This is a genomic window from Pseudomonas sp. BN607 (assembly GCF_029871175.1).
In the GTDB taxonomy this organism is placed as follows: Bacteria; Pseudomonadota; Gammaproteobacteria; order Pseudomonadales; family Pseudomonadaceae; genus Aquipseudomonas.
Genome location: NZ_SSOE01000042.1, coordinates 1 through 91817, shown reverse-complemented (window position 1 = coordinate 91817; position 91817 = coordinate 1). Strand labels below are relative to the sequence as shown.

Annotated in this window: 82 protein-coding genes, 1 tRNA gene and 1 pseudogene; 49 read left to right on the top strand and 35 right to left on the bottom strand. The window is 62.7% G+C overall.

Annotated features, from left to right (window positions below; translation table 11 throughout):
• The 6 genes from E8E68_RS11400 to E8E68_RS11375 form a co-directional block, all read left to right on the top strand.
• Nucleotides 1-3555: type I secretion C-terminal target domain-containing protein (locus tag E8E68_RS11400; protein WP_280341436.1), on the top strand; the 3555-nt coding region annotated here is incomplete at its 5' end.
• Between the two features lie 251 nt (nt 3556-3806).
• Complete coding sequence (locus tag E8E68_RS11395) at nt 3807-4148, top strand: tryptophan synthase subunit beta (RefSeq protein WP_110746723.1); 342 nt, start codon at nt 3807-3809, stop codon at nt 4146-4148.
• A gap of 187 nt (nt 4149-4335) precedes the next feature.
• Nucleotides 4336-5235, top strand: a complete 900-nt coding sequence (locus E8E68_RS11390; protein ID WP_266033511.1) for a TauD/TfdA family dioxygenase — start codon at nt 4336-4338, stop codon at nt 5233-5235.
• Between the two features lie 18 nt (nt 5236-5253).
• A complete protein-coding gene (locus tag E8E68_RS11385) occupies nt 5254-6273 on the top strand; it encodes an ABC transporter substrate-binding protein (RefSeq protein WP_266033514.1) in 1020 nt (339 codons plus the stop codon).
• A 6-nt stretch (nt 6274-6279) separates the two neighbouring features.
• Complete coding sequence (locus E8E68_RS11380) at nt 6280-7143, top strand: ABC transporter ATP-binding protein (protein ID WP_280341433.1); 864 nt, start codon at nt 6280-6282, stop codon at nt 7141-7143.
• A 14-nt stretch (nt 7144-7157) separates the two neighbouring features.
• Complete coding sequence (locus E8E68_RS11375; RefSeq protein ID WP_110746733.1) at nt 7158-8021, top strand: ABC transporter permease; 864 nt, start codon at nt 7158-7160, stop codon at nt 8019-8021.
• Nucleotides 8022-8132: 111 nt separating this feature from the next.
• Here E8E68_RS11375 and E8E68_RS11370 read toward each other — a convergent pair whose 3' ends face one another.
• Nucleotides 8133-8690 (bottom strand): WYL domain-containing protein, encoded by a 558-nt coding sequence (locus E8E68_RS11370; RefSeq protein WP_280341428.1) that lies wholly within the window; start codon nt 8688-8690, stop codon nt 8133-8135.
• A gap of 208 nt (nt 8691-8898) precedes the next feature.
• Here E8E68_RS11370 and E8E68_RS11365 point away from each other — a divergent pair, with 208 nt between their 5' ends.
• From E8E68_RS11365 to E8E68_RS11335, 7 genes are all read left to right on the top strand, one after another.
• Nucleotides 8899-9693: a tetratricopeptide repeat protein gene (locus tag E8E68_RS11365; RefSeq protein WP_266033519.1), complete on the top strand. Its 795-nt coding sequence runs from the start codon at nt 8899-8901 to the stop codon at nt 9691-9693.
• 160 nt (nt 9694-9853) lie between these two features.
• Nucleotides 9854-10306: a MarR family transcriptional regulator gene (locus E8E68_RS11360; protein WP_266033522.1), complete on the top strand. Its 453-nt coding sequence runs from the start codon at nt 9854-9856 to the stop codon at nt 10304-10306.
• The gene (locus tag E8E68_RS11355; protein ID WP_266033524.1) at nt 10303-12390 is read left to right on the top strand and encodes an FUSC family protein; all 2088 of its coding nucleotides are present in this window, start codon (nt 10303-10305) and stop codon (nt 12388-12390) included. Before E8E68_RS11360 ends, E8E68_RS11355 begins: the two co-directional genes overlap by 4 nt.
• Nucleotides 12387-12599 (top strand): DUF1656 domain-containing protein, encoded by a 213-nt coding sequence (locus tag E8E68_RS11350; protein ID WP_110746744.1) that lies wholly within the window; start codon nt 12387-12389, stop codon nt 12597-12599. Before E8E68_RS11355 ends, E8E68_RS11350 begins: the two co-directional genes overlap by 4 nt.
• Nucleotides 12596-13471 (top strand): HlyD family secretion protein, encoded by an 876-nt coding sequence (locus E8E68_RS11345; protein ID WP_266033527.1) that lies wholly within the window; start codon nt 12596-12598, stop codon nt 13469-13471. The genes E8E68_RS11350 and E8E68_RS11345 overlap by 4 nt, the downstream gene beginning before the upstream one ends.
• Nucleotides 13468-14886: a TolC family protein gene (locus E8E68_RS11340; protein WP_266033530.1), complete on the top strand. Its 1419-nt coding sequence runs from the start codon at nt 13468-13470 to the stop codon at nt 14884-14886. The genes E8E68_RS11345 and E8E68_RS11340 overlap by 4 nt, the downstream gene beginning before the upstream one ends.
• A gap of 216 nt (nt 14887-15102) precedes the next feature.
• On the top strand, nt 15103-17046 hold the full coding sequence (locus E8E68_RS11335) for an FTR1 family protein (RefSeq protein ID WP_266033534.1): 1944 nt from the start codon (nt 15103-15105) through the stop codon (nt 17044-17046).
• An 85-nt stretch (nt 17047-17131) separates the two neighbouring features.
• Here E8E68_RS11335 and E8E68_RS11330 read toward each other — a convergent pair whose 3' ends face one another.
• Both E8E68_RS11330 and E8E68_RS11325 read right to left on the bottom strand, forming a co-directional pair.
• The gene (locus E8E68_RS11330) at nt 17132-17377 is read right to left on the bottom strand and encodes a TIGR02647 family protein (RefSeq protein WP_003255900.1); all 246 of its coding nucleotides are present in this window, start codon (nt 17375-17377) and stop codon (nt 17132-17134) included.
• A 69-nt stretch (nt 17378-17446) separates the two neighbouring features.
• The gene (locus E8E68_RS11325) at nt 17447-17746 is read right to left on the bottom strand and encodes a hypothetical protein (protein ID WP_266033537.1); all 300 of its coding nucleotides are present in this window, start codon (nt 17744-17746) and stop codon (nt 17447-17449) included.
• Between the two features lie 148 nt (nt 17747-17894).
• On the opposite strand from E8E68_RS11325, the gene E8E68_RS11320 reads away from it, so the two are divergent.
• On the top strand, nt 17895-18557 hold the full coding sequence (locus E8E68_RS11320; RefSeq protein ID WP_266033541.1) for a glutathione S-transferase: 663 nt from the start codon (nt 17895-17897) through the stop codon (nt 18555-18557).
• A 124-nt stretch (nt 18558-18681) separates the two neighbouring features.
• Here the strand turns inward: E8E68_RS11320 and argH are convergent, their stop codons facing one another.
• Nucleotides 18682-20076 carry an argininosuccinate lyase gene (gene argH, locus E8E68_RS11315; protein ID WP_266033545.1) on the bottom strand — a complete coding sequence of 465 codons (1395 nt, stop codon included), beginning with the start codon at nt 20074-20076 and terminating at the stop codon, nt 18682-18684.
• A 296-nt stretch (nt 20077-20372) separates the two neighbouring features.
• Between argH and E8E68_RS11310 the strand changes: the two genes are divergently transcribed.
• From E8E68_RS11310 to rsd, 7 genes are all read left to right on the top strand, one after another.
• Entirely contained in the window at nt 20373-21116 is a 744-nt protein-coding gene (locus tag E8E68_RS11310) for a LytTR family DNA-binding domain-containing protein (RefSeq protein ID WP_110746761.1), read from the top strand.
• 199 nt (nt 21117-21315) lie between these two features.
• Nucleotides 21316-22257: a hydroxymethylbilane synthase gene (gene hemC / locus E8E68_RS11305; RefSeq protein WP_266033548.1), complete on the top strand. Its 942-nt coding sequence runs from the start codon at nt 21316-21318 to the stop codon at nt 22255-22257.
• Nucleotides 22254-23021 carry a uroporphyrinogen-III synthase gene (locus tag E8E68_RS11300; RefSeq protein ID WP_266033551.1) on the top strand — a complete coding sequence of 256 codons (768 nt, stop codon included), beginning with the start codon at nt 22254-22256 and terminating at the stop codon, nt 23019-23021. Before hemC ends, E8E68_RS11300 begins: the two co-directional genes overlap by 4 nt.
• 45 nt (nt 23022-23066) lie before the next feature.
• Complete coding sequence (locus E8E68_RS11295) at nt 23067-24167, top strand: uroporphyrinogen-III C-methyltransferase (RefSeq protein ID WP_266033554.1); 1101 nt, start codon at nt 23067-23069, stop codon at nt 24165-24167.
• On the top strand, nt 24164-25402 hold the full coding sequence (locus E8E68_RS11290; protein WP_266033556.1) for a heme biosynthesis protein HemY: 1239 nt from the start codon (nt 24164-24166) through the stop codon (nt 25400-25402). The genes E8E68_RS11295 and E8E68_RS11290 overlap by 4 nt, the downstream gene beginning before the upstream one ends.
• A 222-nt stretch (nt 25403-25624) precedes the next feature.
• Nucleotides 25625-26131, top strand: a complete 507-nt coding sequence (locus tag E8E68_RS11285; RefSeq protein ID WP_266033559.1) for a disulfide bond formation protein B — start codon at nt 25625-25627, stop codon at nt 26129-26131.
• Between the two features lie 231 nt (nt 26132-26362).
• Complete coding sequence (gene rsd / locus E8E68_RS11280; RefSeq protein ID WP_110746775.1) at nt 26363-26833, top strand: sigma D regulator; 471 nt, start codon at nt 26363-26365, stop codon at nt 26831-26833.
• A 9-nt stretch (nt 26834-26842) separates the two neighbouring features.
• Here rsd and E8E68_RS11275 read toward each other — a convergent pair whose 3' ends face one another.
• On the bottom strand, nt 26843-27481 hold the full coding sequence (locus tag E8E68_RS11275) for an FKBP-type peptidyl-prolyl cis-trans isomerase (RefSeq protein ID WP_280341403.1): 639 nt from the start codon (nt 27479-27481) through the stop codon (nt 26843-26845).
• A 311-nt stretch (nt 27482-27792) separates the two neighbouring features.
• Here E8E68_RS11275 and E8E68_RS11270 point away from each other — a divergent pair, with 311 nt between their 5' ends.
• The gene (locus E8E68_RS11270) at nt 27793-28905 is read left to right on the top strand and encodes an AlgP family protein (RefSeq protein ID WP_280341401.1); all 1113 of its coding nucleotides are present in this window, start codon (nt 27793-27795) and stop codon (nt 28903-28905) included.
• Here E8E68_RS11270 and E8E68_RS11265 read toward each other — a convergent pair.
• Complete coding sequence (locus E8E68_RS11265) at nt 28881-29363, bottom strand: TIGR02444 family protein (protein WP_266033571.1); 483 nt, start codon at nt 29361-29363, stop codon at nt 28881-28883. The genes E8E68_RS11270 and E8E68_RS11265 overlap by 25 nt on opposite strands.
• Before the next feature lie 50 nt (nt 29364-29413).
• Here E8E68_RS11265 and E8E68_RS11260 point away from each other — a divergent pair, with 50 nt between their 5' ends.
• The 3 genes from E8E68_RS11260 (at nt 29414) to E8E68_RS11250 (ending at nt 32643) form a co-directional block, all read left to right on the top strand.
• Nucleotides 29414-31324, top strand: coding sequence for an ATP-binding cassette domain-containing protein (locus E8E68_RS11260; RefSeq protein ID WP_266033574.1), 1911 nt, complete (start codon nt 29414-29416; stop codon nt 31322-31324).
• Nucleotides 31324-31911, top strand: a complete 588-nt coding sequence (locus E8E68_RS11255) for a mechanosensitive ion channel family protein (protein ID WP_110746789.1) — start codon at nt 31324-31326, stop codon at nt 31909-31911. Before E8E68_RS11260 ends, E8E68_RS11255 begins: the two co-directional genes overlap by 1 nt.
• A gap of 99 nt (nt 31912-32010) precedes the next feature.
• Complete coding sequence (locus E8E68_RS11250; RefSeq protein ID WP_110746792.1) at nt 32011-32643, top strand: LysE family transporter; 633 nt, start codon at nt 32011-32013, stop codon at nt 32641-32643.
• Here the strand turns inward: E8E68_RS11250 and E8E68_RS11245 are convergent.
• Both E8E68_RS11245 and E8E68_RS11240 read right to left on the bottom strand, forming a co-directional pair.
• Nucleotides 32606-33427: pseudogene (locus E8E68_RS11245) on the bottom strand (slipin family protein). The gene E8E68_RS11250 and the pseudogene E8E68_RS11245 overlap by 38 nt on opposite strands.
• 2 nt (nt 33428-33429) lie before the next feature.
• A complete protein-coding gene (locus E8E68_RS11240; RefSeq protein ID WP_280341394.1) occupies nt 33430-34776 on the bottom strand; it encodes a nodulation protein NfeD in 1347 nt (448 codons plus the stop codon).
• A gap of 98 nt (nt 34777-34874) precedes the next feature.
• On the opposite strand from E8E68_RS11240, the gene E8E68_RS11235 reads away from it, so the two are divergent.
• The 3 genes from E8E68_RS11235 to E8E68_RS11225 all read left to right on the top strand — a co-directional run bounded on the left by E8E68_RS11235 (nt 34875) and on the right by E8E68_RS11225 (nt 36345).
• Nucleotides 34875-35333, top strand: a complete 459-nt coding sequence (locus E8E68_RS11235) for a YbaK/EbsC family protein (RefSeq protein WP_012270008.1) — start codon at nt 34875-34877, stop codon at nt 35331-35333.
• A 61-nt stretch (nt 35334-35394) separates the two neighbouring features.
• Nucleotides 35395-35637, top strand: coding sequence for a DUF2789 domain-containing protein (locus tag E8E68_RS11230; RefSeq protein ID WP_110746798.1), 243 nt, complete (start codon nt 35395-35397; stop codon nt 35635-35637).
• A 69-nt stretch (nt 35638-35706) separates the two neighbouring features.
• On the top strand, nt 35707-36345 hold the full coding sequence (locus E8E68_RS11225; RefSeq protein ID WP_280341388.1) for an NADH:ubiquinone oxidoreductase subunit N: 639 nt from the start codon (nt 35707-35709) through the stop codon (nt 36343-36345).
• Between the two features lie 6 nt (nt 36346-36351).
• Here the strand turns inward: E8E68_RS11225 and E8E68_RS11220 are convergent, their stop codons facing one another.
• The 5 genes from E8E68_RS11220 to E8E68_RS11200 form a co-directional block, all read right to left on the bottom strand.
• A complete protein-coding gene (locus tag E8E68_RS11220) occupies nt 36352-36789 on the bottom strand; it encodes a CBS domain-containing protein (protein ID WP_266033595.1) in 438 nt (145 codons plus the stop codon).
• 171 nt (nt 36790-36960) lie between these two features.
• Nucleotides 36961-38691 carry a dipeptidase gene (locus tag E8E68_RS11215; RefSeq protein WP_266033598.1) on the bottom strand — a complete coding sequence of 577 codons (1731 nt, stop codon included), beginning with the start codon at nt 38689-38691 and terminating at the stop codon, nt 36961-36963.
• 161 nt (nt 38692-38852) lie between these two features.
• A tRNA-Arg gene (locus E8E68_RS11210) sits at nt 38853-38929 on the bottom strand.
• A gap of 100 nt (nt 38930-39029) precedes the next feature.
• Nucleotides 39030-39893 (bottom strand): ABC transporter ATP-binding protein, encoded by an 864-nt coding sequence (locus tag E8E68_RS11205; protein ID WP_110744849.1) that lies wholly within the window; start codon nt 39891-39893, stop codon nt 39030-39032.
• Nucleotides 39890-41503 (bottom strand): ABC transporter permease, encoded by a 1614-nt coding sequence (locus E8E68_RS11200; protein ID WP_280341383.1) that lies wholly within the window; start codon nt 41501-41503, stop codon nt 39890-39892. Before E8E68_RS11200 ends, E8E68_RS11205 begins: the two co-directional genes overlap by 4 nt.
• A gap of 296 nt (nt 41504-41799) precedes the next feature.
• Here E8E68_RS11200 and E8E68_RS11195 point away from each other — a divergent pair, with 296 nt between their 5' ends.
• Nucleotides 41800-42837: an ABC transporter substrate-binding protein gene (locus E8E68_RS11195; RefSeq protein WP_266033605.1), complete on the top strand. Its 1038-nt coding sequence runs from the start codon at nt 41800-41802 to the stop codon at nt 42835-42837.
• Between the two features lie 40 nt (nt 42838-42877).
• Complete coding sequence (locus E8E68_RS11190; RefSeq protein ID WP_266033637.1) at nt 42878-43783, top strand: TauD/TfdA family dioxygenase; 906 nt, start codon at nt 42878-42880, stop codon at nt 43781-43783.
• Nucleotides 43784-43888: 105 nt separating this feature from the next.
• On the opposite strand, the gene E8E68_RS11185 is transcribed toward E8E68_RS11190, so the two are convergent.
• Nucleotides 43889-44803 (bottom strand): LysR family transcriptional regulator, encoded by a 915-nt coding sequence (locus E8E68_RS11185; protein WP_266033639.1) that lies wholly within the window; start codon nt 44801-44803, stop codon nt 43889-43891.
• A 193-nt stretch (nt 44804-44996) separates the two neighbouring features.
• On the opposite strand from E8E68_RS11185, the gene E8E68_RS11180 reads away from it, so the two are divergent.
• From E8E68_RS11180 to E8E68_RS11160, 5 genes are all read left to right on the top strand, one after another.
• Complete coding sequence (locus E8E68_RS11180; RefSeq protein ID WP_266033641.1) at nt 44997-47336, top strand: TonB-dependent receptor; 2340 nt, start codon at nt 44997-44999, stop codon at nt 47334-47336.
• A 17-nt stretch (nt 47337-47353) separates the two neighbouring features.
• Nucleotides 47354-49030, top strand: a complete 1677-nt coding sequence (locus E8E68_RS11175) for an aryl-sulfate sulfotransferase (RefSeq protein WP_266033643.1) — start codon at nt 47354-47356, stop codon at nt 49028-49030.
• Between the two features lie 276 nt (nt 49031-49306).
• Nucleotides 49307-50749, top strand: a complete 1443-nt coding sequence (gene gabD / locus E8E68_RS11170) for an NADP-dependent succinate-semialdehyde dehydrogenase (RefSeq protein ID WP_280341375.1) — start codon at nt 49307-49309, stop codon at nt 50747-50749.
• Nucleotides 50750-50932: 183 nt separating this feature from the next.
• A complete protein-coding gene (gabT, locus tag E8E68_RS11165; protein ID WP_110744842.1) occupies nt 50933-52210 on the top strand; it encodes a 4-aminobutyrate--2-oxoglutarate transaminase in 1278 nt (425 codons plus the stop codon).
• Nucleotides 52211-52346: 136 nt separating this feature from the next.
• Nucleotides 52347-53606 (top strand): response regulator, encoded by a 1260-nt coding sequence (locus tag E8E68_RS11160; protein WP_266033648.1) that lies wholly within the window; start codon nt 52347-52349, stop codon nt 53604-53606.
• An 84-nt stretch (nt 53607-53690) separates the two neighbouring features.
• Here the strand turns inward: E8E68_RS11160 and E8E68_RS11155 are convergent, their stop codons facing one another.
• Nucleotides 53691-54719 carry a sensor domain-containing diguanylate cyclase gene (locus E8E68_RS11155; RefSeq protein WP_266033652.1) on the bottom strand — a complete coding sequence of 343 codons (1029 nt, stop codon included), beginning with the start codon at nt 54717-54719 and terminating at the stop codon, nt 53691-53693.
• A gap of 99 nt (nt 54720-54818) precedes the next feature.
• Nucleotides 54819-56003 carry a delta-9 fatty acid desaturase DesA gene (gene desA / locus E8E68_RS11150; protein WP_266033655.1) on the bottom strand — a complete coding sequence of 395 codons (1185 nt, stop codon included), beginning with the start codon at nt 56001-56003 and terminating at the stop codon, nt 54819-54821.
• 146 nt (nt 56004-56149) lie between these two features.
• Between desA and dibA the strand changes: the two genes are divergently transcribed.
• On the top strand, nt 56150-58045 hold the full coding sequence (gene dibA / locus E8E68_RS11145) for a phosphodiesterase DibA (protein WP_280341368.1): 1896 nt from the start codon (nt 56150-56152) through the stop codon (nt 58043-58045).
• 90 nt (nt 58046-58135) lie between these two features.
• On the opposite strand, the gene E8E68_RS11140 is transcribed toward dibA, so the two are convergent.
• The 9 genes from E8E68_RS11140 to tcyJ form a co-directional block, all read right to left on the bottom strand.
• Nucleotides 58136-58780, bottom strand: coding sequence for a methionine ABC transporter permease (locus E8E68_RS11140; RefSeq protein ID WP_266033662.1), 645 nt, complete (start codon nt 58778-58780; stop codon nt 58136-58138).
• A complete protein-coding gene (locus tag E8E68_RS11135) occupies nt 58770-59879 on the bottom strand; it encodes a methionine ABC transporter ATP-binding protein (protein ID WP_280341363.1) in 1110 nt (369 codons plus the stop codon). The genes E8E68_RS11140 and E8E68_RS11135 overlap by 11 nt, the downstream gene beginning before the upstream one ends.
• 1 nt (nt 59880) lies before the next feature.
• Nucleotides 59881-60681 carry a MetQ/NlpA family ABC transporter substrate-binding protein gene (locus tag E8E68_RS11130; RefSeq protein ID WP_280341361.1) on the bottom strand — a complete coding sequence of 267 codons (801 nt, stop codon included), beginning with the start codon at nt 60679-60681 and terminating at the stop codon, nt 59881-59883.
• Complete coding sequence (locus E8E68_RS11125; protein WP_280341358.1) at nt 60674-62059, bottom strand: LLM class flavin-dependent oxidoreductase; 1386 nt, start codon at nt 62057-62059, stop codon at nt 60674-60676. Before E8E68_RS11125 ends, E8E68_RS11130 begins: the two co-directional genes overlap by 8 nt.
• Nucleotides 62059-63240 (bottom strand): SfnB family sulfur acquisition oxidoreductase, encoded by a 1182-nt coding sequence (locus E8E68_RS11120; protein WP_280341355.1) that lies wholly within the window; start codon nt 63238-63240, stop codon nt 62059-62061. The genes E8E68_RS11125 and E8E68_RS11120 overlap by 1 nt, the downstream gene beginning before the upstream one ends.
• 141 nt (nt 63241-63381) lie before the next feature.
• On the bottom strand, nt 63382-64623 hold the full coding sequence (locus E8E68_RS11115) for an SfnB family sulfur acquisition oxidoreductase (protein WP_110744832.1): 1242 nt from the start codon (nt 64621-64623) through the stop codon (nt 63382-63384).
• Nucleotides 64624-64949: 326 nt separating this feature from the next.
• Entirely contained in the window at nt 64950-65708 is a 759-nt protein-coding gene (gene tcyN, locus E8E68_RS11110; RefSeq protein WP_110744831.1) for an L-cystine ABC transporter ATP-binding protein TcyN, read from the bottom strand.
• A 2-nt stretch (nt 65709-65710) separates the two neighbouring features.
• A complete protein-coding gene (gene tcyL, locus E8E68_RS11105) occupies nt 65711-66379 on the bottom strand; it encodes a cystine ABC transporter permease (protein WP_051099126.1) in 669 nt (222 codons plus the stop codon).
• Nucleotides 66376-67170 (bottom strand): cystine ABC transporter substrate-binding protein, encoded by a 795-nt coding sequence (gene tcyJ / locus E8E68_RS11100; protein WP_266033683.1) that lies wholly within the window; start codon nt 67168-67170, stop codon nt 66376-66378. The genes tcyL and tcyJ overlap by 4 nt, the downstream gene beginning before the upstream one ends.
• Nucleotides 67171-67560: 390 nt before the next feature.
• Between tcyJ and epsC the strand changes: the two genes are divergently transcribed.
• Together epsC and betT are read left to right on the top strand one after the other, a co-directional pair.
• Nucleotides 67561-68493 carry a serine O-acetyltransferase EpsC gene (gene epsC, locus E8E68_RS11095; protein WP_110744829.1) on the top strand — a complete coding sequence of 311 codons (933 nt, stop codon included), beginning with the start codon at nt 67561-67563 and terminating at the stop codon, nt 68491-68493.
• A 348-nt stretch (nt 68494-68841) separates the two neighbouring features.
• Nucleotides 68842-70803 carry a choline transporter BetT gene (gene betT, locus E8E68_RS11090; RefSeq protein ID WP_280341439.1) on the top strand — a complete coding sequence of 654 codons (1962 nt, stop codon included), beginning with the start codon at nt 68842-68844 and terminating at the stop codon, nt 70801-70803.
• Nucleotides 70804-70928: 125 nt separating this feature from the next.
• On the opposite strand, the gene tauD is transcribed toward betT, so the two are convergent.
• Genes tauD through tauA form a run of 4 tightly spaced genes read right to left on the bottom strand, consistent with a single transcriptional unit; the run spans nt 70929 to nt 74429 of the window.
• On the bottom strand, nt 70929-71762 hold the full coding sequence (gene tauD, locus E8E68_RS11085; RefSeq protein ID WP_280341339.1) for a taurine dioxygenase: 834 nt from the start codon (nt 71760-71762) through the stop codon (nt 70929-70931).
• Between the two features lie 48 nt (nt 71763-71810).
• On the bottom strand, nt 71811-72650 hold the full coding sequence (gene tauC, locus E8E68_RS11080) for a taurine ABC transporter permease TauC (RefSeq protein ID WP_110744826.1): 840 nt from the start codon (nt 72648-72650) through the stop codon (nt 71811-71813).
• Nucleotides 72647-73435 carry a taurine ABC transporter ATP-binding subunit gene (gene tauB, locus E8E68_RS11075; RefSeq protein ID WP_266033295.1) on the bottom strand — a complete coding sequence of 263 codons (789 nt, stop codon included), beginning with the start codon at nt 73433-73435 and terminating at the stop codon, nt 72647-72649. The genes tauC and tauB overlap by 4 nt, the downstream gene beginning before the upstream one ends.
• A 22-nt stretch (nt 73436-73457) precedes the next feature.
• Nucleotides 73458-74429 carry a taurine ABC transporter substrate-binding protein gene (gene tauA / locus E8E68_RS11070; protein WP_280341333.1) on the bottom strand — a complete coding sequence of 324 codons (972 nt, stop codon included), beginning with the start codon at nt 74427-74429 and terminating at the stop codon, nt 73458-73460.
• A 533-nt stretch (nt 74430-74962) separates the two neighbouring features.
• On the opposite strand from tauA, the gene E8E68_RS11065 reads away from it, so the two are divergent.
• From E8E68_RS11065 to E8E68_RS11030, 8 genes are all read left to right on the top strand, one after another.
• Entirely contained in the window at nt 74963-76297 is a 1335-nt protein-coding gene (locus tag E8E68_RS11065) for an OprD family porin (protein ID WP_266033290.1), read from the top strand.
• Between the two features lie 165 nt (nt 76298-76462).
• Nucleotides 76463-77101, top strand: coding sequence for a peroxiredoxin (locus tag E8E68_RS11060; protein WP_016497546.1), 639 nt, complete (start codon nt 76463-76465; stop codon nt 77099-77101).
• A gap of 219 nt (nt 77102-77320) precedes the next feature.
• On the top strand, nt 77321-77914 hold the full coding sequence (gene ssuE / locus E8E68_RS11055; RefSeq protein WP_016484398.1) for an NADPH-dependent FMN reductase: 594 nt from the start codon (nt 77321-77323) through the stop codon (nt 77912-77914).
• An 85-nt stretch (nt 77915-77999) separates the two neighbouring features.
• Nucleotides 78000-78965, top strand: coding sequence for a sulfonate ABC transporter substrate-binding protein (locus tag E8E68_RS11050; RefSeq protein WP_266033284.1), 966 nt, complete (start codon nt 78000-78002; stop codon nt 78963-78965).
• Between the two features lie 60 nt (nt 78966-79025).
• Nucleotides 79026-80174, top strand: coding sequence for an FMNH2-dependent alkanesulfonate monooxygenase (gene ssuD, locus E8E68_RS11045; RefSeq protein ID WP_280341326.1), 1149 nt, complete (start codon nt 79026-79028; stop codon nt 80172-80174).
• Nucleotides 80175-80184: 10 nt separating this feature from the next.
• Nucleotides 80185-80982, top strand: a complete 798-nt coding sequence (ssuC, locus tag E8E68_RS11040; RefSeq protein ID WP_280341322.1) for an aliphatic sulfonate ABC transporter permease SsuC — start codon at nt 80185-80187, stop codon at nt 80980-80982.
• Entirely contained in the window at nt 80979-81791 is an 813-nt protein-coding gene (gene ssuB / locus E8E68_RS11035; protein ID WP_266033275.1) for an aliphatic sulfonates ABC transporter ATP-binding protein, read from the top strand. Before ssuC ends, ssuB begins: the two co-directional genes overlap by 4 nt.
• Before the next feature lie 43 nt (nt 81792-81834).
• A complete protein-coding gene (locus tag E8E68_RS11030) occupies nt 81835-82050 on the top strand; it encodes a molybdopterin-binding protein (RefSeq protein WP_003255829.1) in 216 nt (71 codons plus the stop codon).
• Between the two features lie 142 nt (nt 82051-82192).
• Here E8E68_RS11030 and E8E68_RS11025 read toward each other — a convergent pair whose 3' ends face one another.
• The 4 genes from E8E68_RS11025 to E8E68_RS11010 all read right to left on the bottom strand — a co-directional run bounded on the left by E8E68_RS11025 (nt 82193) and on the right by E8E68_RS11010 (nt 87263).
• Nucleotides 82193-82825 carry a TetR/AcrR family transcriptional regulator gene (locus E8E68_RS11025; protein ID WP_110744817.1) on the bottom strand — a complete coding sequence of 211 codons (633 nt, stop codon included), beginning with the start codon at nt 82823-82825 and terminating at the stop codon, nt 82193-82195.
• Nucleotides 82825-84402, bottom strand: coding sequence for a glutamate--cysteine ligase (gene gshA / locus E8E68_RS11020; protein WP_280341315.1), 1578 nt, complete (start codon nt 84400-84402; stop codon nt 82825-82827). Before gshA ends, E8E68_RS11025 begins: the two co-directional genes overlap by 1 nt.
• 153 nt (nt 84403-84555) lie before the next feature.
• The gene (locus E8E68_RS11015; RefSeq protein WP_266033269.1) at nt 84556-84939 is read right to left on the bottom strand and encodes a PaaI family thioesterase; all 384 of its coding nucleotides are present in this window, start codon (nt 84937-84939) and stop codon (nt 84556-84558) included.
• Nucleotides 84939-87263, bottom strand: a complete 2325-nt coding sequence (locus tag E8E68_RS11010; RefSeq protein WP_266033266.1) for a Tex family protein — start codon at nt 87261-87263, stop codon at nt 84939-84941. Before E8E68_RS11010 ends, E8E68_RS11015 begins: the two co-directional genes overlap by 1 nt.
• A 217-nt stretch (nt 87264-87480) precedes the next feature.
• On the opposite strand from E8E68_RS11010, the gene ompR reads away from it, so the two are divergent.
• Together ompR and E8E68_RS11000 are read left to right on the top strand one after the other, a co-directional pair.
• Nucleotides 87481-88221, top strand: a complete 741-nt coding sequence (gene ompR / locus E8E68_RS11005; protein WP_110744814.1) for a two-component system response regulator OmpR — start codon at nt 87481-87483, stop codon at nt 88219-88221.
• A 13-nt stretch (nt 88222-88234) separates the two neighbouring features.
• The gene (locus E8E68_RS11000) at nt 88235-89548 is read left to right on the top strand and encodes an ATP-binding protein (RefSeq protein ID WP_110744813.1); all 1314 of its coding nucleotides are present in this window, start codon (nt 88235-88237) and stop codon (nt 89546-89548) included.
• A 115-nt stretch (nt 89549-89663) separates the two neighbouring features.
• On the opposite strand, the gene rimK is transcribed toward E8E68_RS11000, so the two are convergent.
• Nucleotides 89664-90569 (bottom strand): 30S ribosomal protein S6--L-glutamate ligase, encoded by a 906-nt coding sequence (gene rimK / locus E8E68_RS10995; RefSeq protein ID WP_012316721.1) that lies wholly within the window; start codon nt 90567-90569, stop codon nt 89664-89666.
• Nucleotides 90566-91048, bottom strand: coding sequence for an ATP-dependent zinc protease (locus E8E68_RS10990; protein ID WP_041166351.1), 483 nt, complete (start codon nt 91046-91048; stop codon nt 90566-90568). Before E8E68_RS10990 ends, rimK begins: the two co-directional genes overlap by 4 nt.
• 109 nt (nt 91049-91157) lie before the next feature.
• Between E8E68_RS10990 and E8E68_RS10985 the strand changes: the two genes are divergently transcribed.
• Nucleotides 91158-91559, top strand: a complete 402-nt coding sequence (locus tag E8E68_RS10985) for a S4 domain-containing protein (RefSeq protein ID WP_110744812.1) — start codon at nt 91158-91160, stop codon at nt 91557-91559.
• Nucleotides 91560-91817: the final 258 nt, after the last annotated feature.

The window sequence follows — 91817 nt, the reverse complement described above, 5'->3', positions numbered from 1 at the left end:
CACGCGGCGCTGACCTTCACCTTGAGCGACGGCACCACCGTCATCACTGTGCCGGCCAACAGCACCGTAGGGACTGCTACCGTCACCGCTCCGGACAACGTCTACGTCGGCAGCAACCCGGCGGTGATCAAGTCGATCGCCTCGGTGAGCGGCGATGACGTCGGCAAGTTCGAGAAACTGACCCTGGATAAAACCCAGGTGACCACCACCGTTACCGACGAGCCAGGTGTGGGCACTCCGGGCACTGGTAACCAGGGTGATGTCACCACCGTCGGCATCAGCGGGAGCACTTCGCTGACCGAAGGCGACACCGGCCATTACACGCTGACCTTGAGCAATGCGTCGAAGTCCGAGGTCACCATTACCCTCAGCTACAGCGGCACTGCCAAAAATGGTGAGGACTTTACCGGTGTCGCCACCGTGAAAATTCCAGCCAACAGCAGCAGCACCACGTTCGACATCGCGACCATCGACGACAAGCTGGTCGAGGGGACCGAGAACTTCGTGGTGAAGATCGAAGCCGCCACTGGTGGTAACTTCGAGAACCTGCAGGTCGACAGCAGCAAGTCGAGCGTGACTACGACCATTCTGGACAACGACCACCTGCCGGTTTCGCCTGGCGGTGCGGTGTTCGGTGTGGAAGACACTGACTACGTCTTCGCCTGGAGTGACTTCAAGGTCACCGATGCCGATGGCAACACCGGCTTGTCAGTAACCATTTCTTCGCTCCCGGCCGCGGGCACCCTGCAGTTCTTCAACGGGACTGCATGGGTGAACGTGACCGCTGGCCAGGTGATCAGCCAGGCTGATATCACGGCCCAGAACCTGAAGTTCGTACCGGCTCAGAACCAGTCGGGTGCGGACAACTATGGTGGCAACGGCGTGGGTAACCAACAGGCCGATTACGCGCAGTTCAAGTTCAAGCCGAACGACGGCACCAACCTGGGCAGCGAAGTGACCATGAAGGTCGACATCAGCCCGGTTGCCGACAAACCGACATTGAGCTTCGGCAGCGCCGATGTTGCGTCCAAAGGCCTGACCAAGGAAGTCTGGACTACCCTTAAAGGCCTGGGCACCGATGGCAATGGCATTACCGGTGATGCGCTCAAGACGGTCTTTGCCAACTCCGGCAACGCTGCCTCCAGCTCCACCACCACCAACGTGCAGTCTGATGGCAGCGTCACTGCCGGCACCGGCTCGAAAACCTCGGGCCTGATCTACCTGGAAGCCGGCAAGACCTACACCTTTAGCGGCACTGCTGATGACAGCTTCGTGGTCACCATTGGTGGCAAGACTGTGGTCACGGCCACCTGGGGTGGCGGTGGCCAGGTTTCGGGCACCTTCACCCCGAACACCAGCGGCTACTACCCGATCGAGGTCTACCATGCCAACCAGTCCGGTCCGGGCAGCTATGACCTGAACATCCAGGTAGGCTCGGGTGCGGTCACTGACCTGAACAGCTCGAACGTCAAGATGTACCAGAACGTGACCGAGATGGCCAATGCTGGCCTGGGCGTGTCCGACCTGCATACCGTAAATGGTCAGAGCTACTACGACGGCTACAAGCTGAACGAAGGGCCGGAAGGTGGCTCGGTGAAATTGGTCGGTATTACAACCGCCCTGACCGATACCGACGGTTCAGAAACCCTGAACGTGACCCTCAGCGGTATTCCGAAAGGCACTGTACTCAGCGATGGCGCAGGCCACACGGTCACGGTAGGCAGCACACCAGTGGATGTGACCGGCTGGAAGCTCAGCAGCCTGACCTTGACTCCGCCGGCCTACTACAAAGGCTCGTTCGACATCACTGTCATCTCGACTGCCACTGAAAGCCTGGGCGGTTCGGCCATGACCACTGGCAATATCCCAGTGACCGTGTACGCCGCGACCTACAAGGCCAGCGTAGGCACTGCGGGCAACGACACCATGACCGGCAGCGAAGGCAACGACATCATTGTCGCCGACGTGGCTGGCCTTAACGTGGTCCAGGGCAAGAACTACAACATCGCCTTCATGGTCGACAGCTCGGGCAGTATGAGCGACAAGTCGATTTCCGACGCGAAGGCGCAGTTGGCGTCGGTGTTCAACTCACTCAAGTCCAGCCTGGGCTCCGACACTTCGGGTACCGTGAACATCTTCCTGGTTGACTTCGATACCCAGGTGAACAAGAACGTAGCGGTGAACCTTGCCGACCCGGATGCCCTGAGCAAGTTGCAGGCGGTATTGAACTCGATGGTGGGCGGCTACTACGGTGGCGGTACCAACTATGAGGACGCGTTCAAGACCACGGCCAACTTCTTCAAGAGCACCATGGCTACCAGCAACACCGGTGCAGAAAACCTGACCTACTTCATCACCGACGGTAAACCCACGTACTACCAGAACGGCGAGTCGACCAACCCGCGTCTGTGGACGGGCGGCAAGTACCTGGACGATGTGGTCAACGTCAACAACTACAAGATTGGTGACTCCTTCAGCACCATGGTCGACAGCACCCACAAGCTGGAAATCAGCAGCAACGGGACGGTCACGCTCTATACCTACCGGAGCAGTGGTCGCCTGGATTCGACCAGCGACCTGGGCACCATCCATGCCCAGGGTGACGGTACCTACGAGCTGTCCAATCTGGCCGGCAACGGCGGGACAAGCTCGAATAACCTTTCCAATGCGGCTGATGGCTCGACGGCGAGTTTCAACCTGCTTTCTGGCGTGACCAAAGTGCAAGCCATCGGCCTGAACAGTGATGTCACGCTGAGCGACCTGTCGCCGTACGACAGCGCTGGCAAGCCACAGACCAACATCGATCCGTCCGACCTGGCCAAGGCGATCCTCGGCCACTCCGAAGCAACGGTACCGGGTGCTGATACCATCGACGGTGGCAACGGCAACGACATCATCTTCGGTGACCTGATCACCCTCAACGGTGTGGTGAGCGAGGGCTATCAGGCCCTGCAAACCTATGTCGCGCAGAAGAGCGGGGTCGAAGTCAGCGCCGTCAGCACCAGCAATGTGCACCAGTACATCAGCGAGCACTACAGCGAATTCGATATCTCTGGCGCCAAAGATGGCAACGACATCCTGTCGGGCGGCAATGGCAACGATATCCTCTTCGGCCAAGGTGGTAACGACACGCTCAACGGTGGCAAAGGTAATGACATCCTGCTGGGCGGTACTGGCAATGACACCCTGATCGGTGGCGAGGGCAACGATATCCTGATCGGTGGCAGCGGTGCCGACACCTTCGTGTGGAAGGCTGGCGACATTGGCAGCGATGTGATCAAAGACTTCAAGGTGGCCGAGGGCGACCGGATCGACCTGAAGGACCTGCTGCAGGGCGAGAAGGGCAGCACCATCGACAACTACCTGAAGCTCTCCACGGTGGAAGGCACGACTACGTTGCAGGTCAGCAGCGAAGGCAAGCTCAACGCCGAAGGTGGTATCGCCAATGCCGACGTGACCATCAAGCTGGAAGGGGTGAACTGGTCCAACACCACGATCAACTCGTTGATCAGCGGTGCTGACCCGACCATCATCATTCACAACAAGGACAGCTGATTGCTGATGCGTTAGCGGGCTGCTCTGCAGCCCGGTCGCTGGCAAGCCAGCCCGCATAGGTACAGTGCAAGCCTTCAAGGTTGTGCTACCCCTGTGGGCGCTGGCTTGCCGGCGATTGGCCGCGCAGCGGTCACGGCTCTTTCCTGCCATCTCTCGACAGCGCATACTCTGGCGCCGGGCCTGCGTGCCTGCTGATCTTTGCCTATGCTGCTGCCTACCAACAAGGAATCAACGTGACGAGGGACACCGCCATGTTCTACGTGCAACGCAATGCTGCTGGTGAGTTGCTGCGGGTAGAGGCAGCCGCTTTTGACCAGTTCACCGAAATGCTTCCCGCCGACCATGCCGATATTCAGGAGTGGTTTGCCGACGACGTCGTGGAAAACAGCCTCAACCAGCTCAAGCAAAGCGACTTGGACATGATCCGTGTCCTTGAAGATCTGATCGATGTACTGACCGCCAAGGGTGTGTTCAAGATTACCGACCTGCCCGCAGGCGCACAGGCCAAGCTGCTCAACCGTTCTACGGCGCGCAAGGCGCTCAGCAGCCTGAACAACCTGATCGATGAGGAAGAGCAGGGCGGGCTGATCTGAGCAAGGCTCGGTGCTATGGTTATTCTTTAAAGGTATTTAAATTATTCCTCTTATGACTTTATAGTCGCTTCCACTGCGTACCCGTCGACCAATCGATGCGCCGCACGACTTGAACCCACACGGGAAATCCCCGTGCGTTTCTGATCGTTGCGCGCCATTGAAGTCGCGCACTGCGTGGGAGTGAAAAATGTCAGCCGCCTCGAACGCCTTGTCGACCATCGACAGCGCCCAGCCGCAATCCTTCGAAATCCGCCCATTCGCCGGTGCCGTCGGTGCCGAGATCATCGGTCTGGACCTGGCCGCACCGGTCAACGCCGCGGATTTCGCGCGTATCCATCGTGCCCACCTCGACCACCATGTGCTGGTGTTCCGCGACCAGCGCATCAGCCCAGATCAACAAATTGCCTTCAGCCGGCGTTTCGGCGAATTGCAGATCCACGTGCTCAAGCAGTTCCTGCTTGCCGGCCACCCCGAGATCCTGATCGTTTCCAACATCATCGAGAATGGCCAGAACATCGGCCTGGGTGATGCCGGAAAGTTCTGGCACTCAGACCTGTCCTACAAAGCGTTGCCCAGCCTTGGTTCGATGCTGCACGCCCAGGAACTGCCCAGCGAAGGCGGCGACACGCTGTTTGCCGACATGCACAAGGCCTGGGACGCTGTGCCTGACGCCCTGCGCAAAGTGGTCGAGGGCCGCGATGCCGCCCACTCCTACACCGCCCGTTACGCCGAAACCAAGTTCGAAGGCAATTGGCGCCCGACCCTGACTGCCGAGCAACTGGCACAGGTTCAGGAAGTGATCCACCCGGTGGTGCGCACTCATCCGGAAAACGGCCGCAAGGCACTGTTCGTCAGCGAAGGCTTCACCACCCGCATCGTCGGCCTGCCAGATGACGAAAGTCGCGACGTGCTGCAGCAGCTCTACGCCCTCAGCGTGCTGGAGCAGAACATCTACCGCCACCAGTGGCGGCCCCACGACCTGGTGTTCTGGGACAACCGCTCGCTGATTCACCTGGCCACCGGTTGCCCCGCCGACCTGCGGCGCAAGCTGTATCGCACCACTATCCAGGGCGATGCCCCTTTCTGACGTCTGAGGAATACCATCATGCGCAAATCCATCAGCCGCCTGGCGGCAAGCATCGGACTGGGCGCTAGCCTGGTCGTCGGCAGCCTGGCGGCCCCCGCCGTGGCGCAAGCAGAAGGCAAGATTCGCATCGCCGAGCAGTTCGGCATCGTCTACCTGCTGCTTAACGTGGTGCGTGACCAGCACCTGATCGAGAAACACGGCAAGGAGCAGGGCATCGACATCGAAGTCGACTGGGCCCAATTGTCGGGTGGTTCGGCGATCAACGACGCCCTGCTGTCCGGCTCGGTCGATATCGCCGGTGCTGGGGTCGGCCCGCTGCTGACCGTCTGGGACCGCACCAAGGGCCGGCAGAACGTCAAGGCTGTGGCCTCGCTGGGTAACTTCCCGTACTACCTGGTCAGCAGCAACCCCAATGTGAAGACCATCGCTGACATCTCCGACAAGGACCGCATCGCGCTGCCGGCGGTAGGCGTGTCGGTACAGTCGCGCTTCCTGCAATACGCCGCTGCGCAGCAATGGGGCGACAAGGAATACAACCGCCTCGACAAGTACACCCTGGCCGTACCGCACCCGGACGCCACCGCCGCGTTGCTGGCCGGTGGCACCGAGCTGAACGGTCACTTCTCCAACCCGCCGTTCCAGGACCAGGTGCTGGCCAACAAGGACGTGCACGTGGTGCTCAACAGCTACGACCTGCTTGGGCCCAACTCGCCGACCTTGCTGTTCGCGACTGAAAAATTCCGCAAGGACAACCCGAAAACCTACAAAGCGTTCGTCGACGCCTTGGCTGAAGCCGCAGACTTCGCCCAGAAGGACAAGGCCGCTGCCGCCGACACCTACATCCGCGTGACCAACGCCAAGATCGACCGCGACGCGCTGATCAAGCTGATCGACAACCCGCAGTACGAGTTCACCGTCACGCCAAAGAACACCTACAAGCTGGCCGATTTCCTGTATCGGGTAGGCGCCATCAAGCACAAGCCGGAATCGTGGAAGGACTACTTCTTCCAGGATGAACGCCCGCTGCAGGGGAGCTGACTGATCATGACCGCCCCTTTGCCAGGCCACACGGCCAGCAACCTGAGCCGTGTCGTAACGCCACCTTTGCTGAAGGTGGATAACCTCAGCCTCGAATACCGCACCGCGCAACGCGTGGTGCGTGCCACCCACCAGGTCAGCTTCGAAGTCGATCGTGCCGACCGTTTTGTGCTGCTCGGCCCCTCTGGCTGCGGCAAGTCCACCTTGCTCAAGGCGGTTGCCGGGTTCATCCAGCCACAGGAAGGACAGATTCTGCTGCAAGGCCAGGCAGTACGTGGCCCCGGCCCTGACCGCATCGTGGTGTTCCAGGAGTTCGACCAGCTGCCACCATGGAAAACGGTGAAGCAGAACGTGATGTTCCCGCTGTTGGTTTCGGGCCAGCTCAAGCGCGCCGAAGCAGAAGAACGGGCACTGCATTACCTCGACAAGGTCGGCCTGGCGGCCTTTGCCGATGCCTATCCGCATACCTTGTCGGGGGGCATGAAGGCCCGCGTGGCGATCGCCCGCGCCTTGGCTACGCAGCCGAAGATCCTGCTGATGGACGAGCCATTTGCTGCACTGGATGCGCTGACCCGACGCAAGATGCAGGAAGAGTTGCTGCTGCTGTGGGAGGAGGTGCGCTTCACCCTGCTGTTCGTCACCCACTCCATCGAAGAAGCGCTGGTGGTCGGCAATCGCATCCTGCTGTTGTCGCCGCACCCGGGGCGGGTGCGCGCAGAAGTGCACAGCCACCAATACGACCTGGGCAGTCTGGGCGGCAGTGACTTCCAGGCCAGTGCCCGGCGTATCCATCGTTTGCTGTTCGACGAGGCAGAAGTCCCGGAACAGCCCGACGACCTGGGCTTCAACGACATTCGCATCGCCTACTGACAGGAGCTTCAGCCATGACCACTACACCTGTACGCCAGGAATACGAGGTGCAGCTGCAGCCCCTGCTCAGTGTGCCGGTGGAGCGCCGATTACCGTTGGCCCAGCGCCTGTGGCAGCAGGGCTGGTTGCGCAAAGCGGTAATCCTGCTGGTAATCGCCGTGCTGTGGGAGGCCGCTGCGCGATACCAGGGTAACGACCTGCTGCTGCCCAGCTTCCTGCAAACAGCTGCAGCCCTGTGGGGCGGCTTGATCAGTGGTGAGCTGCCGGCCAAGGTCGGGGTTTCGCTGGTGATCCTGCTCAAGGGCTATGTGTTGGGTATTGTCCTGGCCTTCGGTTTGACCAGCCTGGCGGTTTCCACCCAGTTAGGACGGGACTTGCTGGGCACGCTGACTTCGATGTTCAACCCGCTGCCGGCCATCGCTCTGCTGCCGCTGGCCTTGCTTTGGTTCGGGCTGGGTGACAACAGCCTGATCTTCGTGCTGGTGCATTCGGTGCTGTGGGCATTGGCACTCAATACCTATGCCGGCTTTCTCGGCGTGTCCGAGACCCTGCGCATGGCTGGGCGCAACTACGGCCTGAAAGGGCTGCGGCTGGTGCTGCACATCCTGGTACCGGCGGCCTTGCCATCGATTCTGTCGGGTTTGAAGATTGGCTGGGCGTTTGCCTGGCGCACCCTGATCGCCGCCGAATTGGTGTTCGGCGCCAGCAGTGGCAAGGGCGGGCTGGGATGGTACATCTTCCAGAACCGGAACGAGCTGTACACCGACAAGGTGTTCGCCGGTTTGGCGGTGGTGATCCTGATCGGTTTGCTGGTGGAAGGGCTGGTGTTCAATACCCTGGAGCGCCTGACGGTGCGGCGCTGGGGCATGCAGCGCTGACCTTTACTGGCCCTATCGCCGGCAAGCCAACTCCCACAGGAGATTCACAAGCCTTGGGGGCGGTGGCATACCTGTGGGTGCTGGCTTGCCGGCGATAGGGTCACTACAGGTTCAATCAAGGTACTGCGCCGCCGCATTGCTCAGGATCCTGCCAATTTCTTCCCGCAACCCCGCAGGCTGTTCCACCACCACCCCATCGCCATGGCTCAACAGCCACCAACGCAGCGGCCAGCCATCGCTCACCGTGCCCCGCAACCGATGCCCATGCTCTAGCGCCGTCAGCTGCATGTCGCTGCTCAAAGGCGCTTCCCGCAACTGCCGCGCCAGCGCATCACTGATCCGCGCCACCAGCTCCACGCCCTCGCCCTGGACCGGTTGCAGCGCATCACCGCGCAGGTGCGTGAGCAGGTCGAAGTTACCGCGCAACTCGCCTACGGCACTTGCCGACCAGTGCCAGCCGAACGGAATGCTCTTGTCATTGCGCTCCAGGGGAAAAATCAGCGACAGCTCATTGAGGTCTCGCTCGACAGTGCGTTTGCTGACCGTAAAGCCCACATCGCGCAGGCGCCACACCAATTCGGCGCTGGTAATGCCAGGAGAGCGGCTGGGTAGCTGGCGCAGCAGCGCCCACTGACGGCTGAGGGTGGCGCGAGTGGTGGCGAACGGCAAAAGATAACGTCCTTGTCTAGGCTTTGCTGCAACAGGATGGCCGCAGGCGTGAAGTATGGCAATTGGCCACAGCCTGCTCAGATCAAGGAACTCGCATTTGGTTGCCTTGTGCCGAATCGTTCGCGACAGGTTTTGACGTGACGTCACGCAAAATCACGCCTCATCACAGCCGAAGGTTGGGGTTGTGCGTCGTTCAATGAGGATGAACATGTCTGCTGCCAGCAATATCCATTCGCTGCTTGCCCGCCTTTTGCCTGAACGGGTCATCGCCCCACCTGCGCCTGTCGGTAGGCGGCATCGAATGTTTGCCGGTGTGGGCCTGCCTAGCCAGCGTTCATTGCTGGTCAATCGCCTGGACGAGGCCAGCGACCTGCAGACGGTGTATGCCGACCTGCGCCACCAGGCCTTGCAAGGCAGCGTGGCGGCCCTGAATGACCTCGGCTGGATCTGGCTCAACGGCAAGTACTGGCGTGCCGATACCGTACTGGCCGGGCACCTGCTGCGCATGGCCGCGTTGCAGGGTAATGCCGCCGCCTGGTTCAACCTCGGGCAGCAGCACTATTTTGGCAAAGGCATCGATCCATCCTACGTTCAGGCGGCCGATTGCTATCGGCAAGCCTTTGAGCGCGGCATGTTGCACGCGGCGGCGGCGTTGGGCGACCTGTATGAGGAGGAGGTGTGCGACGGCGCTCTGGAATGGCAGGTCGACCTGGTGCAGGCCTACCAGTGGTTCATGCGCGGGGCAGAACGGGGCGAGGCGCGCTGCCGTTTTGAGGTGGGTTACCGGTTGATGCACGGGCTGTATGTGGAGGCTGACGTCAAGGCCGCGCTGTACTGGCTGGAACTGGCGGCAGCGGCCGGGGTGGTGCAGGCAGCCGAGGAGTTGGCGGTGCATTTCAGCAGCCGTGACGGGATGCGATACCAGGAGTGGCGCGACCGCGCAGTGCACATGGGCAGTACGCTGGCCCTGACCATGAAGCTGGAAGATCAGATACAGCCCTGATTCTGTCGCCTGTACTGGCACTGCCGCCGGCACAGGCAGCCAAATACCCCCAGCATGAACAACAATTCATCCATACCCCTGGTCAGCCCCTGTTGACGACAGGGGGAGGCACAGGCGTATATTGATAGTTAGCAAACTATGAATATCCTTGGTTCCTTCAATGTCCCTTGATCTCCTGCGCCTGCAAGTCAGCAGCGGCATGGTGGTTGCCGCTCGCCATTGGCGGCGCATTTGCCATGCTGCGCTGACCGGTTACGGCATTTCCGAGGCTTGCGCCGCGCCACTGCTGATGATCGTGCGTCTGGGTGACGGCGTGCACCAGGTGGCTGTGGCCCAGGCCGCCGGGCTGGAAAGCCCATCGCTGGTGCGCCTGCTCGATCAACTGTGCAAGGCCGGCCTGGTCTGCCGCAGCGAGGACCCACTCGACCGCCGCGCCAAGGCCCTGAGCCTGACCGGCGAAGGCCGCGCCTTGGCCGAAGCCATTGAAGCCGAGCTGGTGCGCCTGCGCCGCGATGTGCTGCAGGGCATCGACCAGGCTGACCTGGAAGCCGCCTTGCGTGTGCTGCGCGCTTTTGAGGCTGCCGGCCTGGGCAGTACGGGCGGCGTGGCATGAACGGCTTCTTCAGCTCCGTCCCCCCGGCGCGCGACTGGTTCTACGGCGTGCGCACCTTTGCCGCTTCCATGATTGCCCTGTACATCGCCCTGCTCATGCAGTTGCCGCGCCCCTACTGGGCCATGGCCACGGTGTATATCGTCTCCAGCCCGTTCGTAGGCCCGACCAGTTCCAAGGCCGTGTACCGCGCCGTGGGTACGTTGCTCGGGGCCGGTGGGGCGATTTTCCTGGTGCCGCCGCTGGTGCAGTCGCCGTTGCTGCTGAGCATCGCCATCGCCCTGTGGACCGGCACCTTGCTGTTCCTTTCACTGAACCTGCGCACGGCAAACAACTACGTCCTGATGCTGGCGGGCTACACCCTGCCCATGATCGCTCTGGCGGTTGTGGATAACCCGCTGGCTGTGTTCGACGTAGCGTCTTCCCGTGCCCAGGAAATCTGCCTGGGGATCGTCTGTGCGGCGGTGGTCGGAGCCATCTTCTGGCCGCGCCGGCTGGCGCCCGTGGTGGTTGGCGCCACCGGCAACTGGTTCGCCGAAGCGATTCGCTACAGCGACACCTACCTGGCCCGCGATGTCAGCGCCGACAAAGTCGGCGGCATGCGCGGGGCGATGGTCGCCACCTTCAACTCGCTGGAACTGATGATCGGCCAGCTCGGTCATGAAGGTGCTGGCCCGCATACCTTGAAGAATGCCCGCGAACTGCGTGGACGGATGATTCACCTGCTGCCGGTGATCGATGCGCTCGATGACGCGTTGGTCGCCCTTGAAGGCCGCGCCGCGGCCCAGTTCGCCCAGCTGCAGCCTGTGCTTGCAGCCGCCCGCGAATGGCTCAAAGGCACGGCCGACAGTGCGTCGGTGGCGCGCTGGACCGCATTTCACGAGCAAATCGACCGCCTGCAGCCCGCTGCCGCCATGCTCGACCAGCGCGCCGAACTGTTGCTGTCCAACGCCCTTTATCGCCTGACCGAATGGGCCGACCTGTGGCAGGACTGCTGCGCGCTGCAACATGCCTTGCGCACTGACGACGCCACGCCATGGCGTGCGGTCTACCGCCACTGGCGCCTGGGCCGCCTGACGGCATTCTTCGACCGCGGCTTGATGCTCTATTCGGTGGCCTCCACGGTCCTGGCAATCGTGGTCGCCTGCGGCTTGTGGATCGGTCTGGGCTGGAACGAAGGCGCCAGTGCGGTGATTCTCGCTGCCGTATCTTGCAGCTTCTTTGCCGCCATGGATGACCCGGCGCCGCAGATCTACCGGTTCTTCTTCTGGACCTTGATGTCGGTGATTTTCTCCAGCCTGTACCTGTTCCTGGTACTGCCCAACCTGCACGACTTCCCGATGCTGGTGCTGGCCTTCGCTGTACCGTTCATTTGTGTCGGTACCCTGACCGTGCAGCCGCGCTTTTACCTGGGCACCCTGCTGACCATCGTCAACACCTCGACCTTTATCAGCATCCAGGGCGCCTACGACGCCGACTTTTTCACTTTCCTCAATTCCAACCTGGCCGGCCCGGTTGGCCTGCTGTTCGCCTTTATCTGGACGTTGGTGATGCGCCCGTTCGGCGTAGAGCTGGCGGCCAAGCGCATGACCCGCTTCGCCTGGCGCGACATCGTTGAAATGACCGAGCCAGCGACCCTGGCCGAGCACCGTCAGGTCGGTGTGCAAATGCTCGACCGCCTGATGCAGCACCTGCCGCGTCTCTCGCAAACCGGCCAGGACAGCGGTGTGGCCCTGCGCGACCTGCGCGTCGGGCTGAACCTGCTCGACCTGATTGCCTACCTGCCGCGCGCTGGCCAGCAGGCCCGTGAACGGCTGAACACGGTAATCGAGGAAGTCGGCGCGCACTACGCTGCTTGCCTGCGTGCCGGCGAACGCCTGCATGCCCCGGCCGCACTGCTGCGCAACATGGAGCGGGCGCGGCTGGCGCTGAACCTTGACGAGTTGTACGAGCGTGGCGATGCCCGCACCCACTTGCTGCACGCCCTGAGCGGCCTGCGCCTGGCGCTGCTGCCCGGGGTGGAGGTGATGCTCGAGCCCGCCGAACAACCACAACTGCCACCCGGCCTCGACGGAGCGCCCCTGTGATTGGTGAACTGGATATCAGCGGGGTGTTCCTGCCCACGCTGCTGGTAATGATGTTTGGCACCTACCTGCTGTTCCTGGGGGTGCACGCAGTGCTGTTGCGCGTGCATTTCTACCGCCTGGTTTGGCACCGGGCGTTGTTTAACGTTGCCCTGTATGCCGTGCTGCTTGGCGCGGTGGACCACTTTTGTCGAAACCTGATGCTGCCATGAAAAAACCTTTGCTGACCCTGGGCCGTGTGGTCCTGACCTTGCTGGTAGTGACCTTCGCCGCCGTGCTCGTATGGCAGATGGTGGTCTACTACATGTTTGCCCCCTGGACCCGCGACGGCCACATTCGTGCCGACGTGATCCAGATCGCACCCGATGTGTCGGGGTTGATCCAGAAGGTCGAGGTGCGCGACAACCAGACCGTCAAGCGCGGCGATGTGTTGTTCACCATCGACCAGGACCGCTTCACCCTGGCGCTGCGCCAGGCCAAGGCCACGTTGGGCGAGCGCCAGGAAACCCTCGCCCAGGCCTCCCGCGAAGCGCAGCGTAACCGCAAGCTGGGTAACCTGGTGGCCGCCGAGCAACTGGAAGAAAGCCAGTCCCGCGAGGCCCGCGCCCGCTCTGCCGTCAGCGAGGCGCAGGTGGCGGTCGATACCGCTCAGCTCAACCTCGACCGCTCGGTGGTCCGCAGCCCGGTGGACGGCTACCTCAACGACCGCGCGCCTCGTAACCACGAGTTCGTCACTGCCGGCCGGCCGGTGCTCTCGGTGGTCGACAGCGCCTCGTACCATGTCGATGGCTACTTCGAAGAAACCAAGCTGGGCGGGATCCACATCGGCGACGCCGTGGACATCCGCGTGATGGGCGACAACACTCGCTTGCGCGGCCATGTGCAAAGCTTCGCCGCCGGCATCGAAGACCGCGACCGCAGCAGCGGCGCCAACCTGCTGCCCAACGTCAACCCAGCGTTCAGTTGGGTTCGCCTGGCCCAACGTATTCCGGTGCGCATCGCCTTTGACCAAGTGCCTGAGGACTTCCGCATGATCGCCGGGCGTACCGCCACGGTGTCGATCATCGAGGGCCCGCGTCCATGAAACAGTTGATCCTGGCTGGCCTCTGTCTGTCGCTGGGGGCTTGCATGATGGTCGGCCCCGACTATGAGGTGCCGAAGGATGCGGCGGTGCAACGCAGCGACCTCAACGGCCCACTGCGCCAGGATACCGACAGCGTGGTCTCGGCGCCGGTGCCCGAGGACTGGTGGCAGCTGTATCAGGATCCACGTCTGAACGAGCTTGTACGCCAGGCCCTGAGCGCGAACACCGAACTGCGCGTGGCTGCCGCCAACATCGCCAAAGCCCGCGCTCAGGTGGACGTGGCCGAATCGCAAGGCGGCTTCAACGGCGGGGTCAAAATCGGTGCCCAGCGTTTGCAAGAGGCTGGCCAGGCATTCTTGCTGACCGAGAAGGTGCCGGTGGCCAACATTGGTGAAGCCATCGTCAGCGCTTCTTATCAGTTTGACCTGTGGGGTACCTTCAAGCGCGGCACCGAGGCGGCCAAAGCCAATGCCGACGCTGTCCAGGCTGCGGCCGACACCGCCCGTATCACCTTGGTCGCGGATGTGGTCAAGGCCTACACCCAGGTGTGCTCGGCCAACGAGGAGTACCACATTGCCCGCGAGTCACTCGATTTGCAGGAGCAGAGCGTGAAGCTCAACCAGCGTTTGCGTGATGCCGGGCGCGGTGATGAAACCCAAGTCACGCGTTCGCAGACCCAGTTCAAATCGTTGCGCGCCGAACTGCCACGCTTCAAGGCTGAGCGTGAGACCGGCATGTACACCCTGGCCGCGCTGCTCGCCAGGCCCGTGGACCAGCTACCTGCCGGTACCGCTGATTGTGCCGAGCTGCCGCACCTGAACCAGCTGGTTCCGGTGGGCGACGGCGCGGCCTTGCTCAAGCGCCGCCCTGACGTCCGCCAGGCCGAGCGCCAGCTGGCTGCAGCCACTGCCTACATAGGTGTAGCGACCGGCGCGCTGTACCCGGACATCAGCATCGGGGCCCAGGTGGGGACCATCGGTATTCTCGAGGACCTTGGCGACCCTTCGACGAACCGCTGGGGCTTTGGCCCGCAGATCAGTTGGAGCATTCCCACCAACGGCACCCGCGCCCGCATTCGCATGGCCGAAGCCTCGACCCAGGCAGCCTTGGCCAGCTTCGACGGGGTGGTGCTGAACGCCATCCGTGAGACCCAAACCCGCCTGGCGCAGTACAGCGCCCTGCTGGACCGGCGCGATGCCCTTGCCGAAGCGGAGAAGTCGGCGAAAGAAGCAGCGGACCAGACGCACCGGTATTACCAGGCGGGGCGTGAATCGTTCCTGGCGGATTTGCAGGCAACGCGAACGTATACCGATGTGCGCGCGCAGCTGGCGGCGGCCAATAGCCAAGTGGCGCTGGGGCAGATTGGGGTGTTCCTGGCGTTGGGTGGGGGGTGGAAGGACACCGTCAAGCCTTGAGGTCAGAGGGTCGAGGCGCTGAAAGGGCCAAGGCAGGCCCTTCTTCAATAGCCTTCAGGAATCTGGGGCCGCTTTGCGGCCCATCGCCGCCAAGTCAGCTCCGATAGTTTCCGGGCCACCCTAAGGTTGAATGCCATCCCGCTTCATCTGATTTGTAGCAAGATTTTTCATGAAATCCGCCCAGCACCCTTGAGGGAAGCAAAGTGGAAGTGAACAATGTTCTCTTTCGCATTCCCTTCGAGACTGGCCATGAAAACCCGTTCCCGTCTGCTCGCCTGGCTGCCGGCTTTGTTGCTTGGCCCAGTGCTGGCGCTGTGCAGCACTTTGGCGCTGGCCGAAGCCCCCGCTGAGGCTACCAAAGCGCTGCATTTGCTCGACTACATTGGCGCTGACTACCCGCCGACCGTGCAAGACGGCAAGGTGATCGACGATGGTGAATACAGCGAGCAGCAGGAGTTCAGCACGGTATTGGCCGACTTGGTCAAAGGCCTGCCAGCAAATGCCGAGCAAGCGGCTCTCATGCAGGGCGTCCAGGCGCTGCGCCAGGCCATCGACCAGCGTCAGGACGGCCCGGGGGTGGCCAAGCAGGCCCGCCAGCTGGGTGCACGCCTGGCCGTGGCCTACGAGGTCAGCCAAGCCCCGGTGATCACCCCGGACGCAGCCCGTGGCGCTTCGCTATACGCACAAAACTGCTCGATCTGCCACGGTGACACTGGCGCGGGCGATGGCCCGGCAGGCATCGGCCTGGAGCCAGCACCCGCCAACCTGCGCGATGTTGCGCGCCTTGATCAGTTGAGCCTGTTTGACCTGTACAACACGCTTGCCCTGGGCATCGACGGCACCGAGATGCCGTCCTTTGCCGACCAGCTGGACGACCGCCAGCGTTGGGACGTGGCCGCCTACATCGCCAGTTTCACCGCCAAGCCGGAAGCCGGAAAAAGTGACAAGACCTGGAACATCGCCGACCTGGCTCGCCAGACCCCGGCCGAAGTCGCCGCCAGCGAAGGTAATGCGGTTGTAGCATCGTTCCGTGCCCAGCGTGCCCAGCCGCCACAGGTCAAACGCGGCCCGGCGCAATTGCTCGAATACACCGCCAGCACCCTGGACAAAAGCCTGGCGGCTTACCGCGCAGGCGACCACGACCAAGCCTACGACTTGTCGGTGGCGGCCTATCTGGAAGGCTTTGAGCTGGTAGAAAGCTCGCTGGACAACATCGACACCCAAGCGCGCAAGGACACCGAAAAAACGCTGATGGCTTATCGTCAGTCTCTGCAGGATGGCTTACCTCTGTCTCAGGCCGAGCAGCGTCTGGCCGAAGCCAAGGCCAAGCTTGAGCAGGCAGCCAAACTGTTGGGCAGCGATGGGCTGAGTTGGTCGCTGAGTTTTGTCTCCGGCTTGCTGATCCTGCTGCGCGAAGGGCTTGAAGCCATTCTGGTGCTGGCGGCGATCCTGGCCTTCCTGCGTAACACCGGTCAGCAGTCGGCGGTGCGCAGCGTCAATCTCGGCTGGTGTCTGGCGCTGGTGGCCGGCTTCGCCACCTGGGCCTTGGCGGCGTACGTGATCGATGTAGGTGGTGCCCAGCGCGAGCTGCTGGAAGGCTGCACGGCGCTGTTCGCTGCGGTGATGGTGCTGTGGCTTGGCGTGTGGATGCATGACCGCCGCCATGCCGCTGCCTGGCAGGACTACATCAAAAGCAGCCTGGTCAGCGGCGGCGGGCGCTTCGGCTTTGCCGTGCTGGCGTTCTTTTCGGTGTACCGCGAACTGTTCGAAGTGATTCTGTTCTACGAAACCCTGTGGCTGCAGGCCGGCCCTGCCGGGCACCAGGCGGTGCTGGCGGGTGGCGCCACGGCATTGGTCCTGCTGGTAGGTTTGGCGTGGGTCATCCTGCGTGGGTCGGCCAAGCTGCCGCTATCGCTGTTCTTCAGCATCAACGCCGGGCTGCTGTGCGTGCTGTCGGTGGTGTTCGCCGGGCATGGCGTGAAGGCGCTGCAGGAGGCTGGAATGCTGGGCACGCGGCCGGTTGGGTTCTTCGAATTCGACTGGCTGGGGATTCACCCCGATGCCTACTCGCTGTCGGCGCAGGCGCTGGCCTTGCTGGCCATTGTGTTGCTGTTCGGGCGCTCGCGCCTGGCGGAGAAGCGCAGGGCGGCGGCCAACTGACTGGAACCTGCACGGTCACTGTAGGAGCGGGTGAACCCGCTTCCACAGTGACCATGCAAGGTCTCAGATTGCGCAAGGCTGATGTTCAGGCCGGCTGTGGCGCCTTGAGAATGTTCTGCAGCAACTGGACACTTTCGACAGCGTCGTGACCCAGGCTGGTCAGGTAACCGCCATCCGGTTGATCGGTCAGCCCTTTCTCATGCAGGCGCTGCGCAGCCGCGATCAGGGCGGGGGATGCGGTGCTGGTTATCTTTATGCCTTCCTGGCTGCTGTCGTGTTTGAACAGCGCGAGTACTTCCATTTCGTCGATCAAATCGGGGGTAAAAGGCATGGCAACTCCTGACTTCCAGACAAGGATTACGGCACTTTCTATGGTGCCTGACCTTCGAGTGTAGCCGGGTTATTCGTCGTCGCCTTGATCCATCTCAGGCGGCAGCTCCGGCAGCGCTCGCAGAGCGTTCTCGTACCACTCGCCGTTGAACGCACGGTCCTCCACCAGCATGTTGTCGATCTCGAAGGCCAGCACGTGGGCCATCAGGTTGAGAATGTCGTCACGCTCATAGCCGACCAGGGTCAGCTTGTTGAAAGTGGCCTTGGCTGCAGGCGGCTCGCCGCTTTCAATCTGGTTTTCGATGGCCTGGGTCAGCGTTGCCTCGGCGAAGGCTTCGTCGTCATTGTCGATGTCGGTGGGCTCGCTCATCGCGGTACTCCTGGGATGTGATGCAACAGTGTGCCATGCCTGTGGCGGCAATGCCCGGGCATTGACGGGGTGCATGACGCTGGTCAGGGGCCGGCGATCGGTCTATAAAAGCCCAGCCAACCCCTTACGGCCTGGAGGCTGTTACCTCATGCTCAAGCTTCATGGATTCTCGGTCAGCAACTACTACAACATGGTCAAGTTGGCCCTGCTCGAAAAAGGCCTGCCTTTCGAGGAGGTCACCTTCTATGGCGGCCAGGCGCCACAGGCGCTGGAAGTGAGCCCGCGGGGCAAGGTGCCGGTGCTGCAGACCGAGCAGGGCTTCCTCAGCGAAACCAGTGTGATCCTCGACTACATCGAACAGACTCAAAGCGGCAAGGCACTGCTGCCGGCCGACCCGTTCGAGCAGGCCAAGGTGCGTGAGCTTCTCAAGGAAATCGAGCTGTACATCGAGCTGCCGGCGCGTACCTGCTACGCCGAGTCGTTCTTTGGCATGCCGGTCGAGCCGCTGATCAAAGAGAAAGCGCGTGCTGACCTGCTGGCCGGGTTTGCCACGCTCAAGCGCAACGGGCGCTTCGCGCCTTATGTAGCGGGTGAACAACTGACGCTGGCAGACCTGATGTTCTGCTTCTCGGTCGACCTGGCTTATGCCGTGGGCAAGAAAGTGCTAAACATCGACTTTTTGGCGGACTTCCCGCAGGCCAAGGCGTTGATGCAACTAATGGGCGAAAACCCGCACATGGCGCGGATCGTGGCGGACAAGGAGGCGGCGATGCCGGCCTTCATGGAGATGATCCGCAGCGGCAAGCGCTGAGTCTGGTGTTGAGCCCTTCGCGGGCATGCCCGCTCCCACAGGTCTGCACCGTTTTTGAAACTTGTGCAATACCTGTGGGAGCGGGCGTGCCCGCGAACGAGGGCGAAGCCCTCGCCTTGGGGGGTTAGCGAGACGCCAGCAGGGCCTTGCCACGAACCACGGCAGCACGCACCTGCGCCGGCGCAGTACCACCAATGTGGTCACGCGCATTCACCGAGCCTTCCAGAGTCAGCACGGCGAACACATCCTGCTCGATCTGGTCGCTGAACTGGCGCAGTTCGTCCAGGCTCATCTCGGCCAGGTCCTTGCCGGTGTCCACACCATACTTCACCGCGTGGCCAACGATTTCGTGGCAGTCACGGAACGGCAGGCCACGGCGTACCAGGTAGTCGGCCAGGTCGGTCGCGGTGGAGAAACCACGCAGGGCCGCTTCACGCATGATCGCGTGCTTGGGCTTGATCGCCGGGATCATGTCGGCAAAGGCGCGCAGCGAGTCGCGCAGGGTGTCGGCGGCGTCGAACAGCGGTTCCTTGTCTTCCTGGTTGTCCTTGTTGTAGGCCAGCGGCTGGCCTTTCATCAGGGTCAGCAAGCCGGTCAGGGCGCCGAACACACGGCCGGTCTTGCCTCGTACCAACTCTGGCACGTCCGGGTTCTTTTTCTGCGGCATGATCGAGCTGCCGGTGCAGAAGCGGTCGGGTAGGTCGATGAACTGGAACTGGGCGCTGGTCCACAGCACCAGCTCTTCGGAGAAGCGCGACAGGTGCATCATCGCCAGGCTGGCCGCGGCGCAGAATTCGATGGCGAAGTCACGGTCCGAGACGCCGTCCAGCGAGTTGCCACCCACGGCCTCGAAGCCCAGCAGCTTGCAGGTGAGTTCGCGGTCGATCGGGTAGGTGGTACCGGCGAGGGCGGCGCTGCCCAGTGGCATGCGGTTGGTGCGCTTGCGGCAGTCGACCAGGCGCTCGTAGTCCCGGCTGAGCATTTCAAACCAGGCCAGCAAGTGGTGGCCAAAGGTGACCGGTTGCGCCGTCTGCAGGTGCGTGAAGCCGGGCATGATGGTTTCGGCCTCGCGCTCGGCCTGCTCGAGCAGGCCCTGCTGCAGGCGGGTGATTTCGGCCAGGATCAGGTCGATCTCGTCGCGCAGCCACAGACGGATATCGGTGGCTACCTGGTCGTTGCGGCTGCGGCCGGTGTGCAGCTTCTTGCCGGTGATGCCGATACGGTCGGTCAGGCGTGCTTCGATGTTCATGTGCACGTCTTCGAGGTCGACGCGCCAGTCGAAGTTGCCGGCCTCGATTTCGCCCTGAATGGTCTTCAGGCCATCGATGATGGTGTCGCGCTCGGCATCGCTGAGCACGCCGACCTGCGCCAGCATGGTGGCATGGGCGATCGAACCCATGATGTCGTGGCGGTACAGGCGCTTGTCGAAATCGACCGAGGCGGTGAAACGGGCGACGAAGGCGTCGACGGGCTCACTGAAGCGGCCGCCCCAGGACTGATTGGTCTTGTCGGTGCTCATGGATTCACTCATTGCAGGCGTGAACGAAAAAGTGGCGCCGATGATAGCAGGGTTGGGCTGGCTGCCGCAGGGCGCCGGTCGAGAGAAATGCCCGGAAAATGGCTGATAAGGATTTCAAGGAATGAACGGCAGTGTTCCACGGACCGTCTACAGTTGGACAGAGGACTGGCAGTGAATCTGCCAGCCGAGTGAATCTTTGGCCATCGCACCGGTCTAGAGCGTGACCGCAGTGTCGCTCGAACCACATCTGTCTACGCTATACCTGTGCGAGACTCATTCAGGAATCCAGCGCAATTATGAATGTCCTGATCGTTGATGACGAACCCCAAGGCCGTGAACGCCTCAGCCGCCTGCTCGGCGAACTGGAGGGTTACACCGTACTGGAGCCTAGCGCCACCAACGGCGAAGAGGCCCTGGCGCTGATCGAAAGCCTTAAGCCCGATGTGGTCCTGCTGGACATCGGCATGCCAGGCCTGGACGGCCTGCAGGTGGCTGCTCGCTTGTGCGAGCGCGAGGCGCCGCCGGCAGTGGTGTTTTGCACCGGGGATGATGAATACGGTGCCGAGGCATTCAAGGACAGTACCCTCAGCCATGTGACCAAGCCCATCCAGGCCCAGGCGCTGCGCGATGCGTTGCGCAAGGCCGAAAGACCCAACCGCGCCCAGTTGGCAGCGCTGACCCGGCCGGCTAACGAAGGTGGCGGCCCACGTAGCCACATCAGTGCACGCACGCGCAAAGGCATCGAGTTGATCCCTTTGCCGCAGGTGATCTACTTCATTGCCGACCACAAGTATGTGACGTTGCGCCATGAAACCGGGGAAGTGCTGCTCGACGAACCGCTCAAGGCACTGGAAGACGAGTTTGGCGAACGCTTCGTGCGTATCCACCGCAATGCGCTGGTTGCCCGCGAGCGTATCGAACGCCTTCAGCGTACCCCGCTGGGGCACTTTCAGCTGTACTTGAAGGGCCTGGACGGCGATGCCCTGACCGTCAGCCGCCGGCACGTGGCCGGTGTGCGCAAGATGATGCAGACCCTCTGATACGGCGCCCGCATGGCAAGGGCTGCGCCCTTGTTCGCGGGTGAACCCGCTCCCACAGGTTGATCATTGGCCTTTGGAGTGGCACCTCACCCTGTGGGAGTGGCTTTAGCCGCCAAGAGGCCCTCAGCTGATCCACATCTGCAAGCGATAAAGGAGATGCTGTTATCATCGGCGGCATTTCTCTGGATCGGGGCGTTCCATGTCCACTCGCGAAATCCGCATTGCCACCCGTAAAAGTGCCTTGGCCCTGTGGCAGGCCGAATACGTCAAAGCCCGCCTCGAGCAGGCCCACCCCGGTCTGCTGGTGACCCTGGTGCCCATGGTCAGCCGGGGTGACAAGCTGCTCGACGCGCCGCTGGCAAAAATCGGCGGCAAGGGCCTGTTCGTCAAGGAGCTGGAAACCGCCCTGCTGGACAACGAAGCCGACATCGCCGTGCATTCGATGAAAGACGTGCCCATGGACTTCCCCGAAGGCCTGGGCCTGTACTGCATCTGCGAGCGCGAAGACCCGCGCGATGCCTTCGTTTCCAACACCTTTGCCAGCCTCGAAGCGCTGCCTGCCGGCAGCATCGTCGGTACCTCCAGCCTGCGCCGTCAGGCCCAGCTGCTGGCGCGTCGCCCGGACTTGCAGATCCGCTTCCTGCGCGGCAACGTCAACACCCGTCTGGCCAAGCTCGATGCCGGTGAGTACGACGCCATCATCCTCGCCGCGGCCGGCCTGATCCGCCTTGGCTTCGAAGACCGCATCACCTCCACCATCAGCGTCGATGACAGCCTGCCGGCTGGCGGCCAGGGTGCAGTGGGCATCGAATGCCGCAGCGCCGACCATGAAATCCATGCCCTGCTGGCGCCGCTGCACCATGCCGATACGGCCGACCGGGTAGTGGCCGAGCGCGCCTTGAACAAACACCTGAATGGCGGTTGCCAGGTGCCGATCGCCTGCTACGCGGTGCTTGAAGGCGACCAGCTGTGGTTGCGTGGCCTGGTTGGCCAGCCGAGCGGCGGCAAGCTGCTGGTGGCTGATGCTCGTGCCCCCCGGTCGGCTGCCGAGACCCTTGGCGTACAAGTGGCGGAAGACCTGTTGGGGCAGGGTGCCGACGCCATCCTCAAGGAAGTCTACGGCGAGGCCGGCCACCCGTGAGCCAATGGCGCCTGTTGCTGACCCGGCCTGCCGAGGACTGCGCGGCGCTGGCGCAAAACCTGGCAGCAGCGGGGGTGGCCAGCAGTTGCTTGCCGCTGCTGGAGATCGAGCCGGTAAAACCCGAGGCTCCGCAGCAGTTGTTGCTGCAAGCCCTGAATGGCTTCCAGGCAGTCATCGTGGTCAGCAAACCGGCCGCCCGGCTGTTGCTCGAGCAACTGACCAAGGCCAGCTTGCAGCCGCCACGGCAAAACTGGTTCACGGTCGGCGAGGCCACTGCCGCAGTGTTGCAGGATGCTGCCCTTGAAGTGAGCTACCCACCACGCGGCGATGACAGCGAGGCCTTGCTGGCGTTGCCGGCACTGCGCCAGGCAGTTGCCGTACCTGCAGCGCGAGTCTTGATCGTACGCGGCGTCGGAGGTCGCGAACTGCTGGCAGAGCGTCTTGCAGAGCAAGGTGCTAGTGTCGAATATCTGGAACTGTATCGTCGCTGCCTCCCGGATTACCCGGCGGGCACCCTGAAGCGCCGCATCGAAGCGGAACGCCTCAATGGCCTGGTGGTCAGCAGTGGGCAGGGTTTCGAACATTTGCAGCAAATGGCCGGCGCCGATTGGCCGCAGCTGGCCCGGCTACCACTGTTCGTGCCTAGCCCGCGGGTCGCCGAGCAGGCCCGGGCCGCCGGGGCCCAACAGGTTGTGGATTGCCGTGGCGCTAGTGCCGCGGCCTTGCTGGCAGCCGTGCAGCGCAGCGCTGCACCTGCCTCTTAAGGCGCTAAGCTGAATGCGATGCGCCCCCATGCAAAGGATGGATACGTGAGCGAGACTGTCTTGTCCAATAACGATCAGCCGTCGGCACAGGCGCCGGCGGACCCCGTTACCGCCCCACCTGCCAAGCGCTCCGGCAGTGGTCTGGCAGCGCTGGCCTTGCTGCTGGGCGCGGCCGGGGTGGCGGTAGGTGGCTGGGGTGTCTGGCAGGTGCGTCAACTGCAAGGCAGCGAGTTCAATCAGGGCCAGCACATCGAGGCGCTGAACCAGCGTGCCGAGGCCCTGCAGCAGCGTGAACAGCAGATCAGCGCGCAACTGGCCAGCCTGCCGGCAGCCAGCGAGCTCGAAGACCGCCGCCGCCTGGTGGCGCAATTGCAGGGCGACCAGCAGCGCCTCAGCCAGCGGGTGGAAACCGTGCTGGGTGAAAGCCGCAAGGAGTGGCGCCTGGCCGAAGCCGAGCACCTGCTGCGCCTGGCCACCCTGCGCCTGTCGGCCTTGCAGGACATCACCAGCGCCAAGGCGCTGGTCGAGGGCGCCGACGAGATCCTGCGTGAGCAGAGCGACCCGGGTTCCTTCGCCGCCCGTGAGCAACTGGCCCGCAGCCTGGCCACGCTCAACAGCACCCAGCAACCCGACCGTACTGGCCTGTTCCTGAAACTCGCTGCACAGCGTGAGCTGGTACAACAGTTGAGCGCCCAGTCGCCTGAGTTCGAGAGCAATGCCGATGCACTTGGCGCACTGACCGCCGACGGCGATGGCGCCAGCCGCCTGTCGCAGTGGTGGGCCGAGATCTCCAAGTACTTCCAGATCGACTTCAACGCCGATGAGAACGTGCGGCCGCTGCTGGCCGGGCAACAATTGAACCAGCTGCGCCTGGCCCTGAGCCTGACCATCGAGCAGGCACAGTGGGCGGCGCTCAATGGTGATGCCAAGGTCTACACCCAGGCGCTGGACGATGCCCGCAGCGTGCTGCTGGCCAACTTCAACGCTGACAACCCGCAAAGCAAGGCCATGCTCGAAAGCCTCAATGCCCTGGCTGAGCAACCGGTGTCGGTGGTAACCCCAGACCTCAGCGAAAGCCTGGCGGCAGTGCAGGCCTATATCCAGCGCCGCCACTTGCCGGCCGAGGCTGAAGGGGGCAAGCCATGAAGCGTGTCTACCTGCTGGCCGTGCTGGCTATAGTGGTTGCCGCAGCGTTGGGCATCGCAGTCGCCAAGCATAGCGGCTACGTGTTGATCTCCTATGGTGGCTTCCGTTATCAGTCGGGGCTGTGGGCAGCCCTTGCCGGGTTGCTGGCGGTGGTCTTGTTGTTGTGGTTGCTGCGTTACCTGGTCGGCCTTGTGCTGACCTCAAGCGGCGTGGTCAACCCCTGGTCGCGGCGCAACCGTAGCCGGCGCATTCGCCTGGCCATCGAGCAGGGCCAACTCGACCTCGCCGAGGGCCGCTGGGCCAGTGCCCAGCGCCACCTGCACCGTGCCGCCGAGGCCGAGCGCCAACCGCTGCTGTACTACCTGGGTGCCGCGCGTGCGGCCAATGAGCAAGGCCGTACCGAAGACAGCGACAACTTGCTGGAGCGCGCCTTGGAGCGCCAGCCACAGGCGGAGCTGGCCATTGCCCTGACCCATGCCCAGTTACAGATGGACCGTGGCGAAAGCGATGGTGCTCTGGAAACCCTGCTGGCCATGCAGGAGCGCCACCCGCACAACAGCCAGGTGCTGCGCCTGTTGCAGCGCCTGCACCTGGAGCGCGGCGATTGGTCGGCCTTGATTCGTCTACTGCCCGACCTTCGCAAGGGCAAGGTGCTGCCGGCTGCGGAACTGGCCGCCCTTGAGCAACGCGCATGGGGCCAGAACCTGAGCCTGGCGACTACCCGTGGCGAGGACGCGCCAAGTGCCCGCCAGGCCCTGGAGCGGGCCTGGCAGCAACTGACTGCGGCCCAGCGCCAAGAGCCGCAACTGGTGCTGGCCTACGCCGAGCAACTGCGCCAGGTGGGCGCCCAGAGCGAGGCCGAGCAAGTACTGCGCACGGCCCTGAAACGCGAGTATGAGAGCCACCTGGCCCGTCTGTACGGCCTGGTGCGCGGCGAGGACCCGGCGCGCCAGCTGCAAACCGCCGAAGGCTGGCTCAAGGCTCACCCGCAAGACGCCAGCCTGCTACTGACCCTGGGCCGCCTGAGCCTGCAGAACCGGCTGTGGGGCAAGGCGCGTGACTACCTGGAAAGCAGCCTGCGCATGGAACGCAACCCTGAGGCTTGTGCCGAACTGGCCCGCTTGCTCGCTGGCCTGGGCGAGACCGAACGCAGTAACCAATTGTTCCAGGAAGGCCTTGGCCTGTTGGACGAACGCCTGCTGGCTTTACCGCTGCCAGAAGGCGTTCGCGCCTGACCTACCCCAAGGCCCGCGCCAAGGTGCGGGCTTTGGGGGCGGGTAATTTATCCACCGCTGCCAGTTAAATCTGACGTCCGCTTCTTCAGTCGCCTCCTACCTTGGCTCCGGAAATTTCCTACGCTATTCAGCGACTTGTCGTTGCTGTCGTGCCTTGAAACAAAGGGCGTCTTTCCTCTACCGTTTCAGGCCTCTATCTCTTCCCCGGGACCTGAACCGCCTATGCTGCCGGCCCGTTTGCGCACGTTTTTCCTTCCCGCCTGCCTGGCCGCACTGGCAGTGCTCGCCGCGTCCATGTACCTGGAAAACGTCCTTGGGCTGGTGCCGTGCCCGTTGTGTCTGAGCCAGCGGGTGCTGCTTGGTGTATACGGGCTGCTAAGCCTGGCAGCGGTGGTGCAGGCACCGGGCACCCGCGGCACTCGCCTTTATGCACAAGTGACGCTGGGGTGCTCGCTGGCCGGCGCATTGTTGGCAGCACGGCATGTCTGGTTGCAGGGTGCAGGCGGTGCCAGCCATGTATGCCCGGCGCCGATCGGGCAGCTATTGGTGAACTCCTGGGGGGAAGCGACGCGGCAACTTCTGTTCGGCGGCCCGGATTGCCACTCACTGACCTGGAGTTTTCTCGACCTGACGCTGCCGGAGTGGAGCCTGCTGGCCTTCCTGTTACTGGCGGCGCTGCCCTTGAGTTACCTGCTGGCGTATCGTTTCCGCAGCCTGGCAGGAACATGACCTGGCGCAAGGCTGGATCATTAGCGCGACCAATGGCGATGTATCAGGGGATTAAACACTTGTATGAACTTTGTCCTCTGCGTACCTTGAAGGGCAGCACGCGCGGGAATAATCTCGCAGCACGTATACCGAAAACACAACTGCTCGATGCCGTCCTGCTGATGTCACCTTTGTGCTGCGCGGTCGTGGTGCGAGGTGCAGCGGCATCTACCCAGAAGGGAAGAGATTGCCATGCTCGATAGTTGTCAGAATGCCCAGGAACGCTGGGGTGGGGTGCACGACCTGATCGACCGTTGGTTGAAGGCGCGCCAGGACCTGGTGCAGTCTTTCGGCGCACTGCGTGATTTGAAGCCAGCCTTCGCCGACAAGGACACAAATGGAGACTTTTGCGGCCTGCTTGTCGACTACTGTTCGGCGTGGCATTTCGAGGTCTGCGAACAGCTGGTCAGTGAGGCCAAGGCTTTCGACGACGAGAGAGCGCTGAAATTGGCCGAAGAGATCAATCCGCGGATCAACGACATCACCCAGATCGCGCTGGCCTTCAATGACCATTGCGCGAAAGGCGGGTGCAAGGACACCGAACGCTTCGCTAAAAAACTAGGCAAGCTGGGTGGCCTGCTGCATGAACGCTTCGAACTTGAAGACTGCCTGATCGAAGTGCTGCATAACGCGCACAAGGAACAAGGCGCGGTCGAGGCCTGAGGGTTGGCGTCAGTCGCCAACCGCCAGCAGTTCGATCTCGAACACCAAGGGTGTATAGGGTGCGATCAAGTCACCCGCGCCCTCGGCTCCGTAGGCTTGTGCTGATGGAATCACCAGGCGCCATTTGGCGCCGGCGTGCATCAGCGGCAAGGCTAACTGCCAACCTTCTATCACCGAGTCCAGGCTGAACCACTGTGGTGTCTGGTTCTGGTCGAATATCGAGCCATCCGGCAACTTGCCCACGTAGCGTACCTGCACCTTGCCGCCGGGTTTCGGCTGCGCACCCGTGCCTGCCTGCAGTTCGCTGTAGAGGATGCCCTGCGTTAACTCACGTACGCCATAACGCCCGCGCTCATTGGCCATGAAGCGTTTTTCGGCCGCTTGGAGTTTTTGCATCTCAGCATCACCCTCCTGCGCCTCATGCTGTTGGAGCACGGCCTGCATCCGAGCGTTGTCGAGCTTCAGCGGCTGTCCCTGGTAGGACTGGCGTAACCCGTCGACCAGCGCGTCCAGCTGCAAGCCTGGCATATCCTGGCGCAGCCGCTCACCCAGGCTGGCGCCGAGGCTGTAGGCGAGGTCGTGATCATCGCTCTCGGCCAAGGCGATGGGGGCCAAAAGACATAAACCTAAAACAAGATATCGAGGCATGGTCGGTTCCTGCGCCAATGAGCGGGGAAGTATGCCAGCGTTCCGTTTTTGATTGTGTGCTCGCGACCCTTGCAAAAAGAGACCTTGTGTTGCGAAAGGGGTGCGAAGCCCCCCGAGAGGATGGGCTGCAAGTCAGATAAGTGCCAAATTCCAGCAATGATTTATTCAGCAACTACACTTGCACGGAGCTGCAAGATAACAACTTTGCCCAGGCATGCAACGCGGCGTAAATATTACTGTCAACATGCCCTAGCGGCGGTAGCAGCAGAAGCATAGTATGAGCCGCAATCTCGTCAGCCAGGAGGTAAACCATGTCGGCCAAAAAGAAGCCAGTAAGTACGCCGTTACACCTGCTCCAACAACTTTCGGGCAGCCTGCTCGAACACTTGGAAGAGGCCTGCTCGCAAGCGCTGGCTGATGCGGAAAAACTGCTGGCCAAGTTGGAAAAGCAGCGTGGCAAGGCGCAGGAAAAACTGCACAACGGTCGCCTGAAACTGCAAGACGCAGCCAAGGCCGGTAAAGCCAAGGCGCAAACCAAGGCACAAAAAGCCATCGGCGAACTTGAACAACTGCTCGACTCCCTCAAGGAACGTCAAACCCAGACGCGTTCTTATATTCAACAACTCAAGCGTGATGCTCAAGACAGCCTCAAGCTCGCCCAGGGGGTAGGCAAGGTTCGTGAAGCCGCGGCCAAGGCCCTCGATTCGCGTGCTGCCAAACCAGCGGCCAAGCCAGCTGCCAGGGCGTCTGCTGCCAAACCAGCAGCCAAGCCTGCTGCCAGAACTTCTGCTGCCAAGCCTGCGGCGAAGCCAGCTGCCCGAACCACCGCTGCTGCCAAGCCTGCGGCGAAGCCAGCTGCCCGAGCCACCGCTGCTGCCAAGCCTGCGGCGAAGCCAGCTGCCCGAGCCACCGCTGCTGCCAAGCCTGCGGCGAAGCCAGCTGCCAAAGCCACTGCTGCTGCCAAGCCTGCGGCGAAGCCAGCGGCCAAAGCCACTGCTGCCGCCAAGCCTGCGGCGAAGCCAGCTGCCAAAGCCACTGCTGCCGCCAAGCCTGCGGCCAAAGCCACCGCTGCTGCCAAGGCTGTGGCGAAGCCAGCTGCCAAAGCCACCGCTGCTGCCAAGCCTGCGGCGAAGCCAGCGGCCAAAGCCACCGCTGCCGCCAAGCCTGCGGCGAAGCCAGCTGCCAAAGCCACAGCTGCTACCAAGCCTGCAGCCAAGCCAGCGGCAGCCAAAGCCACTGCCACCAAGCCTGCCGCAAAACCAGCTGCCGCCAAGCCTGTAGCCAGCAAGCCAGCCGAAGCCAAACCGTCTACGCCTGCCGCCAGCACTCCGGCTGCCGCAAGCAACTCGGCCACTCCGCCCGCTGCGGTAGCACCCTCGGCACCTGCCGGCACCCCGGCTCAGACGCCGTCTTCGGCGTCCTGAAGCGCAGCCGCCGCGACGCGCAACTGAACCAGCGCGTCGTTGTGGTGTGTCTGGTCCGGCGCCAGCCGGGCCAGCCAGTCATCCGTGGGTTCATGGGAATCCGCGGACCACTGCCGCGCATGCTCCTGCAAGCGTTCCAGCAAGGCCTTCTCGGCCTGCAATTCCAACCCTTTGAGTCGCTCACGCAACAGCCCCAGCTGGGCATCAGCCTGCGCGGCCGTTCGCCATTGCTGGCGCAGGCTGCGTAGCGGGGCGATCACTTCGCGTTGCCAGGGCTCGGCAACTGCTTTCAATGCCTGCGCACGCTCGTCCAGCACGGCAACGCCACGCGCCTGCAGCCAGGTTGCGCACAGGATCAGGCAGACATCGCCACCCAGCGCCTGCAACTCGAGGCAGGCCGCTTCCACGCCGGGCCTGGCGTACAAGGCCAGGGCGTGATTCCACAGGTCGGTGTGCATGGTTCCACTCGCGCTATGGGCCGAGGAAGCTGGTAGACTCCGCGACCATCATGATCAGACTATCCAACCTCACTTTACAGCGTGGTCCGCAGCGCTTGCTAGAAGGCGCCGAGATGACCCTGCACGCCGGTCACAAGGCCGGCCTGATCGGCGCCAACGGTGCCGGAAAATCCAGCCTGTTCGCCTTGCTGCGCGGTGAGCTGTCGCCCGATGCCGGCGATTGCCAGTTGCCCGGTGACTGGCGCATTGCCCACATGCGTCAGGAGGTCGACACCCTCGACCGCCTGGCCGTGGACTATGTGCTCGACGGCGACGTGCGCCTGCGCAAGGTCCAGGCCGAACTGGCCATCGCCGAGCAGGCCCACGACGGTACCGCCCTGGCGCGCCTGCACAGTGAGCTGGAAAGCGCCGACGGTTACACCGCCGACGCGCGCGCGCGCAAGCTGCTGGCCGGCCTGGGCTTCACCAACGAGCAGATGGACCGCCGTGTCGGAGACTTCTCCGGTGGCTGGCGGATGCGCCTGAACTTGGCCCAGGCGCTGATGTGTCCGTCCGACCTGCTGCTGCTCGACGAGCCCACCAACCACCTGGACCTCGATGCGATCCTGTGGCTGGAAGACTGGCTCAAGGGCTACCCCGGTACTCTGTTGTTGATCTCCCACGACCGTGACTTTCTCGATGCCGTGGTCGATCACGTGCTGCATGTCGAGCAGCGTAAGCTGAACCTCTACAAGGGTGGTTACACCGCCTTCGAGCGTACCCGTGCAGAGCGCCTGGCGCAGCAGCAGCAGGCGTACGAAAAGCAGCAGGCGCAGCGCGCGCACATGGAAAAGTACATCGCCCGCTTCAAGGCACAGGCCACCAAGGCCCGCCAGGCGCAGAGCCGGATCAAGGCCCTGGAGCGCATGGAAGAACTGTCTGCGGCGCACGTCGATTCGCCGTTCGACTTCGTCTTCCGCGAGTCGCAGAAAATCTCCAGCCCGTTGCTGAGCATGTCCGAAGGCCGCTTGGGTTATGGCGACAAGGCCATCCTCGACAAGGTCAAGCTACAGCTGACCCCCGGTGCGCGCATTGGCCTGCTGGGGCCCAACGGCGCTGGCAAGTCGACCCTGATCAAGAACCTTGCGGGTGAGCTGGAGCCGCTGTCGGGCCGCCTGGTCCGTGGCGAGAACCTGGCTGTTGGCTACTTTGCCCAGCACCAGCTGGACTCGCTGGACGACAAGGCCAGCCCGCTGCTGCACCTGCAGCGCATCGCCTCCACCGAGCGCGAACAGACTTTGCGTGATTTCCTCGGCGGCTTCGATTTCCACGGCGCCCGTTGCGACGAACCGGTGGTGAACTTCTCCGGGGGCGAAAAGGCGCGCCTGGCGCTGGCGCTGATAGCCTGGGAACGGCCGAACCTGTTGCTGCTCGACGAGCCGACCAACCACCTTGACCTGGAAATGCGCCTGGCGCTGACCATGGCATTGCAGGAATTTGCCGGTGCCGTGGTGGTGGTGTCTCACGACCGTCACCTGCTCAAGAGCACCACCGACGACTTCTTGCTGGTGGCGGACGGCAAGGTCGAACCCTTCGACGGAGACCTGGACGACTACAGCCGCTGGCTGGTCGAGTACCGCCAGCGCAGCGCGCCGGCCAGCACGGCCCCGGTCAACCCGGACAAGACCGACAAGAAGGCCCAGCGTCAGGCTGCCGCGGCCTTGCGTCAGCAACTGGCGCCGCACAAGAAGGCCGCCGACAAGCTGGAAACCGAGCTCAACCAGGTCCACGTGCAACTGGCCGAGATCGAGACCGCGTTGGGTGACGGTGGCCTCTACGAAGCGGCGCGCAAGGACGAATTGCGCGACCTGCTGGCGCGCCAGACCAAGCTCAAGCAACGCGAAGGTGAGCTGGAAGAAGCCTGGATGGAGGCGCTGGAAACCCTGGAGAGCATGCAGTCCGAGCTCGAGGCGCTGTCCTGATGGAGGAACTGCGTTCGCTGCTGCCTGGGCAATGGATGGACACCTTCTGGCTGGGCTTGCAGATTCTCTTGATCATGGTGGCGGCGTTCGTCCTGCAGCGCATCATTGCTCGCGGGTTGAGCCGCCTGGGCCAGCGTTACCCGTTGCCGCCAGAACTGCTGGTGCCGGTGCGTGGCAGCCTGCGCTGGCTGATCATGGGCAGCGCGCTGCTGTTCGTGCTGGAGCGGCTGGGCGTGTCGGCGACCGTGCTGTGGACGGCCTTGTCCGGCTTTGTCGCGGTGGCGGCAGTGGCTTTCTTCGCCATGTGGAGCGTGCTGTCCAACCTGCTGTGCGCGGTACTGATCTTCACGGTCGGGCCGTTTCGCATCGGCGACGTAGTCGAACTGGTCGATACGCTGGACAAGCCAGGCGTGAAGGGGCGGGTGATCGCTATCAATCTGCTGTTTACCACCCTGCTGGAAGTGCCCGAAGCGGGCGGGGCGCTGGTGCAGGTGCCCAATAGCCAGTTCTTCCAGAAGTCGGTGCGGCGCTGGCGCGGGGCCGAGGTACAGGCCCTGCACAAAGAAACAGCTACCGAAGCTGACTGAACCTGGCCTGGCCCTATGAATCCATCAGAAATTACTGGTTATTTTTTCACCAAAACCTTAGCTTAACGCTTTGCAACAAATGTTCGAGCGAGGTGTGTGATGTCGATGGAAGTATGGTTGGGCTTCTTTGCCGCCTGTTGGGTGATCAGCCTTTCACCCGGTGCCGGGGCGATTGCCTCGATGTCCAGCGGCCTGCAATACGGCTTCTGGCGCGGCTACTGGAACGCCCTGGGCCTGCAACTGGGCCTGATTGTACAAATCGCCATCATTGCCGCCGGCGTGGGCGCCGTATTGGCAGCCTCGGCCACGGCCTTCCAGTTCATCAAATGGTTCGGCGTCGCCTACCTCGTCTATCTGGCCTACAAGCAATGGCGCGCCCTGCCGATGGACATGTCCGATGAGTCCGGCGTACGCCCGATCGGCAAGCCGCTGAGCCTGGTGTTCCGCGGGTTCCTGGTCAACGTCAGCAACCCCAAGGCGCTGGTGTTCATGCTGGCGGTGCTGCCGCAGTTCATCAACCCACATGCACCGTTGCTGCCGCAGTATGTGGCGATCACTGTGACCATGATCACCGTGGACATGCTGGTGATGGCGGGGTACACCGGGTTGGCTTCCCGGGTGTTGCGCTTGCTGCGTACGCCCAAGCAGCAAAAGCGCCTGAACCGGACTTTTGCCGGGCTGTTCATCGGTGCGGCTACCTTCCTGGCGACCTTGCGCCGCGCGCCGCTCTGATGTACCGCTGGGGCCCGGCCGGGCCCCAGCTCTATTTCTGCTTGTCTACCAGCCCCGTCAGCAAGTCCACCGGCATAGGGAAGACAATGGTCGAAGTCCTGTCTCCCGCAATCGCCCCCAGCGTCTGCATATAGCGCAACTGCATCGCCCCCGGTTCCTTGCCCAGCATTTGCGCCGCCTGCATGAGTTTCTCTGACGCCTGCAATTCCCCCTCGGCATGGATCACCTTGGCCCGCCGCTCGCGTTCGGCCTCGGCCTGCCGAGCGATGGCGCGTACCATCGATTCGTTGAGGTCGACATGCTTGATCTCGACGTTGGCCACCTTGATGCCCCAGGCATCGGTTTGCGCATCCAGCACCTGGCGAATATCCGCATTCAGTTGCTCCCGTTCGGCCAGCAACTCATCCAGTTCGTGCTTGCCCAGCACCGCACGCAGCGTGGTCTGGGCCAACTGGCTGGTCGCCACCAGAAAGTCCTCGACCTGGATGATCGCCTTTTGCGGGTCGAGCACGCGGAAGTAGAGCACCGCGTTGACTTTGACCGAAACGTTGTCGCGAGTGATGACATCTTGTGGCGGTACATCCAGCACCACCGTGCGCAGGTCGACCCGCACCATTTGCTGGATCACCGGGATCAACAGGATCAGCCCTGGCCCCTTCACCTGCCAGAAGCGCCCCAACTGGAACACCACGCCGCGCTCGTATTCGCGCAGGATGCGAAACGCCGACAGCACCAGCAGCCCCAGTACGATCAGCACCGCACCGATACCCACTTGCATGAACATGGTCAGTCTCCTTGCGTCGCAGGCGCGGCGGCGCTCACGTCCAGCATCACGCCATGGCGCGCGGTCACCCGCACGCGCTGGCCGGCTTGCAGTGGCGTCGGACACTGCACTTGCCATTGCTCACCCTGGGCCAGTACGACGCCACGCAGCGGGTCGGCTGCCATCACCTGGGTGACGGTAACCAGGCTGCCGACCAGGCCGGCGTCACCGCTGACCAGCGCCCGCTGGCGTGCCTTGAGGGCCATGGCCAGCACGCCGCCGATGAGCAGGGCCGAAAGCACTGCCAAGGTACCGATCAAGACCAGCGGGATGCCGAAGCCCGGGGCATCGGTGTCGATCAGGATCAGCGCGCCGAACACAAAGGCAACGATGCCGCCAAAGCCGACCACGCCGAAACTGGGCAGGAAGGCTTCGGCGATCATGAAGGCGATGCCGAGCAGGATCAGCGCTACCCCGGCGAAGCTCACGGGTAATAGTTGCAGGGCGTAAAGCGCCAACAGCAGGCAGATGCCACCGACCACACCCCCTACCGTAGAGCCGGGGATCATGAATTCGAACAGCAGGCCGTACACGCCGATCATGATCAGGATCAGCGCCACGCTGGGGTTGGTGATCACCGCCAGTAGCCGTGTGCGCCAGTCCGGCAGGTGCTCCACCAGGCTGGCGCCGGCGGTCTGCAACTGGCGTGGCTGGCCGGCGACCTCCAACGTTTTGCCATCGAGCTTGCGCAGCAGGGTGGGCAGGTCATCGGCTATCTGGTCGATCACATTCAGCCGCAAGGCCTCGCTGGCGGGCAGGCTGACGGCCTCGCGCACGGCCTTCTCGGCCCAATCGGCATTGCGCCCGCGCAGTTGTGCCAGGCCGCGGATGTAGGCAGCGGCGTCGTTGACCTGCTTATGTGTCAGGGTTTCATCATTGCTGCCCTTGGCCTTGTCGTCTTTGGGTGCACCTGGGAGGCCGCCGATCTGCACGGGCGTGGCGGCGCCCAGGTTGGTGCCGGGGGCCATCGCGGCGACATGGCTGGCGTAAAGAATATAGGTGCCGGCGCTGGCCGCGCGGGCACCGCTGGGGGCAACGTAGGTGGCAACCGGCACGGGGCTGGCGAGAATCGCTTTGATCATCTGACGCATGGCGCCGTCCAGGCCACCGGGGGTGTCCATGCGGAGCACCACCAGTTGTGCGCCCTGTGCCTGGGCCTGGTCGAGGCTGCGTACCAGGTAGTCGGCGCTGGCTGGCCCGATCGCGTCATCGATGTCGAGTACCCACACCGCAGCGGGCGCTGCCTGGCCACCTGACGTGATGCCAAGCAGCAACAGCACCAACAGCCAGCGCCAGCAGCGGGCGATCACCTGTCGTCACCTCGTTTGCCCTTCCTTCACAAGTTTAGCCCTGGCTGGCGCTACCCGGCCTAAAATTGAAGATTGGGGGGCGAAACCGGAGGTGCATCATGCGTATGGCAAAAACCCTGCAGGCCCGCCTGGACAAGGCCAACTGCGACTACGACATCATTCCCCATCCACATTCGGCCACCAGCCTGGAGTCGGCACGCACGGCCGGCGTACCCGCCGAGCGGGTCGCCAAGTCAGTGATGCTCGATGACCGTCATGGCAACTACATCATGGCCGTGCTACCCGCCAACCGGCACTTGGACATGAGCAAGGTACGCATGTCAGGGGCTTGGCAGCTGACCCGCGAAAGCGGCCTGCCAAGCCTGTTCAATGACTGCGAACGCGGTGCCGTGCCGGCCCTTGGCGATGCCTATCAAATAAAGATGCTGCTTGATCCGAGTCTTACCCGCCAGGGCGATGTCTATCTGGAGGCAGGTGATCATGATCATCTGATTCATATGAGCATGGAGCAGTACATGAAGCTGGTACCGCACGCCGAAGTGCGAGAGCTGTGCTGATGTTTTCACACCAATGCCAGACGGGCGTCGTGGACGGCCTGCCTGGCGCTCAGGAGGAACCATGGAAGCGCCGATCCATCCCTTTGCCGACCTGTTCAAACAGTTGGGCTTGCCCGACGATCCCAAGAGTATCGATCAGTTCATCACCAGCCATTCGCCGTTGAAGAACGAGATAAAGCTGGTGGATGCACCGTTCTGGAGCGACTCCCAGCGTGCTTTTCTCAAGGAAAGCATCATTGAAGATTCCGATTGGGCCGTGCCCTTCGATCAACTCAACGAAGCGTTGCGCCGCCCCCGAAAATAAAGCGCCGAGCGGCACCTGACGAGTCATTGGCCGTTGCTATGCTCAGGAAAACAATAAGGGGATGGCGCGATGAAAGATCCCTATGCACCAGGTTTCTGGTGCTCCGTGACGATCCTGGGCACCCTGACGGCCAGTTACTTTTACGGCATCAGGCAGGCGCAACAGATGAACCAGGCGGTGCATTTTCTGTATGCGGCTGCCGCTGTCACCGTGGCAGTTGTACTGGTGGCGCTGACCTGGATTGCCTGGCAGCAGTTGCACCTGAACAAGCGCGAAGTGATTCAGGGACGAACGTTGCTGACCATCTGGAACACCAAGGTGGCGCTGCGCCGCGTCGAGACCGTATTCGACCGCTACTTCTGGGGCAGCTACTGGCATTCGGGGCGCACGTTCGAAGAGGTCATGGGTGAGCTCAAGGGCACGCCGCTGGAGCAGAGCCTGGAGGCCCTGAAGCGCCAGTGTCGTGTACTCGACCGAGAAATCCATGACCACCATCATCATTGGCTGGCCAATGCCCGCGACCTGTCCAGCGTGGCGCAGGCCATGGCCCGTGACCGCTACCAGCTGGACCTGGGCGAGCCCACCTGCAGTGGCCATGGCAATACTGCAGTGCTCAACCGTGACCTGGAGGTGCTGGTGTACACCTGGTCGGCGCGCCTGCGCAGCTTTGACCATCAGCTGGACGAGCTGGAGCGCACCTACCATTGAGAGGTTTCATTCGCCGCGGATGTACTGCTCAAGCTGCTTGATGAGGCTGGCTTGCTCAGTGATGGTTTCCTTGACCAGGTCACCGATCGACAGCAGGCCGAGCAGCTTGCCGTTGTCGACCACCGGCAGGTGACGCAGGTGGCGATCGGTCATCAGGTTCATGCAGAAATCCAGCTTCTGCTTGGGTTCCACGGTCACCACAGGCGCACTCATGATTTCGCGCACCGGGGTGGCGGCAGAAGAGCGCCCCTTGAGTACCAGCTTGCGTGCATAGTCCCGTTCACTGACGATACCCACCACCTGGGTGCCTTCTACCACAGGCAACGCACCGACGTTTTTCTCCGCCAGCATTTTCAGGGCGTCGAGCACCGAGTCATCCGGGCCGATGGTGTAAACGGTCTGGTGCTGGGACTTGGTCTTGAGGATTTGTTCGACGGTCTTCATACGGGCCTCTGCGGGTGAAAAAAGCGCTGTCTCGGAGTAACTAAAGCATCCGGTACGGCGCTCTGCACGGCAATGCAGGAAACGGCATGGAGTTGATTGAAAAACGTCATTGATCTGCGCTTGTAGCGCCCTCTCCGCGGCTTTAGCCGCGAGGGGGGGCGCCACTGCCGATCAAAGCTTCGGCATCTGCCCGATCCGCGCCACCATTTCACTAACCACCTGCAAGTCCAGCATGAACTGCTCCACGGTCTTGAACTCGTTGTCGTTGTGCCCGGTGTATTTCACGTCTGGCATAGCCAGGCCGAACTGGACGCCGTTGGGCAGGTCGTGGACCGAGGTCGCACCAGCGGACGTGCCGAACGCGTGCTTCATGCCCAGGTTCTCGCTGGCCACCGCCAGCAGAGCCTTGACCCATTCGCCTTCGGGGTTGCGGTACATCGGCTCGTCCAGGCTGTAGTCGAAGGCTACGGAGATGTGGCTTTGCCGCGTCCATTGGCCCAGTTTGCCCGCCAGTTCATCCTTGATCGCGGCAATCGGCTTGCCTTTGGGAATACGCAGGTTCACCGCCAGCTTCAGGCCTTTGTCATCCACACCGACAAAGGTCGGCGAGGCGGTCAGCGGGCCCATGAACGGGTCCTTGAAGGCCACGCCAAGCTTGTTGCCCAGGTAGTCCAGGCCCCAGTTGTCGGCGGCGTAGCGAGCGGCGTCGGTGAAGTGGTTGTGCTTGAGCGGTACCTGGTTGCCCAGGCCGTTGATGAAGTCGAGCATGCGTGCCACCGGGTTGACTCCGGATTCCGGTTCCGAGGAGTGGGCGGAAACCCCGGTAACCGTGAGCAGCACATGCTTGCCGTCGGCCCTGGCATCGATGCTGAAATCACCGCCATGCTGTTTGACATATTTGCCGCCGGCTTGCTGCAAATGCTTGGCCAGCGCTGCCGGGTTGTCGGTGATGAGGGTAGCCACTGAAGTGGTCGGGATCTGGTTGGTGGCCAGGCCGCCGGTCAGGTTGATGATTTCAGCACCCTTGCCAGTGGCTGGCCGCTTGCTGAAGCTGGCCATGACCGTGCCGTAGCCTTTTTCAGCGATCACCACCGGGTAGCCACCATCCAGGGCCAGGTTGTAGTCGGGCGTGGGGTTGCGCTCGAAGTAGTAGGGAATGGCATCACCGCTGGTTTCTTCCGTGGTGTCGATCAGCAGCTTGAACTGCCGGGCCAGCGGCAGGTTTTCGTCCTTGGCCACTTTCAGTGCGTACATCGCTACGACAATGCCGTTCTTGTCGTCTTCGGTGCCGCGGCCGTACATGCGGTCGCCAACCAGGGTGACTTTGAACGGGTCCAGGCGCGTGCCGTCGGCCAGTTTCCAGTTGTCCGGGTTGACCGGCACCACGTCGGCGTGGGCATGGATGCCGATCACTTCCTTGCCGCTGCCCAGCGAAATCTCGTAAACCCGGTTGTCGATGTTGCGGAAGGCCAGGCCAAAGCTGTCGGCCAGTGCCTTGATCTTGTCGGCGACTTTGAGGAACTCAGGGTTTTCGTACTGGGGCGTGCCCTCGACATTGAAGGTGGGGATGGCCACCAGTTCCTTCAGGGTTTCAGTAGCAGCCTTGCCGTACTTGATTCGCGTGTACAGGCCGAGCAGGCGGTTGATCTCATCCTGTTGTTCGGCAGCCAGCTGTTTGCCGGCCAGGTAGGCGTCCAGGGTTGCTTCAATGTTGTTGGCCTTGGCCAGGTCACTGCCTTTGAGCTTGCCGAGGAACTGCTTGAAATCGCTTGGGTCGCTGCCGTCGAAGGCTTTGACGATGGCGGCGGATTGCTGCTGGGAGAGGTTGGCCTGGGCCGGCTGTGTGAACAGACCGATGCTGGCCAGCAGCAAAGTGGTGGCGGTAAGTTTTTTCAGGTGCATGGTTGCGCGCATTCCTTCGCCAATCATTGTTATGGGTGACCCGTTCGGAAAACGGGAAGACGCCCACGCTAACACCAATGACCAGTGGCACGGGAGTGCCAGAAATGCGACATGTCGCACAAACGAAAAAGCCCCGGGCGTAGGCCCAGGGCTTTTTGATATGGCGCACTCGGCGGGATTCGAACCCACGACCCCTGCCTTCGGAGGGCAGTACTCTATCCAGCTGAGCTACGAGTGCAACGCGCAGGCATCATACCCATCTGCGCCGTTGGAGTCCATCGCCTTGATCTGTAGCCTTTTTTACCCTTTTAGAGCAGATCCCCTGCGGGGGCTGCAAGTCAGAGTGCTATCAGCTCTGGCCGCAGCCCTTCTACCCGGCGAGCCGGCGCTGGCAGGTAGTCACCGTCGCCGGTGATCTGGTGTAGCACTTTTTCGCGCAGGCCGTGCAGGGCCACGCCGGTGCGCAAGCGCGGGTGCGGCAGGTCGATTTCCACCACCGACTTGATCCGCCCCGGACGCGGCTCCAGCACCACTACCCGGTCGGCCAGGTAAGTGGCTTCCTCCGCATCGTGGGTCACCAGCAGGATAGTGATGCCGGCCCGTTCGCGAATGGCCAGCAGCTCGTCCTGCAATTGTTGGCGGGTCAATGCATCCAGCGCGCCGAATGGCTCGTCGAGCAACAGGATACGCGGGCTGGCGACCAGGCCACGGGCGATCGCCACGCGCTGCGCCATGCCGCCGGACAACTGGTGCGGGTAGGCCGACTCAAAGCCGACCAGCCCCACCAGTTGTACGAATTCATGCACCCGCCGGGCGCGTTCGCCTTGGGTGAGCGGCTCGTTGACCAGGCCCAGGGCGATGTTCTGTTCCACGTTCAACCACGGAAACAGGCGGTGCTCCTGAAACACGATGCCGCGCTCGCCACCTATGCCGCCGACCGCATGGCCGTCGACCCGAATGCTGCCACTGTAGTCCGTATCCAGCCCCACCAGCAGGCGCAGCAGGGTGGACTTGCCACAGCCAGAGGCGCCCACGATGGCGATGAACTCGCCCTGATTGATCGACAGGTTGAAGTTGCGGATGGCCTCGAGCGGTTGGCCGTCGACGCAGAATACTTTGCCAACCTCCTCGAAACTTACCAAGGGTGGGGTGGCGTCGGGCTGGTTCGCCGCGTGCAGGTGCGAGGTGTTGAAGGCGTTCATGCGGTTCTCCAGCGCGTCGCGCGCGATTCAAGGCGTTGTCCAAGGGTGCCGAGCAGGGCGCCGACCAGGCCGATCAGCAGCATGGCGGCCATCACCTGGTCCATGCGGAACAGTTGCTGCGCGCCGATCATCAGGCTGGCGATCCCGCCGTCCGAGGGCATGAAGTATTCGGCGCCAATGGTGCCTAGCCAGGCGTAGATCAGCGATAGCCGCAGGCCGGCGAAGATCGCCGGTGCCGCGCCGGGCAGCACCAGCAGGCGCAAGCGCTGCCAAAGGTTCAGGCGCAGGGTGCGGGCCGCTTCGCCAAGTTGCGGCGAGAGGCTGGCAATGCCCCGTTGGGTGGCGATAAGCAGCGGGAAGAACGCCGCCATGCCGACAAACACCTGTTTGGCCCCTTCACCCAGCCCGAACCAGGCGGTGAGCAGCGGTACCCAGGCGAACAGGGCCACTTGGCGTACTGCTGTCAGGCTTGCGCCGAACAGGCGCTCGGCATGGCTGGACAACCCCAGCAGCAACCCGGCCAACAGGCCTGCACTGCCGCCCAGTAGCAGGCCGCTCAGGGTGCGCTGCAGGCTCAGCAGCAAGGCCTGCGGCAGTGATCCATCGGCCAGGCCGGTCAACAAGGTCCGCAGCACTTCAAGTGGCGAGGTCAGGATGTTGCTGTCGACCCAGCCAAAGCGGGTGCTGGCCTGCCACAATGCCAACAGCGCCAGCGGTAGCAGCAGGCTTTGCCAGCCGCTCGGTACGGGACCACGCTGCTGTTCCCCGGTGGCCGCTTGCGGCCAGTACAGCAGGCGCTTTTCCACTGCTGAAAAGCCATGCTCCAGCACCGCGCCGACCAGGCCGATCACCAGGATGTACAGCAGCACCAGGTCGAGCATGAACAGCTGCCGGCCCCACACCATCAGGTAACCGATACCTTCGCTGGAGGCCAGCAGCTCGACCGCCAGCAGCGAGGTCCAGCCGGTGGCCAAGGCCAGGCGTATGCCCGTAAGGAAGGCGGGCAGGGCGGCCGGCAGCAACAGGCGTAGAAAGAGCAGGTGACGCGGCAGGCGCAATGCTGCAGCAGCCTCACGCAGCTTGGGCTGGGCATCGCGCACCCCAACCAGCGTGTGCAAGGTGACGGGGACCACCACTGCTTTCACCAGTACCACCAGCTTGAGCAGCTCACCAATGCCGAAGAACAGCATGAACAACGGAATCCAGGCCAGCGTGGGAATCTGCGCCAGCGCCACGAAGGTCGGCAAAACCAAAGTCTGAGCCCGCCGCGAGCCTCCCAGCCACACCCCCAGCAGCAAACCGCTGCCGATGCCGACCGCCAGCCCCCAGAACAGTCGCTGTAGGCTTATCCACAGGTGCCCCCACAGCTCGCCGGAGCCGAACTCCAAAGCGCTCTGCCACACCAGCGCTGGCGCCGGCAGTATCTGCTCGCTCATCCAGTGCTGCCGACTGGCCAGCACCCAAAGCAGGGCAATGGCTACCGGCATCACCCAAGGCAACACCCACTGTGCAAAGGCTGCGCGGCCCCTGTGGGAGCGGCCTTGCGCCGCGAATGGGCCGCCCAGCGGCCCCCGAGGCCACCCCCGATCCCTATTAAGAACTCCATTCATCGGCCATTTCTCGCGACGTTTTTAGTTTATGCATTTAAGGAATTAAAAAATCTCAAAATAAACTTTCAAGAGATAAGATCATGCACTCACTGCATCCGGAAGCCCCTATCCATTGCGTTTTCCTCATATTTTCCATGCGTTTTCCGCAACCCTGGCTCGGGGCCGCATAGCACGTGATTTATGTCTTTCAGTTACTTAAAAATGAAGTTTTGATCTTTGTAGGTTCTAACCAGACCTGCCTAGCTTCTGGCCAAAGCGCGGCCATCGCCGGTGGCAGCCTGCCAAGGAGCCTTGCCATGAACACCCCGTTGCGTCACTTGATAACCGCCCTTGGGCTGGCCTTCAGCCTCAGCGGCCATGCCGCTGAACCCGCCAAGCCGCAAAGTATCCGCATCGCCGTGCCCGACCTTAGCGCTGGCAGCAAGCCCAGCGCCGGTGGCGTGGTCGATGTGTTGCGTGACCAGCAACTGCTGGAGAAGGAATTCGCCAAGGATGGCATCCGCATCGACTGGCATTTCTTCAAGGGCGCCGGGCCTGTGGTGAACGAAGCGTTGGCCAATGGCCAGGCGGACTTCGCCTACCTGGGCGACCTGGCAGCGATCGTCGGCAAGGCCAACGGCCTCGACACCCGTGTGCTGTCTGCTGGCGTGCGCGGGGTAAAAAGCTACCTGGGTGTGGTGCCCGGCTCTGGCATCAATACCTTGCACGACCTCAAGGGCAAGCGCGTTGCGGTATTCCGCGGTACTGCCAACCAGCTGTCGTTCGCCAGCGCCCTTGCCAGCCAGGGCCTGAGCGAGCGCGAGCTGAAAGTGATCAACCTCGATTTCAATGCCGCCAACGCTGCGCTGGCGGCAAAGCAGGTCGACGCCACCTGGGGGCTGTCCAACCTGCTGTCGCTGCGAGAGCGTGGACTGGTCGAGTTGCCCGTCAATTCGCGTGACCTGCAGGGTGCCGGCAGTACCCAGGCAGTGCTGCTGGGCACTGGCGATTTCATACGTAAATACCCCGAGCTGGTGCAGCGCCTGGTCAATGCCCAAGAGCAGGCAAGCGCCTGGCTACGCGACGAGCACAACCGCGAGGCCTACATCGACCTGGTGGCCAGCAACGCCAATTGGCCGCGCAGCATCCTCAGCGATGACCTGGCCAAAGAAGACCTTGCCCACTACTTCGACCCGCGGCTGGACGCCGACTTTGTCAGCCAGTTGCAGCAGGGCGTCGACCTGGCAGCCAAGGAGCGCCTGATCCGCCGTGGCTTCCAGGTGGCCGACTGGATCGAACCGCGTTTCCTCGATACCGCGCTGAAACAGGAACAGGCCGTACAGGCCACCCGCTGAACCCGCAAGCAACCCGACCATCACCGCAAGGACCACAACCATGAGCAATGCCGCCCTGGCCACCGCGCCACAACCCCTCGAACTCGATATTCACCCGGTTGCCGGGCGTATCGGCGCCGAAATTCGCGGGGTACAGCTGTCCGCCGACCTCGACGCCGCCACCCTCGATGCCATCCAGGCTGCCCTGGTGAAACACAAGGTCATCTTCTTCCGTGGCCAGACGCACCTCGATGACCACAGCCAGGAAGCCTTCGCCAAGCTGCTCGGCGAGCCCGTGGCCCACCCCACCGTGCCGGTGGTGGACGGCACCAGCTACCTGTTGCAGCTCGACGGCGCCGAGGGCCAGCGGGCCAACTCCTGGCACACTGACGTGACGTTCGTCGACGCCTACCCCAAGGCCTCGATCCTGCGCAGCGTGGTGGCGCCTGCCTCCGGTGGCGACACCGTGTGGGCCAACACGGCTGCGGCTTATCAAGAGCTGCCTGAACCGCTGCGCGAGCTGGCCGATAAACTGTGGGCGGTGCACAGCAACGAGTACGACTACGCCAGCATCAAGCCTGACGTGGACCCCTCCAAGCTGGAGCGTTATCGCAAGGTGTTCACCTCCACGGTGTACGAGACCGAGCACCCGGTGGTGCGAGTGCACCCGATCAGTGGCGAGCGGGTACTGCAACTGGGGCACTTCGTTAAGCGCATCAAGGGTTATTCGTTGGCGGATTCGCAGCACCTGTTCGCGGTGTTGCAAGGGCATGTGACGCGCCTTGAGAACACCGTGCGCTGGCGCTGGCAGGCGGGGGACGTAGCGATCTGGGATAACCGGGCAACGCAGCATTATGCGGTGGATGATTATGGGACTCAGCCGCGCGTGGTGCGGCGGGTGACCTTGGCCGGGGAGGTGCCGGTGGGTGTGGATGGCCAGTTGAGCCGGACAACTCGCAAGGGCTGAGAGGTTCAGATGACCCTGTGGGAGCGGGTTCACCCGCGAATACGATGGTGAATTCACCGACGCATTCGCCGGTGAACCCGATCTCACAGGCGGGGTACCCGCCTGTTACATCTCGGTATCACAGGCAATCAACTGCCTGACCAGCGCCTGCGCCAACGGCGACAAGCCATACCCCACCCGGCTTACCACGCCATAGCGGGTATGGCACGCCTCTTCCTGCTCTGGCGTCAGGTCCGCCAGCTTCAACTGCACCAGCCCGCCCTCGCGTTGATACGGCTGCAAATTGGCATTGCAGGCAATGCCGATGGTGTCCGAATGCAGTACCACATTCAGCAACGCGTACCCGTGCTCGCACTCCACTGCAGGCAAGAAGTCCTGCCGCCCGCTGAGGTCGCTGAGGATCTTGCGGATGTTCGGCGGGCGGAAGGTGGTGGCCATCGGGTAATCGAACAGGTCGCGCGCCTGCACGGTCTCCTGCTGGGTCAGAGGGTGCCCGGCGCGGCAGCAGAAATGCCAGCGCTGTGGCGTCAGCTTGTGCACTTGGTAATCCGGGTCGGATTCGAACTGGCGTGTGTCGGCGACGAAGAACTCGATCTCCTCGGCCACCAGCTTACGGTTCAATGCTTGCCAGTTGTCCACCTGGAAGCAGGTTCGCGCCGCTGGGTACTCGGCAACGAAGCGCGCTACCGCCCGCGGCACCAGACCACCGGCCGGCGCTGGGCCAGAACCGAAGCGCACCACGCCGGTGGTGGCACCGTTGAACTGGTGAATTTCGTTTACCAGCTTGTGTGCCCCATGCACTAGCCGCCGCGAGTGCTCCAGCACCAGAAGACCCTGGCGGGTGGGTGCCAGCTCCTTGCTGGCGCGGTCGACCAGGCGGCAGCCGACGTTGTGTTCCAGGGTCTGAATGCTACGGCTGAAGGCCGATTGCGACAGATTCACCGCCGCCGCTGCCGCGACGAAGCTGCGGTGTTCGACAAGGGCGATGTAGTGGCGCAGCTGACGCAGATCGATATGCATTTTCTACATTGAAACCTTCGGTGAAATGCAATTGCTGACAAGGGTGAGTCCCCTTATAAAGGGACTTACTTATTCCACAAAATATGAAATACAAATATTTATATCTCTTAAAAGAATATAAGCCCGACTGACCGCGATTCGGTTCCGCCAACGGAAATGCTCGCCCAGGGCCCATGCCTCAAGGAGCATTTGCATGTCCGGACTTTCCCGTTGGCCTGCGCGCGCGTCGCGTTTCACCCTGCAACCCTTGGCCGCTGGCGTACTGCTGGCGGCATCCTCTGGCAGCTTCGCTGAAGACGCGGTCATTGCCGCCAGCCCGACGGTGGAGCAGGAAGCCAAGCTAGGCACCGTCACGGTCAACGCCCGCCGCCGCGAAGAAACCGCGCAGAGCGTGCCCACGCCGATCAGCGTGCTCGACAGCGAAACCCTGGAAACCCAGCACATCTACCGCGTGCAGGATTTGCAACAGCTGGTGCCCAGCACCAACGTCGCCTACGTGCATGCCCGCCAGTCGAGCATCTCGATTCGTGGCCTGGGTAACAACCCGGCCAGCGATGGCTTGGAGGGCAGCGTTGGCATCTATCTCGACAACGTCTACCTCGGTCGCCCCGGCATGGCGGTATTCGACCTGCTGGATGTGGAGCAGCTGGAAGTACTGCGCGGCCCGCAGGGCACGCTGTTCGGCAAGAACACGACTGCCGGCGTGCTCAACATCACCACGCGCAAGCCGACTTTCCACCGCGAAGGCAGCATTCAGCAGTCGATCGGGGAGGACGGCTATCTGCAAACCCAGGGCAGTTTCTCGGGGCCGATCAGCGATACCCTGGCCGGGCGCATCAGTGCCTACCGCACCGAAGACGATGGCTACGTCAAGAACATCCACAACGGTGACGATCTCAACGGCGGCAAGCGCCAAGGCTTTCGCACCCAGCTGCTGTTCAAACCCAGCGAAACCTTCAACCTGCGCTGGATAGGCGAATACAACGAAGAAGACTCCAACAACGGCATCCTCAGCCTGTACAGCACCGGCCCCACCATCAATGGCGTGAACCGCTACGAAAGCCTGGCTGCCCAGGCGGGCGCAACGCTGGTGTCGGGCAAGGACCGGAAGGTCAATTTCGACGCTGACCAGCAGGTGACGGTTTTCCAGGGCGGCACTTCGGTGGAGGCCAACTGGACCCTGCCCAACGACTTCACCCTGACGTCGATCACTGCCTACCGCTGGTGGGACTTCACCCCGCGCAACGACGATGGTCTGAACGTGCCAGTGTTCTATAGCGCCGGGGTTTCGGTACGTGACAAGCAGTACTCGCAAGAAATCCGCCTGGCTTCACCTACGGGTGGCGCCTTCGACTACGTGCTGGGTGCCTATTACTTCAAGCAGGATCTGGACAATAAATCCTTTACTTACTATGGGCCGCAGGCGGATGTCTGGAACCTCACACCAGCCGGGGCACTGAACAACGTCAACACCATTGGCGATGGGCACATCGATACCGACAGTTATGCGCTGTTCGCCCAAGGCACCTGGCATGTCACCGACCGACTGGATTTTACCGCCGGCATCCGGGGCACCTATGAAGAAAAGAGCGCCTGGGTGACCCGCGATGCACCGGAGGGCGGCGCCGCTGTCACCGGGGCTGCTGCCACCGCGCGCCAGGCTCGCATAGGGGCCTACGATTCGGGCGACCTCAACCAGTACAGCTTCAGCCCCTCCGGCCTGTTGGGCCTGAGCTACCGCTTCAACGAACAGCTGCTGGGCTACGCCACCCTGACCCATGGTGAGAAGTCTGGTGGCATCAACCTCACGGTTGGCGCTGCGCCCCGGCTGGGCACCGATTCGCTGCTGGTCGGCACCGAGCGGGTCAACAATGCCGAGCTGGGTCTGAAAAGCACCCTGTTCGACGGCCGCCTGCAGCTCAACAGCAACCTGTTCTGGGCCGAAGTGCACGGCTACCAGGCCAACGTTTATGACCAGATCAACCGCGTGCAGTACCTGGCCAACGCCGGCCGCGTGCGCTCGCGTGGCCTGGAGTTCGAGGCCACGGCGCTGCCGGTCCGCGGCCTCACGGTCAACTTCAACGGCTCGTGGAACGACGTGCGCTACACCGAATACAAGGACGCACCATGCCCGCCCGAAGTGAGCCTGGCCAACGCCACCGCCACCTGCGACCTGTCCGGGCACCAGGTGGTTGGCGCCTCCAAGTACATCGCCAACCTGAACACGCAGTACAAGTGGCAGGCCAGCGAGCATGTCGAGCCCTACGTCACCGCCAGCTACGCCTTCCGTTCAAAGGCAGTGGGCACCATCGACGACTCCGATTTCGGCCAGATCCCTAGCTACGCGCTGGTCAACCTTTCCGCTGGTGTGCGCCTGGACCAGGGCGACGGCGTGGTCGACCTGTCGCTGTGGGTGAAAAACGCCGGCGATAAGACCTACTTCACCAGCCTGTGGAACTCCGCCAACGGTGGCTATGCCGGCGTGCTAGGCACGCCGCGTACGTTCGGTGCCACTGCCCGTTACGACTTCTGAGCACAAGGAGCTTTGCCATGAATGCCAAGACTGAAACCCCTGTACTGCCTGAAGGCGCGTGCCTGACCGCCAAGGTCCCCGAGCGTGGCGAGGCGCTGCTCGGTGATGTGGTGGTCAACCCGTATCGCCTGGCGCCGCTGACCGCGATCATTCGCGACGGAGGGCGTAGCCTGAGTAACGCGCACGTGCGCGTGCTGGGCCGCGGCGAACGCGGTGTAGACATTGCCTACGAAGTCTCCGACCGTTCGCTGTGGACCTACGGCGGTATCCCTGTATTCGGCCTGTACCCGGACCACGTGAACCAGGTGGAGGTGACCTACAAGCTGGACGGCGAGCGTGTTCGCGAGCAGTACCAGATCTACGCTCCGGCCGTCCGCCTGCCGGTGGTGGCCAGGCAGACTGCCGCGCTACCGGAGGTCGAGCCGATCAAGGTCGCGGCAGGGTTCGAAAAACGCCTGTACCTGTTCAACCACTTGCAAGGTGACATTCCTGGTGGCCGCGCCTTTAAATGGAACGCATTGGGCGGCGCAGCAGAATGGGACCAGGTGGGCAACAACTGGATTGCCGACAGCAATGGCGATGTGCGCTGGTACCTGGATATTGAACAGATCCACGACTCTAACCGCCGTGACAGTTTGGGCGGCACCATGGGCTTCCAGCAGACCCGCGATGGCAAGCTGATCTGGGGGCAGGGCCAGACCTACTCCAAGTACGATCTGCTGGGCCGACGCATCTGGCAGCGCAGCCTGCCTGACAAATTTGCCGATTTCTCCCACGAAATCCGCGAGACCACCAATGGCACTTACCTGTTACGGGTTGGCACCAGCGACTACCGCCGTCCCGATGGCAAACGCGTGCGTTCGATCCGTGACCACATCATCGAGGTCAACGAGGCCGGGGATGTGCTGGACTTCTGGGACCTGAACCAGATTCTCGACCCGTACCGCGGCGACCTGCTGGAGACCCTGGGCAAGGCGGCCATCCAGTTGCCGCCGGGTGTGCAGAAGCAGGACGAGCGGCTGGCCAACGAGCTGGCCGAGGGTGACTTGCCCTTTGGCGATACCCCGGGTGTGGGTACCGGGCGCAACTGGGCCCACGTCAATGCCATCGATTACGATGCCGATGACGACAGCATCATCGTTTCAGCACGCCATCAGGGCGTGGTGAAGATAGGGCGTGACAAGCAGGTGAAATGGATTCTTGCCTCGCCTCAAGGCTGGCCTGAGCGCTTGCGCGACAAGGTGCTGACGCCGGTCGCGAGCGAAAACTTCGATTGGTCGTGGACCCAGCACACTGCTTGGCTCACCGGCAAAGGCACGCTGACTGTGTTCGATAACGGCTGGGGGCGCGACTTTGCGCCAACCAAGCTTGCCGGCAACTATAGCCGGGCGGTGGAGTACCGCATCGACGAGGGCAAGGGTACGGTCGAGCAGGTGTGGGAGTACGGCAAGGAGCGTGGCGACGAGTGGTACAGCCCGGTGACCTCGGTGGTGGCCTACCGGCCAGAGACCGACACCCAGTTCATCTACTCGGCTTCGGTGAACTTCCTCACCCCTGAGAAACTGACCACCACCGTGCTCAACGAGGTGCGGCGCGGAACGCAGGAGGTGCTGGTGGAGCTGAAGGTGCATAGCCGGCAGCCTGGCAGTGTTGGCTACCGGGCTCTGGTGATCGACCTGGCCAAGGCATTCTGATCCACCCCCTTCGGGAGGGCCGTCGGTCCTCCCTTCACATTTCTTTCTGTTCATTCGTCTAACCTGTAACGGCCCTTTCGCGGGCATGCCCGCGAAGAGGCCGTTTGCCACTACCGAAATGATGAAATTTCCGCCCGGCTGTTCAACCATTCGTTCTTTTTTTCGAACAGCCTATTGTCCAACACCCCAGCAGCCGCTTAGCATTCGTTTGAGATTTCAAACGCTCGATGCCCTGCCTTGGGCGCTTTTCAACAATCAACAATTCGGGAAGCCGACATGCAGCTCAAAGACGCTCAGTTGTTCCGCCAGCAAGCCTATATCAATGGTGAGTGGCTGGATGCGGACAATGGCCAGACCATCAAGGTGACCAACCCGGCCACCGGTGAAGTCATCGGTACCGTGCCGAAGATGGGCACCGCGGAAACCCGCCGCGCCATCGAAGCTGCCGACAAGGCCCTGCCGGCCTGGCGTGCCCTGACCGCCAAAGAGCGTTCGACCAAGCTGCGTCGCTGGTTCGAACTGATGATCGAGAACCAGGACGACCTGGCTCGCCTGATGACCACCGAACAAGGTAAGCCACTGGCCGAAGCCAAGGGCGAAATCGCCTACGCCGCCTCGTTCATCGAGTGGTTCGCCGAAGAAGCCAAGCGCGTCTACGGTGACACCATTCCTGGCCACCAGCCAGACAAGCGCCTGATCGTCATCAAGCAGCCAATCGGCGTTACCGCGGCCATCACCCCGTGGAACTTCCCAGCCGCCATGATCACCCGTAAAGCTGGCCCGGCCCTGGCCGCTGGCTGCACCATGGTGCTCAAGCCTGCTTCGCAGACCCCGTACTCCGCCCTGGCCCTGGTCGAGCTGGCCCACCGCGCCGGTATCCCGGCTGGCGTGCTGAGCGTGGTCACCGGCAGCGCTGGCGAAGTTGGCGGCGAACTGACCGGTAACTCCCTGGTACGCAAGCTGTCCTTCACCGGTTCGACCGAAATCGGTCGCCAGCTGATGGAAGAATGCGCCAAGGACATCAAGAAGGTTTCCCTGGAACTGGGTGGCAACGCCCCGTTCATCGTGTTCGACGACGCCGACCTGGACAAGGCGGTCGAGGGCGCGATCATCTCCAAGTACCGCAACAACGGCCAGACCTGCGTCTGCGCCAACCGTATCTACGTGCAGGACGGCGTCTACGATGCGTTCGCAGAGAAGCTGGCCGCTGCGGTTGCCAAGCTGAAGATCGGTAACGGTCTGGAAGACGGCACCACTACTGGCCCGCTGATCGACGGCAAGGCTGTCGCCAAGGTCCAGGAGCACATTGAAGACGCCGTTTCCAAAGGCGCCAAAGTGCTGTCCGGTGGCAAGCTCATCGAAGGCAACTTCTTCGAACCGACCATCCTGGTCGACGTACCGAAGACTGCTGCCGTCGCCAAGGAAGAGACCTTCGGCCCACTGGCGCCGCTGTTCCGCTTCAAGGACGAAGCCGAAGTCATCGCCATGTCCAACGACACCGAGTTCGGCCTGGCTTCGTACTTCTACGCCCGCGACATGAGCCGTGTGTTCCGTGTTGCCGAAGCCCTGGAATACGGCATGGTGGGTATCAACACCGGCCTGATCTCCAACGAAGTGGCGCCGTTCGGTGGCATCAAGGCTTCGGGCCTGGGCCGCGAAGGTTCCAAGTACGGTATCGAGGACTACCTCGAAATCAAATACCTGTGCATCAGCGTCTGATAGCAGGGTAAAGGTTTTACCTCTGCCAGCGGGGCGCGAGAGCGACGCCTCGCTGGCCTTTTTTACATCGCAGTACCTGGTGGCCAGGGCGTTCACGGCAGTCGATCAACGAATACTGTTCGCGAGCACTCCCAGCCACCCCCGAATAAAAGCGCCATATTCAACCGGCGCAATGAGGGCATTATGAGCAAGACCAACGAATCCTTGATGCAACGTCGTGTAGCTGCCGTCCCACGTGGCGTCGGCCAGATCCACCCGATCTTCGTCGACACCGCGAAGAACTCGACCGTGATCGACGTTGAAGGCCGCGAACTGATCGACTTCGCCGGCGGCATCGCAGTACTGAACACCGGCCACCTGCACCCGAAAGTGGTTGCAGCGGTGCAAGAGCAGCTGACCAAGGTCAGCCACACCTGCTTCCAGGTGCTGGCCTACGAACCCTACGTAGAGCTGTGCGAAAAGATCAACAAGCTGGTACCAGGCGACTTCGACAAGAAGACCCTGCTGGTCACCACCGGCTCCGAAGCCGTTGAGAACGCCGTCAAGATCGCCCGTGCCGCCACTGGCCGCGCCGGCGTCATCGCCTTCACCGGCGGCTACCACGGCCGTACCATGATGACCCTGGGCCTGACCGGCAAGGTCGTGCCGTACTCCGCTGGCATGGGCCTGATGCCAGGCGGCATTTTCCGCGCCCTGTTCCCGAGCGAACTGCACGGTATCAGCGTTGACGACGCCATTGCCTCGGTCGAGCGTATCTTCAAGAACGACGCCGAGCCGCGTGACATCGCCGCGATCATCCTCGAGCCTGTACAAGGCGAAGGCGGCTTCCTGCCAGCGCCAAAAGAGCTGATGAAGCGCCTGCGCGCCCTGTGCGACCAGCACGGCATCCTGCTGATCGCCGACGAAGTACAGACTGGCGCTGGCCGTACTGGCACTTTCTTCGCCATGGAACAGATGGGCGTTGCGCCTGACCTGACCACCTTCGCCAAATCCATCGCTGGCGGCTTCCCGCTGGCGGGTGTGTGCGGCAAGGCCGAGTACATGGACGCCATCGCTCCAGGCGGCCTGGGTGGTACCTACGCCGGCTCGCCGATCGCTTGCGCCGCGGCCCTGGCCGTGATCGAAGTGTTCGAAGAAGAAAAACTGCTGGACCGCAGCAAGGCTGTGGGTGAGCGCCTGACCGCCGGCCTGCGTGAAATCCAGAAGAAGCACCCGATCATCGGCGACGTCCGTGGTCTGGGCTCGATGATTGCCGTCGAAGTGTTCGAGAAGGGCACTCACACCCCTAACGCTGCTGCTGTTGGCCAGGTTGTGGCCAAGGCACGTGAGAAGGGTCTGATCCTGCTGTCTTGCGGCACCTACGGCAACGTCCTGCGAATCCTGGTTCCGCTGACCGCCGAAGACGCGCTGCTGGACAAAGGCCTGGCTATCATCGAAGAGTGCTTCGCTGAAATCGCTTGATGTGACACGCTTCAGAAAAAACCCGCTTCGGCGGGTTTTTTTTGTGCCATGAAAAGCCATGTGGCGCTATGGTTGTGGAAGGACTTGCTCAGGAAGCTGCGAAGGACTGCGTGTCAGGGATTTTCAGGAGTTGGCGATGAACGCTGCAGACCCCACCCCACCAAGCGTATTGATTGTCGAAGGCGACCCTTGGGTACGTGACATGCTCAGCGAAATGCTGCTCAGCGTGCGCTGTGACGCCCGCTTGCAGGTGTGTGCAGACGGCTCGCAGGCGCTCAGCGCGCTGGCTGGCAAACCCGACCTGATCATCGCCGCGCGTGAGCTGGCCGGTGTCGACGGCCTCGACCTGTTGCGCAAGGTGCGCGCCAAGGGGCTGGCGCTGCCGTTCATCCTCATGAGCAACCGCAGCGACAGCGCCAGCGTGCGCGAAGCGTTGCCGCTGCACCCCACGGCTTACCTGAGCAAGCCGCTGAATCTGGATACCCTGCGCAAGCGCCTGGAAGAGCTGCTGGTGGCCGTTGGCGAAGAAATCGCCTGCCCGGTGCCGGCCTTGCAGGCGGGTGCCAACCTGCCCACCTATCTGGAACAGCGGCGGGCGAATGCCGATGGCGGGCCGCTGCTGGCTGATGTGCAATTGGCGATCAAGCGCGCGCTCAATCCCCAGGGCCTGAACCTCAAGGTGCTGGAAGAGGAGGTGCGTAACGACCCGCAGGTTACCGCCGTGTTGATCGCGGCCGCCAACAGTGCCGCGCTGCACCGTGAAGCGCCAGTGCAAACGTTGCTGCAGGCCTTGAACAAGCTTGGCAGTACCCAGAGCATGAACCTGATTCTGGGCATGACCCTCAAGCGCAGCGCGCGGCTCAGCGACCCGTTGCTGGCGCAGCACGCCGCCCGGTACTGGGACCTTTCACTGCATACCGCCGAATATGGTCGGACCTTGGCGCGCATGCTCGAGCTGGACGAAGGCCGCTGCTATTGCGCGGGGTTGCTGCATTGCCTGGGCGACCTGGCGGTGCTGCGCTGCCTGCAAGAGTGGCGGTTGGCCGGGGGCGAGCTGGACGAACGCAACGTGCAGCAATCGCTGGATGAGTTCGGGGCGGCGTTCGGCTCGGCGCTACGTACACGCTGGCGTCTGCCGCTGGCCTTGCGCGAATTGATCGCGGCGATCTACCAGTTAGGTGGCGGCGTGTATTCGAGGGAGATTCTGGCCATGAACCTGGCGGGGCAGTTATCGCGACTGCCGGCCGAGCAGGGGCTGGAGAAAGTGGCCAGTGGCAAGACCGCGCGCTTGCTGAAGCTGGGCCTGCCGGAGCTGAAACGGCTGCGCAAGGTGGATAACCCTGAGGTGAAGCCCCAGGAAGAGCCGCCTGTGGCGGAGGCTGAAGCGCCCAGCTGAGATTTTGGGGCCGCTCTGCGGCCCTTCGCGGGCTTGCCCGCTCCCACAGGGGGCAGCGTATTCTTGCCGAACCTGGGGGATGGGTCAGCTGCGGACGATCTGGTTCTTGCCTTGCCGCTTGGCCTGGTACATCGCGGCATCGGCCCGGGCGTACAGGCTGTCCAGGGTCACATCTTCCTCGGTCAGCCCGGTCAGCCCTTGGCTCACCGTCACGCCGTAAGTCTGTTCGCCATGGCTGAAGCTCAAACGCTGGATCTGCCGCTGCAGGCGCTCGGCAATTTGCTCTGCTACCTGCGCATCGCAACCCGGGAATACCGCCGCAAACTCCTCGCCCCCAATGCGCCCGAACAGGTCGCCACGGCGTAGCACAGCCTTGCCGCTGTCGGCGATGTGCTGCAGCACCTGGTCGCCTTCTTGGTGGCCGTAGCTGTCGTTGATGCACTTGAAGTCGTCAATGTCCAGCAACAGGAAGGCCAGCGGCGTACCGTCTTCGCGGGCGCTGTCGAACGCTTGCTGGGCACATTCGAAGAAGTGCCTGCGGTTGCTGCTCTGGGTCAGCACATCGGTGGTGGCCAGGCGTTGCAGTTCGCCTTCCAGCTGCTTCTTCTCGGTGATGTCCTCGGCGATGCCGACAATGATCACCCGGTCGCCGTCGCGCTGTTGGTTGATGTAGCACTTGTCGCTCAACCAGCGCAGCTGCCCGTCGGCATTGATGATGCGGTACTCGCGGTCTTCCACCGCGCCTTTGAGCAGCACCTGGGCCAGGCTGCGTTCGGCGAACTCCAGGTCGTCGGGGTAAATACTGTCGCGCCACTCGTTGTAGTCGGCCAGCACCAGGCTGGCAGGGCGGCCAAAGATGCGCTCGTAGGCAGGGCTGACGTACAGCACCTGGCGGGTTTCCCAATCGAAGGCCCAAAGCACTGCGTTGACGCTGTCGAGCAACGAGCTGAACAGCTGTTCACGCTCGCTCAGGCGGGCAACTTCGCCTTGGGCATGCAGTAACGCCAGTAAAGTCTGGGCAGCCTCGGGTGGTGGAATGCCGGGCAGTGTGGTTGGAATGTTCTTGGCCATGAGCACGAAGCGGGTCTCAACGTGAAAGCGTGCGGCCAGCATCCGGCCCGCCACGCGGGCGATGTGCCAAGTTTGAGTGAGCGGGAGGGGGGGAAGTTCCAAGCGGTACGCCCCGCTCTGGGGCGTACCGATCAACGGCGGTCAGGCGCCAGTCGGACGCAGGGAGTAGGTCTTGAGTTGTGCTGCGAAGTCACGCAAGGCATGGATACCGCTGGTTTCGGCCTCATGTACCCATTCCTTCATGGCGGCCAGCATGTCGTGACCATTGGCGCTGGTACGCGCCCAGATCTGCTGCAGCGCCAGGCGCTTCTCATAGATGGTCTTCAGCGCCTGGCTGTGCGCCAGCATCGACTCGATGCGCACATGATGGCGGTCTTCGAGCAGGCTGGTTTCACGCGACAGCAGGCGTTTGGCGCGGCGGAAGTGATGGCTAACCGAGGCATCGACGCGAGCCAGTTCCTGCTTTACCAGGGGGCCAATCACCAGCTTGCGGTATTGGGCCATGATCTGGAAGCGGTTGTTGAGGATGGCCATGGCGGTGTCCATGTCCAGGCTGCCTTTGCCTGCGACCCGGTGGGCAATCGGCGCCACGCGCTGTACCTTGGCCAGGCGCAGCAGGCAGAACAGGCGGATCCACGCCCAGCCCATGTCGAATTCCCAACGCTTGACCGACAGCTTGGCCGAGTTGGGGTAGGTGTGGTGGTTGTTGTGCAGCTCTTCGCCACCGATGACGATGCCCCACGGCACCAGGTTGGTGGCGGCGTCACGGCATTCGAAATTGCGATAGCCGAGCGCGTGGCCCAGCCCGTTGACCACACCGGCGGCCCAGAACGGGATCCACATCATCTGCACCGCCCAGATGGTGATGCCGATGGTGCCGAACAACAGCAGGTCGATCACCGCCATCAACGCAATGCCGCCCAGCTTGTAGCGTGAGTAGAGGTTGCGCTCGATCCAGTCTTCAGGGCAGTTCTTGCCATAGATGCGCAGGGTTTCGGGGTTGCGTGCCTCTTCGCGGTACAGCTCGGCCCCTTTGCGCAACACCGTACCCAGGCCCTTGTGTACAGGGCTATGCGGGTCGTCGGGGGTTTCGCACTTGGCGTGGTGCTTGCGGTGGACCGCGGTCCACTCGCGGGTGTTCTGTGCCGTGGTAAGCCAAAGCCAGAAGCGGAAGAAATGCTTGAGCACACCGTTGAGCTCCAGCGCCCGGTGCGCGGAGTAGCGATGCAGGTAGACCGTGACGCTGACGATGGTCACGTGCGTCATCAGCAGGGTGATGCCGACCAGTTGCCAGGCCGACAAGTCGAGCAGGCCGTTGTACCACATAGGTGTAGAAACCCTCGTAATGCGGGGGAAAGGGGTGATTATCCCTTGGTAGGGAAATAAAACCAGTCAACTGTTCAGATAGGAGGTCACGGCATGTTTCAGCCTTTATAATGCCCCCTCCTTCTTGATGGGCTATCGCACCCGACATGTCTGTTTCTGTTCGCGACGCCTTGCGCATGGCTGCGCTGTATGTGGTGCTCTCGATCCTCTGGCTGGCGCTGGCCGAGGTGGTGCTGCACAGCATGACTGATGATCCCCTGGCACTGACCGTGGGGCGGCAGATCAACGTGGTGGTCTGGGTACTGCTCAGCGCCGCGCTGATCTATGTATCGCGGGTACGCCTGCTCAATTTCATTGGCCAGGGTGCCCGCCTTCGTTGTGAAGACCGCGAGCGCCTGCGCATGGCCGCCGCGGTATTCGACAGCACCCTGGAAGGTGTGCTGGTGACCGACCGCCAGGGCCTGATCGTGCACGTCAATCGCGCCTTCATGCGCATCACCGGTTACCAGCAGGACGAGGTCGTTGGCCAGCGCCCGAACAAGTTCAAATCGGGCCGCCATGGCTTGGCCTTCTACCAGCAGATCTTCGCCACACTGGCCGAGAAGGGCGAGTGGAGCGGCGAAATCTGGAACCGGCGTAAAAGCGGCGAAATCTACCCGCAATGGCAGACCATTTGCGCCATCCGCGATGATGAGGGTGAGCTGAGCCATTATGTGGCGGTGTTCAGTGATATCAGCGCGATCAAGCATTCGGAACAGGAACTGGCCTATCTGGCCCACCACGATCCGCTGACCGGCCTGCCCAATCGCCTGCTTTTTACCGACCGCGTCGAGCAGGCGGTGGCCGCCGCCCAGGCCAACAAGCGCGGGTGTGCCCTGCTGTTGCTGGACCTGGACCATTTCCAGAGCATCAACGACGGCTTGGGCCACACCATCGGTGACCAGCTGCTGAAGCTGGTGGGCGAACGTCTGGGTGACGTGCTGGGTGCTGGCGTGACGTTGGCGCGCCTGGGCGGCGACGAGTTTGGCGTGTTGGCCGAAAACTGCCAGCAGGTCGGCCAGGCTGGCAAGCTGGCGCAAAGCGTTATCGAGCGCATGCGCGAGCCGTTCCTGTTCGATGACCATCGCCTGTTCATCAGTGTCAGCGCCGGTATCAGCCTGTTCCCCAGCGATGCTTTGAGTGCCGAGCAATTGCTGCGCAATGCCGATTCGGCCTTGTACAAGGCCAAGAGCAATGGCCGCGCGTGTTATGCGTTGTACACCGAAGAGCTGACCGCCCACGCCCAGCACCGGGTGGAGACGGCCGGCGAGCTGCGCCGGGCGCTTGAGCACGATGAACTGCGGGTGTTCTACCAGCCAGTGCACGACTTGGCGACCGGCAGCAAGGTCGGCGTCGAAGCGCTGGTGCGTTGGCAGCACCCGCAGCGTGGACTGGTGCCGCCGGGCGGGTTCATTCCGATTGCCGAGCGCACCGGGCTGATTGCCGAGATCGACGCCTGGGTGCTGCGCCAGGCATGCCGGCAAATGGTGCAATGGCAAGCGGAAGGCCGTCAGCTGGCCTTTGTGGCGGTGAACATTTCCAGCCGCCTGTTTGGCCAGCACGAGCTGTACCGCCAAGTGGCCGATGTGCTGCACGAAACCGGCCTGGACCCGGCCCTGCTGGAGCTGGAAGTCACCGAAAGCGCGGTGATGGAAGACCCGGAGGTGGCGCTGGAGCAACTGCACCGTTTGCGAGAACTGGGTGTGACCTTGGCCATTGATGACTTTGGCACCGGCTATTCATCGCTGCTGCGGCTCAAGCGTTTGCCGGTACAAAAGCTGAAGATCGACCAGGGGTTCGTTGCCGGCTTGCCGCTGGATGAAGATGACATTGCGATCGTACGGGTGATCATCGCCCTGGCACGCAGCATGGGCATGCAGGTGCATGCCGAGGGCATTGAGCAGGCGGAGCAAGCCAGCTTCCTGCTACAGGAGCAGTGCCAGCTGGGGCAGGGGTACTGGTTCGGGCGACCGGTGCCGGCTGGGGATTTGCGCTGGGATTGAGGGTATGGCGCAAGTTGGGCAGCGCCTGTGAGTCCGAGCGCAGCCCGCGCGGCGCTCGACTTACGCCCCACTAAATTCCCCAGGTCATGCTCAACGTTTGTTCAAGCCCTTCGCCAGGCGGTCGCCGCCCAGCTGGATCAGCGCCACCAGCGCCACCAGCATGGCAATCACGGTCAGCATGATCTGGCTGTCGAAACGCTGGTACCCATACCGATAGGCAATGTCGCCCAAGCCCCCGGCACCGATCGCCCCAGCCATGGCCGAGGAGTTGATCAAGGTCACCAGGGTAATGGTGAAGCCCCCGACGATGCCCGGCAGTGCCTCCGGCAACAGCACATGCCAGACGATGTGCCAGCGCCTGCAACCCATGGCCTGCGCGGCCTCCACCAGGCCATGGTCGACTTCACGCAGGCTGACCTCGGCTATCCGTGCAAAGAACGGCGTGGCGGCAATCGTCAGCGGCACCACCGCCGCCCACACGCCATAGGTAGTACCCACCAGCAGGCGGGTAAAGGGGATAAGTGCGACCATCAGGATCAGGAACGGGATCGAACGGAACAGATTGACGAAGGCGCCCAATACCCGGTTCAGCAGCGGCGCCGCGAAGATCCCGCCCTTGTCGCTGGTGACCAGCAGCACCGCCATCGGCACCCCCACCAGCAGGGCGATCAACGACGACACGCCAACCATCAGCAGGGTGTCGAGCAAACCTTGCAGCAGGCGGTCAAACCACATGGCCCAGTACCTCCACATCCTCGGCCCAGCGGCGGGCCCGTTCCAACAGCTGATGGGTATCGTACGGCGCATGCCGCACCGACAGGATCAACCGCCCCAAGGCATGCTCGCCGATGGTTTCCACGCCGCCCTGCAGCAAGCGCACACGGCCGCCCAAGTCATTGAACAGGGCGGATAGCTCTGGCTCGCCGAGCACGGTCAGCTTCAGTACCACGGCACTGTCGCGGCTCGGCGGGCTGGCCCGCAAGCTGGCTTGCAGCGAGGCAGGCAGGCTGGCCTGCAACGGCGCGAGCAAGGTGCGGGTGACGTCGTGGCGTGGGGAGCCAAACACTTGCCAGACCTCGCCCTGTTCGACCACAGCACCGCGCTCCAATACCACTACCCGGTGGCAGATATCGCGGATTACCGCCATTTCGTGGGTAATCAGCACGATGGTCAGGCCCAGGCGCTGGTTGATGTCGCGCAGCAGCTCAAGGATCGAGGCGGTGGTTTCCGGGTCCAGCGCCGATGTGGCCTCGTCGCACAGCAGGATCTCGGGGTCATGCACCAGCGCCCGGGCAATGCCCACACGCTGTTTCTGCCCGCCAGACAGCTGCGCCGGATATACCTGGTGCTTCTCCTGCAGGCCGACCAGCTCCAGTAGCTCGCGCACCTTGCGCTGGCGCTCGGCCTTGGCCACCCCTGCCACCTTCAAAGGCAGTTCGACGTTCTGCCACACGGTCTTGGCTGACATGAGGTTGAAGTGCTGGAAGATCATGCCGATGCGCCGACGCAGCGCCACCAGTTGGTCTTCGTCGAACGGCGCGATATCGACCTGGTCGATCAGCACCCGGCCTTGGCTGGGTTGCTCCAGGCGGTTGATGGTGCGCAGCAGCGACGACTTGCCGGCGCCGCTGCGGCCGATGATGCCGAAGATCTCGCCATGCCGAATGTTCAGGTCGATGCCTTGCAGAGCCGGCTGCGCCTGACCCGGGTAGGTCTTGCCAAGGCCGATGAAGCGCACATGGGCTTGATTGACCTCCGGCCGTAGGGCTTGCTCCCTGGCCGTCAGCGGTAGTGATGAGGTGACGGGCGCCCTGAGCGCGCTGGTCTGGCTCATGTCAGCCTTCCCAGCCGGCCTGGTACAGCTTGCCGTGGGCTTTGTCGAGCGCTGCGCGCACCGTTGGCGAGTGTTGGTAGATGTCGACGAATTTGGCCAGGCGCGGGTCGTCCTTGCTCTGCGGGCGAATGACGAACTGGATCACGTACTCCTTGTTCTCGAGGCCGTCGAACAGCAGTGCCGAGCCTGCATCGAAGCTATTGGCCAGGCGAATGTAGGCCGGGTAACCCTGCACCAGGTCGGCGTCGTCATACGCACGTACCAGTTGCACTGCCTCCACTTGCAGGATCTTCAGCTTTTTCGGGTTGGCGACGATGTCGTCCTCGGTGGCTTTATAGCCGACCCCGGGCTTGAGTGTGATCAAACCGGCCTTGGCCAGCAGTTGCAGGCCGCGGCCACTGTTGATCGGGTCGTTGGCGATGGCCACGCTGGCGCCTTCTGGCAGATCGGCGAAGCTTTTGTACCTTTTCGAGTAGAGGCCGACGTTGTTGATGATGCCCGGGGCGTACGGCACCAGGTTGAAGCCCGCAGCCGCCTTGGCGTTTTCCAGGAACGGGATGTGCTGGAAGTAGTTCACGTCGATGTCGCCGCTGTTGAGGCTGACATTCGGCGCAATCCAGTCGCTGAACTCGATCAGCTTCACTTCAAGGCCTTGCTTGTGCGCTTCTTCCACGGCGGCCTCCAGCGGGATGGCAAAGGCCGAGGTGGTGCCGATCTTCAAGGGTTCGGCGGCCAGGGCAGTGGCGGCCATGCCGAGGGTAATGGCGATGGCCGCGACGGGCCGGAACAGTTTCTCAAGCATGGTGCAGGGCTCCAGTCGGGGATGGGGTGAAGCGGTAAGTCGAAGCGGGGTGGTCGGCGGGCAGGTGCGGGTGCGCGGCGTGGAACAGCTTCTGGCGCAGGGTGCCTTCGGCGTAGGCGGTCTTGTAACGGCCACGCTGTTGCAGTTGCGGAATGACCTGGTCGATGAAGTCTTCGAAGCTTTCCGGGGTGACGGTGCGGGTCAGGTTGAAACCGTCCAGCCCGGTTTCGTCGATCCAGGCGATCAGCTGTTCGGCGACCTGGTCGGGCGCGCCGACCAACGTCACGTAGCGGCCGCCCAGGGCGTGCTGCTGCAACAGGCGTCGGCGGGTCCAGGCGTTGTCTTGCAGTTGGCGCGTGGCCGACTGGATGGCGTTGCCCTGGCTGAAGGCAATCGGCTCGTCCAATTCATAGGCGGCGAAGTCGATACCGGTGGATGCCGCGAAGTGCGCAACCCCAGCCTCGGCGCTGGCGTGGCGCAGGTACTCGGCATGCTTTGCCTGGGCCTGTTGCTCGGTCGGGGCGACCACCACCGTGATGCCCATGAACACCTTGACCGCCTGCGGGTCACGGCCGGCAGCCCGCGCAGCGGCACGTACCTTGTCGACCTGAGAGCGGGTGGCAGCCTTGTCCTGGCCGCTGATGAATACGCATTCGGCATGGTTGCCGGCAAAGGCCAGGCCACGCGGTGAGCTGCCGGCCTGGAACAGTACCGGGGTGCGCTGCGGCGAGGGCTCGCACAGGTGGTAGCCGTCGACCTTGTAGAACTCGCCGTGGTGCTCGACTTTGCGCACCCTGTCGGGCCGGGCATAGACACGTTGCTGGCGGTCGGCGACCACCGCGTCATCGGCCCAGCTGCCTTCCAGCAGCTTGTACAGTACCTGCAGGTATTCATCGGCCTGGTCGTAGCGACGGTCATGCTCGGGTTGCTGTTCCAGGCCCATGGCCCGGGCGGCGCTGTCGAGGTAGCCGGTGACGATGTTCCAGCCCACCCGGCCATTGCTCAGGTGGTCGAGGGTGGAAAGGCGCCGGGCGAACAGATACGGCGCCTCGTAGGTCAGGTTGGCGGTAAGGCCGAACCCCAGGTGGCGGGTGACCGCAGCCATGGCCGAGACCAGCAGCAGTGGGTCGTTGACCGGCAACTGGATGGACTCCTTGAGGGTCATGTCCAGCGACTGCCCGTAGACGTCGTAGGTGCCGACGATATCGGCGATGAACAGCCCGTCGAACAGGCCACGCTCCAGCAGGCGTGCGAGGCGGGTCCAGTAGTCCAGGGTCTTGTACTGGGGCGAGGTGTCCCGTGGGTGGGTCCACAGGCCGTGGTTGATGTGCCCGATGCTGTTCATGTTGAAGGCATTGAGCAGGATCTGCCTGGCCATCAGATGGTCCCCCGACGTGGTGGGTTGGCATCGTTGAGGTAATAGTTACCGATAGCGTGGTACTTCCAGCGCACCGGGTCGTGCAGGGTGTGCACGCGGGCGTTGCGCCAGTGGCGATCGAGGTTGTGCTCGGCCAGCGTCGCCTGGCTGCCGCCCAGCTCGAACAGGGCAGTACCGGCGGCGAGGGATATTTCGGTGCTGATGGCGCGAGCTTCGGCAACTGCGATGGAGGCTGCGGCGACGTTCTCGGCGCTGCTGTCGTCGCGGGCGCGGTCGAGGTACTCGCCGGCACGATCCAGCAGTGCTTCGGCAGCGTGTAGACGGATTGCCAGGTGGCCAAAGCTTTTCAGTGTCAGGGGGTCATCCGTGGCCTTGTCCAGGCCGGAATCGACCCACGGGCGGCTGCGGGTGCGCACGAAGTGCAGGGCATCTTCATAAGCGGCGCGGGCGATACCGGTATCGATGGCGGCGTGGAGAATCTGTGCCAGCGGGCCGACCGGGGTGGGGCGCTCGAAAGCGCTCTGGAACGGCACCACGTCGGTGGCGCTGACATACACGTTGTCGAACACCACCGAACCGCTGCCGGTGGTGCGCTGGCCAAAACCGCTCCAGTCGTCGATTACCTGCAGGCCTTGGCTGTCGGCCGGAACGAAGGCCAGGTGCTGCACGCCTTGATCGTCCACCACCGAGGTGGGGATACGCTGGGCGTAGATGGCGCCGGTGGAGTAGAACTTGCGGCCATTGATGCGGAAGCCATCGCCGTCACGGCTCAGGCGGGTGGTGCGTTCGTTGGCGGTCTTGGTGCCCAGTTCAGCCAGTGCGTTGCCGAAGCGGCGGCCAGCCAGCACTTCGGCATACAGCCGCTGTTGCTGTTCGGGCGTGCCGTTTACCCGCAGCACTTCCAGGCCGTAGAAATGGTTTTGCGGGATCTGCCCAAGCGAGCCGTCGGCTTGGGCGATACGGGCGATGACCTTGGCCAGGGTGACGTTGGACACTCCAGCACCGCCGAAGGCCTTGGGCACGCTGATGGCCCACAGCCCGGAGCGGGTGAACAGCTCCAGTTCGGCGTGTGGCAGGCGGCGTTCGCGGTCGCGCAGGGCGCTGTCACGGCGCAGTTTCTGGGCGATGTCTTCGGCGACGGCCAGGGCTTGGGCGTCGCTGGTGATGATAGCGATTGTCATAAAGTTCTCCGGGGGGCGCCTCGCAGCCCTTCGCAGGCTTGCTCGCTCCCACAGGTAAAGTGATGCCAGTTCAAGCGGTGGCAATCCTGTGGAAGCGGGCAAGCCCGCGAAGGGCCGCGCAGCAGCCCCAAAGCCAGCAATTCAGATCCAGGAATGCCGCGCAGGCAGGGTGCCGTTAAGGTGGTAAGCGCCCACCGCGTGGTACTTCCAGCGCACCGGGTCGTGCAGGGTGTGTACGCGGGCATTGCGCCAGTGGCGGTCGAGGTTGAACTCGGCAAGGGTGGCCCGGCTGCCAGCCAGTTCGAACAACTTCTCGCTGGCCTGCAGGGCAATCTCGGTGGTCAGCACCTTGGCCTCCGCCACTGCGATCGAGGCCCGTGCTGCGGAGTCGGCATCGATCGGGGCGGCGTTGACCTCGTCGAGTACTCGAGCAGCCTTGCGCAGCAATGCTTCTGCCGCGTGAAGTTCAAGCTTCAGGCGGCCGATGTCAGCGATTACATAAGGGTCGTCGCTAGCCCGCTCGACATTGGCTTCGATCCACGGCCGGGATTTCTCGCGGACGAACTTGATCGCATCATCGATGGCCGCTTCGGCGATACCGGCGTCGATCGCTGCCTGGATCAGTTGCGAGGACGCGCCCTGAATGTTGGGGATATCACGCTGGCGCCAGTTGTCGATCACCAGCTCCGCGTCTACCGGCACTTCGTCCAACAGCACAGTGCCGCTGGCGGTAGTACGCTGGCCGAACCCGGACCAGTCATCGACGATGCGCAGCCCCGGGCTGCCCCGCCGCACGAATGCCAGGCGCTGGCGGCCTTCCTCGTCCAGGGCTTTGACCGCCACCCAGTGGGCGAACAAGGCGCCGGTGGAATAGAACTTCTCGCCGCTGATGCGATAGCTGTCGCCAACGCGAGTAATGCGGGCATTGAGGGTGAGCGTGTCCTTGGTGCCGCGCTCGGGCCCGGCGTTGCCGATGCGCCAGCCGTCGAGCACGCTGCGGAAAATCAGCGCCTGCTGCGCTTGGCTGGCCGTCAGGCGCAGCAGTTGCAGCATGCCGAACTGGTTCTGCGGGATCTGCCCCAGGGCGGGGTCGGCGGCGCTGATCACGCGGAACACTTCGGCTACGGTTTCGAACGATACGTCGGGGCCACCGAACGCCTTGGGTACGCTGATGCTGCCCAGGCCGCTGCGGGTGAACAGCTCGATTTCGGCCCATGGCAGTTTGCGTTGCTGGTCGCGGCGAGCGGCCTGCTCGCGAGCGACCTCGGCCAGTTCGCGGGCGGCTTGCAGGGCTTCTGCGTCGTTGCGCAGCACGCTGGCCGGCAGCAGCAGGGGCGAGCTGTCGAGATCGCTGTGGAATTGGCTATTTGGCTGGCTGGACATCAGTACCGCTCCTTGGCTGCACTCAATGCCCTGGCGTTACGCACTGGGGTGATTGTGATCCTGACCATTCCTGACCTCACAAAGTAGTTATGCCGCTACAGCTGGTCGCGGCAGATGTGTGCTGGTCCGGTGGTCCGGTTTATATACCCTAATGCTTTATAAAATGTTTATGAACTAACTCTTTGGAATATCTATAGAAGGAGGGATTTGTTACAGATGTGCCGGCCCTTTCGCGGGCACGCCCGCTCCCACAGGTACTGCACAGGTATTGAAACCGGTGCGACACCTGTGGGAGCGGGCGTGCCCGCGAAGAGGCCGGAACAGGTTTATTCGGAAGCTGCGGTGCCGAGGAACTTGCGCAGGAACTGCCGGGTACGTTCTTCCTTCGGTGCCGCGAACAGCGCCTTGGCTTCGCCCTGCTCCACGATCACACCCTTGTCGAAGAAGATCACCCGGTTCGCCACATCTCGGGCAAAGCTCATTTCGTGGGTGACGATGATCATGGTGCGCTTCTCCTCGGCCAAGCCTCGGATGGTCGCCAGCACTTCGCCGACCAGCTCCGGGTCCAGCGCCGAGGTGGGTTCATCGAACAGGATTACCTCCGGCTCCATGGCCAGGGCGCGGGCGATGGCTACCCGTTGCTGCTGGCCGCCCGACAGGCGCCGCGGGTAAGCGTCTTCCTTGCCCGCCAGACCCACCTTGGCCAGCAGGCGCCGGCCCAGTTCGATGGCTTGCTCGCGGGGCGTCTTCTTGACGATCACCGGCCCCTCGATCACGTTTTCCAGGGCGGTGCGGTGGGGGAACAGGTTGAAGTTCTGGAACACGAACCCGGCCTGCTGACGCAGGCGGCGGATCGCACTTTGCTGGCCACCCAGCGGGCGGTTTGCATCGATGCTGATGGCCCCTAGCTGGATCTGCCCGGCATCAGGCGTTTCCAGCAGGTTCAGGCAACGCAGGAAGGTGGTCTTGCCTGAGCCGCTGGGGCCAATGATAGCCACTACTTCGCCGGGCTGGACGGTCATGTCGATACCGTTGAGCACGGTCTGGCCCTTGAACCGCTTGGTCAGGCCTTTGACTTCAATCATGCTCAGTGCTCCTGGTCATGCTGGTTGACCCGCGCTTCCATACGGTTCTGGAAGTGCGCGAGGATGCTGCACAGCACCCAGTAGATGACCGCTACCGCCACGTACATGGTGAACACTTCAAAGGTACGTGCGGTGATCAGCTGGGCCTGGCGGAACAGCTCTGGCACCTGGATGGTTGCCGCCAAGGCAGTGTCCTTGACCAGCGAGATGAAGCTATTGCCCAGCGGTGGCAGAGCGGTGCGCAAGGCCTGTGGCAGGATTGCCCGGCGCATGGCCTGTACGCGTGTCATGCCGATACTGGCAGCAGCTTCCCATTGCCCGCGGTCGATCGAGGAGATCGCTGCGCGCAGGATTTCGCAGATGTAGGCGGCCATGTTCAGCGACAGGCCGATCAACGAAGCCGGGATCGGGTCGAGTTCGATACCGATCTGCGGCATGCCGAAATAGATCACGAACAGCTGCACCAGCAACGGCGTGCCGCGGAAAAACGACACGTAGACCCGCGCCAGCCAGTTCAGCGGCAGGATCTTCGACAGCCGCATCAGCGCGAGGGCGAAGCCCAGCACCAGGCCGAAGAACATGCCGCCAACGCTGAGCAGCACCGTATAACCCGCGCCCTTCAGCAGGAAGGGCGTGGAGTCGACAACAAGTTGCAGGCTTTCAGCGATCATTTGGTGACATCGGCACCGAAGTATTTTTCCGACAGCTTGGCCAGCGTGCCGTCAGCCTTGAGCTTGTCGATGGCCTTGTTGATTGCTGCCAGCAGTTCAGGCTCGCCCTTGCGCAGTGCCACGCCGCTCTCCAGGCGTGAGAACGCATCGCCGGCAAGTTCGGTGTCCTTGGCTTTTTGCGCGTATTCCAGTGCGGCCAGGCGGTCGATCAGGATGGCGTCGATGCGGCCGTTACGCAGGTCGGCGAACTTGCTTGGGTCGTCTTCGTAGGTGCGCACGTCGGCTTGTGGCACGTCCTTTTTCACCCACTGCTCATAGTTGGTCCCCAGGCCCACGCCGACCTTTTTGCCGGCCAGGTCCTGCGCGCCCTTGATGTTCAGCTGCTCGGCCTTCTTCTTCAGAATCAGCGCCTGAATGCCGGAGATGGTGTAGGGCTCGGAGAAGTCGTACTTCTTCTTGCGCTCTTCGGAAATGGTCACCTGGTTGACCACCACGTCCAGGCGCTTGGACTCCAGCGCAGCGAGGATGCCGTCCCACTTGGTCGGCTGGATCTTGGCCTTGACCCCTAGCTCCTTGGCAAGCAGTTCGGAGAGCTCGACTTCAAAGCCGGTCAGCTTGCCGTTTTCGTCCTGGAAGCTGAAGGGTGGGTAGGTGCCTTCCAGGCCGACGTTGATCACGCCTTTTTCCTGGATGGTCTTCAATTGTTCGCCGGCAAATGCCTGGCCGAGCAGGCCTGCACCCAGCAGGATTGCCAGGCTGGCGTTGAGTAGCGGTTTGGCGAATTTCGACATGTCAGAGCCCCGCGCTTGTTGTTTAAGTGGTGGGTGGCGACTATAGGGTTGGCTGCTTAGGCCAGGAAATACTAAAAAATTATTTTATTATTTCCTTTTGTATTTTTGCCAAGTGCTAGCTGCTTTGAGGGTAGGCGAGGTTGCCTGCGCCGTCATCGCCGCTTATGCCTGACTTAGCGCAGGGTGGAATAAAGCGTTGTTTTTTCCAAGGGACGGATTTGCCGTAGAGTGGATCGCATGTAGGCAGGCCCGGCCCTTTCGCGGGCACGCCCGCTCCCACAGGTACAGCACAGGGCTCAAAAGCTGTGATGTACCTGTGGGAGCGGGCGTGCCCGCGAAAGGGCCGGGCCTGGCGAAAAAATCAGATGGCCTATACGGCAGGAGAAAACCGTGAGCGAACAACCTTCATCCGCGCACTGGCAGTTGCAGAGCATTGTCACTGGCCTGCGCGGCGCCCGTGAGCAATGGCGCACCCGCAATGGCCGCAGCATTGGCGAGCAGGGCGGGCGTGAGCTGCCATCGCGGGAGGCGATGCGGCAGATTCTGGAGCAACTGTGCGGTGCGTTGTTCCCCATGCGCCTTGGGCCGGTGGACCTGCGCGAGGAGAGCGAAGACTTTTACGTGGGCCATACCCTGGATGCCGCGCTGACCGCCTTGCTGACCCAGGCGCGGTTGGAGTTGCGCTATGCCGCCCGGCAAAGCAAGGCTGAGCTGGCCAGCGTCGATGCCCAGGCCCTGAGCCTGATACAGGGCTTTGCCGCTGCGCTGCCGGCATTGCGCGTGCTGCTCGACACCGACGTGCTGGCCGCCTACCACGGTGACCCGGCCGCCCGCAGCGTCGATGAGGTGCTGCTGTGCTACCCCGGGATCCTGGCGATCATCCACCACCGTCTGGCGCACCACCTGTACCGGGCCGGCCTGCCGCTGCTGGCGCGGATCAGTTCGGAGCTGGCGCATTCGGCCACCGGTATCGACATTCACCCAGGCGCGCAGATCGGGCCAAGCTTCTTCATCGACCACGGAACCGGCGTGGTCATCGGCGAAACCGCAATCATCGGCGAGCGCGTGCGCATCTACCAGGCGGTGACTCTGGGTGCCAAGCGCTTCCCAAGCGATGAGTCGGGGACCTTGCACAAAGGCCTGCCGCGCCATCCCATCGTCGAGGACGATGTAGTGATCTACGCCGGAGCCACAGTGCTGGGGCGCATTACCATCGGCAAGGGTTCGACCATTGGCGGCAATGTGTGGCTGACCCGCAGCGTACCGGCTGAGAGCAACATCACCCAGGCCAACCTGCAGCTGGATTGCCAGGACAAGAACTGATCTGGCATTTGCTTAGCCTGTACCGGCCCTTTCGCGGGTAAATCGGATCGCCGCACCGCCGCTCCCACAGGTACTGCACAAGTTTCGGGTTCTGTGAGGCCTCTGTGGGAGCGGGTTCACCCGCGAAGAGGCCAGCGCAAGAGAACGCCAATCAGCGCCCCAATTCGCATTGAAATCCGATCCATGGTTAACTTGAACGCTTGTTCAATGAAAAAACGCTGGTCCGCTGCCGGTGTTCAACAGGAGGATTCCTTTGCTGAACCCGTTCATTCCGAACCTTACGTCATGTGACGAGGTGCACGCCCGATGAGTGCACCGAACCCGTCCCTTGCCAATGGCAAGATCCGCATGAACCCCCCGGTGTTCTATTTTGCGGCAAGCTTCATCCTCATCTTCGGCCTTGTGGTCATCAGCAATCCGCAAGCTGCAGGCGACTGGTTGCTGGCGGCGCAGAACTGGGCCGCCAACACGGTCGGCTGGTACTACATGCTGGCGATGACGCTGTACCTGGTCTTCGTGGTGGTCACCGCCTTGTCCGGCTACGGCAAGATCAAGCTCGGTGCCGACCACGACGAACCCGAGTTCAGCTACCTGTCATGGGCCGGCATGCTGTTTGCCGCCGGTATCAGCATTACGCTGTTCTTCTTCTGTGTCTCCGAGCCGCTGACCCACATGCTGCAACCGCCCCAGGGCGAAGCGGGCACGGCCGAGGCCGGGCGCCAGGCGATGCAGATCCTGTTCCTGCACTGGGGCCTGCATGGCTGGGGCGTATTCGCCTTTGTCGGCATGGCGCTGGCCTACTTCGCCTACCGACACAACCTGCCGCTGGCGCTGCGCTCGGCGCTGTACCCGCTGATCGGCAAGCGCATCAACGGGCCGATCGGCTACGCGGTGGACGGCTTCGGCATCATCGCCACGGTGTTCGGCCTGGGCGCCGACATGGGCTTTGGCGTGCTGCACCTGAACGCCGGCCTCGACTACCTGTTCGGCATCAGCCATAGCCAGTGGGTGCAGGTGATCCTCATCACACTGATGATGGGCGCGGCCGTGGCCGTGGCCGTTGCCGGGGTAGAGAAGGGTGTGCGGGTGATGAGCGACATCAACCTGTTCCTGGCCTGCGCGCTGCTGCTGTTCGTGCTGTTCGCCGGGCCAACCCAACACCTGTTCAACACCCTGATCCAGAACCTTGGCGACTATCTGGGCGCATTGCCGCGCAAGAGCTTCGACGTTTATGCCTACGGTGAAAACCGTGACTGGCTGGGCGGCTGGACGGTCTTCTACTGGGCCTGGTGGATTGCCTGGGCGCCGTTCGTGGGCCTGTTCATCGCCCGCATTTCCCGTGGCCGTACTATCCGCGAGTTCGTTTTTGGCGTGCTGCTGATCCCGTTGGGCTTCACCCTGGCGTGGATGTCGATCTTCGGCAACAGTGCACTCGACCAGGTGATCAACCACGGCATGACCGCACTGGGTCAGTCCGCGCTGGACAACCCGTCGATGAGCCTGTACCTGCTGCTGGAGACGTACCCCTGGAGCAAGGTGGTGATCGCCACTACCGTGTTCATCAGCTTCGTGTTCTTCGTGACCTCGGCCGACTCGGGCACTGTGGTGCTCTCGACCCTGTCAGCCAAGGGCGGTGATGCCGATGAAGACGGGCCGAACTGGCTGCGCATCTTCTGGGGGGCGATGACCGCGCTGATCACCAGTGCACTGCTGTTTGCGGGCAGCATCGATTCGCTCAAGTCGGCGGTGGTGCTGACCTCGCTGCCGTTCTCGCTGATTCTGCTGTGCATGATGTGGGGGCTGCACAAGGCCTTCTACCTGGAGTCGCAACGCCAGATCGCGCAGATGCACTCGCTGGCCCCGTTCGCCCAGTCACGCCGTGGCCGTGGTGGCTGGCGACAGCGCCTGAGCCAGGCGGTGCACTTCCCGTCGCGTGATGAGGTGTACCGCTTCATGGACGACGTGGTGCGCCCGGCGATTGCCGACGTGCGTGAAGTGTTCGAGCAGAAGGGCCTGGTACTGATTACCCAGGACGACCCGAGCCACGACAACGTCAGCCTGAAGATTGGCCATGGCGAGGAGCAGCCGTTCATTTACCAGGTGCAGATGCGTGGCTACTTCACGCCATCGTTCGCCCTGGGTGGGCTGGGTACGCAAGAGTTGAAGAACCGCCGCTACTACCGCGCCGAGGTGCACCTGAGCGAAGGCAGCCAGAACTATGACCTGGTGGGCTACAGCAAGGAGCAGATCATCAACGATATCCTCGACCAGTACGAGCGGCACATGCAGTACTTGCACCTGGTCCGCTGACCAAGCTCTCCTGTCCCGGCCTCTTCGCGGGCAAGCCCGCTCCCACAGGCACGGCACCGGTTTCGAAACCTGTGTTGTACTTGTGGGGGAGGGCTTGTACGCGAAGAGGCCGGGACAGGCAACAGCTAGAAAGGCGCATCCCCAAGGATGGTCGCGCGGTGCATCACCCGCCGGTTCGGCCGGTAGTCATCCACCGCGAAATGCTGGGTCACGCGGTTGTCCCAGAACGCCACGTCATTCTCCTGCCACCGCCAGCGAATGCTGAATTCCGGCCGCGTAGCATGGGCGAACAGCAGCTTCAGCAATGCCTCGCTTTCCAGCTCGCTCAGCTCATTGATGCGTGTAGTAAACCCTTCATTGACGAACAACGCCTTGCGCCCGCTGACCGGATGCGTACGCACCACCGGGTGCGACAGCGGTGGGTTGTTGCGCCGGGTGGCTTCCCAGCGCGCCAAGTCTTCGGCCGTGGTGCCAAAGCGCTCCAGCGGGAATGACTTGGTGAAGTCATGGGTAGCGGTCAGCCCATCGAGCATTTCCCGCAGCGGCACCGACAAGGCCTCGAAGGCGGCAATGCCGCTGGCCCACAGGGTATCGCCACCGAAGGCCGGCAACTGCTTGGCACTGAGCACCGCGCCCAGTGCCGGGGTCGGCAGGAAGGTCACGTCGGTGTGCCATACGGCATTGTCGCGTACATCGGTCACTGCTGTGTCGAGTACCAGCACCTGCGGGGTGTCCGGCACGTTGGGGTAGATTGGGTGAATGTGCAGGTCACCGAAGCGGGCAGCAAAGCGCGCCTGCTGCTCCGGGGTGATCGGCTGGTCGCGGAAGAACAGCACCTGGTGCTGCAGCAGCGCCTGTTCGATGGCGTCGCGTTCTGCTGCGCTGATTTCGCGGCTGATGTCCACACCGCTGATCTGGGCGCCGAGCGCCGGGCTGAGTGGGGTGATGGTCAGGCTCATGTCGGTCTCTTCAATCAGGCGCCAGTGTGCTGGCGTGGGCAATGGGGTTCAGTGGCTTTGCCCGTGCCAGGGCACCAGCTTGCGTTGCAGGGCACGCAGGCTCATCTCCAGGGCGAAGGCGATCAGGGCGATCAGCAGAATGCCCAGTACCACCACATCGGTGACCAGGAACTGCGCCGCCGACTGCACCATGAAGCCTAGGCCGCTGGTGGCGGCGATCAGTTCGGCGGCGACCAGGGTCGACCAGCCAACCCCCAGGCCGATGCGGATACCGGTGAGGATGTCGGGCAGCGCGCTGGGCAGGATCACATGGCGAATCAGCTGGGCCTTGCTGGCGCCTAGCGACTGCGCGGCACGCAGCTTGGCTGGGTCGACCGTGCGTACGCCGGTGGCAGTGGCAATGGCGATCGGGGCGAAAATCGCCAGGTAAATCAGCAATACCTTCGACAGCTCGCCAATGCCGCACCAGATGACGATCAGCGGCAGGTAGGCCAGCGGCGGGATCGGCCGGTAGAACTCGATCAGCGGGTCGAGGATGCCGCGTGCAATGCGGTTGTAGCCGATGGCGATACCCACCGGGATGGCAGTGAGGGTGGCGGCCACCAAGGCCACGCCGATGCGCCCCAGGCTGGCGCCCAGGTGCTGCCAGAGGCTCGCGTCCATGTAGCCCTGGGTCAGCAAGGTCCAGGCTTTGGCCAGGATATCGCTGGGCGAGGGTAGGAACAGGGGCTCGACCCAACCGGCAGCAGTCACCAGCCACCAAGCCAGCAGCAGGCTGGCGAGGGTCAGGGCGCTGATCCAGCGGGTAGGCAGTGGGCGGCTCAGCCGGGTGGCTGGCCGGGCTTGTTCTTCGCTTTTGCCGGTAACCGGCAGGTCCAGGCTGCTCATGCGCGCTCCTGCAAGCTTTGGCGTTGAGAGAAAACGCGGGCCAGTACGTGCTCGCGGGTTTCGATGAAGGCCGGGTCGGACTTGATCGCCCGGGCCGACTCACCTGCGGCATAGCGCTGGCCGAAGTCCAGTTGCAGACGTTCCACTACACGCCCCGGGTTGGGTGCCAGCAGCACCAGCTCGCTGGCCAGAAACACGGCCTCTTCAATGTCGTGGGTAATCAGGAACACCGGCTTGGCGGTGCGTTGCCACACCTGCAGCAACAACTCCTGCATTTGCTCGCGGGTGAAGGCATCGAGGGCGCCGAACGGTTCGTCCATCAGCAGCACCCGTGGGTCGGCTGCCAGTGCCCGGGCAAGGCCCACGCGTTGCTTCTGGCCACCTGACAGCTGCCAGATGCGCCGCTCGCCGAAGCCGGCGAGGTCGACCAGGGCCAGCATCTCGCGTGCCCTGGCTTCACGCTCGACGCGCGGCACGCCGGCCAGCTCCAGGCCGAAGGCGACGTTGCCTAGCACGTTCTGCCAGGGCAGCAGCGCGTCGTCCTGAAATACCACGCCGCGCTCGGCGCCGGGGCCCTCCACCGGCACACCGTCAAGGGTGATACGGCCGGCGCTGGGGGGGACGAAGCCGGCGATCAGGTTAAGCAGCGAGGTCTTGCCGCTGCCGGATGGCCCCAGGGCCACCAGCAACTGGCGAGGCCCCAGGCTCAGGTTGATATCGGCCAGTACCGGGGTGGCGGCACCGGGGTACTGTGCGCTGATGCGCTCCAGTTCGAGCAAGGCCATGGCGGGCTCCGGTTGTGCAGGCTTAGTTGGGGAGGTACTGGGCGCTGACGTATGGCGAGTAGTCCAGCAGTACCGCGTCGACCTTGCCCTGTTGCTTGAGGAAGGTCGCGGTGTCGGTCAGTGCCTGGGTGGTTGGCGCACCCAAGGCGCTGGCCTGGTCGGCAGCCAGCGGGTAGACGTTACCCTGCAGCAGTACCGGGATGTCGGCAGGCTTGGCGCCGGACAGCTTGGCCAACTTGGTCACGTTGTCGGGGTTGGCCAGCCACGCTTTCGGGTCCTTGCGGTAGTCGGCATAGGCATCGAGGGTCACTTTGGCGAAGGCCTTGACCACATCGGGGTGTTTGGCGGCGAAGTCCTTGCGCACGATCCACGCATCGAAGGTCGGCGCGCCTTTGGCGGCCAGCTCACCAGAGGTGATCAGCACCTTGCCGTTTTCCTTGGCCACGCCCAGGGCCGGGTCCCAGACGTAGGTTGCATCGATGTCTCCGCGCTTCCAGGCAGCAATGATGGCTGGGGGGGCGAGGTTGAGGATTTGCACCTTGGACGGATCGATGTTCCAGCTTTTCAGGGCTGCCAGCAGGCTGTAGTGGCCGGTGGACACGAACGGCACGGCGACTTTCTTGCCGATCAGGTCTTGTGGGGTCTTGACGCTGTCGCGGGCGACCAGTGCTTCGCCGGCGCCAATCTGCGTGGCGATCAGAAAGGTTTCGACCGGCAGTTTGCGGGTGGCAGCGGCGGCCAGCGGGCTGGAGCCGAGGTAGCCGATCTGTACGTCACCGCTGGCCACGGCGGTGATCACGTCGGCGCCGTTGTCGAACTTGCGCCAGTCGATGCTGGCCTTGCTGGCCTTCTCGTAGTCGCCATCGACCTGCGCCACCTTGGCTGGATCGACCGTGGTCTGGTAGGCGACTGTCAGGTCTGCAGCCTGGGCCAGCCAGCTGGTGCCGGCGAGGGTCAGGGCGGCGAACAGGCGCAGCGGGGCATGCGGGATCATGGTGAACCTCTCGTCAGGCAATCTGGGTAATGGATGACGAGCAGGCTAAATGATCTAAGAAATCAAAAATAAATAACTTTTTCGAATTAGCTTAGGAGGCAAAGGCCTTAGGGGGCAGGCCATCCAGCAAGCTCCATGCCGGGCAGCACATGGGGTCGCAATCTGGGCCAATGGCGAAACCCGCACAACCTGCAAAGGTTTTCGCTCCTATAGAACCATACGGAATTAGGTTATAAGCAAACGTTTGCAAATAACCCATGGTTATGAAAAGGTGGCCCCGCTACAACGAATGGCAGTAAAGGTTCCTAACATATTCCTTAAAAATCTTACAAATTCATAAAACGGTCATTTTGGATTTATAGGATTGTCATTATCCTGTAGCGCAGGTGGCGTCTTAGACCAAAGTCGTGAAACGTTTAGAAACGATTGACTTAATGGTCACGCTTTGGGACTTAATCGCCAATCCACGGTGAGCGGGGCAGAAGACCCTGCCGCCAGAGATACACAAGAATTAGAACGTAGAGGAGCAAAACATGTACAAGTCCAGCCTGGCTCTGGCCGTGGCATTGGGGGTTCTCGCCCAACAAGCAGGCGCTGCCGGTTTCGTTGAAGACAGCAAACTGTCGCTCAGCTCGCGCACCATGTACTTCAACGATGACAACCGCGAAAGCGGTATCGACCAGAAAGAAAGTGGGCAGGGTTTCAAGCTCGACTACCTGTCTGGTTTCACCCAAGGCACCGTAGGCTTTGGTGTTGACGTTCAAGCGCTGTGGGGCATTCACCTGGATGGTGGCCGTGGTAGCCGTCCAGATGCCAACAACACGTTCTTCCCGAGTGACTCCGATGGTTCGGCAGTCCACAACTGGGCACGCATTGGCGGTAATGCCAAGGCTCGCTTCTCCAAAACCGAGGTCCACTACGGTAGCGCCCTGGCGCCTATGCTGCCGATCCTGGTCTCCAACGATGGTCGTCTGCTGCCACAGACCTTCGAGGGTGGCACTCTCCAGTCGAAGGAAATCGACAACCTGACCATCAACGCGGGTCAACTGACCCACGCCATGGGTCGTGCTTCGAGCAACCGTACCGGTCTCTCCGTTTCTGGCGCCTTCCGGGACAGCAACAAGTTCCAGTTCGCCGGCGGTGATTACAAGCTCACTCCAGACCTGACCCTGCAGTACTACTACTCGAACCTGGAAGACTTCTACAAGCAGCACTTCCTGGGTGCGACTCACGTATTCAAGATCGCCGACAACCAGTCGTTCAAGACTGACCTGCGCTACTTCGACAGCAGCAGCGATGGCAAGAATGGCCAGACTGGTTATGCCTTCGACAACAACGGTGGCTATGCGAAGAACTCGGGCGAGGTCGACAACAAGACCTGGAGCGCCATGTTCACCTACACCCTGGGTGGCCACGCGCTGATGCTCGGTCACCAGCAAGTGGGTGATGATGGTGGTTTCGTCTGGCTGAACCAAGGTAGCGTTCGTAAAGACGGTTCCACTTCCTCTGTGGAAGGCAACGGCGGCGCGAGCTTCTACCTGTTCACCGATAGCATGATCAACCAGTTTGCCCGTGCGGGTGAGAATACGACCTTTGGTCAGTACTCCTATGACTTTGCGGCTCTGGGTGTTCCAGGCCTGAAGGCTTCGGTGGCCTACCTGCGTGGTGACGATGTTCGCAACAAGTCCGGTGACGGCAGCTACAACGAATGGGAACGTGACGCCCGCGTCGACTACACCCTTCAGGAAGGCGCTCTCAAAGGCCTGGGCTTCAGCCTGCGTCAAGGCGTCTACCGTGGTAGCGGCGAAAGCGCCCTGGACAAAGACCAGACTCGCTTCATCGTGAACTACACTTACAGCTTCCTGTAATTCGTAATCACAGAGAAAGCCTCGCTTACAGCGAGGCTTTTTTGTGCCTCTAGATTGGTATGCATTATAGTTATAAATAAATTGTTATTCATTCTTTTTGTTTTTAACCGATTGCAGGCACATTGAACCCATACGGTACAGAACCCAGCCAAGGAGCCGCAGCCCATGAGCCTCAAACTCGGCGATATCGCCCCCGATTTCGAACAGGATTCCAGCGAAGGCAAGATCCGCTTCCACGAGTGGCTGGGCAACAGCTGGGGGGTGTTGTTTTCCCACCCGGCCGACTTCACGCCGGTGTGCACCACCGAGCTGGGCCTGACTGCCAAGCTGAAGGACGATTTCGCCAAGCGCGGGGTCAAGGCCATCGCCCTGTCGGTGGACCCGGTCGACTCGCACCACAAGTGGATCGAGGACATCAACGAGACCCAGAACACTGTGGTCAACTTCCCGATCATTGCCGACGCTGACCGCAAGGTGTCCGACCTGTACGACCTGATCCATCCGAACGCCAGCGACACCCTGACCGTGCGCTCGCTGTTCGTCATCGACCCAAACAAGAAAGTGCGCCTGACCATTACCTACCCGGCCAGTACCGGGCGCAATTTCAATGAGATTCTGCGGGTGATCGACTCGCTGCAGTTGACCGACAACCACAAGGTCGCCACGCCAGGTAACTGGCAGGACGGCGACGAGGTGGTGATCGTGCCTTCGCTCAAGGATGAGGAGGAGATCAAGCAGCGCTTCCCCAAAGGTTACCGGGCGGTCAAACCCTATCTGCGCCTGACCCCTCAGCCCAATCGTTAATGGATTCCTCGTTGCATTGCTCTTAGCCAAGCAGGGATTTTCGGGCCGTTTCGACGGCCCTTTTTTATGCCTGCCAAAAACCTGTGGTAGCCGGCGCGCCCGCGAAGAGGCCCTAATGGTTAAAGACGTTAATGGAATAAACAAATGAAAAAATATGATTTCTAGATATATGTAGCAGCTGTTAATGTCACCTCCAACAGAACACAAGGAAGCGCAGCAATGCTGGTCGTCTCAATCGGTGGTAGCCCAAGTCTCCGTTCACGCTCCGGCGTGCTGCTCGAGCGTTCGCGCCAGTGGCTGCAGGACCGCGGCGTTGAAGTGGTGACGTTCCAGGTGCGTGACTTTCCCGCCGAAGACCTGCTGCATGCCCGTTTCGACAGCCCGCATGTGCAGCACTTTCAACAGCTGGTAGCCCAGGCTGATGGCCTGATCGTCTCCACCCCGGTGTACAAGGCTTCGTTTGCCGGTGCCCTGAAAACCTTGCTGGACCTGCTGCCCGAGCGCGCCTTGGCACACAAGATCGTATTGCCAATCGCCACCGGTGGCAGCATCGCCCACATGTTGGCGGTGGATTACGCATTGAAGCCGGTGCTGTCGGCCCTGAAGGCACAAGAGACCCTGCAAGGGATCTTTGCCGACGACAGCCAGGTGGCTTACGCAGAAGGCACAAAGCCCGCGCAGTTGGTACAGGCGCTGGAAGAACGCCTGCACGACTCGCTGGAAACTTTCCACGTTGCCCTGGCCCGTCGACCGCGCCCGGTGGCCCCCGGCGTATTGAACGAACGCCTGATCAGCGCCCGCTGGAGCATCTGAACGGCACTACCCGCTTCACCACCTTACTCGCCCGACAACGAGGCAAGCAGGTGCAACCCGAACCTCATTCGCACAGGAGAGCGCCATGCGCACAGTCTTCTTGCGTCGTGGTCTGGTCGCCCTGTTTGCGGCGGCTGTGTCCTTCGGCGCCATTACCCAAGCCCAGGCCGAAAGCCTGCGTATCGGTTATCAGAAATACGGCACCCTGGTGCTGCTCAAGGCCAAGGGCTCGCTGGAGAAACGCCTGGCCGAGCAGGGCGTGCAGGTGCAGTGGACCGAATTCCCCGGTGGCCCGCAGCTGCTTGAAGGGCTGAACGTCGGGTCCATCGATTTTGGTGTCACCGGCGAGACCCCTCCTGTGTTCGCCCAGGCCGCTGGCGCCGACCTCCTCTATGTGGCTTACGAGCCGCCAGCGCCGCACAGCGAAGCGATCCTGGTGCCCAAGGGCTCGCCGATCCAGTCGGTGAAGGACCTCAAGGGGAAAAAGGTCGTCCTCAACAAAGGCTCCAACGTGCACTACCTGCTGGTCCGCGCCTTGGAAGACGCCGGCCTCAAGTACAGCGACATCCAGCCTGTCTACCTGCCACCTGCCGACGCCCGCGCCGCCTTCGAACGCGGCAGCGTGGATGCCTGGGTGATCTGGGACCCGTACCAGGCCGCCGCCGAGCAGCAGCTCCAAGCGCGCACCCTGCGTGACGGCAAGGGCCTGGTCGACAACCACCAGTTCTACCTCGCCACCCGCAACTATGCGACACAGCACCCAGCGGTGATCAACACCGTGATCGAAGAAGTGCGCGCCGTGGGTGAGTGGTCCCAGGCCAACCCGCAGGAAGTGACCGACCAGGTTGCCCCGCTGCTCGGCCTGCCTGCCGACATCACCTTGACCTCGGTCAAACGCCAAGGCTACGGCGCTGCGCCGCTGACCCCCGACGTGGTGGCCGCGCAGCAGAAAATCGCCGACACGTTCCAGGCGCTGAAGCTTATTCCCAAGCCGCTGAGCATCAAGGACGTGATCTGGACACCCCCGGCCAAGGTCGCCAGCGCGCCTTGATTGATTCGCCTGTGCCGGGGCGCCGCCCCGGCCTGAGCCACCCTTGAGGAGACAACTCCAATGAGCCTTAACATTTTCTGGTTCCTCCCAACCCATGGTGACGGCAAGTACCTGGGCACTTCCGACGGCGCACGTGCGGTCGATCACGGTTACCTGCAGCAGATCGCGCAGGCTGCCGACCGCCTGGGTTTTGGTGGAGTGTTGATCCCGACCGGGCGCTCCTGCGAGGACTCCTGGCTGGTGGCCGCGTCGCTGATTCCCGTGACTCAGCGCCTGAAATTCCTGGTTGCTTTGCGCCCGGGCATCATTTCGCCAACCGTGGCAGCACGCCAGGCGGCAACCCTCGATCGCCTGTCCAATGGCCGCGCGTTGTTCAACTTGGTAACCGGCGGTGACCCGGACGAGCTCGCCGGCGACGGTCTGCACCTGAACCACCAGGAGCGCTACGAGGCCTCGGTCGAGTTCACCCGCATCTGGCGTAAGGTGCTGGAAGGCGAAAACGTGGATTACGAGGGCAAACACATTCAGGTGAAGGGCGCCAAGCTGCTCTACCCACCGATCCAGCAGCCACGTCCTCCGCTGTATTTCGGCGGTTCGTCCGAGGCCGCCCAGGACCTGGCTGCCGAACAGGTCGAGTTGTACCTGACCTGGGGCGAGCCACCGGCCGCTGTAGCCGAAAAAATCGCCCAGGTGCGCGAAAAAGCTGCCGCTCAAGGCCGCGAAGTACGCTTCGGTATCCGCCTGCACGTAATCGTGCGGGAAACCAACGAAGAAGCCTGGGCTGCTGCTGACCGCCTGATCTCGCACCTGGACGATGACACCATTTCCCGCGCCCAGGCTTCGCTGGCGCGCTTTGATTCGGTAGGCCAGCAGCGTATGGCTGCCCTGCACGGCGGCAACCGCGACAACCTTGAAGTCAGCCCCAACCTGTGGGCAGGTGTTGGCCTGGTACGGGGCGGCGCGGGTACCGCGCTGGTGGGCGACGGCCCTACCGTGGCAGCACGGGTGAAGGAATATGCCGACTTGGGCATAGATACCTTCATCTTCTCGGGTTATCCACACCTGGAAGAGTCTTACCGCGTGGCGGAGCTGCTGTTCCCGCACCTTGATGTGCAGCGCCCGGAGCAGCCGAAAAGCGGTGGGTATGTAAGCCCGTTCGGCGAGATGGTGGCCAACGACATCCTGCCCAAGTCCGTGTCGCAGAGCTGAGGGCCGGGCCATGAGTCGTTCTACTTCCTCCAACCTTACCCAGCGCCTTGCGCCGTGGGCGCTGCCGGTGCTGCTGTTGGCAGCCTGGCAGCTGGCGGTCAGCGCCGGCTGGCTGTCGACGCGTATCCTGCCGGCGCCCAGTGCAGTCGTCAGTGCTGGCGTCGAACTGGTCCGCAGCGGCGAGATCTGGACGCACCTGGCCATCAGTGGCTGGCGGGCCGGGCTGGGCTTCGTCATCGGTGGCAGCATCGGCCTTGTGCTCGGCTTCATCACGGGCCTTTCGAACTGGGGTGAACGCCTGCTCGACAGCTCGGTGCAGATGATCCGCAACGTGCCGCACCTGGCGCTGATCCCGCTGGTAATCCTGTGGTTCGGTATCGACGAGTCGGCAAAGATCTTCCTGGTCGCGCTGGGCACGTTGTTCCCGATTTATCTGAACACCTACCACGGCATCCGCAACGTCGACCCGGCGTTGGTGGAAATGGCCCGCAGCTATGGCTTGTCTGGCTTCAGCCTGTTTCGCCAGGTGATCCTGCCGGGGGCGCTGCCGTCGATCCTGGTGGGTGTGCGCTTTGCCCTGGGTTTCATGTGGCTGACCCTGATCGTCGCCGAAACCATATCGGCCAATGCCGGCATCGGTTACCTGGCGATGAACGCTCGCGAGTTCCTGCAGACCGATGTGGTGGTGCTCGCCATCGTGCTGTACGCCGTGCTCGGTAAGCTCGCCGACCTCGCCGCTCGCGGCCTGGAGCGTGTGTGGCTGCGCTGGCACCCCGCCTATCAAGTTGCCAGGAAGGAGGGCGCATGACCGTGCTCAAGGAACAGCCGCCACGCCTGCTGCGTGGCATCCCGCTGGCCTCCAACGGCCTGCGCAAGACTTTTGGCCAGCGCGAAGTGTTGAAGGGTATCGACCTGCACATTCCGGCCGGCCAGTTCGTTGCCATCGTTGGCCGCAGCGGCTGCGGCAAGAGCACCTTGTTGCGGTTGCTGGCCGGGCTCGACCAGCCCACTGCCGGACAACTGCTGGCCGGTGCTGCGCCGCTGGACGAGGCCCGTGAAGAAACCCGCCTGATGTTCCAGGACGCACGACTGCTGCCGTGGAAGAAAGTGATCGACAACGTTGGTCTTGGTCTGTCTGGCGACTGGCGCCCACGTGCGCTGGATGCCTTGGAGGCGGTCGGCCTGGCCGACCGTGCCCAGGAATGGCCGGCAGCATTGTCTGGCGGCCAGAAGCAGCGTGTGGCGTTGGCGCGGGCGCTCATCCACCAGCCCCGCCTGCTGCTGCTGGACGAGCCGCTCGGCGCGCTGGATGCCCTGACCCGTATCGAGATGCAGCAACTGATCGAGCGGCTGTGGCGTGAACACGGCTTCACCGTGTTGCTGGTTACCCACGATGTCAGCGAGGCGGTTGCCGTGGCTGATCGGGTAATCCTGATCGAGGACGGCGAAGTCGGGCTCGACCTCACTGTCGACCTGGCACGGCCCCGGGCGCGTGGTTCGCACCGCCTGGCCGCGCTGGAAAGCGAAGTACTCAACCGTGTTCTGTCGGCCCCGGGCGCCGCGCCCGAGCCGGATCCTGTAGCGCCTTTGCCCACGCAACTGCGTTGGGCGCACTGAATGACTCACTTACCAGACTGAAGCCAAGAGAAGGAAGCAAATCATGACCATCAAAGCCATCAACGTTCGCAACCAGTTCAAAGGCACCGTGAAAGAAATCCTTGAAGGCCCGGTACTGTCGGAAATCGACGTGCAGACCGCCTCTGGCATCGTGACTTCGGTCATCACCACCCGCTCCGTGCGTGAGCTGGAGCTGCAGGTGGGCAGTGAAGTGATTGCCTTTGTGAAGTCGACTGAAGTGTCTATCGCCAAGCTGTGATGCGTTTGCTCGATATTGGGGCTGCCTTGCAGCCCTTCGCGGGCACGCCCGCTCCCACAGGTACTTCGCAAGCTGCAGCGTGTGCACGGGCCCTGTGGGAGCGGGCGTGCCCGCGAAGGGCCGCAAAGCGGCCCCAAATTTCTCAGCTGGAACGCTTGGCCAGAAACGGCGGCAGGTACAACCCCAGATACGCTTCGAACACCCGCTTGCCTTCCTCGGCCATGCGTGGGGTGATCGCTTCATGCAACTGCACCGACCGCGCATACACCCGGTCGCTCAGCTCCATGGCCAAGGCAAATACATCCACATCCAGCGGCATCACCGGCAAGTGAAAATGCTGGTCGAACAACTTGTACATCAAGTCGCCCAGTTCCATATCGTGCTGCCGGTCGGCCTGCACTACTTCGCTCAGCCCATGCTGCGCCAGAATCAACTGCCGCGCCGCCGCATCTTCATTGTAGATATCCAGCATGCGCTGCTCGATCAGCCGGGACAGCTCATGCCACGTGCTGAACGCGCGGTTGTCGATCGGTGCGCTCAATGCTTCACGGAAAGCCCGGTGGACATCGGCGGTTAACGCCTCAAGCAACGCCGGCACGCTGGCGAAGAAGTGGTACACCGACGACGGTGGAATCTGCGCACGCTCGGCAACGCTGTATATCGACAGCCCCGCCACCCCCAGCTCGGCCAGCAGCTCGCGGGCGGCGGCCAGAATCGCCTCGATCCTGGCCTGGCTGCTGGCGCGTGGCTTGCGCGGGGTGGCGGTACGCGTCATCAGTTGCTGATCGCCAGGATGCTGGCCTGGTAGGCACCGACGAACAGGTCGAAGTCACCGACTTCTTCCTGTTCCAGCTCGGACTGCTTGGCCAGCGACTCGCGGGCCAGCGTTTCGTATGCCTGTTGCTGTTCGTGGCTCAGTGGCTGCTCGCGGAACGTGTCGGCGTGTATACGGCTCTGACGCAGCGAGAACTTCACGAAGCTTTCGTCATGCTCGGTCATGCGTGCCAGTACCTGTGCCGAAGGCGTCAGCGAGGCGTCATCGACCTTGGCCTGCTGAGCATCCAGGGCGTTGGCATGCTCATCACCGCCTTGAGCCTGGTCGAGCAGGTTGGCCAATTGCCGAATGCGCTCTAGCAGCTCGCTGGCCCATTCTTTCAGGCCGACTGGTTGGCCATTGCGCTGCAGCTCCAGGCCAGGGCGACGGCCTTCCTTGACCACGGTCAGGAAGTTGCTGGTGCACTGGCCGCACTCGCCGTTGTCCAGTTGCGGGCTGTCGTCCAGGGCGCAGAACAGCAGGAACGCGTCGAGGAAGCGCGCCTCGGTGAGGTCGATGCCTACCGGCAGGAACGGGTTGATGTCCAGGCAGCGCACTTCCACGTACTGCACGCCCCGCGAGGTCAGGGCCTGGATCGGCCGCTCGCCGGTGTAGGTGACGCGCTTGGGGCGGATGTTCGAGTAGTACTCGTTTTCGATCTGCAGAATGTTGGTGTTCAGCTGTACCCACTCGCCGTCGACGTGCGTGCCTACTTCAACGTAAGGCGGGTAGGGCGTGCCCACCGCCTTGCGCAGGCTGTCGGTGTAGCTGGCCAGGTTGTTGTAGCACGGCGTCAGGCCGGCCTGGGCATTGCTCTGGTAGCCCAGGTCGCTCATGCGCAGGCTGGTGGCGTAGGGCAGGTACAGGGTTTCGGCATCCAGCTCTTCCAGCTGGTGCGGTCGGCCACGCAGGAAACCTTTGTCCAGGGCCGGCGAAGCGCCGAACAGGTACATCAGCAGCCAACTGTAGCGGCGGAAATTGCGGATCAGCGCAATGTAGGCCGACGACTGGTAGTCGCGGTCATTCTCGCTGCTGCCTTCGGCGGCGCGCAGCAGCGGCCACAGCGCTTCGGGCAGCGAGAAGTTGTAATGGATACCGGCGATGCACTGCATGGTGCGGCCGTAACGCAGGGCCAGGCCCTTGCGGTAGACGTGCTTGAGCTTGCCGATGTTCGAGGTGCCGTACTCGGCTATCGGGATGTCCTCCTCGGCCGGCAGTGTGCATGGCATCGATGGGCTCCACAGGTATTCGTCGCCGAGCTTGCTGTAGACGAAACGGTGGGTCTGTTCGAGGCTTTCGAGCACCTTGGCCGGGTCGGCCAATGCCGGGGTGATGAACTCCAGCAGCGACTCGGAATAGTCGGTGGTGATCTGCTCGTTGGTCAGGGCCGATCCCAGTGCTTCCGGGTGCGGGGTCTGGGCCAGGCGACCTTCATCGGTCACGCGCAGGCATTCGCGCTCAATACCGTGCAGGCACTGCTTGAGCAGGGGAAGATTGGCGCCGAGCAGGCTCAGGCGGCGGTTGAGGAGTTCGCTCAAGATGTATTCCTTCACGCGTCAGTCGCCCCAATATGGGGGTAGAGATAACGGTCTACAAGGGTAGGAAGAAAGGAACTGGCGTTGTCGCCTGGTTTACGCGGATCCAGCAGTGCCAGCGCACTGCTGAAAATACCGCAGATACTGCTTGGTGAGCTAGAGAACCGCGAAGGTTCCTTGCGCTTTGGCCACCAGCTTGTCGCCCTGGACTACGTCGGCGTCGACCACCAACGTGCGCCGCCCGGCATGCAGCACCCGGGCTGTGCACAGCACTTCGCCGTCGCTGACGGCGCGCATGTAGTTGATCTTGCACTCGATGGTGACGCTTTGCTGGTCAAAGCCATGGCTGGCCGAGCAGGCCAGGCCCATGGCGATGTCCACCAGGCTGAAGATCGCCCCGCCGTGCAGCTTCTGGCCACGGTTACGCAACTGTGGCTCAACCGCCAGGGCTACCTCGGCAACGCCTGTTTCCAGGCGTTGCAGGCGGCAGCCGAGTAGCTGACTGAAGGCGCTTTCGACGTATTCGCGTGGTACGTCCATCACTTCTTCTTCAGCTGCTTGGCGTTGGCGAACAGCGAGGCCATGGCATTGTTGGCCGGCGCGGCCGTGGCGGTTTCACGCTGGCGCGGTGCCTGCTGCTGGCGGTTGCCGCCATTGCCGCGGTTACCGCCGCGGTTGCCTTCGACCTTCTCGCCCGGGGTGTCGCCCATGCGCATGGACAGGCCGACGCGCTTGCGCGGGATGTCCACTTCCATGACCTTGACCTTGACCACGTCACCTGCCTTGACCGCTTCACGGGGGTCCTTGATGAACTTCTCCGACAGCGCCGAAATGTGCACCAGGCCGTCCTGATGCACGCCGATGTCGACGAAGGCCCCGAAGTTGGTCACGTTGGTCACCACGCCCTCGAGGATCATGCCCGGTTCCAGGTCCTTGAGGTCTTCGACGCCGTCCTGGAAGGTAGCGGTCTTGAACTCGGGGCGTGGGTCGCGGCCGGGCTTGTCCAGCTCCTGCAGGATGTCGGTAACGGTCGGCAGGCCGAAGGTTTCGTCAGTGAACTTCTTCGGGTCGAGGCGCTTGAGGAAGCTGCTGTCGCCGATCAGCGAGCGGATGTCACGGTCGGTGCCGGCGGCGATGCGTTGCACCAACGGGTAGGCCTCGGGGTGAACTGCCGAGGCGTCCAGCGGGTTGTCGCCGTTCATCACGCGCAGGAAACCGGCGGCCTGTTCGAACGTTTTTTCACCCAGGCGGCTGACTTTTTTCAGCGCTGCACGGGTGGCGAACGGGCCATTGGCGTCACGGTGGGCGACAATGTTCTGTGCCAGCGTGGCGTTAAGGCCAGAGATGCGTGTCAGCAGCGCTACCGAGGCGGTGTTCACATCCACGCCCACGGCGTTTACACAGTCCTCGACCACAGCGTCCAGGCCGCGCGCCAGTTTCAGTTGCGACACGTCGTGCTGGTACTGGCCGACCCCAATGGATTTCGGGTCGATCTTCACCAGTTCGGCCAGCGGGTCTTGCAAGCGGCGGGCAATCGACACGGCACCCCGGATCGATACGTCCAGGTCCGGGAACTCGCGGGCGGCCAGTTCCGATGCGGAGTACACCGAAGCGCCGGCTTCAGAGACCATGATCTTGGTGATTTTCAGTGCTGGATACTTTTTGACCAGTTCGGCCACCAGCTTGTCGCTCTCGCGGCTGGCGGTGCCATTGCCGATAGCAATCAGCTCCACCGAGTGCTTGGCGCACAGCGCGGCCATGATCGAGAGGGTGCGGTCCCAGTCGTTTTTCGGCGCGTGCGGGTAGACCGTGGTGTGGTCCAGCAGCTTGCCAGTGGCGTCGACCACGGCGATCTTGCAGCCGGTGCGCAGGCCCGGGTCGAAGCCCAGGGTGGCGCGCGGGCCGGCCGGTGCGGCCAGCAGCAGGTCGTGCAGGTTGTGGGCGAACACGTTGATCGCCTCGGCTTCGGCATTGTCGCGCAGCTCGCCGAACAGGTCGGTCTCAAGGTGAGTGTACAGCTTGACCTTCCAGGTCCAGCGCACTACCTCGCCGAGCCACTTGTCGGCCGGACGGTTACGGTTTTCGATGCCGACGTGGGTGCCGATCATCAGCTCGCATGGGTGCAGGGTGCCGGGCAGCTCTTCGCCAACCTTCAACGAGGCGCTCAGCACGCCTTCGTTGCGCCCGCGGAAAATCGCCAGGGCGCGGTGCGACGGAGCGCTGCGCAGCAGTTCGTCATGGGCGAAGTAGTCTCGGAACTTGGCGCCTTCCTCTTCCTTGCCTGCCACCACACGGGCGCTGAGCACGGCTTCCTGCTTGAGGAAGCTGCGCAGCTTGTCGAGCAGTGCGGCGTCCTCGGCGAAGCGCTCCATGAGAATGTACTTGGCGCCTTCCAGTGCGGCCTTGACGTCGGCCACGCCTTTTTCGGCGTCGACGAAGCGCGCCGCTTCGCTTTCCGGGGTCAGGCCCGGGTCGTTGAACAGGCCGTCTGCCAGCTCGCCGAGGCCGGCCTCCAGGGCAATCTGGCCCTTGGTGCGACGCTTCTGTTTGTACGGCAGGTACAGGTCTTCGAGGCGGGTCTTGGTGTCGGCCAGCTTGATCTCGCGGGCGAGCTCAGGGGTTAGCTTGCCCTGTTCCTCGATGCTGGACAGGATGCTGGCGCGGCGCTCGTCGAGTTCGCGCAGGTAGCGCAGGCGCTCTTCCAGATGGCGCAGCTGGGTGTCGTCCAGGCTACCGGTCACTTCCTTGCGGTAACGGGCGATGAAAGGCACGGTCGAGCCTTCGTCCAACAGGCCCACGGCCGCCTCGACCTGCTGGGGGCGTACGCCCAGTTCCTCGGCGATACGGCTGTTGATGCTGTCCATGTAAACCACCTGACATTTGTGAATACGGGGGTCGCCTGTGGGCTTTTCGCCCGGCGGCGCTGGATGAAAGCCGCGCATTATACCCATCGCAAACGGCTTGCGGTGATGGCGCCCGGCCAGTCGGAACTGGCGCCTGGGGAAAAATCTGCTAACAATGCTCACGGCACGCGTTGCAATGGCTACGCCATAATGCGCGGCGATATCAGAGGAGTTATTCATGACCGGCACCGCAAACACCGCTGAAGGTGACAAGATTCTCATCGTCGACGACGATCCAGGGCTGAGCAGCCTGCTGGAGCGTTTCTTCACCAGCAAGGGCTACCGTGCCCGCGCGGTGCCCAACACCGAACAGATGGACCGCCTGCTGTCGCGGGAGGTGTTCAACCTGGTGGTGCTCGACCTGATGCTGCCGGGCGAGGATGGCCTGTCCGCATGCAAACGCCTGCGCCAGCAGAACAACCAGATCCCGATCATCATGCTGACCGCCAAGGGCGACGAGCTCAGCCGCATCAAGGGTCTGGAGCTGGGCGCCGACGATTACCTGGGCAAGCCGTTCAACCCGGACGAGCTGATGGCTCGGGTCAAGGCCGTGCTGCGCCGCCAGGCACCAAGCGTGCCGGGTGCACCGGGCAGCGAAGACGAGTCGGTCACCTTTGGCGACTACGAGCTGTCGCTGGCAACCCGTGAACTGAAACGTGGGGACGAAGTGCATATGCTCACCACCGGTGAGTTCGCCGTGCTCAAGGCGCTGGTAATGCACGCCCGCGAACCGCTGACCCGCGACAAGCTGATGAACCTGGCCCGTGGCCGTGAATGGGATGCGCTGGAGCGCTCAATCGACGTGCAGATTTCGCGCTTGCGTCGCATGATCGAGCCAGACCCGTCCAAGCCACGTTACATTCAGACCGTGTGGGGCGTGGGCTACGTGTTCGTGCCGGACGGCAACGCCGGAAAGTGATGCCTGACCGTCGATGAAAACACCGCTCTGGTTTCCGCAAAGTTTCTTCGCCCGCACCTTGTGGCTGGTGTTGATCGTCGTCCTGTTCTCCAAGGCCCTGACGCTGGTCTACCTGCTGATGAACGAGGACGTACTGGTCGACCGTCAGTACAGCCATGGCGTGGCGCTGACCTTGCGCGCCTATTGGGCTGCCGACGAAGAAAACCGCGACAAGATCGCCGAGGCGGCAGGCCTTATCCGCGTGACCGGCTCAGGTGTGCCCGAAGGTGAGCAGCACTGGCCCTACAGCGAAATCTACCAGCGGCAGATGCAGGCCGAGCTGGGTGAGGACACCGAGGTGCGGTTGCGCATTCATGCGCCGCCGGCGTTGTGGGTCAATGCGCCAAGCCTCGGCCCGGGATGGTTGAAGGTGCCGCTTTACCCGCACCCGTTGCGGGGGCAGAAGATCTGGAACGTGCTGGGCTGGTTCCTGGCCATCGGCCTGTTGTCCACAGCCTCGGCTTGGATTTTCGTTCGCCAGCTGAACCAGCCGCTCAAGCGGCTGGTGTTTGCTGCCCGCCAGCTGGGCCAGGGGCGCAGTGTGCGCCTGCCGATCAGCGACACACCCAGCGAAATGACCGAGGTGTACAAGGCCTTCAACCAGATGGCCGAAGACGTCGAGCAGGCCGGGCGGGAGCGCGAGCTGATGCTGGCCGGGGTTTCCCACGACCTGCGCACGCCGCTGACGCGCCTGCGCCTGTCGCTGTCGTTGCTGAACAGCGACAGCGACTTGAGTGACGACATGGTCCGCGATATCGAGGACATGGATGCGATCCTCGACCAGTTCCTGGCGTTCATCCGCGATGGCCGCGACGAGCCGGTGGAGGAGGTCGACCTGGCTGACCTGGTGCGTGAAGTCGTAGCGCCGTACAACCAGCCGCAAGAGCGTGTGCGCCTGTGTCTGGAGCCGATTCCGCCGTTCCCTCTGCGGCGGGTATCGCTCAAGCGCATGTTGGGTAACCTGATCGGCAACGCCCTGCATCATGCCGGCAAGGGGGTCGAAGTGGCTGCCTATGTGTCGGGTGACGAGAGCGCACCTTACGTGGTGCTGAGCGTGCTGGACCGTGGCACCGGGATCGACGAGTCGGAGCTGGAGACCATCTTCAATCCGTTCATTCGTGGGGACCGGGCGCGAGGCGGCAAGGGTACCGGGCTGGGGCTGGCGATCGTCAAGCGGATCGCGGCACAGCATGGCGGGAACGTGGAGCTGCGTAACCGGTCTGGCGGGGGTATCGAGGCGCGGGTGCGTTTGCCGCTGGGGCTTTTGCTGCCGCGTAACGCAGTGTGAGGCTCACTGGCCTCTTCGCGGCTCAAGCCGCTCCCACAGGGTTAGCGCAGCCTCCGGGCTTGTGCAGTACCTGTGGGAGCGGCTTTGGCCGCGAAGAGGCCGGCACAGGCTTACCTCAGCCCTTACCCTTGGTCCGGGTCTGATTAGGCCCGCCATTCTTCTCAAGGTGCTCGATGATCATCCCGGCGACGTTCTTGCCGGTGGTCACCTCTATCCCTTCCAGCCCCGGCGACGAGTTCACCTCCATCACCAATGGCCCATGGTTGGACCGCAGGATATCCACACCCGCAACACTCAACCCCATCACCTTGGCCGCCCGGATTGCGGTAATCCGTTCCTCTGGGGTGATCTTGATCAGGCTTGCAACGCCCCCACGGTGCAGGTTGGAGCGGAACTCGCCCGGCTTGGCCTGGCGCTTCATCGAGGCAATCACCTTGTCTCCTACAACGAAGCAGCGGATGTCCGCACCGCCGGCCTCCTTGATGTACTCCTGAACCATGATGTTCTGCTTCAGGCCCATGAACGCCTCGATCACGGACTCGGCTGCCTGGGTTGTTTCGCACAGCACGACGCCGATGCCTTGGGTGCCTTCCAGAACCTTGATCACCAACGGAGCGCCGTTGACCATCTGGATCAGGTCGGGGATGTCGTCTGGCGAGTGGGCAAAGCCGGTGATCGGCAGGCCTATACCGCGTCGTGACAACAGCTGCAGCGAACGCAGCTTGTCGCGTGAGCGGGCAATGGCCACTGATTCGTTGAGCGGGTACACACCCATCATTTCGAACTGGCGCAGTACCGCGCACCCATAAAATGTCACCGATGCGCCGATACGCGGGATGACTGCGTCGAAGCCTTCCAGCGGCTTGCCGCGGTAATGGATCTGCGGCTTGTGGCTCGCAATGTTCATGTAGGCCCGCAGGGTATCGATCACCACCATTTCGTGGCCACGCTGGGTACCGGCTTCGACCAGGCGGCGGGTGGAATACAGACGCGGATTGCGCGACAGCACAGCGATCTTCATGCAGCACCTGTGACAGGAGAGAGAGTGGCCGGAAAGGCCGGTTTGTCTTGTACGTATTTCAGGCCGGGGTTGACTACAAGTTGGCCGTGAATCAGCGCCTTGGAGCCGAGCAGCAGGCGGTACCGCATGTTCTTGCGGCAGGCCAGGGTGAATTCGACCTCCCACACACCATCGCCCAGCGCCAACGAGGTGCGGATGACATAACGGGTCTGCGCCTGGCCGTTGGAGCTCTTGATGGTTTTCATGGTCACCAGCGGCGCCTCGCACCGCCTGTGGCGCAACTGCACCACCGAGCCCAGGTGTGCGGTAAAACGCACCCACGGCTGGCCATCGCGCTCGAACGGTTCCACCTCGGTGGCGTGCAGGCTGGAGGTGCTGGCACCGGTGTCGATCTTGGCGCGTAACCCAGCCACGCCAAGGTCGGGCAGGGCGACCCACTCGCGCAGGCCAATCACAGTCAAATGGTCAAATGTCTTCACTAAGCACACCCTGCGAATGAGGTGGTGAACTGTAAGCATGGCGGGGACTTTTTGCATCCGTATGTGAAGGTAGTACAGTTCGATGAAAGACAGAATCCGAGGTAACGGGATGGCACAAAAAGCCGAAGACGATGACAAGGTTCGCCTGGACAAGTGGCTGTGGGCCGCGCGCTTCTACAAGACGCGAGCGCTGGCCAAGGCGGCGATCGAGAGCGGCAAGGTGCACTGCCGGGGCGAGCGTTGCAAGCCGGGCAAGGAGCCGCGGGTGGGCGACGAATTTGTGCTGCGTACGGGGTTCGATGAACGCACGGTGGTGGTGAAGGCGTTGTCGGTTGTACGACGCGGGGCGCCGGAGGCGCAGACGTTGTATGAAGAGACCGCAGAAAGTGTGCGGCGCCGGGAGCAGGCGGCGGAAATGCGCAAGGCGGGGGCCATGGGGGTGACTACCGATGGGCGGCCGACCAAGAAGCAGCGGCGGCAGATTCACCAGTTGCATGGGAGCTATGACTAGCCTGGGCCGCTTTGCGGCCCATCGCGACACAAGGCCTCCCACATGGATCGCGCTAGATTCTAGAAACTGAGCAAAACAGTTGTTTCCCCAGGTACTGCATCAGCCTCAAGCCTGCGGGGGTACCTGTGGGAGCGGGCTTGTCCCGCGAAGAATCCAACACGGTGCATGGCACGGGGTTCGCCCGTGTTCGCGGGACAAGCCCGCTCCCACAGGGGATCGCGCTAGATTCCAGAAATTGAGCAAGCCAGTTGTTTCCCC

What these genes read in the sequence shown, in the direction of transcription:
- E8E68_RS11395 (WP_110746723.1), top strand. Translation starts at nt 3,807, where the DNA reads ATGTTCTACGTGCAACGCAATGCTGCTGGTGAGTTGCTGCGGGTAGAG.
- E8E68_RS11390 (WP_266033511.1), top strand. Translation starts at nt 4,336, where the DNA reads ATGTCAGCCGCCTCGAACGCCTTGTCGACCATCGACAGCGCCCAGCCG.
- E8E68_RS11385 (WP_266033514.1), top strand. Translation starts at nt 5,254, where the DNA reads ATGCGCAAATCCATCAGCCGCCTGGCGGCAAGCATCGGACTGGGCGCT.
- E8E68_RS11380 (WP_280341433.1), top strand. Translation starts at nt 6,280, where the DNA reads ATGACCGCCCCTTTGCCAGGCCACACGGCCAGCAACCTGAGCCGTGTC.
- E8E68_RS11375 (WP_110746733.1), top strand. Translation starts at nt 7,158, where the DNA reads ATGACCACTACACCTGTACGCCAGGAATACGAGGTGCAGCTGCAGCCC.
- E8E68_RS11365 (WP_266033519.1), top strand. Translation starts at nt 8,899, where the DNA reads ATGTCTGCTGCCAGCAATATCCATTCGCTGCTTGCCCGCCTTTTGCCT.
- E8E68_RS11360 (WP_266033522.1), top strand. Translation starts at nt 9,854, where the DNA reads ATGTCCCTTGATCTCCTGCGCCTGCAAGTCAGCAGCGGCATGGTGGTT.
- E8E68_RS11355 (WP_266033524.1), top strand. Translation starts at nt 10,303, where the DNA reads ATGAACGGCTTCTTCAGCTCCGTCCCCCCGGCGCGCGACTGGTTCTAC.
- E8E68_RS11345 (WP_266033527.1), top strand. Translation starts at nt 12,596, where the DNA reads ATGAAAAAACCTTTGCTGACCCTGGGCCGTGTGGTCCTGACCTTGCTG.
- E8E68_RS11340 (WP_266033530.1), top strand. Translation starts at nt 13,468, where the DNA reads ATGAAACAGTTGATCCTGGCTGGCCTCTGTCTGTCGCTGGGGGCTTGC.
- E8E68_RS11335 (WP_266033534.1), top strand. Translation starts at nt 15,103, where the DNA reads ATGTTCTCTTTCGCATTCCCTTCGAGACTGGCCATGAAAACCCGTTCC.
- E8E68_RS11330 (WP_003255900.1), bottom strand. Translation starts at nt 17,377, where the DNA reads ATGCCTTTTACCCCCGATTTGATCGACGAAATGGAAGTACTCGCGCTG.
- E8E68_RS11325 (WP_266033537.1), bottom strand. Translation starts at nt 17,746, where the DNA reads ATGAGCGAGCCCACCGACATCGACAATGACGACGAAGCCTTCGCCGAG.
- E8E68_RS11320 (WP_266033541.1), top strand. Translation starts at nt 17,895, where the DNA reads ATGCTCAAGCTTCATGGATTCTCGGTCAGCAACTACTACAACATGGTC.
- argH (WP_266033545.1), bottom strand. Translation starts at nt 20,076, where the DNA reads ATGAGCACCGACAAGACCAATCAGTCCTGGGGCGGCCGCTTCAGTGAG.
- E8E68_RS11310 (WP_110746761.1), top strand. Translation starts at nt 20,373, where the DNA reads ATGAATGTCCTGATCGTTGATGACGAACCCCAAGGCCGTGAACGCCTC.
- hemC (WP_266033548.1), top strand. Translation starts at nt 21,316, where the DNA reads ATGTCCACTCGCGAAATCCGCATTGCCACCCGTAAAAGTGCCTTGGCC.
- E8E68_RS11290 (WP_266033556.1), top strand. Translation starts at nt 24,164, where the DNA reads ATGAAGCGTGTCTACCTGCTGGCCGTGCTGGCTATAGTGGTTGCCGCA.
- E8E68_RS11285 (WP_266033559.1), top strand. Translation starts at nt 25,625, where the DNA reads ATGCTGCCGGCCCGTTTGCGCACGTTTTTCCTTCCCGCCTGCCTGGCC.
- rsd (WP_110746775.1), top strand. Translation starts at nt 26,363, where the DNA reads ATGCTCGATAGTTGTCAGAATGCCCAGGAACGCTGGGGTGGGGTGCAC.
- E8E68_RS11275 (WP_280341403.1), bottom strand. Translation starts at nt 27,481, where the DNA reads ATGCCTCGATATCTTGTTTTAGGTTTATGTCTTTTGGCCCCCATCGCC.
- E8E68_RS11270 (WP_280341401.1), top strand. Translation starts at nt 27,793, where the DNA reads ATGTCGGCCAAAAAGAAGCCAGTAAGTACGCCGTTACACCTGCTCCAA.
- E8E68_RS11265 (WP_266033571.1), bottom strand. Translation starts at nt 29,363, where the DNA reads ATGCACACCGACCTGTGGAATCACGCCCTGGCCTTGTACGCCAGGCCC.
- E8E68_RS11260 (WP_266033574.1), top strand. Translation starts at nt 29,414, where the DNA reads ATGATCAGACTATCCAACCTCACTTTACAGCGTGGTCCGCAGCGCTTG.
- E8E68_RS11255 (WP_110746789.1), top strand. Translation starts at nt 31,324, where the DNA reads ATGGAGGAACTGCGTTCGCTGCTGCCTGGGCAATGGATGGACACCTTC.
- E8E68_RS11250 (WP_110746792.1), top strand. Translation starts at nt 32,011, where the DNA reads ATGTCGATGGAAGTATGGTTGGGCTTCTTTGCCGCCTGTTGGGTGATC.
- E8E68_RS11235 (WP_012270008.1), top strand. Translation starts at nt 34,875, where the DNA reads ATGCGTATGGCAAAAACCCTGCAGGCCCGCCTGGACAAGGCCAACTGC.
- E8E68_RS11230 (WP_110746798.1), top strand. Translation starts at nt 35,395, where the DNA reads ATGGAAGCGCCGATCCATCCCTTTGCCGACCTGTTCAAACAGTTGGGC.
- E8E68_RS11225 (WP_280341388.1), top strand. Translation starts at nt 35,707, where the DNA reads ATGAAAGATCCCTATGCACCAGGTTTCTGGTGCTCCGTGACGATCCTG.
- E8E68_RS11220 (WP_266033595.1), bottom strand. Translation starts at nt 36,789, where the DNA reads ATGAAGACCGTCGAACAAATCCTCAAGACCAAGTCCCAGCACCAGACC.
- E8E68_RS11215 (WP_266033598.1), bottom strand. Translation starts at nt 38,691, where the DNA reads ATGCACCTGAAAAAACTTACCGCCACCACTTTGCTGCTGGCCAGCATC.
- E8E68_RS11205 (WP_110744849.1), bottom strand. Translation starts at nt 39,893, where the DNA reads ATGAACGCCTTCAACACCTCGCACCTGCACGCGGCGAACCAGCCCGAC.
- E8E68_RS11200 (WP_280341383.1), bottom strand. Translation starts at nt 41,503, where the DNA reads ATGAATGGAGTTCTTAATAGGGATCGGGGGTGGCCTCGGGGGCCGCTG.
- E8E68_RS11195 (WP_266033605.1), top strand. Translation starts at nt 41,800, where the DNA reads ATGAACACCCCGTTGCGTCACTTGATAACCGCCCTTGGGCTGGCCTTC.
- E8E68_RS11190 (WP_266033637.1), top strand. Translation starts at nt 42,878, where the DNA reads ATGAGCAATGCCGCCCTGGCCACCGCGCCACAACCCCTCGAACTCGAT.
- E8E68_RS11185 (WP_266033639.1), bottom strand. Translation starts at nt 44,803, where the DNA reads ATGCATATCGATCTGCGTCAGCTGCGCCACTACATCGCCCTTGTCGAA.
- E8E68_RS11180 (WP_266033641.1), top strand. Translation starts at nt 44,997, where the DNA reads ATGTCCGGACTTTCCCGTTGGCCTGCGCGCGCGTCGCGTTTCACCCTG.
- E8E68_RS11175 (WP_266033643.1), top strand. Translation starts at nt 47,354, where the DNA reads ATGAATGCCAAGACTGAAACCCCTGTACTGCCTGAAGGCGCGTGCCTG.
- gabD (WP_280341375.1), top strand. Translation starts at nt 49,307, where the DNA reads ATGCAGCTCAAAGACGCTCAGTTGTTCCGCCAGCAAGCCTATATCAAT.
- gabT (WP_110744842.1), top strand. Translation starts at nt 50,933, where the DNA reads ATGAGCAAGACCAACGAATCCTTGATGCAACGTCGTGTAGCTGCCGTC.
- E8E68_RS11160 (WP_266033648.1), top strand. Translation starts at nt 52,347, where the DNA reads ATGAACGCTGCAGACCCCACCCCACCAAGCGTATTGATTGTCGAAGGC.
- E8E68_RS11155 (WP_266033652.1), bottom strand. Translation starts at nt 54,719, where the DNA reads ATGCTGGCCGCACGCTTTCACGTTGAGACCCGCTTCGTGCTCATGGCC.
- desA (WP_266033655.1), bottom strand. Translation starts at nt 56,003, where the DNA reads ATGTGGTACAACGGCCTGCTCGACTTGTCGGCCTGGCAACTGGTCGGC.
- dibA (WP_280341368.1), top strand. Translation starts at nt 56,150, where the DNA reads ATGTCTGTTTCTGTTCGCGACGCCTTGCGCATGGCTGCGCTGTATGTG.
- E8E68_RS11140 (WP_266033662.1), bottom strand. Translation starts at nt 58,780, where the DNA reads ATGTGGTTTGACCGCCTGCTGCAAGGTTTGCTCGACACCCTGCTGATG.
- E8E68_RS11135 (WP_280341363.1), bottom strand. Translation starts at nt 59,879, where the DNA reads ATGAGCCAGACCAGCGCGCTCAGGGCGCCCGTCACCTCATCACTACCG.
- E8E68_RS11130 (WP_280341361.1), bottom strand. Translation starts at nt 60,681, where the DNA reads ATGCTTGAGAAACTGTTCCGGCCCGTCGCGGCCATCGCCATTACCCTC.
- E8E68_RS11125 (WP_280341358.1), bottom strand. Translation starts at nt 62,059, where the DNA reads ATGGCCAGGCAGATCCTGCTCAATGCCTTCAACATGAACAGCATCGGG.
- E8E68_RS11120 (WP_280341355.1), bottom strand. Translation starts at nt 63,240, where the DNA reads ATGACAATCGCTATCATCACCAGCGACGCCCAAGCCCTGGCCGTCGCC.
- E8E68_RS11115 (WP_110744832.1), bottom strand. Translation starts at nt 64,623, where the DNA reads ATGTCCAGCCAGCCAAATAGCCAATTCCACAGCGATCTCGACAGCTCG.
- tcyN (WP_110744831.1), bottom strand. Translation starts at nt 65,708, where the DNA reads ATGATTGAAGTCAAAGGCCTGACCAAGCGGTTCAAGGGCCAGACCGTG.
- tcyL (WP_051099126.1), bottom strand. Translation starts at nt 66,379, where the DNA reads ATGATCGCTGAAAGCCTGCAACTTGTTGTCGACTCCACGCCCTTCCTG.
- tcyJ (WP_266033683.1), bottom strand. Translation starts at nt 67,170, where the DNA reads ATGTCGAAATTCGCCAAACCGCTACTCAACGCCAGCCTGGCAATCCTG.
- betT (WP_280341439.1), top strand. Translation starts at nt 68,842, where the DNA reads ATGAACCCCCCGGTGTTCTATTTTGCGGCAAGCTTCATCCTCATCTTC.
- tauD (WP_280341339.1), bottom strand. Translation starts at nt 71,762, where the DNA reads ATGAGCCTGACCATCACCCCACTCAGCCCGGCGCTCGGCGCCCAGATC.
- tauC (WP_110744826.1), bottom strand. Translation starts at nt 72,650, where the DNA reads ATGAGCAGCCTGGACCTGCCGGTTACCGGCAAAAGCGAAGAACAAGCC.
- tauB (WP_266033295.1), bottom strand. Translation starts at nt 73,435, where the DNA reads ATGGCCTTGCTCGAACTGGAGCGCATCAGCGCACAGTACCCCGGTGCC.
- tauA (WP_280341333.1), bottom strand. Translation starts at nt 74,429, where the DNA reads ATGATCCCGCATGCCCCGCTGCGCCTGTTCGCCGCCCTGACCCTCGCC.
- E8E68_RS11065 (WP_266033290.1), top strand. Translation starts at nt 74,963, where the DNA reads ATGTACAAGTCCAGCCTGGCTCTGGCCGTGGCATTGGGGGTTCTCGCC.
- E8E68_RS11060 (WP_016497546.1), top strand. Translation starts at nt 76,463, where the DNA reads ATGAGCCTCAAACTCGGCGATATCGCCCCCGATTTCGAACAGGATTCC.
- ssuE (WP_016484398.1), top strand. Translation starts at nt 77,321, where the DNA reads ATGCTGGTCGTCTCAATCGGTGGTAGCCCAAGTCTCCGTTCACGCTCC.
- E8E68_RS11050 (WP_266033284.1), top strand. Translation starts at nt 78,000, where the DNA reads ATGCGCACAGTCTTCTTGCGTCGTGGTCTGGTCGCCCTGTTTGCGGCG.
- ssuD (WP_280341326.1), top strand. Translation starts at nt 79,026, where the DNA reads ATGAGCCTTAACATTTTCTGGTTCCTCCCAACCCATGGTGACGGCAAG.
- ssuC (WP_280341322.1), top strand. Translation starts at nt 80,185, where the DNA reads ATGAGTCGTTCTACTTCCTCCAACCTTACCCAGCGCCTTGCGCCGTGG.
- ssuB (WP_266033275.1), top strand. Translation starts at nt 80,979, where the DNA reads ATGACCGTGCTCAAGGAACAGCCGCCACGCCTGCTGCGTGGCATCCCG.
- E8E68_RS11030 (WP_003255829.1), top strand. Translation starts at nt 81,835, where the DNA reads ATGACCATCAAAGCCATCAACGTTCGCAACCAGTTCAAAGGCACCGTG.
- E8E68_RS11025 (WP_110744817.1), bottom strand. Translation starts at nt 82,825, where the DNA reads ATGACGCGTACCGCCACCCCGCGCAAGCCACGCGCCAGCAGCCAGGCC.
- E8E68_RS11015 (WP_266033269.1), bottom strand. Translation starts at nt 84,939, where the DNA reads ATGGACGTACCACGCGAATACGTCGAAAGCGCCTTCAGTCAGCTACTC.
- E8E68_RS11010 (WP_266033266.1), bottom strand. Translation starts at nt 87,263, where the DNA reads ATGGACAGCATCAACAGCCGTATCGCCGAGGAACTGGGCGTACGCCCC.
- ompR (WP_110744814.1), top strand. Translation starts at nt 87,481, where the DNA reads ATGACCGGCACCGCAAACACCGCTGAAGGTGACAAGATTCTCATCGTC.
- E8E68_RS11000 (WP_110744813.1), top strand. Translation starts at nt 88,235, where the DNA reads ATGAAAACACCGCTCTGGTTTCCGCAAAGTTTCTTCGCCCGCACCTTG.
- rimK (WP_012316721.1), bottom strand. Translation starts at nt 90,569, where the DNA reads ATGAAGATCGCTGTGCTGTCGCGCAATCCGCGTCTGTATTCCACCCGC.
- E8E68_RS10985 (WP_110744812.1), top strand. Translation starts at nt 91,158, where the DNA reads ATGGCACAAAAAGCCGAAGACGATGACAAGGTTCGCCTGGACAAGTGG.